This is a genomic window from Pectobacterium aquaticum (genome assembly GCF_003382565.3).
Taxonomy (GTDB): domain Bacteria; phylum Pseudomonadota; class Gammaproteobacteria; order Enterobacterales; family Enterobacteriaceae; genus Pectobacterium; species Pectobacterium aquaticum.
On the sequence record NZ_CP086253.1, the window covers coordinates 3,168,470 to 3,283,812 of the forward strand.

The 115,343-nt window shown below is 51.2% G+C and carries 98 protein-coding genes and 1 other RNA gene (2 of these 99 running past the window's edge); 43 read left to right on the forward strand and 56 right to left on the reverse strand.

Features of this window, described 5'->3' with window-relative positions; translation table 11 throughout:
• From menC to menF, 5 genes are all read right to left on the reverse strand, one after another.
• On the reverse strand, positions 1-118 hold the 5' portion of the coding sequence (gene menC, locus DMB82_RS14760) for an o-succinylbenzoate synthase (protein WP_116163784.1). It extends 854 nt beyond the left edge of the window; 118 of the gene's 972 nt are visible here — the first part of the coding sequence; it begins with the start codon at positions 116-118; the stop codon falls past the left edge of the window.
• Positions 118-975 (reverse strand): 1,4-dihydroxy-2-naphthoyl-CoA synthase, encoded by an 858-nt coding sequence (gene menB / locus DMB82_RS14765; RefSeq protein ID WP_010301311.1) that lies wholly within the window; start codon positions 973-975, stop codon positions 118-120. Before menB ends, menC begins: the two co-directional genes overlap by 1 nt.
• Positions 976-980: 5 nt before the next feature.
• Positions 981-1,811: a 2-succinyl-6-hydroxy-2,4-cyclohexadiene-1-carboxylate synthase gene (gene menH / locus DMB82_RS14770; RefSeq protein ID WP_116163786.1), complete on the reverse strand. Its 831-nt coding sequence runs from the start codon at positions 1,809-1,811 to the stop codon at positions 981-983.
• On the reverse strand, positions 1,799-3,481 hold the full coding sequence (gene menD / locus DMB82_RS14775) for a 2-succinyl-5-enolpyruvyl-6-hydroxy-3-cyclohexene-1-carboxylic-acid synthase (protein WP_116163788.1): 1,683 nt from the start codon (positions 3,479-3,481) through the stop codon (positions 1,799-1,801). The genes menH and menD overlap by 13 nt, the downstream gene beginning before the upstream one ends.
• A gap of 166 nt (positions 3,482-3,647) precedes the next feature.
• On the reverse strand, positions 3,648-4,970 hold the full coding sequence (menF, locus tag DMB82_RS14780) for an isochorismate synthase MenF (RefSeq protein ID WP_116163790.1): 1,323 nt from the start codon (positions 4,968-4,970) through the stop codon (positions 3,648-3,650).
• A gap of 343 nt (positions 4,971-5,313) precedes the next feature.
• Between menF and DMB82_RS14785 the strand changes: the two genes are divergently transcribed.
• The 3 genes from DMB82_RS14785 to rcsB are packed head-to-tail and all read left to right on the forward strand — an operon-like array spanning position 5,314 to position 9,843.
• On the forward strand, positions 5,314-6,483 hold the full coding sequence (locus tag DMB82_RS14785; RefSeq protein WP_102116728.1) for an MFS transporter: 1,170 nt from the start codon (positions 5,314-5,316) through the stop codon (positions 6,481-6,483).
• A 16-nt stretch (positions 6,484-6,499) separates the two neighbouring features.
• Positions 6,500-9,184, forward strand: a complete 2,685-nt coding sequence (gene rcsD, locus DMB82_RS14790; RefSeq protein WP_116155849.1) for a phosphotransferase RcsD — start codon at positions 6,500-6,502, stop codon at positions 9,182-9,184.
• 8 nt (positions 9,185-9,192) lie between these two features.
• The gene (rcsB, locus tag DMB82_RS14795; protein ID WP_102116730.1) at positions 9,193-9,843 is read left to right on the forward strand and encodes a response regulator transcription factor RcsB; all 651 of its coding nucleotides are present in this window, start codon (positions 9,193-9,195) and stop codon (positions 9,841-9,843) included.
• 37 nt (positions 9,844-9,880) lie between these two features.
• Here the strand turns inward: rcsB and rcsC are convergent, their stop codons facing one another.
• A complete protein-coding gene (rcsC, locus tag DMB82_RS14800; RefSeq protein WP_116163791.1) occupies positions 9,881-12,736 on the reverse strand; it encodes a two-component system sensor histidine kinase RcsC in 2,856 nt (951 codons plus the stop codon).
• A 115-nt stretch (positions 12,737-12,851) separates the two neighbouring features.
• Positions 12,852-15,491 carry a DNA topoisomerase (ATP-hydrolyzing) subunit A gene (gene gyrA / locus DMB82_RS14805; RefSeq protein WP_102116732.1) on the reverse strand — a complete coding sequence of 880 codons (2,640 nt, stop codon included), beginning with the start codon at positions 15,489-15,491 and terminating at the stop codon, positions 12,852-12,854.
• 261 nt (positions 15,492-15,752) lie between these two features.
• Here gyrA and ubiG point away from each other — a divergent pair, with 261 nt between their 5' ends.
• The 6 genes from ubiG (at position 15,753) to DMB82_RS14835 (ending at position 22,123) form a co-directional block, all read left to right on the forward strand.
• On the forward strand, positions 15,753-16,472 hold the full coding sequence (gene ubiG / locus DMB82_RS14810) for a bifunctional 2-polyprenyl-6-hydroxyphenol methylase/3-demethylubiquinol 3-O-methyltransferase UbiG (protein ID WP_102116733.1): 720 nt from the start codon (positions 15,753-15,755) through the stop codon (positions 16,470-16,472).
• Positions 16,473-16,821: 349 nt separating this feature from the next.
• The gene (gene nrdA / locus DMB82_RS14815; RefSeq protein ID WP_116163793.1) at positions 16,822-19,107 is read left to right on the forward strand and encodes a class 1a ribonucleoside-diphosphate reductase subunit alpha; all 2,286 of its coding nucleotides are present in this window, start codon (positions 16,822-16,824) and stop codon (positions 19,105-19,107) included.
• Between the two features lie 123 nt (positions 19,108-19,230).
• A complete protein-coding gene (nrdB, locus tag DMB82_RS14820) occupies positions 19,231-20,361 on the forward strand; it encodes a class Ia ribonucleoside-diphosphate reductase subunit beta (RefSeq protein WP_102116735.1) in 1,131 nt (376 codons plus the stop codon).
• A 3-nt stretch (positions 20,362-20,364) separates the two neighbouring features.
• Positions 20,365-20,625 (forward strand): class I ribonucleotide reductase maintenance protein YfaE, encoded by a 261-nt coding sequence (gene yfaE / locus DMB82_RS14825; RefSeq protein WP_102116736.1) that lies wholly within the window; start codon positions 20,365-20,367, stop codon positions 20,623-20,625.
• 128 nt (positions 20,626-20,753) lie between these two features.
• Positions 20,754-21,668, forward strand: coding sequence for an SPFH domain-containing protein (locus tag DMB82_RS14830; protein ID WP_039274670.1), 915 nt, complete (start codon positions 20,754-20,756; stop codon positions 21,666-21,668).
• On the forward strand, positions 21,668-22,123 hold the full coding sequence (locus DMB82_RS14835) for an NfeD family protein (protein ID WP_102116737.1): 456 nt from the start codon (positions 21,668-21,670) through the stop codon (positions 22,121-22,123). The genes DMB82_RS14830 and DMB82_RS14835 overlap by 1 nt, the downstream gene beginning before the upstream one ends.
• A 72-nt stretch (positions 22,124-22,195) precedes the next feature.
• On the opposite strand, the gene cueR is transcribed toward DMB82_RS14835, so the two are convergent.
• Entirely contained in the window at positions 22,196-22,597 is a 402-nt protein-coding gene (gene cueR, locus DMB82_RS14840; protein WP_010301271.1) for a Cu(I)-responsive transcriptional regulator, read from the reverse strand.
• 116 nt (positions 22,598-22,713) lie between these two features.
• On the opposite strand from cueR, the gene copA reads away from it, so the two are divergent.
• From copA to ybaK, 3 genes are all read left to right on the forward strand, one after another.
• On the forward strand, positions 22,714-25,437 hold the full coding sequence (copA, locus tag DMB82_RS14845; protein ID WP_116163794.1) for a copper-exporting P-type ATPase CopA: 2,724 nt from the start codon (positions 22,714-22,716) through the stop codon (positions 25,435-25,437).
• 175 nt (positions 25,438-25,612) lie between these two features.
• The gene (locus DMB82_RS14850) at positions 25,613-26,431 is read left to right on the forward strand and encodes a TraB/GumN family protein (protein ID WP_116163796.1); all 819 of its coding nucleotides are present in this window, start codon (positions 25,613-25,615) and stop codon (positions 26,429-26,431) included.
• A 69-nt stretch (positions 26,432-26,500) separates the two neighbouring features.
• Positions 26,501-26,980, forward strand: a complete 480-nt coding sequence (gene ybaK / locus DMB82_RS14855) for a Cys-tRNA(Pro)/Cys-tRNA(Cys) deacylase YbaK (protein WP_005976136.1) — start codon at positions 26,501-26,503, stop codon at positions 26,978-26,980.
• Positions 26,981-27,213: 233 nt separating this feature from the next.
• Here ybaK and DMB82_RS14860 read toward each other — a convergent pair whose 3' ends face one another.
• The 7 genes from DMB82_RS14860 to ushA all read right to left on the reverse strand — a co-directional run bounded on the left by DMB82_RS14860 (position 27,214) and on the right by ushA (position 38,772).
• The gene (locus DMB82_RS14860; RefSeq protein ID WP_103970627.1) at positions 27,214-28,596 is read right to left on the reverse strand and encodes a glycoside hydrolase family 28 protein; all 1,383 of its coding nucleotides are present in this window, start codon (positions 28,594-28,596) and stop codon (positions 27,214-27,216) included.
• 268 nt (positions 28,597-28,864) lie between these two features.
• Positions 28,865-29,851: a GTPase gene (gene yjiA, locus DMB82_RS14865; protein WP_116163804.1), complete on the reverse strand. Its 987-nt coding sequence runs from the start codon at positions 29,849-29,851 to the stop codon at positions 28,865-28,867.
• Positions 29,852-29,867: 16 nt separating this feature from the next.
• Positions 29,868-30,071 carry a YbdD/YjiX family protein gene (locus DMB82_RS14870; RefSeq protein WP_005976130.1) on the reverse strand — a complete coding sequence of 68 codons (204 nt, stop codon included), beginning with the start codon at positions 30,069-30,071 and terminating at the stop codon, positions 29,868-29,870.
• A gap of 145 nt (positions 30,072-30,216) precedes the next feature.
• Positions 30,217-32,370, reverse strand: coding sequence for a carbon starvation CstA family protein (locus DMB82_RS14875; protein WP_103970625.1), 2,154 nt, complete (start codon positions 32,368-32,370; stop codon positions 30,217-30,219).
• 306 nt (positions 32,371-32,676) lie between these two features.
• On the reverse strand, positions 32,677-34,722 hold the full coding sequence (locus tag DMB82_RS14880) for a discoidin domain-containing protein (protein ID WP_228399999.1): 2,046 nt from the start codon (positions 34,720-34,722) through the stop codon (positions 32,677-32,679).
• Between the two features lie 163 nt (positions 34,723-34,885).
• A complete protein-coding gene (locus DMB82_RS14885; protein WP_228400000.1) occupies positions 34,886-36,892 on the reverse strand; it encodes a discoidin domain-containing protein in 2,007 nt (668 codons plus the stop codon).
• Between the two features lie 230 nt (positions 36,893-37,122).
• Complete coding sequence (gene ushA, locus DMB82_RS14890; protein ID WP_116163810.1) at positions 37,123-38,772, reverse strand: bifunctional UDP-sugar hydrolase/5'-nucleotidase UshA; 1,650 nt, start codon at positions 38,770-38,772, stop codon at positions 37,123-37,125.
• A 668-nt stretch (positions 38,773-39,440) separates the two neighbouring features.
• Between ushA and ybaL the strand changes: the two genes are divergently transcribed.
• Positions 39,441-41,126: a YbaL family putative K(+) efflux transporter gene (gene ybaL / locus DMB82_RS14895; protein WP_116163812.1), complete on the forward strand. Its 1,686-nt coding sequence runs from the start codon at positions 39,441-39,443 to the stop codon at positions 41,124-41,126.
• A gap of 110 nt (positions 41,127-41,236) precedes the next feature.
• On the opposite strand, the gene hemH is transcribed toward ybaL, so the two are convergent.
• The 8 genes from hemH to DMB82_RS14935 all read right to left on the reverse strand — a co-directional run bounded on the left by hemH (position 41,237) and on the right by DMB82_RS14935 (position 49,698).
• On the reverse strand, positions 41,237-42,199 hold the full coding sequence (gene hemH / locus DMB82_RS14900) for a ferrochelatase (protein WP_116155838.1): 963 nt from the start codon (positions 42,197-42,199) through the stop codon (positions 41,237-41,239).
• Between the two features lie 226 nt (positions 42,200-42,425).
• The gene (gene adk, locus DMB82_RS14905) at positions 42,426-43,070 is read right to left on the reverse strand and encodes an adenylate kinase (RefSeq protein WP_039487885.1); all 645 of its coding nucleotides are present in this window, start codon (positions 43,068-43,070) and stop codon (positions 42,426-42,428) included.
• Between the two features lie 262 nt (positions 43,071-43,332).
• Positions 43,333-45,216, reverse strand: a complete 1,884-nt coding sequence (gene htpG / locus DMB82_RS14910; RefSeq protein WP_180774649.1) for a molecular chaperone HtpG — start codon at positions 45,214-45,216, stop codon at positions 43,333-43,335.
• A gap of 180 nt (positions 45,217-45,396) precedes the next feature.
• A complete protein-coding gene (recR, locus tag DMB82_RS14915) occupies positions 45,397-46,002 on the reverse strand; it encodes a recombination mediator RecR (RefSeq protein ID WP_102116749.1) in 606 nt (201 codons plus the stop codon).
• Positions 46,002-46,331: a YbaB/EbfC family nucleoid-associated protein gene (locus tag DMB82_RS14920; protein ID WP_005976112.1), complete on the reverse strand. Its 330-nt coding sequence runs from the start codon at positions 46,329-46,331 to the stop codon at positions 46,002-46,004. Before DMB82_RS14920 ends, recR begins: the two co-directional genes overlap by 1 nt.
• 40 nt (positions 46,332-46,371) lie before the next feature.
• Positions 46,372-48,459: a DNA polymerase III subunit gamma/tau gene (gene dnaX / locus DMB82_RS14925; RefSeq protein ID WP_102116750.1), complete on the reverse strand. Its 2,088-nt coding sequence runs from the start codon at positions 48,457-48,459 to the stop codon at positions 46,372-46,374.
• A gap of 74 nt (positions 48,460-48,533) precedes the next feature.
• Positions 48,534-49,085, reverse strand: coding sequence for an adenine phosphoribosyltransferase (gene apt / locus DMB82_RS14930; protein ID WP_116155878.1), 552 nt, complete (start codon positions 49,083-49,085; stop codon positions 48,534-48,536).
• A 217-nt stretch (positions 49,086-49,302) separates the two neighbouring features.
• Entirely contained in the window at positions 49,303-49,698 is a 396-nt protein-coding gene (locus DMB82_RS14935) for a DUF454 family protein (protein ID WP_102116751.1), read from the reverse strand.
• Between the two features lie 208 nt (positions 49,699-49,906).
• Here DMB82_RS14935 and priC point away from each other — a divergent pair, with 208 nt between their 5' ends.
• Complete coding sequence (gene priC, locus DMB82_RS14940; protein ID WP_102116752.1) at positions 49,907-50,443, forward strand: primosomal replication protein PriC; 537 nt, start codon at positions 49,907-49,909, stop codon at positions 50,441-50,443.
• Positions 50,444-50,480: 37 nt separating this feature from the next.
• Positions 50,481-50,651 (forward strand): pleiotropic regulatory protein RsmS, encoded by a 171-nt coding sequence (rsmS, locus tag DMB82_RS14945; protein ID WP_102116753.1) that lies wholly within the window; start codon positions 50,481-50,483, stop codon positions 50,649-50,651.
• A gap of 56 nt (positions 50,652-50,707) precedes the next feature.
• On the opposite strand, the gene acrR is transcribed toward rsmS, so the two are convergent.
• Positions 50,708-51,349, reverse strand: coding sequence for a multidrug efflux transporter transcriptional repressor AcrR (acrR, locus tag DMB82_RS14950; RefSeq protein ID WP_102116754.1), 642 nt, complete (start codon positions 51,347-51,349; stop codon positions 50,708-50,710).
• 165 nt (positions 51,350-51,514) lie between these two features.
• On the opposite strand from acrR, the gene DMB82_RS14955 reads away from it, so the two are divergent.
• From DMB82_RS14955 to DMB82_RS14980, 6 genes are all read left to right on the forward strand, one after another.
• Positions 51,515-52,708: an efflux RND transporter periplasmic adaptor subunit gene (locus DMB82_RS14955; protein ID WP_102116755.1), complete on the forward strand. Its 1,194-nt coding sequence runs from the start codon at positions 51,515-51,517 to the stop codon at positions 52,706-52,708.
• Between the two features lie 28 nt (positions 52,709-52,736).
• Positions 52,737-55,865 carry an efflux RND transporter permease subunit gene (locus DMB82_RS14960; protein WP_102116756.1) on the forward strand — a complete coding sequence of 1,043 codons (3,129 nt, stop codon included), beginning with the start codon at positions 52,737-52,739 and terminating at the stop codon, positions 55,863-55,865.
• Positions 55,866-56,099: 234 nt separating this feature from the next.
• Positions 56,100-56,348 (forward strand): type B 50S ribosomal protein L31, encoded by a 249-nt coding sequence (locus DMB82_RS14965; RefSeq protein ID WP_102116757.1) that lies wholly within the window; start codon positions 56,100-56,102, stop codon positions 56,346-56,348.
• Positions 56,349-56,365: 17 nt separating this feature from the next.
• The gene (gene ykgO / locus DMB82_RS14970; protein ID WP_005976091.1) at positions 56,366-56,509 is read left to right on the forward strand and encodes a type B 50S ribosomal protein L36; all 144 of its coding nucleotides are present in this window, start codon (positions 56,366-56,368) and stop codon (positions 56,507-56,509) included.
• A gap of 597 nt (positions 56,510-57,106) precedes the next feature.
• Positions 57,107-57,475, forward strand: a complete 369-nt coding sequence (tomB, locus tag DMB82_RS14975; RefSeq protein ID WP_102116758.1) for an Hha toxicity modulator TomB — start codon at positions 57,107-57,109, stop codon at positions 57,473-57,475.
• 53 nt (positions 57,476-57,528) lie between these two features.
• Positions 57,529-57,732 carry an HHA domain-containing protein gene (locus DMB82_RS14980; protein WP_005976087.1) on the forward strand — a complete coding sequence of 68 codons (204 nt, stop codon included), beginning with the start codon at positions 57,529-57,531 and terminating at the stop codon, positions 57,730-57,732.
• 461 nt (positions 57,733-58,193) lie between these two features.
• On the opposite strand, the gene ffs is transcribed toward DMB82_RS14980, so the two are convergent.
• Positions 58,194-58,290: signal recognition particle sRNA small type (gene ffs, locus DMB82_RS14985), an RNA gene on the reverse strand.
• Positions 58,291-58,475: 185 nt separating this feature from the next.
• Here ffs and DMB82_RS14990 point away from each other — a divergent pair.
• Positions 58,476-58,796, forward strand: a complete 321-nt coding sequence (locus DMB82_RS14990; protein WP_010282239.1) for an MGMT family protein — start codon at positions 58,476-58,478, stop codon at positions 58,794-58,796.
• A 19-nt stretch (positions 58,797-58,815) separates the two neighbouring features.
• Here the strand turns inward: DMB82_RS14990 and DMB82_RS14995 are convergent, their stop codons facing one another.
• The gene (locus DMB82_RS14995) at positions 58,816-59,397 is read right to left on the reverse strand and encodes a YbaY family lipoprotein (RefSeq protein WP_116155836.1); all 582 of its coding nucleotides are present in this window, start codon (positions 59,395-59,397) and stop codon (positions 58,816-58,818) included.
• A 210-nt stretch (positions 59,398-59,607) separates the two neighbouring features.
• Here DMB82_RS14995 and tesB point away from each other — a divergent pair, with 210 nt between their 5' ends.
• Positions 59,608-60,471 carry an acyl-CoA thioesterase II gene (gene tesB, locus DMB82_RS15000; RefSeq protein ID WP_102116760.1) on the forward strand — a complete coding sequence of 288 codons (864 nt, stop codon included), beginning with the start codon at positions 59,608-59,610 and terminating at the stop codon, positions 60,469-60,471.
• Positions 60,472-60,656: 185 nt separating this feature from the next.
• Here the strand turns inward: tesB and amtB are convergent, their stop codons facing one another.
• The 5 genes from amtB to DMB82_RS15025 form a co-directional block, all read right to left on the reverse strand.
• Positions 60,657-61,943 carry an ammonium transporter AmtB gene (amtB, locus tag DMB82_RS15005; protein WP_167469165.1) on the reverse strand — a complete coding sequence of 429 codons (1,287 nt, stop codon included), beginning with the start codon at positions 61,941-61,943 and terminating at the stop codon, positions 60,657-60,659.
• Between the two features lie 39 nt (positions 61,944-61,982).
• Positions 61,983-62,321, reverse strand: a complete 339-nt coding sequence (glnK, locus tag DMB82_RS15010; RefSeq protein WP_002208627.1) for a P-II family nitrogen regulator — start codon at positions 62,319-62,321, stop codon at positions 61,983-61,985.
• A gap of 360 nt (positions 62,322-62,681) precedes the next feature.
• A complete protein-coding gene (locus tag DMB82_RS15015; protein WP_116163814.1) occupies positions 62,682-64,460 on the reverse strand; it encodes a SmdB family multidrug efflux ABC transporter permease/ATP-binding protein in 1,779 nt (592 codons plus the stop codon).
• Complete coding sequence (locus DMB82_RS15020) at positions 64,453-66,222, reverse strand: SmdA family multidrug ABC transporter permease/ATP-binding protein (protein ID WP_116163816.1); 1,770 nt, start codon at positions 66,220-66,222, stop codon at positions 64,453-64,455. The genes DMB82_RS15015 and DMB82_RS15020 overlap by 8 nt, the downstream gene beginning before the upstream one ends.
• A gap of 78 nt (positions 66,223-66,300) precedes the next feature.
• Entirely contained in the window at positions 66,301-66,762 is a 462-nt protein-coding gene (locus DMB82_RS15025) for an Lrp/AsnC family transcriptional regulator (RefSeq protein ID WP_010282169.1), read from the reverse strand.
• A 337-nt stretch (positions 66,763-67,099) separates the two neighbouring features.
• On the opposite strand from DMB82_RS15025, the gene DMB82_RS15030 reads away from it, so the two are divergent.
• Positions 67,100-68,176 (forward strand): PLP-dependent cysteine synthase family protein, encoded by a 1,077-nt coding sequence (locus DMB82_RS15030; RefSeq protein WP_116163818.1) that lies wholly within the window; start codon positions 67,100-67,102, stop codon positions 68,174-68,176.
• A 162-nt stretch (positions 68,177-68,338) separates the two neighbouring features.
• Positions 68,339-69,034 carry a 7-cyano-7-deazaguanine synthase QueC gene (gene queC / locus DMB82_RS15035; RefSeq protein WP_102116765.1) on the forward strand — a complete coding sequence of 232 codons (696 nt, stop codon included), beginning with the start codon at positions 68,339-68,341 and terminating at the stop codon, positions 69,032-69,034.
• Positions 69,035-69,130: 96 nt separating this feature from the next.
• On the opposite strand, the gene DMB82_RS15040 is transcribed toward queC, so the two are convergent.
• The 9 genes from DMB82_RS15040 to bolA form a co-directional block, all read right to left on the reverse strand.
• A complete protein-coding gene (locus tag DMB82_RS15040) occupies positions 69,131-69,529 on the reverse strand; it encodes an acyl-CoA thioesterase (RefSeq protein WP_039485489.1) in 399 nt (132 codons plus the stop codon).
• Between the two features lie 105 nt (positions 69,530-69,634).
• Positions 69,635-70,000, reverse strand: a complete 366-nt coding sequence (locus DMB82_RS15045; RefSeq protein ID WP_116163820.1) for a helix-hairpin-helix domain-containing protein — start codon at positions 69,998-70,000, stop codon at positions 69,635-69,637.
• A 138-nt stretch (positions 70,001-70,138) separates the two neighbouring features.
• Positions 70,139-72,019, reverse strand: coding sequence for a peptidylprolyl isomerase (gene ppiD / locus DMB82_RS15050; protein WP_116163822.1), 1,881 nt, complete (start codon positions 72,017-72,019; stop codon positions 70,139-70,141).
• A gap of 270 nt (positions 72,020-72,289) precedes the next feature.
• The gene (gene hupB / locus DMB82_RS15055) at positions 72,290-72,562 is read right to left on the reverse strand and encodes a nucleoid-associated protein HU-beta (RefSeq protein WP_005976031.1); all 273 of its coding nucleotides are present in this window, start codon (positions 72,560-72,562) and stop codon (positions 72,290-72,292) included.
• A 194-nt stretch (positions 72,563-72,756) separates the two neighbouring features.
• Positions 72,757-75,141 carry an endopeptidase La gene (gene lon / locus DMB82_RS15060; protein WP_102116768.1) on the reverse strand — a complete coding sequence of 795 codons (2,385 nt, stop codon included), beginning with the start codon at positions 75,139-75,141 and terminating at the stop codon, positions 72,757-72,759.
• A gap of 191 nt (positions 75,142-75,332) precedes the next feature.
• Positions 75,333-76,607 carry an ATP-dependent protease ATP-binding subunit ClpX gene (gene clpX / locus DMB82_RS15065; RefSeq protein WP_102116769.1) on the reverse strand — a complete coding sequence of 425 codons (1,275 nt, stop codon included), beginning with the start codon at positions 76,605-76,607 and terminating at the stop codon, positions 75,333-75,335.
• 163 nt (positions 76,608-76,770) lie between these two features.
• Entirely contained in the window at positions 76,771-77,394 is a 624-nt protein-coding gene (gene clpP, locus DMB82_RS15070) for an ATP-dependent Clp endopeptidase proteolytic subunit ClpP (RefSeq protein ID WP_102116770.1), read from the reverse strand.
• A gap of 532 nt (positions 77,395-77,926) precedes the next feature.
• A complete protein-coding gene (gene tig, locus DMB82_RS15075; protein WP_102116771.1) occupies positions 77,927-79,231 on the reverse strand; it encodes a trigger factor in 1,305 nt (434 codons plus the stop codon).
• Positions 79,232-79,546: 315 nt separating this feature from the next.
• On the reverse strand, positions 79,547-79,861 hold the full coding sequence (gene bolA, locus DMB82_RS15080) for a transcriptional regulator BolA (RefSeq protein ID WP_102116772.1): 315 nt from the start codon (positions 79,859-79,861) through the stop codon (positions 79,547-79,549).
• 379 nt (positions 79,862-80,240) lie between these two features.
• Here bolA and DMB82_RS15085 point away from each other — a divergent pair, with 379 nt between their 5' ends.
• The 8 genes from DMB82_RS15085 to DMB82_RS15120 all read left to right on the forward strand — a co-directional run bounded on the left by DMB82_RS15085 (position 80,241) and on the right by DMB82_RS15120 (position 89,188).
• Positions 80,241-80,819 carry a lipoprotein gene (locus tag DMB82_RS15085; RefSeq protein WP_102116773.1) on the forward strand — a complete coding sequence of 193 codons (579 nt, stop codon included), beginning with the start codon at positions 80,241-80,243 and terminating at the stop codon, positions 80,817-80,819.
• 59 nt (positions 80,820-80,878) lie between these two features.
• Positions 80,879-82,366, forward strand: a complete 1,488-nt coding sequence (gene ampG, locus DMB82_RS15090; protein WP_116163824.1) for a muropeptide MFS transporter AmpG — start codon at positions 80,879-80,881, stop codon at positions 82,364-82,366.
• A gap of 421 nt (positions 82,367-82,787) precedes the next feature.
• Complete coding sequence (gene cyoA, locus DMB82_RS15095) at positions 82,788-83,750, forward strand: cytochrome o ubiquinol oxidase subunit II (RefSeq protein WP_102116775.1); 963 nt, start codon at positions 82,788-82,790, stop codon at positions 83,748-83,750.
• Between the two features lie 4 nt (positions 83,751-83,754).
• The gene (gene cyoB, locus DMB82_RS15100) at positions 83,755-85,746 is read left to right on the forward strand and encodes a cytochrome o ubiquinol oxidase subunit I (RefSeq protein ID WP_116163826.1); all 1,992 of its coding nucleotides are present in this window, start codon (positions 83,755-83,757) and stop codon (positions 85,744-85,746) included.
• On the forward strand, positions 85,736-86,350 hold the full coding sequence (locus tag DMB82_RS15105) for a cytochrome o ubiquinol oxidase subunit III (protein ID WP_039490483.1): 615 nt from the start codon (positions 85,736-85,738) through the stop codon (positions 86,348-86,350). Before cyoB ends, DMB82_RS15105 begins: the two co-directional genes overlap by 11 nt.
• Positions 86,350-86,682, forward strand: a complete 333-nt coding sequence (locus tag DMB82_RS15110; protein ID WP_039490482.1) for a cytochrome o ubiquinol oxidase subunit IV — start codon at positions 86,350-86,352, stop codon at positions 86,680-86,682. Before DMB82_RS15105 ends, DMB82_RS15110 begins: the two co-directional genes overlap by 1 nt.
• A 14-nt stretch (positions 86,683-86,696) precedes the next feature.
• Entirely contained in the window at positions 86,697-87,587 is an 891-nt protein-coding gene (gene cyoE / locus DMB82_RS15115; protein ID WP_010282097.1) for a heme o synthase, read from the forward strand.
• A gap of 236 nt (positions 87,588-87,823) precedes the next feature.
• Positions 87,824-89,188, forward strand: coding sequence for an MFS transporter (locus DMB82_RS15120; RefSeq protein WP_116163828.1), 1,365 nt, complete (start codon positions 87,824-87,826; stop codon positions 89,186-89,188).
• 62 nt (positions 89,189-89,250) lie between these two features.
• Here the strand turns inward: DMB82_RS15120 and DMB82_RS15125 are convergent, their stop codons facing one another.
• Positions 89,251-89,742: a YajQ family cyclic di-GMP-binding protein gene (locus tag DMB82_RS15125; protein ID WP_010282093.1), complete on the reverse strand. Its 492-nt coding sequence runs from the start codon at positions 89,740-89,742 to the stop codon at positions 89,251-89,253.
• A 188-nt stretch (positions 89,743-89,930) separates the two neighbouring features.
• Between DMB82_RS15125 and panE the strand changes: the two genes are divergently transcribed.
• Together panE and yajL are read left to right on the forward strand one after the other, a co-directional pair.
• Positions 89,931-90,839, forward strand: coding sequence for a 2-dehydropantoate 2-reductase (gene panE, locus DMB82_RS15130; protein ID WP_102116779.1), 909 nt, complete (start codon positions 89,931-89,933; stop codon positions 90,837-90,839).
• The gene (yajL, locus tag DMB82_RS15135; protein ID WP_010282087.1) at positions 90,802-91,392 is read left to right on the forward strand and encodes a protein deglycase YajL; all 591 of its coding nucleotides are present in this window, start codon (positions 90,802-90,804) and stop codon (positions 91,390-91,392) included. The genes panE and yajL overlap by 38 nt, the downstream gene beginning before the upstream one ends.
• A 36-nt stretch (positions 91,393-91,428) precedes the next feature.
• On the opposite strand, the gene thiI is transcribed toward yajL, so the two are convergent.
• Positions 91,429-92,877 carry a tRNA uracil 4-sulfurtransferase ThiI gene (gene thiI, locus DMB82_RS15140; RefSeq protein WP_116163830.1) on the reverse strand — a complete coding sequence of 483 codons (1,449 nt, stop codon included), beginning with the start codon at positions 92,875-92,877 and terminating at the stop codon, positions 91,429-91,431.
• Positions 92,878-93,129: 252 nt separating this feature from the next.
• On the opposite strand from thiI, the gene xseB reads away from it, so the two are divergent.
• Genes xseB through dxs form a run of 3 tightly spaced genes read left to right on the forward strand, consistent with a single transcriptional unit; the run spans position 93,130 to position 96,169 of the window.
• On the forward strand, positions 93,130-93,378 hold the full coding sequence (xseB, locus tag DMB82_RS15145; RefSeq protein WP_102116781.1) for an exodeoxyribonuclease VII small subunit: 249 nt from the start codon (positions 93,130-93,132) through the stop codon (positions 93,376-93,378).
• Positions 93,375-94,286: a (2E,6E)-farnesyl diphosphate synthase gene (gene ispA / locus DMB82_RS15150; RefSeq protein WP_010299087.1), complete on the forward strand. Its 912-nt coding sequence runs from the start codon at positions 93,375-93,377 to the stop codon at positions 94,284-94,286. The genes xseB and ispA overlap by 4 nt, the downstream gene beginning before the upstream one ends.
• A gap of 17 nt (positions 94,287-94,303) precedes the next feature.
• The gene (dxs, locus tag DMB82_RS15155; protein ID WP_102116782.1) at positions 94,304-96,169 is read left to right on the forward strand and encodes a 1-deoxy-D-xylulose-5-phosphate synthase; all 1,866 of its coding nucleotides are present in this window, start codon (positions 94,304-94,306) and stop codon (positions 96,167-96,169) included.
• A 68-nt stretch (positions 96,170-96,237) separates the two neighbouring features.
• Here the strand turns inward: dxs and pgpA are convergent, their stop codons facing one another.
• The 6 genes from pgpA to nrdR form a co-directional block, all read right to left on the reverse strand.
• The gene (pgpA, locus tag DMB82_RS15160) at positions 96,238-96,774 is read right to left on the reverse strand and encodes a phosphatidylglycerophosphatase A (protein ID WP_116163832.1); all 537 of its coding nucleotides are present in this window, start codon (positions 96,772-96,774) and stop codon (positions 96,238-96,240) included.
• Complete coding sequence (gene thiL / locus DMB82_RS15165; protein WP_102116784.1) at positions 96,749-97,729, reverse strand: thiamine-phosphate kinase; 981 nt, start codon at positions 97,727-97,729, stop codon at positions 96,749-96,751. The genes pgpA and thiL overlap by 26 nt, the downstream gene beginning before the upstream one ends.
• Positions 97,730-97,797: 68 nt before the next feature.
• Positions 97,798-98,217: a transcription antitermination factor NusB gene (gene nusB / locus DMB82_RS15170; protein WP_010282066.1), complete on the reverse strand. Its 420-nt coding sequence runs from the start codon at positions 98,215-98,217 to the stop codon at positions 97,798-97,800.
• An 18-nt stretch (positions 98,218-98,235) separates the two neighbouring features.
• On the reverse strand, positions 98,236-98,718 hold the full coding sequence (gene ribH / locus DMB82_RS15175; RefSeq protein WP_102116785.1) for a 6,7-dimethyl-8-ribityllumazine synthase: 483 nt from the start codon (positions 98,716-98,718) through the stop codon (positions 98,236-98,238).
• Positions 98,719-98,829: 111 nt separating this feature from the next.
• Positions 98,830-99,966: a bifunctional diaminohydroxyphosphoribosylaminopyrimidine deaminase/5-amino-6-(5-phosphoribosylamino)uracil reductase RibD gene (gene ribD / locus DMB82_RS15180; protein ID WP_116155830.1), complete on the reverse strand. Its 1,137-nt coding sequence runs from the start codon at positions 99,964-99,966 to the stop codon at positions 98,830-98,832.
• 35 nt (positions 99,967-100,001) lie between these two features.
• Complete coding sequence (gene nrdR, locus DMB82_RS15185) at positions 100,002-100,451, reverse strand: transcriptional regulator NrdR (RefSeq protein ID WP_005975999.1); 450 nt, start codon at positions 100,449-100,451, stop codon at positions 100,002-100,004.
• A gap of 218 nt (positions 100,452-100,669) precedes the next feature.
• Between nrdR and DMB82_RS15190 the strand changes: the two genes are divergently transcribed.
• Positions 100,670-101,239, forward strand: coding sequence for a SadB/YajI family lipoprotein (locus DMB82_RS15190; RefSeq protein WP_102116787.1), 570 nt, complete (start codon positions 100,670-100,672; stop codon positions 101,237-101,239).
• A gap of 75 nt (positions 101,240-101,314) precedes the next feature.
• On the opposite strand, the gene secF is transcribed toward DMB82_RS15190, so the two are convergent.
• The 5 genes from secF to queA all read right to left on the reverse strand — a co-directional run bounded on the left by secF (position 101,315) and on the right by queA (position 106,925).
• On the reverse strand, positions 101,315-102,226 hold the full coding sequence (gene secF, locus DMB82_RS15195; RefSeq protein ID WP_226887577.1) for a protein translocase subunit SecF: 912 nt from the start codon (positions 102,224-102,226) through the stop codon (positions 101,315-101,317).
• Positions 102,227-102,298: 72 nt separating this feature from the next.
• Entirely contained in the window at positions 102,299-104,146 is a 1,848-nt protein-coding gene (gene secD, locus DMB82_RS15200) for a protein translocase subunit SecD (RefSeq protein ID WP_102116789.1), read from the reverse strand.
• A gap of 27 nt (positions 104,147-104,173) precedes the next feature.
• Positions 104,174-104,506, reverse strand: a complete 333-nt coding sequence (yajC, locus tag DMB82_RS15205; protein ID WP_010282033.1) for a preprotein translocase subunit YajC — start codon at positions 104,504-104,506, stop codon at positions 104,174-104,176.
• A gap of 109 nt (positions 104,507-104,615) precedes the next feature.
• The gene (tgt, locus tag DMB82_RS15210) at positions 104,616-105,761 is read right to left on the reverse strand and encodes a tRNA guanosine(34) transglycosylase Tgt (RefSeq protein ID WP_039485440.1); all 1,146 of its coding nucleotides are present in this window, start codon (positions 105,759-105,761) and stop codon (positions 104,616-104,618) included.
• A gap of 96 nt (positions 105,762-105,857) precedes the next feature.
• Positions 105,858-106,925, reverse strand: coding sequence for a tRNA preQ1(34) S-adenosylmethionine ribosyltransferase-isomerase QueA (queA, locus tag DMB82_RS15215; RefSeq protein WP_116163834.1), 1,068 nt, complete (start codon positions 106,923-106,925; stop codon positions 105,858-105,860).
• Between the two features lie 179 nt (positions 106,926-107,104).
• Between queA and DMB82_RS15220 the strand changes: the two genes are divergently transcribed.
• From DMB82_RS15220 to DMB82_RS15235, 4 genes are all read left to right on the forward strand, one after another.
• Positions 107,105-107,686 (forward strand): acyl carrier protein phosphodiesterase, encoded by a 582-nt coding sequence (locus DMB82_RS15220; protein ID WP_116163836.1) that lies wholly within the window; start codon positions 107,105-107,107, stop codon positions 107,684-107,686.
• A 213-nt stretch (positions 107,687-107,899) separates the two neighbouring features.
• A complete protein-coding gene (locus tag DMB82_RS15225) occupies positions 107,900-108,868 on the forward strand; it encodes an IS110 family RNA-guided transposase (protein ID WP_102119603.1) in 969 nt (322 codons plus the stop codon).
• Between the two features lie 386 nt (positions 108,869-109,254).
• On the forward strand, positions 109,255-109,857 hold the full coding sequence (locus DMB82_RS15230) for a peroxiredoxin C (RefSeq protein ID WP_010299049.1): 603 nt from the start codon (positions 109,255-109,257) through the stop codon (positions 109,855-109,857).
• 223 nt (positions 109,858-110,080) lie between these two features.
• Positions 110,081-111,355, forward strand: coding sequence for a mechanosensitive ion channel family protein (locus DMB82_RS15235; protein WP_116164577.1), 1,275 nt, complete (start codon positions 110,081-110,083; stop codon positions 111,353-111,355).
• 209 nt (positions 111,356-111,564) lie between these two features.
• Here the strand turns inward: DMB82_RS15235 and proY are convergent, their stop codons facing one another.
• The 3 genes from proY to DMB82_RS15250 form a co-directional block, all read right to left on the reverse strand.
• Positions 111,565-112,941: a proline-specific permease ProY gene (proY, locus tag DMB82_RS15240; RefSeq protein ID WP_102116793.1), complete on the reverse strand. Its 1,377-nt coding sequence runs from the start codon at positions 112,939-112,941 to the stop codon at positions 111,565-111,567.
• A gap of 141 nt (positions 112,942-113,082) precedes the next feature.
• Positions 113,083-114,402, reverse strand: a complete 1,320-nt coding sequence (gene brnQ / locus DMB82_RS15245) for a branched-chain amino acid transport system II carrier protein (RefSeq protein ID WP_116164575.1) — start codon at positions 114,400-114,402, stop codon at positions 113,083-113,085.
• Positions 114,403-114,878: 476 nt separating this feature from the next.
• Positions 114,879-115,343 carry the 3' end of a cobalamin-independent methionine synthase II family protein gene (locus tag DMB82_RS15250; protein WP_103942507.1) on the reverse strand. Its footprint extends 642 nt past the window's final position, so 465 of the gene's 1,107 nt are visible here — the last part of the coding sequence; the start codon falls outside the window, past its right edge — the gene reads right to left on this strand; the stop codon is at positions 114,879-114,881.

Sequence of the window (115,343 nt, forward strand, 5' to 3'; positions counted from 1 at the left end):
ACCGCTCGCCGTCTTGCAGGCGAACGATAAGCCCATCGCGGGTTTTCAGACGCTGATTGCGCAGCACCACTCCAGCTTCCATCGGCACGCTGTAACGATAGAGAGTGACCTGACGCATTACGGATTCCGTTTGAATTTGCTGAAGTCAGGCTGGCGTTTTTCATTGAACGCGTTGCGGCCTTCCTGCCCTTCGTCTGTCATGTAGAACAGCATGGTGGCGTTACCCGCCAGCTCCTGCAAGCCCGCCTGACCGTCGCAGTCTGCGTTCAGCGCCGCTTTCAGACAGCGCAGCGCCATTGGGCTGTTTTGCAGCATTTCACGGCACCAGCGCACGGTTTCTTTTTCCAGATCCGCCAACGGTACTACCGTGTTAACCAATCCCATATCCAGCGCTTGCGCAGCGTCGTACTGGCGGCACAGGAACCAGATTTCACGCGCTTTCTTCTGACCCACGATGCGCGCCATGTAAGACGCGCCCCAGCCGCCGTCAAAGGAACCGACACGCGGACCCGTTTGACCGAAGATGGCGTTCTCTGCCGCAATCGTCAGATCGCACATCATGTGCAGAACGTGTCCGCCACCGATGGAATAGCCTGCGACCATCGCGACAACCGGCTTCGGACAGGTACGAATCTGACGCTGGAAATCCAGCACGTTCAGGTGATGCACGCCGCTGTCGTCCTGATAACCGCCGTAGTCGCCACGAACTTTCTGATCGCCGCCGGAGCAGAATGCTTTATCGCCCGCGCCGGTCAGGATAATCGTCCCGATGCCGTCGTCGTGACGCGCATTATCAAGCGCCTGAATCATCTCTTTTACCGTTTGCGGACGGAACGCATTGCGAACCTGAGGACGGTTAATGGTGATTTTGGCAATGCCATCGATGGATTTATGGTAGAGGATATCGGCGAAGTCGCCGCTGCAATCGTGCCATTCAATCGGTGCGTAAAGCAGATCTTCACTCGGATAAAGCATAGTTATCAATCCTTAACGTGATGCAAAAGAAAAGAGCGAACCCGCTCGGCATAGGCCGTTGGATTCGCCTGATGAGCATTGTGACCCGCCTGAGCCACGCTCAGTAACGGCAGGCCGTATTGCGCCGCCAGCGTTTGAAACTTCACGTCGCTGGCACCGCATAAGTAAACAAAAGGTATCGACAGGTGCTGGAGGCGTTCCGCTAAAAAGGGCTGTCGTCCCAGCGAGGTAGCTTCCAGCATTGCCGCAACAGACGCACCGTGATTCGTGCTGCGGCGCGCGATCAGCTGTTCACGCTGCGCTGAATCCAGATCGGTAAACACCGCCTGCTGATACCAGTCCTGCAAGACCGCTGGCAGCGGCTCCTGACGAAAGCGCTGCGCCCAGCGTGCATCATGCTGGATACGCTCCGTACGCAGTTCCAGCGCTGCCAAGCCGGGATGACCACCTTCAACCATCAGCCCCAGCATGCCGTCATGCTGCCCGTTGCAGGCGTGATACATCGCGATACGCCCACCGAGCGAATAGCCTAGCAGCCAGTAATTCTCAATGCCTTGATCCAACAGCGTCTCGCTTAACTGGCGGCTGACATCGGCAAAATCTATTGTGGAAATCGTTCGCGACACGCCGTGTCCGGGTAAATCCACCAGCAACACGGGCCAGTCACGACAGAACGGCAGGATGGGCTGCCAATCCTCACCACTGCCTAATAAACCATGCAGACACACCAGCCACGGCTGCCTCGGAGCCACCGCGCCATGCGTCACTTTCTGGCAGCTTAGCTCTTGAAAACTTGGTCTCTGAAAAACCAGCCTCTGGGAATCTAGTGCGCCCATGTCGCCACCTGCGCGACCAGTTCATTGAGCGTTTTCGCGCCGTCTTTCGGTTCAACCACCACTTCCAGCAGCGTGACGCCGCCCTGAGTCCAGCAATTCGCTGCCGTATTCGCCAGCTGTTCCCAGCTCTCGGCACGTACGTAATTCAGGCCAAACATCGCAGCAGCGTGCCCGAACTCCACATTTTGCGGCATGCAGTAAAACGCTTCACGCTGTGCAACTGGCGTCGGCAGCAGGGAAAATATCTGGCCGCCGTTATTGTTCACCACGATTAATACCAGCGGTGCGGGAGACTGACGCAGCAGCGCCAGCGCATTCAAATCGTATAACGCGGAAAGATCGCCGACGATGCCCAGCGTGGCTTTTGACGTGGCACGCTGTACACCGGCCAGCGTGGAAATCAGGCCATCAATGCCGCTGGCACCACGATTACCGTACACCGGATACCCTTGCGGGAGCTGCGCCAGCGCGTCGATCAGGCGCACAACGAGACTGTTGCCGACAAACAGCTGCCCGTCCGGCGGCAACAGCGCCGGTATGCGCTGCGCCAGCTGTGCCTCACCAAAGCGGGAAGCCAGATGTGCGTCGACCTGCCGCTGCGTTCTGTCGGCAATATCCGCCAGCAAATCCGCCCACGGCGCTTGCTTATGTGCAGGATGCGCAGACAGCCATTCACCCACGTCCGCCACCAGACGACGCCCACGATGGTGAGCCGGATCCAACCGTCCCGGTAGGTCATCGATTAACCAGAATTCTTGCGGCTGGCACTGTTCCTGCCATTGCAGCAGGCGCTTACCCGTCAGGCTACCGCCGAACTGCAAGACAATGTCCGCCTGCCGTAAGCGCTCCGCTGCGTCAGGATGCGCCAGCCAAATATCCGCACAGGGTAACGGCTGCCCGCTTTGCGACAGGACATCACCAATCAACGGCCAGCCCAGTTCGTTCGCCCACGCGGCAAGTCGTGCACCTTGTTCAGGCGTCACGCGGCCGGCGAGGACAACGCCCCGTTTCTCTCGCCACTGCGGCCAGTCCGGCTGCACCGCCAGCGTGCTCTGGCGCATTTCACGCAGCCAGGGTTCACGGCTGTTCCACCAGTCGCCCAGTGTCATCAACCAGTCCTGATACGCCGTGCCGTCATCGGCACCGTACAGCGGTTCGGCAAAGGGGCAGTTAATGTGCAACGCGCCGTGCGTCAGTCGCGCCATGGCGCTATCCACAGAGGAAACCAGCCAGCTAGCCGGAATGTCGGGCGTAGGGCGCGGTAAATCGAGCGCCAGCGTGGGGTGTGAAGCATACAGTGCATGTTGGCGAATCGCCTGATTCGCACCGCAATCAATCAGCTCCGGCGGGCGGTCGGCTGTCAGCACCACCAACCGTTCGCCGGTCAACCCCGCTTCGATGATGGCGGGATAAAGGTTCGCCGCGGCGGTGCCTGACGTCACGATAATCGCAACCGGCTCACGTGAGGCTTTTGCCAGCCCCAGCGCCAGATGCCCAAGCCCCCGCTCATCGAAATGCGTGTGGCAAATCAGTGCGTGATTATCCGCCGCAGACAGCGTCAACGGGGTGGAGCGAGAACCAGGCGCGATGCAGACATGCCGGACACCGTGGCGGGTCAGCGATTCCAGCAGTAATGTAGCCCAGCGGCGATTAAATACACTTGTTGACATGTTGTACTCAACAACTCAGGTTGCAGGTTATAAACAAATAATAATGATCAAACTGTTGGCGGCCTGGTGCACGTCAGCAAACATCGAGATCAGCCTTATTATATTTTTTTTTATCACGCTGACTTTGATATAAACCAGTACCTCGCACAACAACCCTAAAACAAAACTATGACATATCACCGTCTAACAGGGATCTTAGCCCTGCTGCTTTGTTTTCTAACTCCAGCCATTCTTGTTCTGGATCAGAACCCGCCACAATTCCGGCACCGGCATAGAGCGTTAAAACATGATCTCGCACTTCGGCCGAACGTAGCGCCACGCTGAATTCAGACTGCTGACGCGAAAGGTAACCTGCGGAACCCGCGTACCAACCACGTTCAAACGGTTCATGTTCGGCAATAAAACGGCGAGCCTCTTGTCTCGGCAGGCCCGCGACGGCTGCCGTGGGTTGTAACGCATTCAGGCACGCGCTATCGGATGCGGTGCGCAGCGTGGCGTGAATAGTACGGCGCAGATGCTGTACTTTACGCAGGCGCACAATTTCCGGCGGCATCACATCCAGCGACAGCGCGGACTGCTGTAGCCGCTGACAAATATCATCCACCACCAGCATGTTCTCGCACTGATTTTTGGTGTCATTCATCAGCCAGTCGGCCAGCTCAGCGGCTTTGTGCGCATCGCGGTCGCTTGCCACCGTCCCCGCCAGCGCTTCCGTTTCCAGTTCGCTACCCCGACGGCGATAAAGCCGCTCTGGGCTGGAGCCAAGAAACGCATGGCGCGCATCGTGCGCCAGCATGAAATGGAAACAGTGGTGATTTGCCGCCCGGCTGGCGGCCATAAAGGTGGTGGCCTGTAGCGGTTGCGTCAACGTTAGCGTGGTCGCTCGCGCCAGAACCACCTTTTCCATCAGCTCGGTATTGATGTCATGCAGCGCCCGCTGGAGCAAATCGATCCACCCCTGACGCTCCGGCTGATGCCCGACGGATTGCACTTTCGCATGCAAAAGAGGCTGCGACGCGGGTGGCAGAAGCAGGTTAATAAACGCCGAGGCTTCAACGGCATCCTGCTGCAATGAGGTGTCACTGAACAGGTTAATACTCAGGCTGAGCGTATCATCCTGACGCCGCAGTTCTGCACGCGGCAAAAACAGGTAACCAGTTGAAGAAACAGCATCCTCTTTCGTTTGATTAAACGCGTTCAGTCCCCAGATGCGCACATCGGGATCGCACTGCTGCTGAACGAGGAATGCCTCAGCATCCTGAATGTGGCGAAATCCGCACACGTTGCCGCACACGGCAGCTTCCTCACGATCCTGACGGTGTTGCCAATAGAACTGGGGGTACACTGGCTGGGTCGCCAACCACGGCAATAGCTCAGACGTTTCGCTAAGACGTAATGAACGCGTTATTTGTCTGAAACCTGCGCATTCAGGCTGTGGCTCGCGCAAAGCCTGCTGCAGATGCCGCAGCAAGTCGGAAAGTTGTTTCACCGTTACCCCGGAGACCTAACACAAAGTGGGGGATTATACGGGAAAAAAACACGCCGTGGGTGAGAGGTTACGCAAGACCATAACGGTGAGCACGGACTGAAATCGCACCAAACGGCAAAACGGGTCGCGCGCATCGCTTTAAAATCCCACTCCATCATCATTATTGCTTCAATTGACCGATTCTTTTGCCGATTATCTAATCGGCATTTTTTTTGTCCGCCTCACTGCCCACGCTTCTCTTCTTCCCTTGCGCCAACACCGCACACCAGGATTCTTTTCATTCAGACCACTAATTATGGTAAACATAGGCCCTTGTTATATCGACCGGATAGCCGCGTTCAGGATGAGTACAACACTGAATACCACCCCGTTATGCATTAATCAGAATCTGTCAGGCAAGAAAGCACAGGCAGCCACGCGCCTCGTTTTCTTTGTTGCGGGCTTTGCTATGGCTTCCTGGGCGCCGCTGGTGCCCTTTGTCAAAACGCGGCTGGCTATCAGCGATGCCTCTCTGGGGATGTTGCTGCTTTCTCTTGGCATTGGCTCGCTCTTAGCCATGCCGCTGACCGGTTTCCTCACCAGCAAGCTGGGCTGCCGCAGCGTTATTTTGCTGGCAAGCGTGCTGCTTTGTCTGGTATTGCCCGCGCTGACGCAGGCGGAAACGCTACCTCTCATGGCGATAACGCTGCTCTTTTTCGGCGCATCCATGGGTATGATAGATGTCGCGATGAATATTCAGGCTGTCATCGTGGAACGGGCAAGCGGCCGAGCGATGATGTCCGGTTTTCATGGTTTCTTTAGCGTCGGGGGAATTGTCGGCGCAGGGGGAGTTAGCGCTCTGCTGTGGCTTGGCCTGTCTCCGCTTATGGCAATTCTGGCGATTGTCGCACTCATGCTGATAGTGATGGCAACCGCGCACAAACACCTGCTGCGCACCACAAATCAAGATGACGACGGCCCGCTGTTTGTCATCCCGCGCGGTTGGGTGATGTTCATTGGCTCACTGTGCTTCATCATGTTTTTAGCCGAAGGGTCCATACTGGACTGGAGCGCCCTCTTTTTAACGGTTGAACGCCACCTGAGCGGCGCGCAGGCGGGCATGGGCTATGCGGCATTCTCCGTCGCGATGACGCTAGGAAGGCTGAACGGCGATCGTATTGTTAATGCACTCGGCCGCTACGCGATTCTGACCGGTGGCAGCCTCTGCGCCGCACTCGGTCTGGTGTTAACGATCAGCATTGATAATGCAATCACCGCCATTCTTGGCTTTGTGATGGTGGGCATCGGCGCATCGAATGTGGTGCCGATCCTGTTCAGCGCAGCGGGGAATCAAAAGATCATGCCGCCGAATCTGGCCATCGCCGCCATTACCACGGTGGGCTATGCAGGTATTCTGATCGGCCCGACTATTCTTGGCTTTATTGCACAGTTCAGCAATTTGGCTACCGCATTCGGGTTTGTCGCACTGCTATTGCTGGGCGTTAGCGCCAGCGCGCGTGCCGTTATCCGCTAATCAGGAGCGTTAATTGATGCCAGCCATGATTCTGCGTTATTTTTCACTCCTTGCGGTGCTCTCGCTCCTGATTACCGGAACGTTCGGCTATAGCCACATCACCGATTTGCTGGCGGACAAAAAACATTCGCTCACGACCATCGCCCTGGGCATACAAAAACGCGTCGATACCTATCGTTTTTTCACCTATCAAATATATGGCAGCCTGAACAGCGAACCGGCCGTGAGCGACACCAACATTACCGCGATTAATTTAATGCCGAATATTTTCTACGTAGAAAAAAACGGTCAGAAAACGGATGCATTGATTTTTGGGCAACACGATACAGGGACGCTCACCTCGGTTCGCCGGATATCACGTTATCTTGATATTCTTTGGGGTGCGGAGAATAGCGTCTATTCCATGTATTACCTGAATGGCATCGACAACAGCCTGACGATGATTTCCACACAGACGCTGAAAGATATCTCCTCGCAGTTCCGCGGGAATTATATTACGGTCATCGCCGAAGCCCGTCGGACAGAAATGCTGCAACAGGCGAATGTATTAGACGAACGCGAAAGTTTTTCCCCGCTGCGTAAATTACGTTTCTATAACGACTACTATTTTACGCTGCGCACCACATTCAATCAGCCGGGCCATCTGGCGACGATTCTGGCGTTCGATTTACCGATTAACGATTTAATCCCAGACACCATTCCACGTGAGCATCTTATGCTGAAGCCGGATACGCCAGCGGCCAGCAATACGGATAACAATAATGGCGAAGGCACGGCTGACGTGCAGCTTCATGGCTCGAATCTTGAAATTTCCGCCACGCTCGTGAATGCACCGATCAAAATCGTTTTTCAGGTGCCAATAAAAGTCCTGATTATTGATTCATTACGTAATAACGTCTGGTTTCTGCTGCTGAATCTGCTTCTGCTGTGTTTGTCCATCGTCGGCTTTTATCTTTTCCGTCGACAGTATGCGCATCCCAGCGAAGATGTCTCGCATCAGTTGGAAAAGACGCTGGATATTTACCGCGAAACAACGGGCAGAATCCCGATGGGCGTGCTGGTTTATGATTTCAATAACAATAAAGTCGTCATACAGAATGAGCGCGCAGAGCAGTTGCTTCCGCACCTGAGCCTGCAAAAAATCACCAATATGGCGGACGAGCATCAGGGCGTCATTCAGGTCACAATTAATAATGAGATGTATGAAATACGCCAAATCCGCAGCCAATATTCACCTGACTATTGCCTCTTCCTGCTGCGTGAACAGGATAAAGAGATTCTGGTACAGCGCAAACTGCTGCTCGCCCAGCGTGAATACGAAAAGAATATTCATGCCAGAAAACGGTTATTTCAAAATCTGCTCAGCGAATTCAAACAGCCGCTGATTTCACTGCGACAACATATTCAGGCGCTACGCCACAGCGAGACAGCAACCGTACCAACACCTACGCTGGATCAGCTAACGGCGGATACCCGCTGTGCGATTGAACTGCTGGAAAATATCGCCTTGCACGAAAAGCTGGAAGCGCAGGAATGGAACGTGGTCAACGAGAGTTTTTCACTGCTGACGGTTATCGACCAAGTTCTCCTTGAGCTGCTGCCACGATTGAATCAAAAAGGTCTGACCCTATTCCATCATTACAATCTGGATATGAATCAAACCTACGTGGGCGATGCCGAGCTGTTGAAAAAGACGCTGGCGCTGTTGCTGAATTATTCGGTGACCAATACGGATTACGGCAAGATTACGGTGTCGATTGATAGAAAAAATAATGAGTCGGATACGCTGATTATTCAGATCAGCGATACGGGAACGAATGTTTCAGGCAAAGAGCAGGAAAATATTCGGCACCCTTTCCTCCATCCTGCGACGTCCGATCGTTTCGGACAAAATTCAGGATTGACCTTATTTTTGTGCAATCAACTCTGTAATAAACTGGGCGGCGCGTTAACTATCAACAGTAAGGCCGGATTAGGTACACACTATATTCTGACGCTAAAACTGGAGCCAGAAGCGATTCCCGTTGAGGAAGAAAAACTGCTGGATGGTATTACCGTTCTGCTGGATGTGACGTCTGATGAAGTACAGCATATTGTCGGTAATATGCTGACGGGCTGGGGTGCCAATTATCTGGTTAGCGATGAACGCCAGATTAATCAGAAAGCAGATATCTGCATGACTGACGATCCAGAGAAAAAAGCAGATTATACGCTGCTGTTGAGTCATGACGATGACACAGTAACGCCTTTGGGCCCGCGCCGTTTGCGGGTGAATTATAATATCAGCCACCTCATGCAGGAGGCATTACTTAAGCTGATTGAGCTACAACTGGAAACATCACCCGATGCGCTACAGGAAGGGGAACCGGATAATGTCGAATTTTACGCCGCACAATTAGCAGCAAGCGACTATTATTCGCTGTTCGTGGAGACAGTACCGGATGATTTAAAGAGGCTGTATACTGAAGTGGAAGCAGGCGATTTTCCGTCGCTTTCGCAGACGGCACACCGGCTGAAAGGCGTGTTTGCCATGCTTAATCTGCATCCTGGCAAGCAGTTGTGTGAACAGCTTGAACAGCATATTACCGTGCATGATAGTGAACAGATCGAGGCTAACCTTCATGAAATTGAGAGGTTTGTCAGTGCATTACTATCCCCAGTAGAACCTAAAGGGCAGCAAGGTAGCCAACAAGATGAGTAACCAAAACGATGAGTAACTTAAACGTAATTATTGCCGACGACCATCCTATTGTCCTTTTTGGCATCAAAAAATCGCTTGAGCAGATTGAATGGGTCAATGTGGTTGGCGAATTTGAAGACTCAACAGCGCTGATCAATAACCTACCTAAGCTGGATGCTAATGTTTTAATCACCGATTTATCCATGCCAGGCGATAAATACGGCGATGGTATTACCCTCATTAAATACATTAAGCGCCATTTTCCCCATCTCTCTATTATTGTTCTTACCATGAACAATAATCCGGCGATTCTGAGCGCGGTACTGGATTTGGATATCGAAGGCATCGTATTGAAACAGGGTGCGCCAACCGATTTACCCAAAGCGCTGTCTGCCCTGCAAAAAGGGAAGAAATTCACGCCGGATAGCGTATCCAAAGTGCTGGAAAAAATCAGCGCCAGCGGCTACGGCGACAAACGCCTGTCCCCGAAAGAAAGTGAAGTGCTGCGTTTGTTTGCAGAAGGCTTTTTGGTTACCGAAATCGCCAAAAAACTGAATCGCAGTATCAAAACGATCAGTAGCCAGAAGAAGTCAGCCATGACCAAGCTGGGCGTCGAGAACGATATCGCCCTGCTGAATTACCTGTCCTCCGTTAACGGCGGTGCGACGCAGGTAGACTAAGGATTTCCTCTCCTGCACTGGCAGCCGCTGGTGCAGGTTATTTCACAGAGGTTCTCGCCTGACGCGCCACGTTACTGTAATGCGCCAACGCCTGCTGTAACGTATCCAGCGTAACCGGTTTTGACAAACAGTGATCCATACCAGCCCCGAGGCAACGCTCTCTTTCTTCTGCCAACGCATTTGCCGTCACGCCGATAACCGGGAAACGTAACCCCAGCTTGCGCATACGTCGAGTGAACAAATAACCATCCATATTCGGCATGTTGACATCCGTTAGCACGATATCAATATGATTTTTACTCAACACGCTCAGCCCATCTACGCCATCATTCGCCGTCATCGCCTGATAGCCCAGAGAACCGAGCTGATCCGCCAGCAGTCGACGGTTGATAGGGTGATCGTCAACCACCAGAATCATAATGTCACCATTCTCAACCCGTACGTAGTTGGTCAGCGGCGGGGAAATCTCGGAGCGAGCCCTATCCTCGCTTTCTGAGCGATAGATTCTCTCTAGCAAATCAGGCAGATGTTGAGGTGTGGACGTCCCTTGCACCCAGTGCCCGTCGCTCACTTCCTGTGCTAACCCGGTATGTGCGCCACTCATCACGATATGCGCCCGAACGTTAACGGCCTCTTCTGACACGTAATCGCTAATCATCACATCCTCAGGCGACACGGCTTGATTCTGATAACGCACCACCTGCAACCCCTGTTCCTGCAACAGTGTCAGCAGATAAGCCTCCAGCCGAGCATTGCGTATCCTCAACCAGCACATTTTTCCTTGCAGGCTGGCGTTGAGCGCCACGGGAGCATAGTGCGCTTTATACAGCGGAATTCTGACGCCAAACAGGCTGCCGAGCCCAGGTTCCGACTCAATGGTAATATCGCCATCCATCAGATTGACCAGTTTTTCACAAATCGCCAGCCCTAAGCCCGTTCCTTGAAAATGACGCTGAACACCGCTCCCAGCCTGGAAGAACGGGTCAAACAGCTTCACCGCCTCGCGCGGCTGAATGCCCACGCCGGTATCACGCACCACAAATTCCAGATAACCATCGCGGCAGCCGACTTCGAAAATGATGCAACCCGTGTCCGTAAACTTGATGGCATTACTCAATAGGTTAGATAACACCTGCTGTAAACGTACGGGATCGCCAAACAGGCTGACTGGTACGTTGGGATCGATAAAGCAGTACAGCGTCAGGCGTTTTTTGACCACCAGCGGAAGATAGTTGCTGGTGATGTGGCTGATGACTTCATGCGGCGCAAACTCACACGGTTCGATCTTCAACTGCTCCGACTCAATTTTGGAAAAATCGAGGATATCGCTGATGATTTTCAGCAGCAGTGAGGAAGAGTTGTTCATCGCGGCAACCAGACGATTGGCATCCTGCGGCAGCGATTTGGTTTGCAGTAAATCCAGGTTACCGATAATCCCGTACAGCGGCGTACGTAATTCATGACTGACGGTAGCCAGAAACATCGATTTAGACTGGTTTGCCTGCTCGGCGGCATTCGCCATCTCCTGTAGCGACTCTTCCATTTTGACGCGCGCACTGACGTCCAGCAGCACACAAATCGCCACATTTTCATTACGATAGCGTGAATGGACAAAGCTGATTTGCAGGTGATGATTACGGCTGGTCATGACATCCACAAACTTGGACTGCTGCTCACAAATGATGCGGGTAATTCTCAGCCTATCCTCATGGGTAAGCAGATTAAGATAATTGTGCGCCAGTTCGTTACTGAGGATATTCGTGCCGTCATTAATACGCAGGATACAAATCCCTACCGGTGCTGACGCCACGATTTTGCGGTTGAATTGCTCATTCTCTTCCAGTTGGAATGCATTCACCTCCGCAGGCAACAGCATTTTCCGCTCGAACACTAGCGCCAGTACAAACAGCAAAATAGCCGAAAGTGTATTCAGCACGATCATGTTGATCATCAGTGCGCTGATATGGGAAAGCAGCACCTTAAACGGCAGCGAATACACGATGCTGAAGGACGTCGGCGGCAGCGGCTTCTTCAGAATAAGTTCATCATAGCCATTCACATAGCCAAAATAGTTATGATCGGAGGGATAGCTGTCTACCGAAGAAACGTAGCGCTCTTTGTCATCGGAAAACTGTAAAACTACCTGATTATATTGATCCAGCAGCCTGGCATTGATCGGAAATTTACCCATGGTGACGAAGTTATCTAGGCGGATCGTCTGTTCAATCCCCATGATGACTTCCAGCTTATTATCTACATAAATCGGCGTCAGGGCATATAAATAGCCAACATCGGGGATAGACGCGGGCGTGATCCAATAAAGCGTTTCATCACGTCCAGTTTGGGTTCGATTCTTTTTCTGTTCCTGAAACCGATCCTGCACGTTTTTAAGCAAATTATCGCGATCGATCGACGGTTTACGAATGCCAAAATCAATCATACAGCGCCGATCGCCGCCGACAAAAAAAACCCGGTTAAGATCGTAGACAGCAGAGAAATTATCCTGCCAGCCGTTGAAAAAATGACTCAACGAGAGCAGTGCCGCATTCCCGCCATATTGCCTGGAACAGGTTGCGCCAGGAGCAAACGCGTAGGCAGAAACACTGGGACCGTCTTCCGTTGTCGGTTCTGCTTTTTCTCTTGCCAGCACTAGGCGATTTGCCGCCAGATACTGGAGTTCACGCACAATATCCGATGCGTGTCGGATGTAACCCTGCGACTGATCAAAGCTTAGATTATACGCCTGCCGCAGCTCTGACTCTTTTTCATTCAATATTTTAGTGACATAAAAAATGGATATCAACGCGCCCAATACCCACAGCATGACCGCCAGAACCCGAAATAAATAGCGGGAAATTTTTAATGTGGTGTGGAATGAGGCGAGATATTTCAAGTGGATACCGTTGAATTATGGGAAAACCCGTTGGCTGATACACTACCGAGAGTCGATAAAAAAAGCCAGCGCATCGCGCTGGCTTACTCTACTCGTTCCGGCTTAAGAAAAAGACTTATTCGTCATCTTCAGCAATATCATCATCGCCATCAATGTCGTCGATAGCATCATCGTCTTCGGCGATTTCGCCTTCAACGGTTACTACACCATCTAACTCTTCATCTTCTACCGGTTCGGCAACGCGTTGTAGGCCGACAACATGCTCGTCTTCCGCCGTACGAATCAGCGTGACACCCTGTGTGTTACGGCCAACAATGCTGACTTCAGACACGCGAGTCCGCACCAGCGTTCCGGCATCGGTGATCATCATGATCTGGTCTGCGGTATCAACCTGGACCGCGCCAACCACTTTACCGTTACGTTCGCTGACCTTGATAGAGATAACCCCTTTCGTCGCACGCGACTTGGTGGGGTACTCATTGACGGCAGTTCGCTTACCAAAGCCATTCTGCGTGACGGTCAGGATATCGCCCTCGCCGCGAGGAATGATCAGAGAAACGACGCGATCTTCGCCTTGCAGATTGATACCACGGACGCCCGTTGCCGTACGGCCCATCGAACGCACCGCCTGCTCGGAGAAGCGAACCACTTTGCCTTCCGCAGAGAACAGCATCGCTTCATCGCTACCGTCGGTCAGGTCGACGCCAATCAGCTCGTCACCCTCGTTCAGGTTAACCGCGATGATCCCCGCGCTACGCGGACGGCTGAATTCCGTCAGCGCCGTTTTCTTCACAGTACCGCTCGCGGTTGCCATGAAGATATGGCGGCCTTCTTCGTATTCACGTACCGGCAGAATCGCCGTAATACGCTCATTCGGTTCAAGCGGCAGCAGGTTGACGATCGGACGACCGCGCGCACCACGGCTGGCTTCCGGCAGTTGGTACACCTTCATCCAGTACAAACGACCACGGCTGGAGAAGCACAGAATCGTGTCGTGGGTGTTGGCCACCAGCAGACGATCGATAAAGTCTTCTTCTTTAATACGAGCAGCAGACTTGCCACGACCACCGCGACGCTGGGCTTCATAGTCGCTCAGTGGCTGATACTTCACGTAACCCTGATGAGACAGCGTGACGACAACATCTTCTTGGTTGATCAGATCTTCGATGTTGATGTCAGCGGTGTTCGCCGTGATTTCCGTACGACGCTCGTCGCTGTATTGCGTTTTGATCGCTTCCAGCTCTTCGCGGATGACTTCCATCAGGCGCTCAGGGCTATTGAGGATATAAAGCAGCTCGGCGATCTCCGCCAGCAGCGCTTTATATTCATCCAGCAGCTTCTCGTGCTCCATGCCGGTCAGTTTCTGCAAACGTAGATCCAGAATCGCCTGCGCCTGCGGTTCCGTCAGGTAGTAGTAACCGTCACGGATACCGAACTCTGGCTCCAGCCACTCTGGACGCGCAGCATCATCGCCGGCACGTTCCAGCATGGTAGCCACGCTGCCCAATTCCCAGGCTTGTGCGATCAGCGAGACTTTCGCTTCAGCAGGTGACGCCGCGCGGCGAATCAATTCGATAATCGGATCGATGTTCGCCAGTGCAATCGCCAGACCTTCCAGAATGTGGGCACGGTCACGGGCTTTACGCAGTTCAAAAATGGTACGACGCGTCACCACTTCACGACGGTGGCGCACAAACGCGGCCAGAATGTCTTTGAGCGGCATTATCTTCGGCTGGCCCTGATGCAGAGCGACCATGTTGATGCCGAATGACGTCTGAAGCTGCGTCTGAGAGTACAGATTATTCAGTACCACTTCGCCCACAGCGTCACGCTTAATCTCGATGACGATACGCATACCGTCTTTATCGGATTCGTCACGCAGCGCGCTAATGCCCTCGATACGCTTATCTTTGACCAGTTCGGCAATTTTCTCGATCAGGCGCGCTTTGTTCACCTGATACGGAATTTCATGCACGATGATGGTTTCACGTCCAGTTTTCGCGTCCGCTTCTACTTCAGCACGCGCACGGATGTAAATTTTACCGCGCCCGGTACGATAGGCTTCTTCAATGCCGCGTCGGCCGTTGATGATCGCCGCCGTCGGGAAATCCGGGCCTTTGATGTGTTCCATCAACCCTTCAAGGGTGATGTTTTCATCGTCGATATACGCCAGACAGCCGTTCACAACTTCAGTCAGGTTGTGCGGTGGAATGTTCGTTGCCATCCCGACAGCGATACCGGAAGAACCGTTAACCAGCAGGTTGGGAATACGCGTTGGCATGACGTCAGGAATCTGCTCGGTGCCGTCATAGTTGGGCACAAAATCGACCGTCTCTTTTTCGAGGTCGGCCAGCAGTTCATGAGCAATTTTCGACATGCGAATTTCGGTATAACGCATCGCCGCAGCGGAGTCGCCATCAATCGAACCGAAGTTGCCCTGACCATCGACCAGCATGTAACGCAGTGAGAAAGGCTGCGCCATACGTACGATGGTTTCATAAACGGCAGAGTCGCCGTGCGGGTGGTATTTACCGATGACATCCCCGACGACACGGGCGGATTTTTTATACGGTTTGTTCCAGTCGTTACCCAGTACGCTCATCGCATACAGTACGCGGCGGTGTACCGGTTTCAGTCCATCTCGAACATCTGGTAATGCACGCCCGACAATAACGGACATCGCATAATCCAGATACGAGCTTTTCAGCTCTTCTTCAATGTTGACCGGTGTGATTTCTCTGGCAAGGTCGCTCATGGAGCCGCTATCCCTCTATTTAGGCATCTACCCGTGTTCAGAAACGTGAACCGTTCAGATAAGGTGAACTGTTCAAAAGGTGAAAAATTATATCACAAACCGCCGTTTCGGGGGAAACTCCCTTCCGCGCTGAACAGACTGTTTTCCCAATGGACTTTATTCCTCAGATATCCTTTAGAGAAAACGGACACGGCTGCATGTTGCCGCGCGAAGGGAGTATACTCGCGGCAGGATAAAGATGACGAAAGGCAGTGATGACACATGAATGCAGAAAATCAAACTCCGAACGTTGACCATCAGGAGATTGCCAAATTTGAGGCTATCGCTTCACGCTGGTGGGATTTAGAAGGTGAATTCAAACCCTTGCACCGCATTAACCCGCTGCGTTTGGGCTATATTTCTCAGCACGCGGAAGGCCTGTTCGGCAAGAAAGTGCTGGATGTCGGCTGCGGCGGCGGCATTTTAGCCGAAAGCATGGCGCGTGAAGGCGCGGACGTCACCGGGCTGGATATGGGCACAGAGCCGTTGCAGGTCGCGCGTTTGCATGCGCTGGAAAGCGGTGTCGCCGTCGATTACGTGCAGGAAACGGTAGAAGCGCATGCACACGCTCATCCGGGCCTCTACGATGTCGTCACCTGTATGGAAATGCTGGAGCACGTTCCCGACCCACAATCCGTGGTGCAGGCTTGTGCCAAGTTGGTCAAACCCAGCGGACACGTCTTTTTCTCGACCATCAACCGCAATGCGAAAGCGTGGATGATGGCCGTTATCGGTGCCGAGTACGTGCTCAAAATGGTACCGCGCGGCACGCACGACATTAAGAAGTTCATTCGACCAGCAGAACTGATGCACTGGGTCGACAGTACACCGCTGCGTGAAAAGCATATCACCGGGCTGCACTACAACCCGTTGACGGACCATTTTAAACTGGGTCCAAACGTGGACGTGAACTACATGCTGCACACTCGGCACGATAAATAGAACCGATTAAGAACACTCTTAAAAATTGCGTGGTTTTTCACCGCGCAATTTTCTAGGTTTTACCTGAAAAACCAACAAAACGACCACGACTTATTTTTTTTACAGAATATTGACATCCTCTTAGCCCTTACAAAATCAGGATTTCGAGAAACCAACGGTTCGGCAACCTGAAATTAACACCAAAATCAAGCCTTGTACTCAAACGAATCCAGACTAAAATACTCACCATGTAGTAGCCATTTATTAAAAAATATCTATATCTAGTATTTATCCACAGAGTTAGTCACAGAGGCACGTCTGTGAATAAACAGGGGATATTTTTTATTTTCACCAATAGGTAAATCCCAACATGAACCAGAGCTTGCTCGTTACCAAGCGCGATGGCAGTAAAGAAAAAATCAATTTGGATAAAATCCACCGCGTCATTACCTGGGCCGCAGAAGGTTTACACAATGTCTCCGTTTCTCAGGTCGAACTGCGTTCACACATTCAGTTTTATGACAGCATCAAAACCTCTGATATCCATGAAACCATCATTAAGGCCGCAGCCGATCTGATCTCCCGCGAAAGCCCAGATTATCAATATCTGGCTGCGCGTCTGGCTATCTTCCATCTGCGTAAGAAAGCCTACGGCCAGTTTGAGCCGCCTGCTCTGCTGACCCACGTCACCAAAATGGTCGATCTGGGCAAATACGACAAGCACCTGCTGGAAGATTATAGCCAAGAAGAATTCGCCCAGATGGACGCTTTCATCGATCACTGGCGTGACATGAATTTCTCCTATGCGGCGGTAAAACAGCTGGAAGGGAAATACCTGGTACAAAACCGCGTCACCGGTGATATCTACGAAAGCGCCCAGTTCCTGTACATTCTGGTCGCCGCCTGCCTGTTCTCCGGCTACCCACGCGAGACGCGTCTGGATTACGTTAAACGTTTTTATGACGCGATCTCTACGTTCAAAATTTCTCTGCCGACGCCAATCATGGCGGGCGTGCGTACGCCAACACGTCAGTTCAGTTCTTGCGTGCTGATTGAATGCGGCGACAGTCTGGATTCCATCAACGCGACCTCCAGCGCGATCGTAAAATACGTTTCCCAGCGTGCCGGTATCGGCATCAACGCGGGCCGCATCCGTGCGCTCGGCAGCCCGATTCGCGGCGGTGAAGCATTCCACACTGGCTGTATTCCTTTCTATAAACACTTCCAGACAGCAGTGAAATCCTGCTCTCAGGGCGGCGTACGCGGCGGGGCTGCCACGCTGTTCTATCCGCTGTGGCATCTGGAAGTGGAAAGCCTGCTGGTACTGAAAAACAACCGTGGCGTAGAAGGCAACCGCGTTCGTCACCTCGACTACGGCGTGCAGTTGAACAAACTGATGTATCAGCGTCTGGTAAAAGGTGAAGAGATCACGCTGTTCAGCCCGTCTGACGTGCCGGGACTGTACGATGCTTTCTTCGCCGATCAGGATGAATTCGAGCGCCTGTATGTGCAATATGAGCAGGATAGCAGCATCCGCAAACAACGTATCAAAGCAGTCGAACTGTTCTCCCTGATGATGCAGGAACGCGCGTCTACAGGCCGTATCTATATCCAGAACGTTGACCACTGCAACACGCACAGCCCGTTCGATCCGCAGATTGCCCCCGTTCGCCAGTCCAACTTGTGTCTGGAGATCGCATTACCGACCAAACCGTTGAATGACGTGAATGATGAAAACGGTGAAATCGCGCTGTGTACGCTGTCTGCTTTCAACCTCGGCGCCATCAATAGCTTAGACGATTTGGAAGATCTGGCGACGCTGGCCGTGCGTGCGCTGGATGCGCTGCTGGATTATCAGGATTACCCGATCAAGGCCGCAGAACGTGGTGCGATGGGTCGCCGTACGTTGGGTATTGGCGTCATCAACTTCGCCTACTATCTGGCGAAAAACGGTGTGCGCTACTCCGACGGCAGCGCCAACGGTCTGACACACAAGACATTTGAAGCTATTCAGTACTATCTGCTGAAGGCGTCGAATGTGCTGGCACGCGAACAAGGTGCTTGCCCGTGGTTCAATGAAACCACCTATTCGCAGGGTATTTTGCCTATCGATACCTATAAACGCGATCTGGATGCGATTTGCAACGAACCGCTGCATCTCGACTGGGAAGCGCTGCGTAACGACATCAAAGAGTACGGTCTGCGTAACTCCACGCTGTCCGCACTGATGCCGTCTGAGACCTCATCTCAGATCTCCAACGCCACCAACGGTATTGAACCACCGCGCGGCCACATCAGCGTCAAAGCGTCCAAAGACGGCATTCTGCGCCAAGTGGTGCCGGAATACGAAACGCTGAAGGATTCTTACGAACTGCTGTGGGATATGCCAAATAACGACGGCTATCTGCAACTGGTTGGTTTGATGCAGAAGTTTGTCGATCAGGCGATCTCTTCCAACACCAACTACGATCCATCACGTTTCGCATCAGGTCGAGTCCCGATGAAACAGCTGCTGAAGGATCTGGTCACGGCCTATAAACTCGGCGTTAAAACGCTGTATTACCAAAACACCCGTGACGGCGCGGAAGATGTACAAGACGACCTGCTGGCAGAACCGCAGGACGACGGCTGCGAAGGCGGCGCGTGTAAGATTTAAGCCAATAATGAAAGGCTGCCGATGCAGCCTTTCTCTTTTATCGCAAACGTCGCTGCCCGCCCTTTATGGGTGCTTCACTCGCGGCGTTAAAAAATGCTCTCGGCATTTTTTTTGGAGAGACTCATGGCCTATACCACTTTTTCACAGAATAAAAATGACCAGTTGTTAGAACCCATGTTCTTCGGTCAGTCGGTTAACGTTGCGCGTTTCGATCAGCAAAAATATGAAATTTTCGAAAAACTGATCGAAAAACAGCTGTCCTTCTTCTGGCGTCCAGAAGAAGTCGACGTGTCCCGCGATCGCATCGACTATCAGGCACTGCCCGATCATGAAAAGCATATCTTCATCAGCAACCTGAAATACCAAACGCTGCTGGATTCGATTCAGGGGCGTAGCCCAAACGTGGCGCTGCTGCCGCTGATTTCTATCCCTGAGCTGGAAACTTGGGTGGAAACCTGGGCTTTCTCGGAAACCATTCACTCACGTTCCTACACGCACATCATTCGTAATATCGTGAACGATCCATCGCTGGTGTTTGACGATATCGTAACCAACGAAGAAATTCTGAAGCGTGCCAAGGATATCTCCAGTTACTACGATTCGTTGATTGAGATGACCAGCTACTATCATCTGCTGGGTGAAGGGACACATCAGGTTAACGGCAAGACCGTGACCGTGAACCTGCATACGCTGAAAAAGCAGCTGTATATCTGTCTGATGAGCGTAAACGCGCTGGAAGCGATTCGCTTCTACGTTAGCTTCGCCTGCTCGTTTGCTTTTGCGGAACGCGAACTGATGGAAGGCAATGCCAAAATCATCAAGTTGATCGCCCGTGATGAAGCGCTGCACCTGACCGGCACGCAGCACATGCTGAACCTGATGCGTTCCGGCCATGACGACCCAGAAATGGCGCAAATTGCCGAAGAGTGTCAGCAAGAGTGTTATGACCTGTTCGTGCTCGCTGCTCAGCAAGAAAAAGAGTGGGCAGAATACCTATTCCGTGATGGTTCGATGATTGGCCTGAACAAAGATATTCTGTGCCAGTACGTGGAATACATCACCAACATCCGCATGCAGGCGGTTGGGCTGCCGCTGCCGTTCCAGACGCGCACGAACCCCATCCCGTGGATCAACGCCTGGCTGGTGTCCGATAACGTGCAGGTCGCACCACAGGAAGTCGAAGTCAGCTCCTATCTGGTCGGTCAGATCGATTCAGAAATCAGCGACGACGACCTAAGCGATTTCCAACTGTAATTTATGAGCAATCCAACGATCACGCTGCGCACATCCGGTGCGCAGTTTTCCTGTTCAGACGACGGCCCTTCCCTGCTGGATGTGCTGGAATCCAACCGAGTCAGCATTGAATATCAGTGCCGCTCCGGCTATTGCGGTTCCTGCCGTCTACGTCTGATAAAAGGCAGAGTGGCATATCGTCAAACCCCACTGGCCTGTATCCAACAGGATGAAATCCTCCCCTGCTGCTGTATGCCGCAGGGCGACATTGAACTCGATATCTAATTCCCGCCACTCCCCCTATGGCTCTCGCTGGCGGGCGCATTTCCTGCCCGCATTCATACTCAAGTGCGTTACACTATCTGCAGACATTGTCTTTCGACTGATATAAAACAGCTTGGAGGTTTTAAAACATGCTTACCGTCATTCCTATTTTGATCTTTGTTGCACTCATCATCGTCTGGTCAGGCATCAAAATCGTACCTCAGGGATACCAATGGACTGTGGAACGGTTTGGTCGCTATACCAAAACGCTGATGCCAGGGCTGAATCTGGTCGTGCCGTTTATGGATCGCGTTGGTCGTAAAATCAACATGATGGAACAAGTATTAGACATCCCCTCTCAGGAAATTATCTCACGCGATAACGCCAATGTGGCCATTGATGCCGTGTGTTTTATTCAGGTGATCGATCCCGCACGAGCCGCCTATGAAGTTAGCAATCTGGAACAGGCTATCGTGAACCTCACCATGACCAACTTCCGTACGGTGCTGGGTTCCATGGAGCTGGACGAAATGCTGTCTCAGCGCGATAGCATCAACACCCGCCTGCTGCACATTGTTGATGAAGCCACAAACCCGTGGGGCGTGAAAATCACCCGTATTGAAATCCGCGACGTACGTCCGCCCGCGGAACTGATCGCCGCCATGAATGCGCAGATGAAAGCAGAGCGTAACAAGCGTGCCGATATTCTGGAAGCCGAAGGGGTGCGTCAAGCCGCGATCCTGAAAGCTGAAGGGGAAAAACAGTCGCAGATTCTGAAGGCCGAAGGCCAGCGCCAATCCGCCTTCCTGGAAGCCGAAGCACGTGAGCGTGCAGCTGAAGCGGAAGCACAGGCGACTAAAATGGTGTCCGAGGCCATCGCAGCAGGCAACATTCAGGCGATTAACTACTTTGTTGCCCAGAAATATACCGACGCCTTGCAGCAGATCGGCTCCTCCAATAACAGCAAAGTGATCATGATGCCGCTGGAAGCCAGCAATCTGATGGGCGCCATTGGCGGGATTACGGAGCTGATTAAAGACAGCAAAGATAGCCGAGGTCACTAATGGGCATTGAACTGGTGATGGAAAATGCGCACTGGTTCTGGCTGTCGCTCGGCGGCCTGCTGTTGGCCGCCGAAATGCTGGGTGCCAGTGGCTATTTGCTGTGGAGTGGCTTATCTGCGGTATTGGTTGGACTGTTAACGTGGATCATGCCGTTGGGCTGGCCATTACAGGGAACGATTTTCGCCATCCTGACGATCGCTACGGCACTGCTTTGGTGGTATTGGCTGCGTAAACGAACGCTGTCACGCCCACAGTCGATGCTCAACCAGCGCGGGCAACAACTGGTTGGACTGCGCGCTACGCTAACCGACCCAGTGATCAACGGTTTCGGGCGAGTAAACATCGGCGACAGCAGTTGGCGCGTGAAATCAGAGCAAGATCTGCCCGTCGGCACGCAGGTTGAAGTGGTTGCCGTTGACGGTATCACGCTGCATGTACGCCCGACTGCGCACTAACATAACGCATTATTGGGGGGAGCCTGTCTCCCCTTTGTGACACTAGCCTTTTTGACACTATTCTTTTTGACGCTACCCTTTCTGACAACAGCCCGCCAGATTATTGATTATCGGACACTCCGAGCCACCATCTCCCGGGCACTGTTCGGCCAGCGCCAGCAAATGTTCACGCATCGTTTTCAGCTCTTCGATATGCATCTCGATTTCCTGCACTTTCTGCAAGGTTCGTGCTTTTACATCCGAACTTCGTCGCAGCGGATCGTTAAATAACGTCACCAGCTCTCGGCATTCATCCAGATTAAAACCAACCTGGCGCGCCTGACGCAGTAGCGTTAGTTCTTCGACGTGATGATCATCGTAGCTGCGGTAACCGTTTTCAGAACGCAGCGGCGTCGTCAGAAGTTCTTTCTCTTCATAGAAGCGAATAGTTTTACTGCTAAGACCGGTTTTTTTCGCAACATCACTGATATTCATGATTTCCCCCTTGACCCTCCCCTTGCTAGAAGGTTTACCTTACCCAATAACTAGTAGAAATCAGATGGCCGGTCAACGTCTTTCACCGCCGGCTGTGATCACGGGAGAAAATTATTATGTCTCAAACTATCGTATTGTCGTTGCAGGGACTGACCTGCGGACACTGTGTCCAACGCGTGAAAAAAGCGCTGGACGCGCTGCCTGCGATCGAGCAAACCAACGTCACCCAACAGTACGCCAGCGTCAGCGGCAACGTTGATTCACAGACGTTGATCGACACTATTGAGCAGGCTGGCTACGAAGCACAGCTCGCTACCACGCCGGATGTCTCTCTTCAGCTTTCCGGCCTGAGCTGCAATCACTGCGTCGCCGCTACGCGTAAAGTGCTGGAAGCCATTCCCGGTGTCGTAGCGACGGATGTCACCAAAGAGCAGGCAACCGTGTATGGCAACGTTGAGGCCACAACACTGATTAGCGCCATTGAAGAAGCCGGCTATCACGCCAGCGTGCAGGAGAACGTTCACCCAAAAACTGAGCCGCTGGCACAGGTAGCGACGACGCCGGAAGCGCTGCCAGCGGCCGAGAGTACTCTTCCGGCAACGACAACACATGCCACCCACGATGACGACAGCGTACAGCTCCTGCTTCAGGGGATGAGCTGCGCCAGTTGCGTGAATCGTGTGCAGACGGCGTTGCAAAACGTCAGCGGCGTCACGCAGGCACGCGTTAATCTGGCCGAACGCAGCGCATTGGTCAGCGGTCACGCAGAGCCAGAAGCGCTGATCGCCGCGGTTGAGCAAGCGGGCTATGGCGCGGAAATTATTCAGGACGAAGAAGCTCGCCGCGCACGCCAGCAGCAAACCTCTCAGCAGGCTATTCGCCGTTTCCAATGGCAGGCCGCGCTGGGATTACTGCTTGGCGTGCCATTGATGCTGTGGGGCGTACTGGGCGGCAGCATGAGCTTGACGCCGGAAAGCCAGACGCCGTGGCTGGTCATCGGTATTTTGACGCTGGCAGTGATGGTGTTCGCTGGCAGTCATTTTTACCGTAACGCCTGGCGCAGTCTGAAAAACGGCACCGCGACCATGGACACGCTGGTCGCGCTGGGAACAGGTGCAGCCTGGCTTTATTCTATTACCGTCAATCTATGGCCGGATCTTTTCCCAATGGCGGCGCGTCACCTTTATTATGAAGCCAGTGCGATGATCATCGGTTTAATCAACCTCGGTCATGCGCTGGAACAGCGTGCGCGTCAACGCTCTTCGCGGGCGCTGGAACGGTTACTGGATTTGACGCCCCCCACCGCTCGCGTCGTGACGCCGGAAGGTGAGAAATCCATGCCACTATCCGACGTTCAGTCCGGCATGACGCTGCGCCTGACAACTGGCGATCGTATTCCTGTCGACGGTGAAATTTTGCAAGGTGAAGTGTGGGTAGATGAAGCCATGCTGACCGGGGAACCGATCCCGCAAGCCAAAACGTCCGGCGATACGGTTCACGCAGGTACGCTGGTTTCCGACGGCAGCGTCCTCTTTCGTGCGGACGCGATCGGCAACCAAACCACCCTATCGCGAATCATCCGACTGGTCAGGCAGGCGCAAAGTAGCAAACCTGCTATCGGCCAGTTGGCGGATCGTATTTCTGCCGTGTTTGTTCCCGTCGTCGTGGCCATCGCACTTCTCAGCGGCGCAATCTGGTTCTTCGTGGGGCCACAACCGCAGATGGTCTACACGCTCATTATCGTCACGACCGTTCTGATCATTGCTTGCCCCTGTGCGCTTGGGCTGGCAACGCCGATGTCGATTATTTCCGGCGTCGGACGTGCCGCTGAGTTTGGCGTGCTGGTGCGTGATGCCGATGCCTTACAGCAGGCCAGTAAGCTGGATGTACTGGTGTTTGACAAAACCGGTACGCTAACCGAAGGACAGCCGCGCGTCGTGGCGATTCATACCTTCGCCGACGTGACGGAAACTCAGGCGCTGGCCTGGGCTGCGTCACTAGAACAAGGCTCTAATCACCCGCTGGCAAAAGCGATTCTTGAACGCGCAGAGAATCTGACATTCACGCAAGTCGAACAGTTCCGTACGCTGCGCGGCCTCGGCGTCAGCGGCAAGATCGGTGATGCAGACCTGCTGCTGGGGAATCCGGCGCTGCTCAAACAGCATCAGGTCGATATCACCGCAGGCGAAACGCTGATCGACGAACAGGCTCAGCGCGGTATCACACCGGTATTGCTGGCGGCGAATGGTCACATCATTGCGGTGTTCTCCATCCACGATCCGCTGCGAGCGGATAGCGTCAGCGCCTTGCAGCGTCTCCACCAGCAGGGCTATCAGCTCGTTATGCTCACCGGGGACAACCCGCTCACGGCGAAGAGCATCGCGAAAGAAGCGGGTATCGATCAGGTGATCGCTGGCGTACTGCCAGACGGCAAAGCGGAAGCCATCAAAAAGCTACAGGCTCAGGGCAAGCGCGTGGCCATGATTGGTGATGGCATCAACGATGCGCCGGCACTGGCACAGGCCGATGTCGGCATTGCGATGGGCGGCGGCAGCGATATCGCGATTGAAACCGCCGCCATCACGCTGATGCGCCACAGCCTGCACGGCGTCGCCGATGCGCTGGCGCTCTCCAATGCCACACTGCGCAACATGAAACAGAACCTGCTGGGCGCGTTTATCTATAACTCGCTGGGGATCCCCATTGCCGCAGGCGTACTCTACCCGCTGACTGGAACGCTACTCAGCCCAGTGGTAGCCGGTGCCGCGATGGCACTCTCCTCCATCACGGTGGTCAGCAACGCCAACCGCCTGCTGCGTTTTAAACCTAAAAACCAGTAATGCAAACGCGGCGCGTTGTTGAGACGCGCCGCGTTTTTTCCTTTGCCGAAAAACATCGTGATTTTATCGCTGGCAACCAGACCTATTCGCCCACGCTTACTCCAACTTCGGTATACCTTGTATTGTTCCGCATCTAGCGTTTAGCATAGTTATTCCACATCAGGAGACGGAACCAATGGGGCAACTGCTGCGTAGAATCGCGACTTTTCTTGGCTTTATCTCACCGCTGGCTTACGCCTACCCAGCGATAGACGTTCAGCTTGCCAATGAGCGGCAGCTACATCTGGTCGGCAGTATTCATATGGGTAGCAAAGATATGGCGCCGCTGCCCGATACGCTGCTGAAACAGCTCCGGCAGGCGACGGCACTCATCGTCGAAGCCGATATATCCGATTCACATTCCCCCTTCGGACACAGTGACGCCGAGCCACCGCTCGTACAGCGCCTCAGCCCGGAAAACTACCGCCAGTTGCAAAAGATCTGCGAATCGCTCTCTTTCGATGAGAGCAATATCAGTACGCTTCCTGCCTGGCAGGCCGCACTGATGCTGCAAGCGAGACAGGCACAGTTGCTGGGCTTACGCCCCGACTACGGCATCGATTATCAGTTGATTAACGCTGCGAAATCTCACGGTATTCAGGTTATCGAGCTGGAAGGGCAGCAGACGCAGGTTGATTTATTACAACAACTGCCGCAGGGCGGCCTGCTGTTGCTGGAGGATACGATTAAACACTGGCGCACAAACGCCCATTTGCTACAAACGATGGTGGGCTGGTGGCTAGACAGCAGACCCGGCAAATATAAGCCGGATATCCCCGCGACGTTCAGCAATGAAATGACCGACCTGCTGATGGGCCAGCGTAACCGCCGCTGGCAGCAGCAGCTTCAGGAATTGCCACCCGGCAATTACGTTGTGGCCGTAGGCGCACTGCATCTGTATGGCGATGAGAATTTACCCACGCTGCTCAAAAACGGCCATACCGCAACTCCATGAAAAACACATTATGGCGCGTAACCGCGTCCGCAAGATAAAGCCCGCTACAGGGTTAAGGATAGTGAAATCATGACACCCGCAGTCAATCTGCTCGAAAAGAACAAGGTCGCCTTTACGCTACACAGCTACCACCACGACAGCGATGAAACCAACTTTGGAGAAGAAGCGGCCAGAAAGCTGGGACTGAATAAAGAACAGGTGTATAAAACGCTGCTCGTTTCTCTGAATGGTGACGCGAAAAATCTCGCCGTAGCCGTTACGCCAGTCGCCGGCATGCTGGATCTCAAGAAAGTCGCCCGTGCGCTGTCGGCTAAAAAAGCAGATATGGCCGATCCAGTCATCGCTCAGCGTGTCACAGGTTATCTGGTAGGAGGAATCAGCCCACTGGGGCAGAAGAAACTGCTGCCGACCGTGATTGATGAACCGGCACGCCAGTTCGGTACCATTTTCATTTCCGGCGGTAAACGTGGGTTGGATATTGAACTATCGGCAGACGATCTGGCACGCCTGCTGCGCGCCACTTTTGCCGATATCGCCAAGCATGATTAATACTCGTGATTAAATGAGCATAACCTGCCTGACGATGTAGTATCAAAACGAAGCAGATAGCAGAGGACTCCACGGCCAGTGTGTCCCCTGCTACCGCTTCATATACTCGTCATACTTCAAGTTTCATGTGCGTTGGCTGCACTCAGTCACCCGAATCACTTACTTGAGTAAGCTCATCGGGATTCCTTCCCTTGCCGCCTTCCCGAAACTCGAATTATTTAGGGTATAATCGATTACTGATCGACTTTCGCCCCTTTATCCAACTGCATCACCGGGCCTTCTTTCACATTCAGCGCCAGGCCTTTGGTCTGCAATTCCGCATTTCTTACGCGAATACCTTTATCCGCATCAATGCGCACATTATCAAAGTGGAAACCACTGAGTGGGGCTTCCGGTACGCCGATAATATACGCGGCGGCCTTGGTCTTACCGGTCGACTCCAGATTCTCGATCGTCACATTGCTGAAATGCGGCGTCTTGTACTGATCAAACGGCTGCTCTGGATCGGTATCCGGCGGATAAATTTGCTCACCCATCGTGAAGCCGCCTTCGGCCAGCATCTTGTCTACTTCAGCCTGCACAATCGGCGCAGCTTTGTAGTAAGCGGCAAAGACCAGCGGGATTTCAACATCCACCATTTTGGTATTACGGTAAGTGATGTTTTTCACTTCGCCGCCTTTACCACGCAGGGTTTTAATGCGGATACCGTACATGGAACCTTCGAACTGGTTATTTTCAACCAGCACGTTATTCACGCCACCGGAGGTTTCGCTGCCGATAGAGATGCCGCGCCCCTGCTTCAGGATATTGTTGGCGATATAGATGTTATCCACGACGCCATTCGGGAAGCGGCTATCCGGCTTCTCGGCTTTTATCGCGATGTGGTCGTCATTACAGTCGATATAGTTGTTGGTAATACGAATATTCTGGCTGTCGATCGGGTCGATAGCATCGGTATTTGGCGCATGCCACGGCGACAGAATCCGAGTACCATTCACATCCACATCATGCGAGTAACGCATCACAACGTGGAAACTCGGGGAATGCGTGAGCGTGACGCCATCCACCAGCACATTACTAGAGCTTTTGATATAAATCAGACGGGGGCGATCGGTTCCGCCTTTCTTTCCGGTTGCACGGATATTCTCACGCCAGCGCTCCCACCAGACGGCACCCTGCCCATCAATCGTGCCCTGACCTGTAATAGCCACGTTCTGCGCATCGGCAATACTGATAAAGGGAAGCCAACCATTTTCCGCTTCAGCGTACTTGGTTTGTTCCGTCGCGCGATACGCCGCGACTTCAGTCGATGCGACAATCGTCGCATCTTTTGCCAGATCCAGTCTGATGTTACTTTTCAGGAACAGCGGATCGACCAGATAGTTACCGCGCGGTACGTGCACCGTTCCGCCGCCGGCCGCAGCGCAATCATCAATCGCTTTCTGGAAGGCTTGGGTATTCAGTGCGATCTGTAGGCGGTGGCCCTCGGCCCCGTATTGCGTGACGTCACAGATTTTATCTGGGAATTTTACGGCACTGGCCGCTTGTGCCGAACCAGCCTGAATACCCAACGTGATGCAGGAAGCCATTAATGACAGAGCAAGACCACTACGCATACTTAACCCCACTAAATAATGAAATATCGTTTTAATAAAATACCACCAACATTCCATTAAAAAGTAAGAGACGATCACGTTTTAGATGTATTCGTAATAATTACAATAAGGTAGGATTTTTTTCGTGCAATTGCACGATTCCCATCTTGTGAATGTACCTATGGCAGAGGCCACCCTTGTCAGGCCGCACGTCGCGTAAGCAGATCAAGAGATAGGATCAGGGGAATGGTGCTGGCCTGAACGACCAGCACAGAGAAGATAAATAGTGTCATGCCGTCAGGCGAGCGAAAGCATCACGGATTTCCTGTTCAGGTAAATCCACACCGATAAACACCAGCACGCTCTTTCTTTCTTCATCAGCGTGCCATTCTCTGTCCCAGTCAGCGCTATACAAGCGCTGAACGCCCTGAAACAGCAGGCGGCGGTCATCACCGTTGATGGCCAGAATGCCTTTATAGCGCAGCAGATTATCGGAGAATTGCAGCAGCAGGTTTTCCATCACATCGGAAACAGACTGAAGCTCAACCGCCTTATCGAGATACACAACGATCGATTGCACGTTATTCTGCGCGGGGGCAACAAAGCGGAATACGGGCGTTTTCACGTCCAGCTTATCGCTAAGGACAAAGCCGTCGATGTTAAACAGCACGCTCAGATCGATATCGCCATGGACGACAGGGTAGATCGGTGCACGCGCATTAATGCGCTGAAGACGCGGTAGCAGCGTTTCGTCTTCGCTTGCCACATCGGTTTTGGTCAGCAGTATCCGGTCGGCATAGCCAATCTGCGACTGCGCGATGGTGAACTGATCGAGCTGCTGCTGCGCATGTACTGCATCCACCAGCGTGATAATCCCGTCCAGAACAAAGCGTTCACAGATAACGTCATGCGAGAAGAAGGTCTGCGCCACCGGCCCCGGATCGGCCATACCGGTGCATTCAATGATGACATGATCAAAATCCAACGTGCCGTTATCCACGCCATCAATCAGATCGAGCAGCGCATCGGCCAGTTCATTGGACTGCGTACAGCAGATGCAGCCGTTGCTCAGCGTCGTAATCTGGCTGGCCCGTTCACCGATTAACGTATTATCAATCGGGACTTCACCGAATTCGTTTTCAATTACGGCAATCTTGTAGCCGTGCTCAGCATTCAGAATATGCCGTAATAAGGTCGTTTTTCCTGCACCGAGAAACCCGGTCAGAATGGTGACATACACGGGTTTAGTCACATCAGAGGATAAAGGTTGAGTCATAACAGGTCCCAAGTCGTTAACAGCAGCGCATCCCGCCTTTGCCGTCTCCGCCGTAACGCGCCTGCTGGCGTTCACGGAAGAATTCTTCGTACGTCATCGCAGGTTTATCCGGGTGATTAGTCTGCATATGCTGCACATAGGTATCATAATCTGGCATACCGACCAGCATACGCGCCGCCTGGCCCAAATATTTTCCTGCTTTTCCCAGATTGCCAAACATCATTACCTCCAGACCATCGCCTGCAATAGCGGCTAGATAAAAAATACCCTGTATAACGTTATACATTATACAGGGTATCTGTACCCGTCATCTTTCACGTTCAGCCTTGCTAGCTGTCTCGCAAAATCTGACGGGCGCGAGTCACTTAGTGGCCGGAAGAAACTTTAACGCCACCTTCAGGAACCGGAACATACGGCGTTTCCTGATCGGTACGTTCAGCCACTTTACGTGCAGCCAGTGCCGCTTTAATACCGTACGCAATAATGCTGTACACCACGATCAGGAACAGAATGCTCAGACCGGCGTTGGTATAGTTGTTAGTCACGATATGGTTCATGTTCGCAATCTGCTGCGCGCTCAGCTCGGCACCGCCTTGCGCAATTTTGCCCTTGAACATGTTCGCCATGTAGAAGAAGCCTTCCAACTGCGGATTGTCGCTGAACAGTTTCAGCCCCAGCGCCCAGGTAGTACAGATCAGCAGCCAAATCGCCGGAAGCAGCGTGACCCAGATGTACTGCGTACGTTTCATCTTAATCAGGATAACCGTACCCAGAATCAGCGCCACGGCAGCCAGCATCTGGTTAGAGATACCAAACAATGGCCACAGGCTCTTCACGCCGCCCAGTGGATCAACCACGCCTTGATACAGCAGGTAGCCCCACAGACCAACGCAGCCCGCCGTACCGATCATACCGGCAACCAGGGAGTCGGTTTTCTTCAGGAACGGAACGAAGTTACCCAACAGGTCTTGCAGCATGAAACGGCCCGCACGCGTACCCGCATCCAGTGCCGTCAGAATGAACAGCGCTTCAAACAGAATACCGAAATGATACCAGAAGCCCATGTTGGCACCAGGAATGATCTGGTGGAACACGTGTGCGATCCCCACAGCCAGCGTTGGTGCACCGCCTGCACGGTTCAGAACGGAAGGTTCACCGATGTCTTTCGCCGTTTGCAGAATCTGCTCAGGAGAAATCACGAAACCCCAAGAGCTCACGGTCGCCGCCGCGTGTGCGGATACGTCCTGCAGTTGTGCCAGAATCATCGGCGCATCTGCTGTGCCCAGACGATGCAGATCCGGCATCGTAATACCCAACGCCGCCGGCGGAGTATTCATCGCGAAGTACAGACCCGGTTCGATGATAGACGCCGCAACCAGCGCCATTACTGCCACGAAAGACTCCATCAGCATGGCACCGTAACCGATGAAACGCGCATCGTTTTCGTTAGCCATCAATTTCGGCGTAGTACCGGAAGCAATCAACGCGTGGAAACCAGACACCGCGCCACAGGCAATCGTAATAAACAGGAATGGGAACAGCGTACCTTTCCAGACCGGACCGGTACCATCCACAAACTGCGTTACCGCTGGCATTTTCAGATCGGGATTCAGAATCACGATACCAATCGCCAGACCGACGATGACACCAATTTTCAGGAAGGTCGCCAGATAGTCACGCGGCGCCAGAATCAACCATACTGGCAGCAGTGCGGACACGAAGGCATAACCAATCAGGGTATAGGTGATGGTAGTATCTTTGAAGGTCAGCGCCGGGCCCCAGTACGGGTCGTGCGCCACTACGCCACCAAACCAGATTGCCAGCACCAGCAATACGATCCCGATCACCGAGATTTCACCGACTTTACCTGGACGGATAAAGCGCATGTAGACGCCCATAAACAGCGCGATCGGCACCGTAGAACACACGGTAAAGACGCCCCACGGACTTTCTGCCAACGCTTTCACCACGATCAGTGCCAGTACGGCAAGAATGATGATCATGATAAGGAAGCAGCCGAACAGCGCAATCGTACCCGGTACCGGGCCTAATTCCTTCTTAACGATTTCGCCTAACGACGCGCCATTACGACGGGTCGAAATAAACAGCACCATGAAGTCCTGCACGGCACCGGCCAACACCACGCCGCCCAGCAGCCATAAGGTGCCCGGCAAGTAGCCGACCTGCGCAGCCAGTACCGGCCCAACCAGCGGACCTGCCCCTGCGATAGCGGCAAAGTGGTGCCCGAACAGAACATTACGGTTCGTCGGTACATAGTTAAGGCCGTCGTTATTCACAACGGCAGGGGTTGCTCTGGTCGGATCTAACTGCATGACTTTTTGTGCGATATACAGGCTGTAGTATCGATAAGCCACGAGGTAAACAGCGACAGAAGCAACAATAATCCATAATGCACTAATATGCTCACCGCGACGTAGTGCGACTACGCCGAGGCAAGCAGCCCCGATGATTCCAAGAATCATCCAAGGGATGTGTTTAAGCATGGCGTTGCTCTTCATAAGACATCCTTCAATTAAAAATCATAATCGTTTGATTTTGTTAGCTGTAGAAAAATAAACCCTGGTAATGCGTCGTGCGATAACGCGGGTTATCGCACATTTCGATAAAGGAAAATTTCGATAAATGAAAATAGTGGCGGCACAATACGTCATCGCGTACGCGCGTGGGGCGGGTATTTGGGTAGGCGGCAGAATAGCGAGCTAAGCGGTTAGAATGACGCAGTGAGTGGCTGGGGATAAATTGGGCGGTATAAAACGAAAAGGCCGCGACGTTCGCGGCCAGTAGCGTGTTAATATGATGAATAATTACGGAACCTGATACGCCAGTTTATAATTACCCGCCGTCGCAGTGCGGAATGTCACACTGTCGGTGCGCCAGCGGATTTCCACTTCCGCAGGTGACTGCACTTTCCAGCTTGAGGCATCGTTGACGCTCAGCACCAGTCGGTCAATCGTCGCGACATCTGTCTCTGGATCGGTGATATCCAGTGCGTATGCAAACGCGAGTGAATCCGGCACACCATTATTGGATGAAAACAGCTGCGCCCACTGCGCCGCCGTAATACCGCCAAGCTCGGCTGGCGTCATACCGTCCGCAATCAGTTTCGTTGCACCTGCGATATCGGCTGACAGCGCCCCTACATCAACCCACGCCCCGCTCCGCAACACATGCCAGTTCACCAAGTCCCGCGTCACAGCGACACGCACCTTGCCATTACCCGTCTGCGTTGCTGTTAGCGTGGCAGCATTGATTTTTGCCCATACAGCTGCTGAGATTAGTGATTTTGAAATAGCAATCTGGCCGCTCGGTGTATAACGTGTTTTTACTTTAATAGGTAGGTCAGAAATAAGTTTTACTGGTTTTGAAAACACAGCGGTCGCAGTACTCAGTGTTCCAGTATCTGATGCTCCATATTGGTTAATTTTTTCAACAGTCAACTCTCCGCTAATTTCTGTAAGAGTGCCATTCGTTATGCCATAGTTTTTTCCATCTACATGGAGAATAAACTTACCGCGTGGTGCGAATAATTTAAACTCAGCGATAGTCAAAAACGGCTGTGTTCCATTTTTTGCGGTGATGAGTAATCGATATTTTTTATAATTAGCAACACTTCCAATATCAAAATCTCTAACTGCACCAGCAATATTATTTGTATCATTTACAATCTGGTGTAGATCAGTCCATGTAGTGCCATCATCACTCCCCTGTAATTTCCATGAGTTAGGACTCCCTAACTGGTTTTGAGAACGATTTGTAATCTGATATCGGTTGATCGTCGTTTTATTAGGCAATTCTATTTGTAGCCAATGGGGGTTAGAAGGGAGTGCTTGCCATGATTCATCGGTGCTCCAACAATCAGGTAATGAGCCTTTATTATTTGAACCATCAAATGCAACCCACGGCGCATATGTTGCATTCGATACAGCAAAATTTGATGCGCTAGCGATATAACCTAAAGAAGTTGCATTAGATGTCATTTTGGGGACAACGGAATCAGAATCCTCAGTCTGAGATATATTTATCGCCAGACCATCTGCTTTTATTTCGGCCGAATAAAACTCCCCATCAGGAATTAATTGATAACTTGAACCAGTATAAATACTGGCCATACCATCAAAAACAACCGCACTTGTCGCGTTATAATGTGACTCACTCGATGCATTAAAGTCATCAACAACGTAAGTCTGATTTGCCGCCCCTACTTCTTCTTTCAGCGCATACGCCGCGAGATTAAATTTATTTTGTGGGCTAATGCTAAACGCGTGATTTTGCCCCGCCGTTGCCCCCTGACGATCGGCGACGATATAGCCAGAGCCGCCGCTGCCGGAACCACCAACAGCACTGATAGTGGTTTTTTCACTCACCGGGTTATAGCTCAGCGTTACACCCGCCCCAGCTTCAAGAGAACTATTGATAAGCTGTTTCGTTTTTTGCGTGTAGTCGGTGATGTCCGCTGTGGTGTGAGTATGCCCCACCGCAGCGACACCCATTTGCGCTGGCGTCGGTGAAACATCACCGCTGCCCAGCAGCGATTGGCCAAAGAGCGTGCGGATAGTGGTGCCAGAAATTAATGCATCCTGCTTTGCATTCCAGATTGCTTTTTCATCTGGCGAGGCAAATTTTCTGGTGGCGGTTTCGGTAATCTGATCGGCGGTATAGTCGCCAACTTGTGCAGTTACGACACCGGTACGTCCAAAGACGGAGACAACGCCGGAAACACCGGGTTGCGGTTCGCATTCGTTATTTGAATGACAGCAGGAATGAGGATCAACCTGAATAGGAGGGTGAACGGTACACGTTGATTTTCCTGTACTGTCACAGACGTTGATTTCAATATTGACGCTTTGCATTATGTTGATAACTCCGTTGATAAAGGGCATGGGGAGTATCACTTAATATCCAGAGAGATTATTTTAAAGCACGTTACTAATCTGTTGCCTCTTTTTATATAAAATACAGAAGAAAAAATGGCCGCAAATACGCGGCCATTAGAATATGTCATTGGGTGAATAATTACGGAACCTGATACGCCAGTTTATAATTACCCGCCGTCGCAGTGCGGAATGTCACACTGTCGGTGCGCCAGCGGATTTCCACTTCCGCAGGTGACTGCACTTTCCAGCTTGAGGCATCGTTGACGCTCAGCACCAGACGATCAATCGTCGCAACGTCTGTCACCGGATCGGTAATATCAAGCGCAAACGCAAACGCGAGTGAATCCGGTACGCCGTTATTGGATGAAAACAGCTCCGTCCACTGTGCCGCCGTAATACCGCCAAGCTCGGCTGGCGTCATACCGTCCGCAATCAGTGCTTCTGCGCCTGCGGTATCGGCTGACAGCGCCCCCACATCAACCCACGCCCCGCTCCGCAAGACATGCCAGTTCACCAAGTCCCGCGTCACAGCGACACGCACTTTGCCCTTGCCCGTCTGCGTGGCGGTTAGCGTGGCGGCATTGATTTTTGCCCACGAACCCGCAGAGGCAGATAATAGGGATTTACTGATAACGATTTGTGAATTCGGGAGATACGTCAATTTAATATTGCGCTGATTCTCTGCGTGTACTGAGAACGGAGAAATAGCGGAAAAATCAGAGCCATTAATAGTTCCAGATGATGAAAATCCACGACTAAAGTCAGCCGTTGCAATATTCTCCAGCAATCCATTATTAACCGTATACCATGCATTATCATTGCCATTAATCAGCATGCGGCCATGAGGGAATAATTTAATGTTTTGTATAACAACATAGTTAGTATTTGGGTTTGATTCAGTGATAATAATTCGGTATGACGCATACGCTACTGATGAGGATATTCTGTACTCTCTGATAATCCCAGCGTTACTATTCGTATCATTATTAACAGAATGAAGGGATTCCCATGTAATCCCATCATGACTGCCCTCAAATCGCCATGATCGTGGACTACTGATAACAGATGATAATCGATTCTGGATTGAATAACCGCCGATAGCTTCTGGGTTCGGTAGATCTACCCGCAGCCACTGAGGTTCTTCAGCTGTTGGTCCAACTTCAGAATTCCAAAAACCAGGATTGGTCGACGAAAACGCCATCCACCCAGAATATGCTGGAGTGTATATCGATGATGAAGAAATCGTATATCCGCTCGGAGATACATTTGATTCCATTTCAGGGATAATGGACGTTGTTTCCGTATCATCGATTAATAACGCTTTAGCTCCAGGTTTTATATCTGCAAAATATTCTCCACCTGATTCAACCAATTCGATAACCCCACCCATGTATGGCTGTGCTTGCCCATCAAAAATAACCGCACTCGTCACGTGATAATTTGGCTCACTCGATGCATTAAAATCATCAACAACGTAAGTCTGATTCGCCGCCCCCGCTTCTTCTTTCAGCGCATAAGCCGCGAGATTAAACGTATTTTGTGGACTAATGCTGAACGCATGATTTTGCCCCGCCGTTGCGCCCTGACGATCGGCAACAATATAGCCCGAACCGCCGACGGAACCACCGCCTGCTGCACTGATAATGGTTTTCTCATTCACCGGATTATAACTCAGCGTAACACCCGCGCCGGCTTCCAGCGAGGAATGAATGAGCTGCTTTGTTTTTTGCGTGTAGTCGGTGATGTCCGCTGTGGTGTGAGTATGCCCCACCGCAGCGACACCCATTTGCGCTGGCGTCGGTGAAACATCACCGCTGCCCAGCAGCGATTGGCCAAAGAGCGTGCGGATAGTGGTGCCAGAAACTAGTGCATCCTGCTTTGCATTCCAGATTGCTTTTTCATCCGGCGAGGCAAATTTTCTGGTGGTAGTTTCGGTGATCTGATCGGCGGTATAATCACCCGCTTGTGCCGTTACAACACCGGTACGCCCGAATACGGAGGCAACGCCGGAAACACTGGGTTGCGGTTCGCATTCGTTATTTGAATGACAGCAGGAATGAGGATCAACCTGAATAGGAGGGTGAACGGTACACGTTGATTTTCCTGTACTGTCACAGACGTTGATTTCAATATTGACGCTTTGCATTATGTTGATAACTCCGTTGATAAAAGGCATCAGGAGTATCGATCGTTTGGCAGGGATATTATTTTAATGCACTTTAGTAAAGAAAATTTTTTCAACAAATAAAATCAGCTAATTATATTATTTTACCTCTAATAATTACGTGCTTAATGCAGCAGTATTCCTCAGAAAGGCCTCAGAAAAATGGCGGTTTATGTCACCAGCAAAGAAACAAAAACCGCTTTTATTATTAACTACTTATAAACGATTTCGCCTTTCGTCGCGTAGGCTTCCGCATCCAGCGGAGAATGCTTCTCGATATACTGCTTCAGCACTTCAGCATCGACAAAGCCAGTGTTCACATAGCTCGGCAGATTATCAAGGCGCGGATAACCATCGCCACCCATCGCATTAAAGTTCAGCGTTGCCATACGGTAAACTTTATCTGCCTGCAACGGCTCGCCTTTGATTTTCACGTTCTGTACGCCCTGCCCGTCGGCTGTCAGGCTGACGTTAAGAAATTGCGCATAGGCACCAGAATCCACCTTTTTATTGGCGGCTACGGCCAGATACTTTTCGACGTCGCTGCCTTTCATATCCACATAGACCAACGTGTTGGCAAACGGCTGAACCTTCAGCACATCTTTATAAGTGATATCACCTGATTCAATCGAATCGCGTACGCCACCGCCGCTCATGATGGCAAAATCAGCCCCAGCACGTTCAAGCTGTGCAGACAGCAGCACGTGCGCCAGATTGGTCTGACGGAAACGTACCTGATTGCGATCGCCTTCCAGCTTGCCTTTCACGCTACCGATCTTGATGCCCAACTGCGCCTGCCCTTTTTCCTGGAACGGCGTCAGCATTTTCATAACATCAGAATTCTGCGTGATTTCATGCGTATAGAAAACACGTTCGGTTTTGCCGTCTTTCTCTACCTTTTTCTTCAAGTTGATCGGAATCAACTGATAATGCTCAAGCTTCAACTCACCATTGCGGAATGTGAAATCAGCACGACCGACATATTTACCCCACTCGTGTGCCTGAACAATCCAAGTGCCGTTCTGACGATCGGGTGCACAAGGCGTACCCGGCACATAATCCACCTGCTTTTTATTTTCCTGCGCCATACAGACCGGATCCTGCGAGTGGCCGCCGACAATCATGTCCAGATATCCAGCATGCAAGCTACGTGCCATTTCCACATCACCCAGCGCATTAGAACCATGATTACCGTCGTCATAGTGCCCCATGTGCGTCGCAGCAATAATCACATCCGGCTTTTCGCTCTTACGCAATTGCTCAACAACCTGCTTCGCTTCTGTCGAAGGATTACGGAATTCGATATCGGTAAAATACTCAGGATTGCCTAATTTGGCCGTATCGTCCGTTGTCAGGCCGATAACCGCGATTTTCACACCTTGCTTGTCGAACAGGGCATAGGGCTTAAATAAGCGCTGACTGGTGCTTTTTTGGTAGATATTGGCCGATAACAGCGGGAATTTCGCCCATTTTTCCTGCTGACGCAGGACAGACAGCGGATTATCGAATTCATGGTTGCCGAGTGCCATTGCATCATAGCCGACCATGTTCATACCGCGGAAATCTGGTTCGGCATCCTGCAAATCGGACTCAGGCACACCGGTATTAATATCACCACCGGAAAGCAACAGTACGCTGCCACCTTTACTCGCCACTTCCTGACGAATCTGATCGACCAGCGTTTTTTGCGCGGCCAATCCATATTCACCGTGGTCGTTATGCCAGAAGTGGCCGTGATGGTCATTGGTATGCAAGATAGTGATAGTGTATGTTTTGTCTTTTTCCCAAGCCATTGACATTACAGGTGTTAGCGCGAGCGATACCGCCATCGCACATCCCAGAGCTTTTACTGAAAAGCGCATGATAAATCTCCGTTTATTTTAAAGACCCAGTGGAACCACTAAGAAATTCACCACACAAATTAGCACAGCAAGATGAACAATGCGCGAAGCGCATTCACGCCACCCGTCATCAATGCGCGATAGCCGACAAAATCAGATTAGGTATCGCAGTCAGAGTAATATCACGCTGGCTTGGTGCCGTTGTCATGCTGTCACGAATTCTTGCTAATATGGATACTTCATCGGAATAATCCAACAAAATACTGTTTATCCCCTATTTTCCGAGGTTTTACGCAGGTGGATAAAACCATTCCACTGAATACATGAGAAAGTCGCGGGAAATTACAGCCTATAACATCAGGAAAAAATAATAATTATGCATGTTTATCAATACCCATCGTGAGAAATCATCATTAAATCTATGCTAGACTAAATTTTACTGGATAAAACTGATTTTTTTATAAAATACCACTTTTATCCAAGCAACATTTCGCTATATGCAATAGATTTTATCTATACTCGGAATCATTGGCGTTGCAGTCAAACAGCAAACGAACGAATCCCCATACACTTTTCGGTACATAATAAAAGTCATAAGGGTACGTAAGTGCTGCTAACCACGCAGTAACGTCAAAGCAAGAAGGGTAAATCCGCTCAATGACGTTTCACCTATGGCACAAGGAGTTGGGATGCATGCTGCAACACCGCTAATTTCTACTATCGCTGGGGGGCTGGTTCTTGCCTTCATCCTTGGTATTCTGGCACACCGCCTGCGTATCTCCCCCCTTGTTGGGTACCTTGCAGCAGGCGTTCTTGTCGGTCCTTTTACACCCGGCTTCGTTGCCGATGCTTCATTGGCATCAGAACTCGCTGAACTTGGCGTAATCCTGCTGATGTTTGGCGTTGGCCTGCACTTCTCGCTGAAAGATCTCATGGCGGTAAAGTCCATCGCCATTCCCGGTGCGATAGCCCAGATTGCCGTGGCAACGCTACTTGGAATGGGGTTATCCACCATGCTGGGTTGGAGCTTGGCGAGCGGCCTAGTTTTTGGCCTCAGCCTGTCCACCGCCAGTACCGTGGTTCTGCTACGCGCGTTGGAAGAAAGACAGTTGATTGATAGTCAGCGTGGTCAAATTGCCATCGGTTGGCTGATTGTGGAAGATCTGGCAATGGTCCTTACGCTGGTTCTGCTACCGGCCTTCGGCGACATGATCGGCGCTGAGCATGCCGACACCAGAAAACTGCTGACCGATTTGGCCTGGACCATCGGTAAAGTGATTGCGTTTATTACCCTGATGATTGTCGTCGGTCGCCGTCTGGTGCCGTGGGTATTGGCAAAAAGTGCCAGCACTGGCTCACGTGAGCTTTTCACGCTGGCAGTGTTAGCCATGGCACTGGGTATCGCCTTTGGCGCGGTGAAGCTGTTTGATGTCTCCTTTGCACTGGGCGCCTTCTTCGCTGGTGTGGTATTGAACGAATCTGAACTCAGCCAGCGTGCGGCGCACGACACGCTGCCGCTGCGTGATGCCTTCGCCGTACTGTTCTTCGTTTCCGTCGGTATGCTGTTTGATCCGATGATCCTGCTGAACGACCCCATTTCCGTGCTGATCACGCTGGCCATTATCGTGTTCGGTAAGTCAGCCGCCGCTTTCGTGCTGGTTCGACTCTTTGGTCACTCCAAGCGGACAGCACTAACGATTTCCGCCAGTCTGGCGCAGATCGGTGAATTTGCCTTTATTTTGGCCGGACTCGGTATTGTGCTGGGGCTGCTGTCCGAAGAAGGACGGAATCTGGTACTGGCCGGTGCCATTCTCTCCATCATGATAAACCCGCTGCTGTTTACGCTGCTTGAGCGCTATCTGGCGAAGCATGAAACCATCGAAGAGCAGATCGTGGAAGAAGCGATTGAGGAAGAGAAACAGATTCCTGTCGATATGTGCAACCACGCATTGCTGGTCGGCTATGGTCGCGTTGGTAGCCTGATTGGCGCCAAGCTGCATCAGGCCGGAATACCTATCGTCGTCATTGAGAATTCGCGTACACGGGTTGATGCACTGCGCGAGCAGGGAATTAAAGCCGTATTGGGCAACGCCACCAAGCCTGAAATCATGGATATTGCGCGTCTGGACTGCGCCCGTTGGTTATTACTGACGATTCCGAACGGCTATGAAGCGGGAGAAGTCGTCGCGGCAGCTCGTGAGAAGCGTGCAGACCTAGAAATTATTGCCCGCGCGCACTATGACGATGAAGTCAGCTACATTATCGAGCACGGTGCCAACGAGGTGGTGATGGGGGAACGGGAAATCGCCAATAGCATGATCACTATGTTGAAGCTGGATGACATTCCACCCGCACCTCAGGCGTGCCCTATCTAAATGGCTACACGTTAGAGACAAAAATGGCGAGCCTATTTGGCCCGCCATTTTTTTACGCTGTGCGATATCGATATGCCTGCAAACGTCGCCAGACAAAAAACCGTCTTTCCCTACTCTGCTTTACTCACTAGCTGTTCCAGCAGATCGATGTGCAGCGGATCGTCATTGAGCGCAGGAATATAGTGAAATGCCTCTCCGCCTGCGTGCAGGAAAATTTCACGGTTCTGTTCCTGAATCTCCTCCAACGTTTCCAGACAGTCAGCGGAAAAACCGGGGCACATAATCTGAATGTGCTTGATTCCCTGCGCGGGTAGCCCCTGCATGGTTTCATCCGTATATGGCGTCAGCCAAGGTTCACGGCCAAAACGTGACTGGAAGGTCATCATTATTTTGCCTTCCGGCAGCCCCAGCGCAGCAATCAGCGCCTCTGTGGTCGCCCGACAACGTTGTGGATAGTCATCCCCTTCGTTGGCATAACGTACTGGGATGCCATGATAGGAGATCACTAATCTGTCCGGTTCACCGTGTTCAGCAAAAGACTGCTCGACACGGTGCTTCAACGCCGCAATATAAGCAGGATGTTCGGCGTAATCACGGATAAAACGAATCGCAGGCAGTTGACGATTATCACGCAACTGCGCCGCTAACCCATCCCACACGGCTGCGGTTGTTGAACAGGAATATTGCGGATACATCGGCAAGACCACCAGTTGCGTGACACCCTGCACCAGTAACTTATCCAGCGCCGAACGTAGGCTGGGTGAACCATAGCTCATCCCCAGTTCCACAGGCGTTTCCGGCATGCGCGCGGCCAGTGCCTGCTGCTGTCGGCGGCTAATCACCAACAGCGGCGATCCCTCTTCCATCCAGACCGACTGATAGAGCTTCGCCACTCGCGGTGAGCGGATTGGCAGGATGATACCGCGCAGCAGTGGCCACCATAGCAGGCGCGGCGTATCGACTACGCGTCGGTCGCTTAGAAACTCCGCCAGATAGCGCCTCACCGCCTGCGGCGTCGGGGCATCGGGTGTCCCTAAGTTCACCATCAGCACGCCGTATTTCTCTTGTTTCATCGCCGTCTTCCTTTTATGGAGAAGCAGGCTTTCTCTCAGCCCGCCCGTGCGTAACATCAAATGCCTATTGTAGCGAAAAAAAGCTAAACAAATACGGATAGATAGCAGGGGTAACGCCGATGCTATCAATAGAGGAAACAAAGTAAATGAGGATCTCAGATCGAAAAAATGCCAGATGGTCGTCTGGCATTCAGATAGCGGAGTATGATTCGCTTAGTTAGAAAAATTAGCCCAGAATGGTTTCCAGTTCTGCGCGAACTTCTTCCACTTTACGCGTGCCTTCCACTTTGAAATAGCGCGTGTTACCCGCGTCAGCTTCTTTCTGATAGTAAGAAACCAGTGGTGCCGTTTGCTGATGGTACTCAACCAGACGCTTACGCACGGTATCTTCCTGATCGTCCTTACGAATGCTCAGCTCTTCGCCCGTCACGTCGTCTTTGCCTTCAACTTTAGGCGGATTGAATTTTACATGATAGACACGACCGGACGCCGCATGAACGCGACGGCCAATGATACGATCGATGATCAGTTCGTCAGGAACGGCAAATTCGATAACGTAATCCACATTGATGCCTGCATCTTTCATCGCATCAGCTTGTGGAATGGTGCGTGGGAAGCCATCCAGCAGAAAACCGTTACGGCAATCCTCCTGGGCGATGCGCTCTTTAACCAGAGCAATGACCAGTTCATCAGTGACCAGTTTACCTGCGTCCATGATTTCTTTAGCCTGCTTGCCCAATTCAGTACCCGCTTTTACCGCTGCACGCAGCATGTCACCCGTGGAAATCTGCGGAATACCGTATTTCTCCATGATGAATTGAGCCTGAGTACCTTTGCCTGCGCCCGGAGCGCCCAGCAGAATAATACGCATCGCGTAAATCCCCTTGCTATGTAATATTTATAAAATAAATTTGAAAAACGCTAAACCATACCATTCCAGACGCTTATGCTCAAGGAACGGGCTCGCTTCAGCAACGCGCAGGCAGATGAAAAAAGCAAGATACCTAAAAATACGGTTTGCCGTCTGCCCAATGTTGCCATTCAGTGTAGACGAAGAAACGCCCAATAACGGAAGGAAACGTAAAATCGGGGGGAAGACCCCAGTTAACACCGGGGTCTGGAGGATATCACTATCAGGCACTTAACAGCTGATTCATACGGCGGATGAACAGGTTCGGATCGTCCAGCGTACCGCGTTCGGCCAGCAGAGCCTGATCCAGCAGCAGCTCGACCCACTCGCCAAACTCCGCTTCATCAGAAACGTCAGCCGCACGTTTAATAAGCGCATGCTCCGGATTCAGTTCAAAAATGTACTTCACTTCCGGTGCTTGCTGGCCCGCTGCGGCGAACAGTTTCGCCATCTGCGTGCTCATCTCGTCCGCATCCGTTACGACAATCGCAGGCGTATCGGTCAAACGGTAGGTGAAACGCACATCTTTAACGCGCTCGCCCAGCAGGGTTTTCACACGCTCAACAAACGGCTCCAGCGCTTTTTGTGCTTCTTTCTGCGCATCGTTTTCTTCATCAGCCAGTTTATCCAGCGTATCATCCGCTTTGCTGACTGACTGGAAGGATTTACCGTCGAACTCGGTCAGGTAGCTCATCATCCACTCGTCAATACGCTCGGACAACAGCAATACCTCAATACCTTTCTTACGGAACAGCTCCAGGTGCGGGCTGCTCTTCGCCGCCGCATAGCTGTCTGCGGTGATGTAATAGATCTTGTCCTGACCTTCCACCATCCGGCTAACGTAATCTTCCAGCGATACCGTCTGTGCGGAGCTGTCGGATTGCGTGGTAGCAAAGCGCAGCAGTTTCGCGATCGCTTCGCGGTTGCTACCGTCTTCCGCTGGGCCTTCTTTCAGCACCAGACCAAACTGTTGCCAGAACGTCTGGTATTTTTCCGCGTCGTCTTTCGCCAGTTTATCCAGCATTTGCAGCACACGTTTAGTCAGAGCATTACGCAAATTCTGCGTCACGCGGCTGTCCTGCAAAATCTCACGGGAAACGTTCAACGGCAGATCGTTGGAATCAATCAGGCCACGAACAAAACGCAGGTAGTTCGGCATGAACTGCTCAGCGTCATCCATAATAAAGACGCGCTGAACGTACAGTTTCAAGCCGTGTTTATGATCGCGGTTCCACATATCCCACGGTGCACGCGCAGGGATGTAAAGCAGGCTGGTATATTCCTGCTTACCTTCCACACGGTTGTGGCTCCAGCTCAGCGGATCGGTAAAGTCGTGGGAGATATGTTTATAAAACTCATTGTACTCTTCATCGCTGACTTCTGATTTGCTGCGCGTCCACAGGGCCTGTGCCTTGTTAATTTTTTCCCAGCTAACGGTGGACTCACCGCCTTCTTCTTCGCTTTCCGTCTGGGCTTCAATTTCTACTGGCAACGCGATATGGTCGGAATATTTGCTGATGACGGAACGCACACGCCAGTCATCCAGGAACTCGTCTTCACCTTCGCGCAGATGCAGAGTAATTTCCGTACCGCGATCGTCTTTGGTGATGTCAGCGATGGTGTAGTCACCTTCGCCGGCAGATTCCCAGTACACGCCCTGATCGGCATTCGCACCCGCGGCACGGGTACGCACAGTCACTTTATCCGCCACGATGAAGGCGGAGTAGAAACCCACGCCGAACTGGCCAATCAGTTGGCTATCTTTAACCTGATCGGAACCCATAGATTCCAGAAAAGCCTTGGTGCCGGATTTCGCAATCGTACCCAGATTATCAATGACTTCGTCACGGCTCATGCCGATACCGTTGTCAGAAATCGTCAGCGTACGTTTTTCTTTATCCGTAGACACCCGCACGCGCAGGTCGCCATCGCCCGCATACAGTTCTGGTGCGGACAGCGCACGAAAACGTAATTTGTCTGCCGCATCGGAGGCGTTGGAGATCAATTCACGCAGAAAAATTTCTTTGTTGGAATAGAGCGAATGGATCATCAAATGCAGGAGTTGCTTAACTTCGGACTGGAACCCGCGAGTTTCTTGGCCTTTCATACTCATTGTTGCTTACCTCAATCCTAATATTATTCAGGCTGATTAAACTGACGATAAGTAGCAAATGGGGATAAACCAAGCTGATTTCAAGGGGTAAATTTCAGCGAAAAAAGAAAACGGTGAGAGGAAAGAGGAAAACAAGACTGCGGCTGCCAGATAATCCTACTGGCAGCCGACAGATTAAAACCGGAAGGGCTGACGACCTGCAAGCGAATGGGAAAGAGTGGTGCCATCGACCATTTCCAGCTCACCGCCAACGGGAACACCGTGTGCAATGCGGCTGGCCATCACGCCGTGCTGTGCGCACAGTTCAGCGATATAGTTTGCCGTCGCATCGCCTTCTACCGTCGGGTTAGTCGCCAGAATCACTTCGCTTATCGATTCCACCTGCAGGCGCTCTTCCAACCGCCCCAAACCGATATCGTCCGGGCCAATGCCATCCAGCGGCGACAAATGCCCCATCAGTACAAAGTACCGACCAGCAAACTGCCCCGTCTGTTCAATGGCATGAATATCAGCCGGGCTTTCTACCACGCAAATCTGCCCATTTTGCTGACGGCGCGGGTTCGAGCAAATCGCACAAACGTCCTGCTCGGTGAATGTCCGACAATCGCTACAGTGACCGATTTCGGACATCGCCCGCGTCAACGCCTGCGCCAGACGCATACCGCCACTGCGGTTACGTTGCAGCAGTTGAAACGCCATGCGCTGCGCCGACTTGGGCCCAACGCCTGGCAGACAACGCAGCGCTTCCACCAGTGATTCAAGAAGCGGACTGGTCTGCATCAGAACGGCATCTTGAAGCCCGGCGGCAGTTGCATACCGCTGGAAACCGACGCCATTTTCTCTTTTTGCGTTTCAGCAATACGACGAGCGGCATCGTTGAACGCCGCAGCGATCAGGTCTTCCAGCATCTCTTTGTCGTCTTCCATTAGGCTTGGATCGATCTCAACACGGCGGCAGTTATGCGCACCGTTGATCGTGATTTTCACCAGACCTGCACCCGATTCGCCCGTGACTTCCAGATTCGCCACTTCTTCCTGCATCTGCTGCATTTTTTCCTGCATCTGCTGGGCTTGCTTCATCAGGTTGCCAATTCCACCTTTACCAAACATAGTTTTCTCTCTATCACGTCGGGCTGCACACTCGCAGCGGTTAAACAGGGCGGATACTTTCTTCGTCCAGTTCCGCATCAAAGAAACGCCGCAGCGTTTGAATCGTTGTATCGGCCAAAATTGACTGACGCGCCTGCGCCAGCTTTTCTTCATAGATAGCCTGACGCCACTCTAGCGGCGTCCGCACCGCCGGATTGTCGTCTTCAGTAATCAGTAATTCTACAGGATGCCCGTAGTGAGCCGTCAATGCGTCCAACAGCGTCTTTTGCGCCGCAGGCGAATTAAGATGCCGCTGGGATGAACGCAGATGCAGATGGATCTTACCTGCTTCTTCGCTCTCTTTAAACGCATTAAGTGCCAGCTGTTGTACCAGCTTTGGCAACGTCAGACGATGGATTTCCGCCGCCCATGCATCCCGCTCCAGTGACTCTTCCGCTAGCCGTGCCGCAAGTTCAGGTGTTTTTTCGTGCTCTAATGCTGAACGCAACGCTTTTGGCGTCGCTACATCGGCCTTCTCTTCTTCGACTTTATTCTGCGCCCGCCAACGATACGCTTCCGGCTTTTTGGGCTCGGAGGGAGACGTTTTCGCATTTTGCCGTTGAATGCTACGCTCAGTCACCGAAGCCAATCGCTCTAGCGCTGAGGTTGCCGGCCGCGTGTTGTCAGACGCTGCCGGATCAGCCTTTTTTGGTGGCGTACTCCCCTGTTTTCGCAGGAGCTGGCTGCGAGCCTGTAATAGCTGAGACGTTGCATCAGGCAGTTCGCTATCACCATATTGATCCGCAGAACCCGTTGAAGCGGGCATTTCCCCTAACGGCGGCGCATACGCAGAGGCATCCATCGGCGGTTCGGAAGAATAAGATGGCGGCTGCACGTTTTCATGCGGCTCACTGCTTGGCTGAATTGGCGCACGAACCGTCGCCGATGTCGTGGCAACAGGCTGCTGTGCAGGAGTCTGGAGAGAAGGCTGAATAATAGAAGGCGCACGCGCAGCCTGAGCAGGTGCGACGCTTACGGGTGCCACAGGTTCAGCAATAATCTGACTGGGGTGAAACGCCAATGCTCTCAGTAGCGTCATTTCAACGCCCATCCGACGATCGGGCGCAAAAGGCAACTCTTTGCGACCAATGAGCATCGTCTGGTAATAAAGCTGCACGTCCGTAGGCGGCAGCGCACGCGCTAACTCTCGCATACGCGCTTCAACTGCGGCGTAATCATCGCCCAGCGCCGCAGGCAGCAGTTGGACCATCGCAATGCGGTGCAACAGCGTCTGGGTTTCTACTAGCAGCGATTCCCAATCCACACCTCGTGCCGCGACCTGATCTAACAGCGACATGACCTGTGCCCCATCGCCTTTCGCCAGCGCCTCAATGAGTGCCAACGGCTGCTCATCGTCCAGCGTTCCCAGCATTTGGCTGACGGAAGCGGTCGTGACCTGCCCCTGTCCCATGGCAATGGCCTGATCGGTCAGACTCAGCGCATCACGCAAGCTCCCATCGGCAGCACGTGCTAGAAGCTGTAGCGCACGCGGCTCACTGACGAGATTTTCTGCCTGTAATACCTGCTCCAGATGCGCACGAATCTGTTCGACATCCAGCGCTTTGAGATGAAATTGCAGACAGCGCGACAGAATAGTCACCGGCAGTTTTTGCGGATCGGTAGTCGCCAGCAGAAATTTAACGTGCGGAGGCGGCTCTTCCAGCGTTTTCAGCAGCGCATTAAAGCTGTGGCGCGATAGCATGTGAACTTCGTCAATCAGGTACACCTTGAATCGCCCCCGCGCAGGAGCGTACTGCACATTATCCAGCAGATCGCGCGTGTCCTCGACTTTAGTGCGAGACGCGGCATCGATTTCGATCAAATCGACAAAACGGCCCTGCTCGATTTCACGGCAGTTGTCACACTGACCACAGGGCGTTGCCGTCACGCCCTGTTCGCAATTCAGCCCTTTTGCCAACAAACGGGCAATCGACGTCTTCCCGACACCGCGGGTGCCGGAAAACAAATAAGCGTGATGGATTCTGCCTAGGGAAAGGCCGTTAGCCAACGCGGTCAGGACATGCTCCTGACCGACAACATGGGAAAAGGTTTGGGGACGCCACTTACGGGCAAGAACCTGATAGCTCATCAATACCGCAACAGTCGAGTTATTGAGGCGATCATGCTAACACAGCCACGCCGCTATCGGCGAGACTGTTATGATTAATGTCCGGGGAAGTCGACCAGGCTATAGCAGGTGATACCCATCTCGGTCAGGCGCTGCTCGCCACCCAGATCGAACAAATTGATGATAAACGCAGCATCATTGACCGAACCACCCAGACGACGGATCAATTTCACCGTGGCCTCAAGCGTACCGCCAGTTGCCAACAGATCGTCGATCACCAGCACATTGTCGCCAGCGGAGATCGCATCTGCATGAATTTCCAGCGTATCTGAACCGTATTCCAGTTCATAGCTTTCACCGATAGTCGGACGTGGTAGCTTGCCAGGTTTACGCACGGGAACAAAACCTACGCCCAGCGCCAACGCAACAGGTGCGCCAAACAGGAAACCACGCGCTTCAGTACCGACAACCTTCGTCACACCGGTGTTACGGTAATGGTTTGCCAGCATCTCAATACTGGCTGCATAGGCCACAGGATCTTCCAGCAGGCTAGTGACATCACGGAACAGTATGCCCGGCTTCGGATAATCGGGGATGCTTTTGATACTGTTTTTAATTAACTCTGCCTGCTTCGCTGTTACGGTCATCATAGTTGTGCCTGATAAAACGTTCTGAACATACCAATGCCGGTCACCACAAGGCTTTCATCATCGCATGAGGTGATGAAGAGGCATTATGACAAAGAGGAAAATGGCGACCCGCGCACGAAAACGGTCAAATTTAGTCAAAGTGACGGGTAAATGCAACTATCCGCACTCTGGGTGCGTATTTTTTGTATTCCCGTCACAGAGGCCGCCGCTTACGCTATCTTTTCGGATCTGCGCCCTGCGTTTGTTGTTCTGGATCAACCACGGGTAAACGAAGCATGAAGGTCAGCAAAATAACCAAAATGACCAACAACAAAATCCTGACCCATACCAACTTAACCAGCCAGAGCGACAATGCGAACGTTAATAGAATCATGGTTACAGCCTTCCATTTTGCCCCAGGCGGCAGCGCCCGATGTTGCTGCCAATGACGCAGATAGCTGCCAAACCAGGAACGGTACAGTAGCCAGTCATGGAAACGCGGGGACGAGCGGGCAAAGCACCAGGCGGCCAGTAGCAAGAAAGGCGTTGTTGGTAATAAAGGTAACACGACGCCCAACGTTGCCAGCACAACGGAAACCCACCCCAATATCATCAGCAACACGCGATACATATTCACCTTTATACTTTGTTCACTACTACTATGTGTTATCTACTCAATATGCTTTGTCTACGACAATATCCATCACACTTTATCACCACCTTGCCCGATGAATTAGTTAAGATATCCTCATGCAGTGTATTCAGGCGACACAGACTCACTGTGCCGATCTACCACGCGCCGACTCGCTGAATCATCAGCCTGACCGTAAGGGAAAAAAGTGAACACGCACCGATTGCTGCAAGCACTTGAACAACAAATTAACACGCTAGCGAAAGCACTTGAGCCGCTGGCGGATAAAGCTGTGCCGCAATCACGCTTTGATCGTCAGCTTTTTAGCAGCTATGGCACTCGGCTACGTGATTATCGCGCCGAAGTTGAACAAAACCTGCACGTAATAAAGCAATTAGTCGCAGAGCAACGCACCGAACGTGTAGCGTTTCTGGCTGAAAAATTGGTCAGCCAGATAGCCGCATTGCAGCGTGAGCTGGCAACGCAACCATTGCGCAGGCAAGAGCAACGTGCAGCACCAGAGCAGGAAGATATGTATCACAAGCTGGCGGAACATCAGGATTATGAACGCCGTCTGCTTTCTATGATTCAGGATAGAGAAAGCCTGCTCATCACTCAGACGCTCTTCAGCGAGCAACAGCGGCTGCAAAAAGAGCTGGCAGCGCTGGAAGGACGGCTGTCACGCTGCCGTCAGGCGCTATCGCGACTGGAGCGGAAGATAGAACGCCGAGAGCAAGAACCATAGCACGGCGGATTCACCAAGAAAAAAGAGGAACGGGTTCATGTCACTTGAAAATGCCCCACCCGAGGTCAAGCTGGCGGTCGATTTGATTATGTTGCTAGAAGAAAACCAGATCGAACCGCGTATCGCGCTTGCCGCCTTGGAGATTGTACGGACCGATTTTGAAAAGAAGCGTTCACAAGAAGACGGTGACGCTAAATACTCTGCCTAAGGCAAAAATAACTCAGCACGTAAAGGCAACTTGTGTTAGCACCGTCGATCAACAGCTTATTCAGCGGGTTTACGTAGCGCCGGACTAAAATGCAACATATCGATAAAGGCATCCACCAGCGCAGGGGCTTCCTGATCGAGATCGAAACTTTCCGGCATAAATAGCCAGTTTTCCATCACGCCAGAAAAATAAGCACGCAACGCAATCGCCGCACGACGGGGATAAATGTCCGTCGGCAACATCCCCACTCGAATGCACTTAATCAGGTTTTCTTCAATATCAACATAACAGGAGAGATAGAGCTCTTTGCGCGCATTGTACGATTGCAACATTTCACCGACAAACTCACATTTGTGAAAAACGATTTCCATAATGGAGCGCCAATGTGTATCACTAACGGTTAAACGCAGCATATAAATCAATAATTCACGCATCACGCGGAGTGGATTATCAGGGAATTTTGTCTGATACTCTATTTCAAACTCGCTGATTTTTGACTCTGACAACGCCCAAATCTCATCAAAGATTTCGGCTTTGTTCTTAAAATGCCAATAAATAGCACCCCGAGTCACACCAGCAGCAGTCGCAATGTCAGACAATGAAGTTGCGGACACTCCATGTTCAGAGAAGACTCTTAACGCAGTATCCAGTATATGTTGTCGAGTTTCCTGGGCCTGTTTTTTGGTTTTTCGTGCCATGATAATTTGGATTTTCGTGCCATATCGCTGTATTTGAAGGAAAGCGTGATTTACATACATTCGAGAATGTATGTAACATAGCATGAACATAAGACTATAGCAGCAATGGGTTTTTAAGCTTGTGATCCATTGGTCAATTTCAAATCGGACACTTGAGGTTTATCTATGAACAAAAACAGAGGGCTAACGCCTCTGGCGGCAGTTCTGATGCTTTCTGGCGGCTTAATACTCGCAGGATGTAATGACAGCAACAATCAGCAGGGCGGCGCACAGCGGCAGATGCCTGAAGTGGGTATTGTGACGTTGAAAACGGAAGCGCTGAATGTCATGACCGAGCTGCCGGGCCGCACAAGTGCTTACCGCATTGCTGAGGTTCGCCCACAGGTTGGCGGGATTATCCTCAAACGCAATTTTGTTGAAGGGTCTGACGTCAAAGCTGGCGCATCGCTGTATCAGATCGATCCTGCGACATATCAGGCAAACTACAACAGCGCCAAGGGTTCACTCGCTCAGACTCAGGCTCAGGCAGAAATTGCCCGTCTGACCGTTAATCGCTATAAACCGCTGCTAGGCACCAACTACGTCAGCAAGCAGGATTACGATCAGGCTGTTGCCACCTCTCGTCAAGCTGATGCTGCGGTTCAGGCAGCTAAAGCGGCGGTTGACACCGCGCAAATCAATCTGGCTTACACCAAAGTCAATTCGCCAATCGAAGGCCGTGTAGGTAAATCAACGGTAACGGAAGGCGCATTAGTGGCAACCGGGCAAGCAACGGCATTAACGACCGTCCAACAGCTTGATCCGATCTATGTTGACGTCACGCAGTCCAGCAATGATTTTCTACAACTGAAGAAAGAGCTGGAAAACGGCACGCTGAAACAAAGTGAAGGCAAAGCAAATGTCCGCCTGCTTTTGGAAAACGGTACTGAATATACTGAGGCAGGTACATTAGAATTCTCTGATGTTACGGTAGACGAAACCACCGGTTCCATCACACTGCGCGCTATTTTCCCGAACCCACAGCACAACCTCCTTCCCGGAATGTTTGTACGAGCGCGTCTCGATTCCGGCGTGAACCCAACAGCCTTGTTAGTTCCTCAGCAAGGTGTTACCCGCGATCCACGTGGTCAAGCCACGGCGATGGTGGTTGGTGAAGGCGATAAAGTCGAGCCTCGCACGCTTAAAACCAGTAAGGCAGTTGGTGACAAATGGTTGGTTACCGAAGGCTTGAAAGCGGGCGATCGCGTTATCGTCACCGGACTGCAAAGAATTAGGCCCGGTGCGCAGGTGAAAACGAAAGAAGTCGCTCCAGAAAATCAGCAGGCGCCGCAAGCGTCAGCAGAACCCGCGAAGTCTTAAGACGTTCTAACAGGAGCCGGTATAATTCATGGCTAAGTTTTTTATAGATCGACCCATTTTTGCATGGGTGCTCGCCATCATGGTGATGCTGACGGGATTGCTGGCAATAGTTAAATTACCTATTGCTCAGTATCCAACGATCGCTCCACCTGCGATTGAAATAACAGCAAATTATCCAGGGGCCGATGCATCAACGCTGCAAGATTCCGTGACGCAGGTTATCGAACAGAATATGAACGGTATCGATAACCTGATGTACATGTCATCAAGCAGTGACTCTTCTGGTACGGTACAGATTACGCTGACCTTTGACGCAGGTACCAATCCGGATATCGCACAGGTCCAGGTGCAGAACAAACTGCAACTGGCTATGCCACTGCTGCCGCAGGAAGTACAGCAGCAAGGGGTTAACGTTCAGAAATCAAGCAGCAGCTTCCTCATGGTCGCCGCCTTCATCAGTGAAGACGGTAAAATGTCACAGGAAGATATCGCTGACTACGTGGCTGCTAACGTTAAAGATCCCATCAGCCGTACGTCTGGCGTCGGTGACGCACAGCTGTTTGGTGCACAGTACGCCATGCGTATCTGGCTCGATCCGAACAAACTGAACAACTATCAGTTAACCTCAGGTGATGTCACTGCAGCGATCAGAGTCCAAAACAACCAGATCGCGGCAGGACAACTGGGGGGATCGCCACCTGTTCCCGGCCAGCAGTTGAACGCGTCGATCATTGCTCAAACCCGACTGAATTCAGCAGAAGAATTCTCTAAAATCCTGCTGAAGGTTAACGCTGACGGCTCTCAGGTTCGTCTTAAAGATGTTGCCCGCGTTGAGTTGGGCGCAGAAAGCTATGACACGATTGCACGTTACAATGGTCAGCCCGCTGCTGGTATCGGTATTAAGCTGGCGACAGGCGCGAATGCGCTGGATACCGCAACTGCCGTAAAAAATTCACTAACAAAACTGGAAGAGTACTTCCCTTCTGGCATGAAAGTGGTTTACCCGTATGATACAACGCCCTTCGTTAAGATCTCGATCAACGAAGTCGTGAAAACGCTGGTGGAAGCCATCGTACTGGTATTCCTGGTTATGTATCTGTTCTTGCAGAACTTCCGTGCCACGCTGATCCCAACCATCGCGGTACCCGTCGTCTTGCTGGGGACGTTTGCTATCCTCTCCGCGTTTGGTTATTCCATTAACACTTTGACGATGTTCGCTATGGTCCTCGCCATCGGGCTTCTGGTGGATGACGCCATCGTCGTCGTGGAAAACGTTGAACGTGTCATGGCGGAAGAAGGTCTGCCGCCTAAAGAAGCGACAAAACGTTCCATGGAGCAGATCCAAGGTGCGTTAGTCGGTATTGCGCTGGTACTGTCCGCAGTATTCGTCCCGATGGCGTTTACTGGTGGCTCCACAGGGGCAATCTATCGCCAGTTCTCCATCACTATCGTTTCTGCGATGGTGCTGTCGGTTCTGGTCGCATTAATTTTGACACCTGCTCTCTGCGCAACGCTGCTAAAACCGATTGCCAAAGGCGATCACGGTGAGAAGAAAGGCTTCTTCGGCTGGTTCAACAGACTGTTCGAGAAAAGCACCAATCACTACACCGATAGCGTGGCAAATATCCTGCGCAGCACGGGTCGCTACCTGGTCATCTATCTGCTGATTGTTGTAGGTCTGGCACTGTTGTTCTTACGTTTGCCGACGTCTTTCCTGCCAGACGAAGATCAGGGGGTTCTCCTGAACATCGTTCAACTGCCTTCAGGTGCGACGCAAGAAAACACACAGCAAATTATGGACAGAATGACGAACTACTATCTCGATAATGAGAAAAGTAACGTCAAGTCTGTGTTTACCGTGACGGGCTTCGGATTCTCTGGCCGTGGGCAGAACGTCGGTCTGGCTTTCGCTAGTCTAAATGACTGGAGTGAACGAAGCGGTACAGAAAATAAAGTTCTGGCGATTGCAGCAAGGGCAAACGCGGCCTTTAGCCAGTATAAAGAAGCGATGGTTTTCGCAGTCAACCTTCCTGCGATTATCGAACTGGGTACCGCAACAGGTTTCGACTTCCAGTTGATTGACCAAGCTAACCTTGGGCATGCAAAACTGACAGAAGCACGTAACCAACTGCTAGGCATGGCAGCACAACACCCTGACACACTGGTACAAGTTCGTCCTAACGGGATGGAAGATACGCCACAGTTCCGTCTTGATATCGATCAGGAAAAAGCTCAGGCACTTGGCGTGTCACTATCAGATATCAGCTCAACGTTGGCAACCACGTTAGGTGGTTCTTATGTGAATGACTTTATCGATCGTGGTCGTGTGAAAAAAGTGTATGTCCAGGCCGATGCACCTTTCCGTATGCTGCCAGATGACATTAAAAGCTGGTACATCCGGGGTAACAACGGACAAATGGTGCCATTCTCCGCATTCACCCAGAGCCACTGGGAACACGGATCACCGCGTCTGGAACGTTATAACGGTCAACCATCCATGCAGATACAGGGCGAAGCGGCTCCAGGTAAGAGTACCGGTGAAGCCATGGCGTTAATGGAAGATTTCGTTACTAAATTACCGCAGGGTATCGGATACGAATGGACGGGTATGTCCTATCAAGAGCGGTTATCAGGCAACCAGGCACCGGCAATCTATGCCATTTCATTGATTGTCGTGTTCTTATGTCTGGCGGCACTTTATGAAAGCTGGTCAATTCCGTTCTCCGTTATGCTGGTGGTTCCATTGGGGATTATCGGTGCGTTGATTGCAGCAAATATGACAGGTCTTGAAAACGACGTTTACTTTAAGGTAGGCCTGCTAACAACCATTGGGCTATCCGCGAAGAACGCCATATTGATTGTCGAATTTGCTAAAGATCTGATGGAAAAAGAAGGGAAAGGACTGATTGAAGCAACACTCGATGCCGTTCGTATGCGTTTGCGTCCAATCCTGATGACATCACTAGCCTTTATCCTCGGTGTCATGCCGTTGGTTATCAGTAGTGGTGCAGGTTCAGGTGCACAGAACGCCGTTGGTACTGGCGTAATGGGCGGGATGGTTACCGCAACCGTGCTGGCTATCTTCTTCGTTCCTGTATTCTTTGTTGTTGTCCGCCGTCGCTTCGGCAAGAAAGTGGACGACACAATAGCGCACTAAGATTGGATCTCTTCCGATATACTCGAAAAGGCCGCCTCCTAGCGGCCTTTTTTACATCCCTGCACCTTCCACGACTAATCCGAGCTAAGCAGCACTATGCGCTGTTTAGCTCGGATTAGTCGTATCTATAGCGGCTTAGAGAATGTTGACGTCTGCCGCAACATAATGGTTGATCCTGATGTCAAAAAAGCGCAACATAACAGATATGTTATAACATAACAAATTGGAGTAACTATGAAAGCAGGTATTCATCCTGACTATCGCATGGTGGTGTTTCATGACACCAGCGCGGATGTCTATTACAGGACGGGGTCAACCATTAAAACCGAGCGAACCATTGAGCTTGAGGGTACTCATTACCCTTACGTCCCCATTGACGTTTCTTCGGCATCGCATCCCTATTACACTGGGAAGCAAAAAGAATATGCCAAAGAAGGCAGCACAGCGCGCTTCCAGCAGCGCTTTGGCAACTTCTTCAAGTAATCAGAGAGGGCTATTAGATGCAGGTGCTTAGTTCGCTACGTTCAGCAAAAAATCGTCATAAAGATTGTATTGTGGTCCGCCGTCGCGGGCGAGTTTACGTTATATGCAAATCCAACCCGCGCTTTAAAGCCGTGCAAGGCGGGAAAAAGAAAAAAGGTTAATCTTCCTCACTCCCATCCCGATACAGTCAGTGTTATGCCGCTAACAAGACTGTACGGGATGATTCGCATGAAAAAACCACAGAAACAATAAGATAACGGAGTATCAATCCCCCTATCCGTTGAGTAATCTCTTCGTATTCCGTCTGCCATTTCTCATATTTTCAGATAGAAATAATTAAATAATCAGCAGCCGAGTTTATTCTATGCTCATTGTTACAACAAAAATAATGAGGATTAATCAAAATAAAGGGCAGTGAAAACCTTACCTATCATCCGCGAAGTTTACGAACACCTTTGCTATAATCATATATAGAATGACGTAACCGGAACCAGCATGGTATAGCTATACTTAAGGTTAATTCATGAGATGTTGGTATTTACGCCAGTGCGATTTCGCGACATAGTAGATACTATGAGGTGAGATAAGCACTGTTTTCTCATTCATTACAGAACCAATCACAATGGTTCAACGCCCTGTCTGTAACAACATGAATACGAAGCAACGTTAACGTTTTATCTTGTAAGCTTCATCAGTCTACCTGTTTACCAGGTGTTAACCGCAGTAACACTGAATAACGGCTTAACGGAGGGATTGATATGGATGAGTACACACCAAAATATTATGATATTGCCCAACTCAGATTCTTATGTGAAAATCTGTGTGACGAAAGCATAGCAACGTTAGGCGATAGCAGTCACGGCTGGGTCAATGATCCAACATCTGCGATCAATATCCAATTAAATGAACTTATTGAGCATATCGCTACGTTTATTCTCACATTTAAAATAAAATACCCTAACGAAAGTGAGCTTTCAGAGCAGGTTGAAAAGTATTTGGATGATACTTACGTCTTGTTTAGCAACTATGGAATTAATGATGCTGAACTGCGACGTTGGCAGAAGTCCAAAGCAAAATTATTCGGAATGTTCTCAGGGGAGAACATCTGTATGCCTGCTAAAACTTAAGCAATAATTTATTTAAATTTTTTAACCACCAGGTACTGCTTGCATAGGCCATTATGAAAAAAATCGACTATTTGATGCGTTTGCGCAAATGCACAACTATTGACACTCTCGAACGTGTTATTGAAAAAAACAAGTATGAACTCTCCAATGATGAACTGGAGATGTTCTTTTCCGCAGCCGATCATCGTCTGGCAGAACTGACGATGAACAAACTCTACGACAAAGTCCCTACAGCAGTATGGCGATACGTTCGTTAATTACTAACGAAACGCATACAAAAACTGACATTAAACACACTGCGCCGATAATATTATCGGCCTTTGTTTTTATTATCTTTTTAACGTATTAATTGCGTAAAACTTGTAACAAATTGTATTCTTTATATTAAGTAAAAATGAATTATTCCTCACATCCCATACTTATTTCCTCAGCACTCATCGCTTATAACAATCGCATCAATCGTATCCACGCATAGTATATCCCGTGATGAAAATAGAGGATGTAATAATTACCGCAATGATTACTCGCTAAGTAAAGATGCACAGTAATGCTCTCTAAGAAGCAGCGATCGGAAAATGACACCGATCGAGCAAAGAATGGCGGTTCAGCATTTATGTATGCCAGCAACCGGGCTTATGGCAGAGAATGTCGTTTATGTGCAGGAGATGAAGACCAGTCTGGCGATGAAGCGGCTAACGAGGGCACAAATTGGTGGAGGCCCTGCCAGCTACATCCCGGCACACACGTCTCCTGCTGCGGCTGCTTCCTTCCGGACCTGACCGAATCCACAGGTTAGTGTTGCGGGAGAACCGACAGGGCCTCCATTGACGACTTTATAACAGCTTGCATATGATAACCGCAACGTGTCACAAAGCGGTTGGCATTATCGGCGATGAGATAGGCAATTGCAAGCTAACCCACGCTAACCGTTGTTTTCTTACCCACCTCACTATGCCACTATGATGCTCAATCGGTTTAGGAACAGCAGGAACATCCGCTGATGTCAGAAGAAAACGATAATTTCCGCCAGCGCGTTTTTCAAATCGTCGCGGCAATCCCTTACGGAAAAATAGCGACCTATGGCGACATCGCGCAGCTTGCTGACTCGCCCAGAGCATCGAGGCAAGTTGGCGGGGTATTAAAACGCCTGCCGAAAGACAGCAAACTCCCCTGGCATCGGGTAATCAATCGTAAAGGGGAAATATCGCTGGTCGGTGGAGACTATGTACGCCAGAAGTCAGCGCTACAGGCGGAAGGCATTATTTTCAATCGTCAGGGAAAAGTTGATCTTGCGAAATATCGCTGGCAATACGCGCCATAACGGCGCGTATCCAGATGAATTACCAGACTGGCTGCGGAGCCACAGATGACGAAGCAGGTTGCCCCTGAAGCATATGAGGAGTCTGATTCGCCGGATTAGACATCATTGATCCCTGATTTTTCGCCGGTAAGGGAACAGAGGCGACAGGGACCAGCACCAAATCGGCGTTATTCACCCCGTTGCTAATAACCGGCAAGACGTTTTCCGTCACCATCACGATGCGATTATCGATCGCAACCGCTGCGCTGAGTAAAATACGTGCATTGGGCTGGATATCAGTTGGGTTATACGGTAGCTCGAATTGGAAAGGTGCCTGCTTTCCTTCTGTACGCGTCACACGCTGGGTAATCACTTTTGAAGGCGCATCCGCCAGCGATGCATCAGACACGGTAACGGTCAAAACGGCGTTGTGAGGTAGCGCAATGCGCTGACGAATATTCACCGTACCCGTTACCACAGGCATTGCGACAGCCGGACGCTGTGAGGAAACACTGGTGACAGGTGCGCCTGTCTGAGGAGAAACGCCATAATCACTCCTCTGTGCACATGCAGCCAGAGTCATCGATAACGTGATACCACCTAAGATATGCCATAATTTCATTCGGTCAGTCTCCTTTATTATTGTCAGACTACCGGTATCGAAAACCGGCATTCATAAATAGTATGATTCAACCAACACAATAATGATGGTGCAATATTCTGATATTTCCCTGAAATCCACATATTTATTGCAGTAAAATCTACAAAATTAGATTTTATATATTAAAAACAAACAAGTAACTAGCCATTCGCATCCATTGGGGCCGATACCATGAGTCAATCACTACAACATCTTCTCGACCTCCTGCATTTAGAGAAGCTCGAGGAAGGGCTATTTCGCGGACAAAGCGATGATTTGGGGCTGCGTCAGGTCTTTGGCGGGCAGGTTGTCGGCCAGGCCATGTCGGCCGCCAAACAGACTGTCCCTGTCGAGCGCAACATTCATTCATTCCACAGCTACTTTTTGCTACCCGGCGATAGCCAGAAACCGATTATTTATGACGTTGAAAACCTACGCGACGGCAACAGCTTCAGCGCCAGACGCGTTAGAGCTATCCAGAATGGTCGCCCTATTTTTTATATGACCGCCTCATTCCAAAGTCATGAAGAAGGGTTTGAGCACCAAAATGTGATGCCAAACGTCGCACCGCCTGAGGATCTGAAATCTGAGCAGGAAATCGCACAAGGCATGCAGCACCTTCTGCCGCCCCGCTTTCGCGATAAATTTATTCAGGCCAGCCCGATTGAGATGCGCCCAGTTAAATTCCATAACCCACTAAAAGGCGAAGTGGACGAGCCAGTGCGACACGTCTGGTGCCGTGCCAGCAGCCCGCTACCGGACGATAAACGTATTCACCAATATCTGCTCGGCTATACGTCTGACTGCAATTTCCTACTCACCGCCTTGCAGCCTCACGGCGTTGGCTTTTTGGAACCGGGTATGCAAGTCGCCACAATCGATCACTCTATGTGGTTCCATCGTGATTTCCGGCTGGATGACTGGCTGTTATATACCGTAGAAAGCACGTCTGCATCCGGTGCCCGTGGTTTCGTTCGTGGGCAATTCTATACCCGGGAAGGCGTGCTGGTTGCATCCAGCGTGCAGGAAGGCGTCATACGTCGCCGCCAGCCGTAAAACCTGCGGCAGCCTCGTAACGTAAAAGACTACCGCCGAAAGAGGTGGTTTAAAGCTGACAATAGTTTAAAGCTGACAATAGTTTAAAGCTGACAATAGTTTAAAGCTGATAATAAAACAGGCGTGGAGTTTCCCCACGCCTGCTTACTGTACTCACACGATTTTACTGATTAATTTACGCGATCTTATTGGTTGTAAGCACTCTCGCCGTGGCTGTTGACGTCCAGACCTTCGCGCTCTTGATCTTCAGGTACACGCAGACCAACAACCATATCCGCGATCTTGAAGGCGACAAATGCCACCACGCCAGACCACACCAGACAAATAATCACGCTGAAAAGTTGTACCCAAACTTGGTGTGCCATCGTCACGCCTTCCGCATAGCCAGTACCACCCAGTGATGCTGAGGTAAATACGCCAGTCAGGATACAGCCAACGATACCGCACACGCCGTGAACACCGAACACATCGCACGGGTCATCCACACGCAGCCATCTTTTCAGTACCGTCACGCCCCACAGACCTGCAACGCCACCGGCCAGACCGATGATCAGTGCACCGCCGACGCCAACCGTACCCGCTGCAGGCGTGATTGCCACCAGACCAGCGATACAACCAGAGCATGCGCCCAGAAGAGAAGGTTTACCACGTACCATCCACTCACCGCCAACCCATGCTAGAATTGCAGCAGCAGTCGCGACAACGGTGTTCAGGAAAGCCAGAGCGGCGATACCGTTCGCAGCACCGGCAGAACCGGCATTGAAACCAAACCAGCCGATGTACAGAATCGCCGTACCGATAAATACCATTGGCAGGTTATGCGGTTTGAAGGCTTCTTTGCCAAAACCAGCACGTTTACCCAGCAGGTAAGCCCCCACCAACCCAGCAACCGCGGCGTTGATGTGAACCACCGTACCACCAGCGAAGTCCAGCGCACCATCCGCAGCCAGATAGCCACCGCCCCATACCATGTGCGTCATCGGCAAATAGGAGAACGTCAGCCACAGCGCAACGAAGATCAGCACCGCAGAGAAACGAATACGCTCAGCAATCGCCCCGACAATCAGCGCGACGGTGATGCAGGCAAAGGAAGCCTGATAGGCCACATGTACAAATTGATAATAGGTGCCGCTGATGGACTCAATCCCGATGCCTTTCAGCATAAAGGTGCTGAAACCACCGAAGAAAGCATTCCCTTCACTGAACGCCAGGCTATATCCGTAAACCACCCACAGGATACAAACCATCGCGAACGTTACGCTCACCTGTGTCATCATGGACAGAACGTTCTTAGAACGAATCAGGCCGCCGTAAAACAGTGCAATGCCGGGTATAGTCATAAAGAGTACCAGCGCGGTACAAATCATAATAAAAGCGTTATCCGCTTTATCAATCGTCGGTGTCGCAGCCATTGCCCAAGACGGGAGTAATGCCGCCACACCGAGACCTAATGAAGAGAGTCGTTTTTTCATTTTCATGCATCCCTATTTACGTATCTACGCTAGGTTTTGTTAAAGTGCAGCTTCGTCAGTTTCACCCGTACGAATACGGATAACTCTTTGCAACTCGGCGACAAAAATTTTGCCGTCACCAATTTTCCCGGTATACGCGGCTTTGCTGATGACATCGATCACTTCATCCAGTTGATCGTCTGCAATTGCGATATCAATTTTTACCTTGGGTAAAAAGTTAACGCTGTACTCCGCGCCGCGATATAGCTCCGCGTGCCCTTTCTGACGACCAAATCCTTTCACCTCAGTGACGGTGAGTCCCTGGATGCCAACAGAAGATAACGCTTCACGTACATCTTCCAGCTTGAATGGTTTTATCACCACAGTAACCAGTTTCATTTATCTTCCCCCTAGCCATTACGTTCAGGCTTTCGCCCGTCACTTGTTCGATTACATGCTCTATGAAGTCGGTCTACGTCATGACTAAAGCAAAGAGTGTGCCATAAATGATTTATCTGACATAAATCAGGAAAGAGAACGCGATTAACGATAAGAAAGGGCAAAAAGAAAACAGTATGGGAAAGAAATGCAGGAAGATTTGGGCAAAAATTGCACCAATACAGTGCGTAAAGAGTGTTTTTAGTGCAACTCGGGGGAAAACCAGAATCACGATGCTTATTGATGGTGCGAAGCCACGAATAGACTGTCGGTCTGCACCACACAAGGCGGTGCAGACCGAGATACTATCCCAGATCAGTCTCAGTGCGCAGAACAAGCCTCAGTGCTGGTGGCTGCAAGATCCTCTCCGGCGAGCTGCAATTGATACATTTGATAATAACGCCCCTGCTGTTGCAGCAGTTGCTCATGCGTTCCCCGCTCAACGGTTTGCCCATGATGGAGCACCATAATCGTGTCAGCCTCAACGATAGTGGAAAGCCGATGGGCGATAATAATCAAGGTTGTCTGTTCCCTGATAATGCGCAGCGCCTTTTGCACCGCCTGCTCCGTACCTGAGTCAATATTAGCCGTCGCTTCATCGAGAATCAGGATTTTAGGCGTTTGCACCAGTACCCGCGCAATCGCCAACAGCTGCTTTTGTCCGGTAGACAGGTTATTCCCCTGCTCGCCAATGCGCGTATGCAATCCTTCAGGAAAAGCCCGAACCAGTTCAGCAAGCTGAACTACTTCCAGCACGCGCCAGACGGCCTCTTCGCTGATATCACGCCCCAGCGTTACATTCACAAACATGGATTCCGCCAGCACAACTGGATCCTGTTGCACCATTGCCACATTTTGGCGCAACACCGCATGGGAGAGCGTCGACAGCGGGCGGCCATCCAGCCGAATCTCACCCTCATCCGGCGCGTAATACCCCATAAGCAAACTGGCTAGCGTACTTTTCCCACTACCGGTATGTCCGACCAGCGCGACGAATCCGCGCTCTGGTATCGTCAGAGAAATATTCTGTAGCACGCGTTTTTCTGTGCCATATGAGAAAGAAACCTCGTCAATATCGACGCGCCCAGTCGCCAGAGGACGCTCATCATCACCGTAGCTCTGCTTTTTGCCATCCATCAATTCAAAGATGCGTTCACCAGCGACGACTGCCTGCTGCAACATGGACTGCTGGGTCGTCAGTTCAATCAGCGGTTCATTCAGACGGCCCAAATAGTTGATAAACGCGTACAAGACTCCAACGCCCACCGACCCAATTGAGCTGAAACCAAATTGGATTAACAAACCACACAGCACCATCGCAGCAAACAGGCTCAGCAGCGGCCGCAACAGGAAACCTTCCAGACGCAAGGCCTTCATCCGCGCTTCATAATGTTCATAACTGGCTGCGCCCAGTTTCTTGCCAAAGCGAGCCTGCTGACGAAACTGCTGAATAACGCCCATGCCATTAATTACTTCATTGAAACCATCATTAATGTCGGCCAGATAGCTCCGCACCTTGCGCACAATCGGCGTACTAAAACGATGGTACAGCACCATGACCGTCGCAACCGCAGGGAAAATCATCAACGCAACCAGCGCCATCTGCCAGTTCAGACTGAACATCGCCACCAGCATGGCACCCACCAGCGCCGCACTGCGTAATACCGTTGACACCACCATGACGTACAGATCTTTAACCACCTCAGTATCATTGGTGACGCGTGAAATCAGTTGCCCAACAGGTTGTGTATCAAATGTACTCAGTGGCTGGCGCAACGCCGCGTCCATCACATCAATACGCAGTTGCTGAACAACACCGACCGCGACTCGGTTAAACAGCAGCGTCTGAAAATAGTGCAGCGAGGCCGCCAGAATTTGCAGCAGGATATAGGCCATTGCCAAGCCAGCCGCAATCGCCAGCGGAAACTGGCCTTTTGCCACCAGATCGTCAATAAAATAGCTTACCAACACGGGGCCTGAGACTTCAGCGATTGCGGCAATCCACAGCATCAGGACCCCCTGTAACAGCGGTTTCCGCCAGGGTGAACCATAGGCTAGCAGACGTTTCAGGGTTGGCCAAAACTGTTGAGGTCTATTCATTTTTCGATCCTTCCAACTGCGGCACATCATCCAGCGCCGCCTCCAACTGTTGATAACGGTACATATCCCGATACCAGCCAGGTTGTGCCGCCAGCGTTCGGTGTGTGCCACGCTGCACCGTTTGTCCTTGCTGCAACACCACGATTTCATTCGCTTCGGTTAGGGCTGACAGGCGATGTGCGCTGATGATCAGCGTCCGTTTTTCGCCCCACGTTTTGAGATTCTGCAAAATCTGGTGCTCCGTTCGCCCATCAACCGCAGACAGCGCATCGTCCAGCACCAGAATTTCAGCATCCAGCAGTAAAGCTCGGGCAATCGCGATCCGCTGTTTTTGACCGCCTGATAACATTACGCCGCGCTCTCCAACTTCAGTCTGGTAACGCTGAGGCAAACGCAGAATGTCGTCATGAACGCTGGCAAGCCGCGCCGCCTGTTCAATCTGTTGTTGGGTAGCATCAGGCCGACCCAGTGCGATGTTTCGTGCCACCGTATCGGAAAACAAAAAGGGCATTTGCCCCACAACGGCAAAACGGCTCCGAAGTTCATCCAACCGAATCGCGCTCAATGAACGATCGTGATAACGAATCTCTCCCGACTGAGCATCGAAATGACGCAATATCAACGCCAGCAGCGTACTTTTACCCGATCCTGTCGGCCCACATAGCCCCAGCATATTGCCCGGCGCCAGCGTAAACTGAATATGTTGTAAAGCATCACGAGTAGTATCTGGGTAGCGAAACGCGGAGATATTCACGTCCAGCACGCCCCGCTCGGCAGGCAAGGATTCCTCACCGTCTTTCACCACGAGATCTTCCGCGAGCAGCTGTCGAATACGGCTATATGCCGCGCTACCACGCTCAACAATATTAAACATCCAGGCCAGCGCCAACATCGGCCAGATCATTAACCCCAGATACATGACGAAGCTGGTCAACAAGCCTAACGTCAGCGAACCGTTAATCACCATCCAACTGCCGCCGCCAATCGCCAGCAAATTCGACAGCCCAACGGCAATATAAATGGTGGGATCGAAGCGGGCATCAACGCGAGCGACGTGCATGTTTTTAGCCCCCGCATCCGCCGCAACCTGTGCAAAACGCGCGGACTGATAGTTTTCCAATCCGAAGGCTTTAATCATCCGAATGCTGGTCAAACCTTCCTGCGCCTGATCGTTAAGTGAGGAAAACGCCGCCTGTGCGGATTTAAAGCGGTTATGCAGTTGGGTGCCGTAGCGTTTGATGAAAATCGCCATGATCGGCATCGGAAGCAGCGCTAGCAGGGTCAGTTCCCAACTAATTTGAGTACACATGACAACCAGCACGGCGCAACCCATCACCATTGAATCGACCAGCGTCAACACACCTTCTCCGGCGGCAAAGACCACGCGATCGACATCGTTAGTCGCTCGCGCCATCAGATCGCCGGTTCGGTGACGTTGGTAAAATGCCGGATGCTGGCGACTCAGTTGGCGGTAAAAATCCTCTCGTAGCTCAACCGCCAACTGGTATGACGCACCAAACAGGAACACGCGCCACACATAGCGCAGCAGATAGACCATGACGGCAGTCAGCAGCATCACGCCAATCCACTTCATCATTTCGGTCATCGACATGCCGTGCTGCGTCACACCATCGACAATTACGCCGACCAGTTTAGGGGGCAGCAATTGCAGAATAGCAATTGCAATCAATAGCGTAATAGCACCCAGATAACGCCGCCATTCGCGGCGAAAATACCAACTCAGTTGAGCAAACAGTCTCACGCGGTTTTCATTCCAATAGCCAGACGGGTCATGACAGACTCAGAAAGGTGATTATACAAAAGACGGATGGATGATGAATCACAGGGATAAGGGCAATGCCGTGGTATGTTTGATTCGTTCCATAGCAAAGCTAGATGTTACATCGACCAGTCCGGGAATACCATTCACCAGCCGCTTATAGAAATCATCATAGCTTTTCATATCAGCAACCTGAACCTGCATCAGGTAGTCGTACTCACCAGCCATGCGATAGAAAGCTAGCACCTCCGGCATGTCAGACACTACGCGGGTGAAAGTCTGATACCAGTCGCGGTTGTGCTGTTGCGTCTTCAATAAGACAAACGCCGTCAGCCCTAACCCTAGGCGTTCATTATCCAACAGCGCCACCCGAGCCCGGATGATCCCTTCCTCTTCCAGACGCTTTAGTCGTTTCCAGCATGGTGTAGATGTCAGATTAACCGCCTCGGCCAGCGTCTGTAGTGAAAGCGTGCAATCCTGTTGCAACATATTCAGCAATGTGCGATCAATTTTATCTAACATAGTTTTACCCAATATAGCGCTGCCGATAGAAAAATTTCCCCACTCTCTCCCATTCAGAGAGAAAAGTAATGTTCTTCCCGTTAAAAATTGCGGTGATCGCATTATTGGCACCATCGGCATAGCGATAACCTTACCAACCTTCGTTGCACAAGCCTCGCCGTTGCCATAATTTTCAAGATAGTGACTTGCCATTCACCTTGGTAGAAAAATAATCCACATATGAATAATAAAAGGGTAAATAATTCCCTTAAATTAGCCAAAAGGAGATAAAAAGATAACCTTTTTATCCTAAAAACTCGTTACTCTATTCACATCACTGTCTAACCGAGTTTTTATCATGACCAATACCTGGGTTAAAAATGCCATCAGCGCTATCGAAGCAGATTTTCAGCGTTCGGCTGATACGCATCTCATCCGACTGACCCTCCCAGATTATCCGGGTATCTATTTTTACCTCAAAGATGAAAGCACACATCCCAGCGGCAGTCTGAAGCATCGTCTGGCACGTTCTTTGTTTCTCTACGGACTGTGCAACGGTTGGATTAAAGAAGGCACGCCGATTATTGAAGCGTCATCCGGCAGCACGGCCGTGTCAGAAGCCTATTTTGCACGTTTGCTTGGCCTGCCGTTTATCGCCGTCATGCCTTCCTGCACCGCAAAAAGAAAAATCGAGCAAATCGCTTTCTATGGCGGGCGCTGCCATTTTGTCGAACAGGCGGGACAAATCTATGCTACATCCGAGCAGCTCGCACAAGAGATGAACGGCCATTATATGGATCAGTTCACCTACGCTGAACGCGCCACCGACTGGCGTGGCAACAACAATATTGCCGATAGTATTTACCGCCAAATGGCACGTGAACCGCATACCGTGCCGGATTACATCGTGATGAGTGCAGGAACTGGCGGTACGTCAGCCACACTCGGACGCTACATTCGCTATCAGGGGCTGGATACGCAACTGGTCGTCGTCGATCCAGAAAACTCCGTCTTCTACGACTGTTACCAACATCGGGATCGCTCTATCACTGGCCCATGCGGTAGTCGGATAGAAGGTATTGGTCGCCCGCGTGCCGAACCTTCTTTTATTCCTGACGTCATTGATAGCATGATCAAAGTACCGGATGCCGCCAGCATAGCAACGCTGTACTGGCTGGAAAGCGTGTTAGGCCGCAAAGCAGGCGCGTCTACCGGCACCAACGTCTGGGGAATGCTGCAACTGGCCAAAGAGATGGTGAACCGAGGCCAAAAAGGTGCGCTCGTGACTCTGCTCTGCGACAGCGGCGAACGCTATCTGGACACCTACTACAACAGCAGTTGGGTAGAAAAACATATCGGCGATATAATTCCTTATCTCAATGAGCTAAACAATCCAGAGATATATCAGCTTTCGCCAGAATCCAGCTTGACGTGACGACAGCCAAGCTATTTTTCAGGTAACTGGTTTTTTCAAATAACGTGTTTTTCAGATAGCGTGTTTTTTCAGATAACATAGCTTTTCAGGTAAAATAGTGACTTTACACCGCCGTGCGTTGCAGACGTATTGCGGTTAACGTCGCGTTAAGGTGAATGAAGAATGAAGCGTGCTGTTGTCGTTTTTAGCGGTGGACAAGATTCCACGACCTGCCTGATTCAGGCCCTGCAAGATTATGATGACGTCCACTGCATCACCTTCGATTATGGGCAACGCCACCGCGCGGAAATCGATGTCGCTCGGGAACTCAGCCAGAAACTGGGGGCAACGGCGCATAAGGTTCTGGACGCCGGTTTGCTCAACGAACTCGCCACCAGCAGTCTGACGCGCGACAGTATCCCTGTTCCCGATTACGACGCCAATGCACAAGGCATCCCCAACACCTTTGTTCCAGGAAGAAACATTCTTTTCCTGACGCTCGCCGCAATCTACGCCTATCAGGTTGGTGCAGAAGCCGTCATTACCGGCGTATGTGAGACCGATTTTTCCGGTTACCCAGATTGTCGCGATGAATTCGTCAAGGCACTGAATCAGGCTATTGTTTTAGGTATTGCCCGCGATATCCGTTTTGAAACTCCGCTGATGTGGCTTAATAAGGCAGAAACCTGGGCGCTGGCGGATTATTACCAGCAACTCGATACCGTTCGTTACCACACGCTAACCTGCTATAACGGCATCAAGGGTGATGGGTGTGGTCAGTGTGCCGCCTGCCATTTACGAGCAAACGGGCTTGCGCAGTATCAACATGATTCCGTGGCTGTCATGGCATCGCTGAAGCAGAAAGCAGGATTACGCTGATATTTCACGCCACCATTCAGAAACCGACACGCAGAAACATCACACAATCTAAAAATAGCAGGCCACGCCTTACAGGTAGTGGCCTGTTGCTTCATATTAACGGCGAATCTCGTTTAGGTGTTCCAGCAACTCTCCCTCCAGCGGCAGTGATTTTTGCGTCGATAAATCGATGCAGACAAACGTCAGCGTGGCATCCGCCACATCGCTTTCATCAGACACTCGGGTTATCTTCTGACTGATCACGCCACTTTTCGTATTCATCTGTAGTAGCTCGCTATCAATACGCAGCACGTCACCGAGAACGGCAGGCTTGCGATAGTTGATATTGATGTTCACCACGACAAAAGCGATATTGTTGCTATGCATCCAGCCAAAAGCAGGTAACGTTTCAAGCCACTGCCAACGCGCCTCTTCCAGAAACTCCAGATAGCGCGCGTTATTCACGTGCTGATAAACATCAATGTGATAGCCACGAACGGTAATGAAAGTCTGCATAGCAGTGATACTCCTGTGACAACACCAATAACTGGTATGACCTGATAATTAGCCTAGCAGAGGTTCGCAGCCCAGAGGAAGTGCACGACTGGGCTGCGACTGATATCACAGTTTCAAACGAGAGAGATTTCGTTCAACCAACGCAGCCCCAATTCCCGGGACCTCAGTTAATTGATCGATCTGGGTAAAAGGACCATTTTGCTCACGATAGTTAACGATCGCTTCCGCCTTTTTAAGGCCGACACCGTTCATTATTTCCGCCAAATCAGCAGCGGTTGCTGCATTAATGCTTACCTTGTCCTCGTCACCATCAGGAAGCGTTGCTTTTTCCGCTTTCTGATCTGCTGGCGCAGGCTTCACCACTGTCGCCGTACTGTCGGCGGCTTTAGGTGCCGCCTGACCCAACAATGGCAACCCAGACAAACTCATCCCAATGATTAAGCACAGTGCTTTTATTCCTGATTTTTTCATGCTGTTTCCTCCTTGTGTGTGACAGCACGGCTACCTTGCCGCAGACCCATCAACACCGCAAACAGCAGAATTTAAATGTGGAAAAGGCCGCGAAAGCGGCCTTTTGTTGTTGCAACGATTTGCAAATTTTTGCGGAGCTTATTGCTGTTCTTGCGCCGCATTGCCCATCTTGATTTTCGCTTCACTACGCAAGCTGAACAGCAGAGAATCAAACAGCGCGCCCAGAGAACCTTGCTGAACCTGGCTGGCAAACTGTGTTTTCTGCTCATCGTTTAGCTGATGTGGTGTCACACTATCCAGCGCAACCAGCACGACATTACCGGCCTGATCCTGAGTAATCGCATAAGATGGCTTATCCTTTTCTGGATGCGGCATAGCAAAAATTGCTTCGGCCGTTGCATCACCCTGAGAGATAGAAGACATCGTTTTTGCTTCACCAAAGCTCAGACCTGCCGCTTTAAGCGCATCATCTTTACCTTGCTTCAGCTCAGCCAGCATTTTTTCAGCGTCTACTCGAGTCTGCTGTTCAGCCTTCTGACGTTTCAGCGTCTCTACGATCTCAGTACGAACCTGATCCAGAGGGCGAGTACTTTCAGGCTTGTGCTCAGTGATACGCAGAACGAAAGCACGATCGCCGTCGACGTTAATCACATCGGAGTTGTTGCCCGCAGCACCGTTTTCGCCCAACAGCGCGCCGCTAAAGATAGCCTGCGTTACTGGCTGGAAGTTCAGCGCAGCAGGAACTTTCTCACGCGTAAACCAGTCGGTCTGCGTGGCTTTCACGCCAGCCGCTTCTTCTGCTGAAGCCAGAGATTCGTTGTCATTGCTGGCCGCTTCGCTGACTTTTTGTTGCAGCGCATAGTAACCATCCTGCGCTTTCTCGTGCTTCACTTTCTCAGCGATCGCGGCACGCACTTCGCTCAGCGGTTTGACCTGCTGCGGCTGAACATCATCCAGACGCACAATCAGATAGCCAACAGAAGATTTAATCGCTTCGGAAACCTGACCTTTCTCCGTCAGTTTTGCCTGCTTCAGCTCATCAATCATGCTGTTTTCGTCCATCCATCCCAGATCGCCACCGTTGCGGCGCGAGATAACGTCCGTTGATTTTTCTTTCGCCAGCGTAGCGAAATCACCACCTTGCTTCAGCGCATCCAGAACAGACGCTGCATCGGCCTCATTCTTCACCTGAATAACGCTGAATCTTTTGCGCTCAGGTTGGGAATAGTCGCTCTTGTTCTGTTCGTAGAAATCGTTGATGGCAGCATCGTCTACTTTCACGCCGTCCATGATGCTTGCCGCATCCAGCGTGATATAGCTGACTTTGAATTCTTCTGGTGCGATGAAATTCCCTTTGTTTTGATCGTAATAACTCTGGACTTCATCGTCAGCAACCGTCTGGGCTTTCGCCTTGGCAGCAATATCAATGGTTGCGACACGGACAACGCGATCTTGTGCAGCCAGTTTCACCAGGTTATCGATCTCCTGCGGCAGCAGGAATGCTGTATTGCCAAAGCCGCGAATCAACTGCTGTGAAGTCAGTTGTTTACGCAGCATCTGAGCATACATATCCGGTGTGACGCCAAGGCGACGAACCTGATCCAGATACTTTTCATTATCAAAACGGTTGTTGGTCTGAAACGCGGGAACGTCAAAGATCGCCTGTTTGATTTGCTCATCACTGATGTTCAGTCCCAGCTTGTTGGCATACTGGTCCAGCAAGGTTTCATCAATGAGTTGGGAGAGTGCCTGCCTACGTAATTGCTGCATGTAACCGTCATTACTCGCCAGAAGAGAGAAATTCTCCCCCAAGGCTTCCTGTTGACGACTGCGTTCGTTCTGTACCGCCTGCTCAAGCTGTGCGCGGGTAATATCCTGCCCGTTCACCTTTGCAGCGTAATCTCCTGAACCACCAATAAGATAATCACCAACGCCAGTTAGAACGAATGATGCGATGATCAAAGCAAGAATAATTTTGAGCACGACGTTATTCGCGGCCGTACGTAAATTGTCCATCATAATGTGACAACACTCCGCTGTAGAATGGATAAAACTCCCTGCGCTGGCCGGAGCCATGCATCCTTGCGATTGCTATAGCCCAATACAAGGCTAGGGCGCACTTAAGCTTATTGCCCGCCACGTTCTGCCATGTGTCGGGTATGTAAAATCCTATATAAATAAAAGGCACATCATAAAATGATGCGCCTCGTATCTTACCCTACCAATATCATTGCGTCAGGTATTGTTTGGCACCCAAAGTGGTTATCCGCCAAACCTGTGACGTAATAATCAGTTAACGGCGTCTTTCAGCGTTTTACCAGCACGGAATCCTGGTACTTTCGCCGCAGGGATACTGATTTCCTTACCCGTTTGCGGGTTACGGCCGGTACGAGCAGCACGTTCACGCACTGAGAAAGTACCAAAACCGACCAAAGCAACATCATCCCCTTCTTTCAGGGATTCGGTAACGGAACCAATAATTGCATCCAACACACGCCCTGCTGCCGCTTTGGAAATATCAGCATCTGCGGCAATTTTGTCGATCAATTGTGACTTGTTCACTCTGTCATCCCCTCTGGAATTCTCTTATCGCGCTTCAATATCCCAAGACGCGACACGTGACTTATTATCAATACTGTCATGCCTAGCCAGTTATGGCTAAAACTAACAGTGCACTAACTTAGCGGTACAAAAAAAAGCTGGCAAGCACGATTTCACTCACCAGCCCTGATTTTCTCAAGGGTTTTTGCGACAGGTCACTCTTTTACCTTGGCTTTGGGCTTGGCTTTAGGCGTCGAGACCACCTGCATGCCAGAAGGCGCATTCAGCAATGCGAGTGCCAAGACTTCCTCGATACGTTTCACTGGATGGATTTCCAGATCGGCAATCACGTTCTGTGGGATATCTTCCAGATCGCGCTTGTTGTCGTCAGGAATCAAGACCGTCTTGATGCCACCACGGTGTGCAGCCAGCAGTTTCTCTTTCAGACCGCCAATCGGCAGCACCAGACCACGCAGGGTAATCTCGCCCGTCATCGCTACATCTGCACGCACCGGGTTCCCAGTCAAACAAGAAACCAACGCGGTACACATCGCGATACCCGCACTCGGACCATCTTTCGGCGTCGCACCTTCTGGAACGTGAACGTGGATATCACGTTTCTCGTAAAAATCAGCATTGATGCCTAATTTTTCTGCACGAGCACGAACCACAGTAAGCGCAGCCTGGATCGACTCCTGCATAACTTCACCCAATGAACCGGTATAAGTCAGCTTACCTTTGCCCGGTACGCAAGCAGTCTCAATCGTCAGCAGATCCCCGCCAACTTCCGTCCAGGCCAGTCCGGTCACCTGACCTACGCGATTTTCATCATCCGCACGGCCATAGTCAAAACGCTGTACCCCAAGGAAATCCTTAAGGTTATCGCCCGAAATCTGGATATGCTTAGTGGATTTATCCATCAACAGCGTTTTTACTGCTTTACGGCACAGCTTGGAGATTTCACGCTCCAGGCTACGCACGCCAGCTTCACGCGTGTAATAACGGATAATGCCAACAATCGCGCTGTCTTCTACCGACAGCTCGCCATTTTTCAGCGCATTACGTTCGATCTGTTTTGGCAGCAGATGCTGTTTGGCGATATTCAGTTTTTCGTCTTCGGTATAACCAGAAAGACGAATGACTTCCATACGGTCAAGCAACGGTGCCGGGATGTTCATCGAGTTAGACGTCGCAACAAACATCACATCGGACAGATCGTAGTCAACTTCCAGATAGTGATCGTTAAACGCCACGTTCTGCTCAGGATCGAGCACTTCCAGTAGGGCAGAAGCGGGATCGCCACGCATGTCAGAAGACATCTTGTCGATCTCATCCAGCAGGAATAGCGGGTTTTTCACACCAACTTTTGCCATCTTCTGGATCAGCTTGCCGGGCATTGAACCGATATAAGTACGACGGTGCCCGCGGATTTCTGCTTCGTCACGCACACCTCCCAGCGCCATGCGCACATACTGACGTCCAGTCGCTTTGGCGATAGACTGGCCGAGCGAGGTTTTACCCACGCCAGGCGGCCCCACCAGACACAGGATCGGCCCCCTGATCTTGCTGACACGGCTCTGTACTGCAAGATATTCGAGGATGCGTTCTTTTACGCGATCCAGACCATAATGATCGGTATCCAGCATTTCCTGCGCTTTCAGCAAGTCTTTCTTCACTTTGCTGCGTGCATTCCACGGTACCTGCACCATCCAGTCGATATAGCTGCGCACCACTGTCGCTTCCGCTGACATCGGTGACATCATTTTCAGCTTTTGTAATTCTGCTTCGGCTTTCTCACGCGCGTCTTTCGGCATTTTCGCCGCTTCAATCTTGCGTTTTAACGCTTCAAGTTCATCCGGTGCGTCATCCATCTCACCCAGCTCTTTCTGAATAGCTTTCATTTGCTCATTCAGATAGTACTCACGCTGGCTTTTTTCCATTTGCTTCTTAACGCGGCCACGAATCCGTTTTTCTACCTGCAACAGGTCGATTTCGGATTCCATCATCGCCATCAGGTACTCCAAACGTTCAGTAATATCGAACATTTCAAGTACAGACTGCTTATCAGCCAATTTCAGCGGCATGTGCGCAGCAATGGTGTCGGCCAAACGCGCAGCATCATCAATGCTGTTCAGAGATGTCAGCACTTCCGGCGGGATCTTCTTGTTCAGCTTGATATATCCCTCAAACTGATTGACCGCCGTGCGCATAAGCACTTCTTGCTCACGCTCATCAATCGCTGGGGAATCAAGATATTCTGCGTGTGCAGCGAAATGTTCACCGCTGTCAGAAAGCGTCGTAATACGCGCACGCTGTAACCCTTCGACCAGCACTTTTACCGTGCCGTCCGGCAGTTTCAGCATTTGAAGAATTGAGGCTACCGTCCCTACCGAGAAAAGATCGTTAATACTTGGCTCATCCGTTGAGGCTTCTTTCTGTGCCACCAGCATGATCTTCTTATCATGATCCATTGCGGCTTCAAGGCACCGAATCGATTTCTCCCGACCAACAAACAACGGAATGACCATGTGCGGATAAACCACCACATCGCGCAATGGCAATACGGGGATTTCTATGCGTTCGGAACGCTCAGGGTTCATAGAGCTCTCTCTTAGTTTCGTTTCCGCCAGGTTATGGGAATCTCGTGAAACGCGGTTTTCACGGGTTTCATCAAATAGGTATTTGAGTATATGGGGATAAATGTCTCACATTCAACGACCAGCATGCGTGTAAAAAGAAATGGGGGATAAAATCCCCCATTTTTATTTTTTGATACGGCCAAATTGATTAATTATTCGCCGGACGCCTGCTGTGTCTCAGGTTTGCCATAGATCAGCAATGGTTCGGACTGGCCCGCAATAACAGATTCATCAATGACGACCTTATCTACACTTTCCAGTGATGGCAGGTCATACATGGTATCTAGCAGAGCAGCTTCAACGATAGAACGCAGACCACGTGCACCGGTTTTACGCGCCATCGCTTTCTTAGCAATCGCCGTCAGCGCTTCATCGCGGAATTCCAGCTCAACACCTTCCAGATTGAACAGCGCCTGATACTGTTTGGTCAACGCATTCTTCGGCTCACGCAAAATCTGAATCAGCGCATCTTCACTCAGTTCTCTTAGCGTAGCAACGACTGGCAGACGACCGATAAACTCAGGAATCAAACCGAATTTAATCAAATCACCTGGCTCAACCTTACCTAACAGTTCGCCTTCTGTCGCTTTATCTGCAGTACCTTTAACCGTTGCGTTAAAGCCAATGCCGCGTCCCGTGTCAGTACGCTGCTCGATCACCTTGTCCAGACCCGCGAACGCACCGCCACAGATAAAGAGGATCTTAGAGGTATCAACCTGCAAGAACTCCTGCTGCGGATGCTTACGGCCACCCTGCGGTGGAACCGCTGCGATAGTCCCTTCGATCAGTTTCAGCAGAGCCTGTTGAACGCCTTCACCAGATACATCGCGGGTGATCGATGGGTTGTCTGACTTACGAGAAATTTTGTCGATTTCATCAATGTAGACAATGCCACGCTGCGCTTTCTGCACATCGTAATCGCACTTCTGCAACAGCTTCTGAATGATATTCTCAACGTCTTCACCGACGTAGCCCGCTTCAGTCAGCGTAGTCGCATCCGCCATAGTGAACGGAACGTCCAAGAAGCGCGCCAGCGTTTCAGCCAGCAGCGTTTTACCACTCCCCGTAGGACCGATCAGCAGAATGTTACTTTTACCCAGTTCGATCCCATTGCTGCTGTCACCATTACGCAAGCGTTTATAGTGGTTATACACCGCAACAGCCAACACCTTCTTGGCCTGTTCTTGACCAATGACATAATCGTCAAGGTGGCGGCGAATTTCGTGTGGCGTCGGCAACGCACTGCGCTCACGGTGTGGCGCTACTTCCTTAATTTCTTCGCGAATAATGTCGTTACACAAGTCAACACATTCATCGCAGATATACACCGACGGCCCGGCAATCAGCTTACGCACTTCATGCTGGCTTTTGCCGCAAAAAGAGCAGTACAGTAACTTTCCTGAACCGTCTTTGCGCTTATCTGTCATGAGTTAAACCTCTTCTTCGTCTTTTGCCCGCAGGCCAACCACAGCGATATTGCTACAACGAACGCCGATACTTATAGCCAATACGCGTAAAATAACCCCGCACAACAGACTATCGGTCGAACACTGATTTTTAGCTACACCAGACCGCTAATATGGCGGAGTGTTATCCACGGTTAGTGAATACGGAGTCTACCAAACCGTATTCTACTGCCTCACTGGCAGAGAGGAAACGATCGCGCTCGGTGTCTCTCTCTATCGCTTCAAGAGGTTGCCCCGTGTGTTGCGCCATCAGCTCATTCATTTTGGCTTTCACTTTCAGTATTTCTTTGGCATGGATTTCAATATCCGTTGCCTGCCCCTGGAACCCCCCCAACGGCTGGTGAATCATAACGCGCGAATTAGGCAAACAAATACGTTTGCCTTTGGCACCCGCCGTCAACAGGAACGCGCCCATTGAACAAGCCTGTCCCATACAGATCGTGCTGACATCCGGCTTGATAAACTGCATGGTGTCGTAAATGGACATACCCGCAGTAATCACGCCACCTGGAGAGTTAATGTACAGATAAATGTCTTTCTCTGGATTTTCAGCTTCCAGAAACAGCATCTGTGCCACAACCAGATTCGCCATATGATCTTCCACCTGACCAGTCAGGAAGATTATCCGTTCTTTTAGCAGACGGGAATAGATATCGTAAGAACGTTCCCCACGCGAGGTCTGTTCAACCACCATCGGCACTAACGCCATATGAGGTGCTTGTCTTTCTTGTTCGCCACTGTATGACATTCACGTCTCCTAGATAAAATGCGTCCGGCACTCTTAGCGTTGTTCAATCATTGCGCGGTTCAATCATAGTATTACTCAATTCTACTAGAGATAGAGAGGGATGACTATGGAACCCTGCCCCGCCCCAGTTGAACAACTCATACGGCCGAGAATCCTTACCTGCTGTGCCCACTTTTCCTCTTCAGTGAGTGGGGGCACACGCATTGTATTTCAAGCTTACACTATCAATCGTTCTCTATTAAAGAGCCAATTATTTTATTCTTAACACCTTATCGGCACAGCAACGCTGCAGTTTAACTCGTTGCCTGACCTAACAAATTCCCTGCCTGAGTTAATTACCTAGCTTAATAGTAGTGCAATTTCAGGCGGTCATTCTCGTGTGTCCCCTGACAGGAACACCGGATACGACGTAGCCCCAAACGATCATCGGTATTGTACAAAGCACCAAGCAAAAAGCCCGCACCATAAGGCGCGGGCTTTTGATAGGGAAGCATCCCGGTTACATAATAAACAATGTTGATATCAACAAGGTTTATGCTGTAGTCGTTTGATTCATCAGTTCGTTGAAGCTGACAGACTTCTCAACGACTTTCGCTTTAGCAAGCACGGTTTCTACCGCTTGCTCTTCCAGAGCAACGTTACGCATGTTGTTCAGCAGCTCTTTGTTTTTGCTGTAGAACTCGATAACTTCCTGCGGATCTTCGTAAGCAGAAGCCATCTCTTCGATCAGCGCATTAACGCGTGCTTCATCAGCTTTCAGCTCATTGGTGCTGATAACTTCGCCCAGCAGCAGACCGATAACCACGCGACGTTTAGCTTGCTCTTCGAACAGCTCACGCGGTAATTCCTGCGCTTGCTTCTCGTTGCCGCCAAAACGCTGTGCAGCCTGACGACGCAGAACGTCGATTTCGCCATCGATCAGTGCAACTGGCACGTCGATTTCGTTGGCGTTGATCAGTCCGTCCAGCACCTGAGTTTTCACACGGTTACGCACCGCGCCTTTCAGCTCACGTTCCATATTTTTACGCACTTCTGCACGCAGACCTTCCTGGGAACCATCAGCCACGCCGAAACGTTTGATGAATTCTTCAGTCAGTTCAGGCAGTTCACGTTCTTCAACTTTCTTCAGGACGATAGCAAACTGAGCGGCTTTTCCTTTCAGGTTTTCAGCGTGGTAATCTTCTGGGAAATTCACGTCGATAGTGAATTCTTCACCCGCTTTGTGCCCAACGATGCCATCTTCAAAACCTGGGATCATGCGATTCTGACCCATTGCCAGAACGAAGTCAGACGCTTTTCCGCCTTCAAAGACTTCACCGTCGATAGAACCCGTGAAATCGATCGTTGCACGATCTTCCGCTACCGCAGCGCGGTCAGTTTCTTTCCAGGTTGCCTGTTGCTTGCGCAGCGTGTCCAGCATGGTATCAACGTCAGCATCAGTGACTTCAACAACTGGTTTTTCAACTTCGATTGCATCCAGACCTTTCAGTTCGATTTCTGGGTATACGTCAAACTCAACAGAGTAAGTGAAATCGCCACCTACGGCATATTCGCCAGGGATGTAGTTAGGCGCGCCAACCGGATTAATTTTTTCTTTGATGATCGCGTCAACAAAGTTGCGCTGCATCAGGTCACCCAATACGTCCTGACGCACAGAGGCACCATAACGCTGAGCAACAACATTCATCGGCACTTTGCCTTTACGAAAACCGTCAATACGTACTTTTTTGGCCGCGTTGACCAGCTCGCTCTTCACCGCACTCTCAATGATGTCAGCAGCAACGGTAATCGTTACGCGACGTCCCAGACCTTGAGTGGTTTCAACTGAAACTTGCATCTTGTTACCTCAAAAAATCACAGTGATCGGTCAACCCCAAAACTATTCTCGCGACGAAAACTCTCACGACAGCAAGGCTGATTCAGAACTGGCACCAAGGCACACAGGCTTAAATACACCTCGCAGAACCGAGAAATTGCCAACCCCGTCCCTGTAGTCAGAAGCGTCCCGAATACATTCAGGAAAAATAGACGCAGCATTATAGCGATATAGAGGGGATGAGTCGAGAACGGCGGGAAGACTATTACAGCAACGGATTCACACTTTTGTCAGTAACCCGCCCTGAATATGTCAGGAACGGGCCATATTAACGACTTAAGAAAGGATGCCACCGCCACCGCAAGGCGGTGAGGAGGGGACAGAATTTTGCAAACTGATCCACTCTTTTGTCGTATATGTATGTAACGCTAACGCATGCACCGACGCCGCCAGCTCTGCTGCCAGTACAGCATAGACTGCACGATGCCGGCCAATCACGCGTTCGCCCGCGAATTTATCGCTGACCAGTACAACTTTAAAATGACTTTCTGCGCCCGCAGGCACGTTGTGACGATAGCTCTCATCAGTCACGTCTAAATGAGCGGGTTCAAAACCTACACGCAGCTTTTCTTCTATCGTTTCACGCATCATACGGCTACCCTTTCAGCTTGGGGAAAATTTGATATCAACGCGACATTGCTGCCATTCACCGATGCCCGAATCACTTACTTGACGAGATTCCCTATCTTTCCACTTTCATACAACTCGAATGATTTAGGGTATAACCTTAACGTTTTTCAACCTGTTATGCGTAAAGGTGGCATAACAAAGAAGAAAAGGGGTCGCGAAGGGTGGATATATCATCGGCGGTCTTGATGTGATAAAAACGGTTTTTCCAGGTCAACAGCATGAAAAAGATGAATTTCAGGACAATTTACCTGCTATCGGCTCTTTTTCCTGCCTGTGGCGATGATATGATATCAACAATATTTGTCAGCTCACCACACTAATCATTACAGAGAAAATACGAATGTTAAAAAAATTATTTTTCCCTCTTCTGGCCATCATTCTGCTTGCAGGATGTGCAGCAAAAAGCAACACCTTGAACATCACCCCAAAAATTAGCGTGCCTTCTCAGGATCCGACGCTCATGGGCGTAACGATTAGCATCAATGGTGCAGACCAGCGCGCCGATCAAGCTCTGGCGAAAGTGAATCGCGATGGCCAACTGATTACGCTGACACCTTCTCGCGATCTGCGTTTCCTGTTGCAAGAAGCGTTGGAAAAACAAATGACTGCACGCGGTTACATGATCGGAACCGGTGGCCCAGTCGCCTTGCAGATCGTAGTGAACCACCTGTACGCTGATGTCTCCGAAGGCAACCTGCGCTACAACATCACCACTAAAGCGGATATTTCCATCATTTCTCAGGCGGCGAATGGCAACAAGCAGGTGAAGAACTACCGCTCAACCTATAACGTTCAGGGCGCGTTTACTGCCAATAATGAAAACATTACCAATGCCGTTAACACGGTGTTAGGCGATGTCATTAACGACATGGCACAAGACACCAGCGTAAGCAGCTTTATCAAAGAAAACGCACGTTAATTTCTGCACGCCGCTTCCCTTGCTCCTGAACACTCACGGAGCAAGGGAAAGGACTCTCCATGTTTAGTCGCATCATTACTTTGTTCAGCCAACGTAATTCGCTTTTTATGCTATTACTTGGCTTCGCTTCCGGTTTACCACTGGCATTGACATCCGGCACACTGCAAGCATGGATGACTGTCGAGAATGTCGATCTGAAAACCATTGGCTTTTTTTCTCTGGTCGGCCAAGCCTACGTATTCAAGTTTCTGTGGTCCCCCCTGATGGACCGCTATACCCCGCCATTCCTTGGCAGACGCCGTGGCTGGCTAATTTTCAGTCAACTTCTGCTCATTGCAGCCATTATTGGTATGGGATTTATGAACCCAGCACGCGATCTCTGGTGGTTGGCAATACTGGCGATTCTGGTCGCGTTCTGCTCCGCGTCTCAAGATATTGTTTTTGATGCCTATAAGACGGATTTACTTCCCCCTGAAGAACGCGGGACAGGGGCCGCCACTTCGGTATTAGGTTATCGTCTGGCCATGCTGGTTTCAGGCGGACTGGCGCTGTGGATGGCCGATCGCTATTTCGGCTGGCAGGCCACCTATTGGTTAATGGCAGGATTAATGCTGATTGGTGTATTCGCCGCCCTGTTAGCACCGGAACCACTGAATAGCCAGCCTGCACCGCGCACCATGGAGCAAGCCATTGTTGCCCCCTTGCGTGACTTCTTCGCACGCAACAACGCTTGGCTCATTCTTCTGCTTATCGTGTTATACAAACTCGGCGACGCCTTTGCGATCAGCTTGACGACAACCTTCCTGATACGTGGCGTTGGCTTCAATGCTGGTGATGTCGGGATTGTTAACAAAACGCTTGGACTCTTCGCCACCATCGTGGGAGCCATTTACGGCGGATTATTGATGCAGCGGCTCTCGTTGTTCAGAGCGCTGATGCTGTTTGGAATACTTCAGGCCGTGTCCAACGCGGGATACTGGCTGCTGGCTATCACGGATAAAAGCCTGTTCACCATGGCCAGCGCGGTTTTTCTGGAAAATCTCTGCGGTGGCATGGGAACGGCAGCGTTTGTCGCGCTATTGATGACGCTGTGTAATAAATCATTCTCGGCCACACAGTTTGCCCTGCTTTCTGCCCTTGCGGCCGTCGGACGGGTTTACGTTGGCCCTATCGCTGGCTGGTTTGTCGAATCCTATGGCTGGGCATGGTTCTATCTGTTCTCGATTTTTGCCGCATTACCGGGATTGGCAATCCTGATGATTTGCCGTGATACGCTGGAATTTACCCAGAAAACCAATACGTTTCAGTTACGCACAGATTTCCAGAATTATTACAACAAGGCCACACATGTGCTGGGATTAAGTGTGATCGTGCTGGTAATGTGGCTCATACTGCTGATCAGCAATGCGCTGGAATGGTCCTCATTGCCTCTGTTGGCAGAATGCCTGCTTGCCGCAGGCGGCACACTCGCTCTGCTGGGCATTTTCTTCGGTAGCTTGCTGGACTATCTGTCACTCCGGCGCGCGTCCAAACAGTCCACGCACTAACGATATTCGCTCAGGCAGCGTTTATCCGCTGCCTGAACCTATTACACGGTTACTTTATTTAAAAAATTCTCATAATTATCTTGCTAGAGGGCATTTTATTTCCTCGTAAAACCCGTCAAAACTAATTTCACTCGTTATCAAAAACATAGATTGAGCAAAATTTTCACCAAACTAAAAATAGAAAATAAGCGTTATGATACGTTGTAATTTCTTATTATCCATCCATACTCTCATATGGGTAGCCACTTAATTTGCTGTTTTTCAATACCATTTTTATTTTGGCTATCTTTGTGACATTAAGGGCAAAAAACAGCAACAATCGGCTGACATAACCTTAATCATGTTTACAGTACAGTAACCTTCCCGTAAAATGACCGCTCGCTTAAAATGACAATAGAGCCCTTGTTATTGAGGTCGCTAGATGAGACTCAAGAAATACAATACAATTTTTGGGATGCTGTCTTTATTTGCAGCCACTGCTCTGCTGAGCGGTTGCGATATGGCGCTGATGAACCCCAAAGGAGAGATCGGGTTAGAGCAAAGATCGTTAATACTGACTGCCATCGGGCTGATGTTGATCGTTGTGATTCCCGTTATCGTTATGACGATAGCTTTTGCCTGGAAGTTCCGCGCTTCCAATCAAAAGGCAAAATATACCCCGAACTGGTCACACTCCAATAAGATAGAAGCAGTAGTTTGGACTGTACCCATTATCATCATCGTCATTCTTGGCACGATTACCTGGAAGACGACGCACTCGCTTGATCCCTATAAGCCACTGGTGTCAGACGTCAAACCTATCAATGTCGACGTTGTTTCGCTTGACTGGAAATGGCTGTTTGTTTACCCAGACTTGGGTATCGCGACAGTTAACGAACTGGCTTTCCCTGCCAACGTACCTGTTGCGTTCAAGATTACATCCGACTCCGTGATGAACTCCTTCTTCATCCCTCGTCTTGGCGGACAGATTTACGCTATGGCTGGAATGCAGACGAAGCTACACTTAATCGCTAATGAACCGGGCAAATATGACGGTATCTCTGGCGGCTATAGTGGTAAAGGCTTCTCTGGTATGAAGTTCACCGCGATTGCTACACCAACTCAACAAGAGTTCGATCAGTGGGTTGCGAACGTTCGGTCGTCCCCTAAGACACTGAATACCATGGATGAATTCAACGCTTTGGCTAAACCAAGTGAATTCCATCCTGTCGAGTACTTCTCCAGTGTCCAGCCGGATTTGTTTAATAATCTTATTCGCAAATTCACAGGCAACGACATGAACATGCACCATCATGGTGAAGGCATGAAGCAGGACGAAAACATGCAACACGGTGAGGGTATGAACATGGGCGAGCATAGCTCGCACAAAGGAGCCGAGGGATAATACGATGTTCGGAAAACTTACACTCGATGCGGTTCCATATCACGAACCCATTATTATGGTCACCGTGGCGGCGATCATCGTTGGCGGCCTTGCGCTGCTGGCGGCAATAACCTATTTAGGTAAGTGGAAATGGCTGTGGGCCGAGTGGTTCACATCCGTAGACCACAAGAAAATCGGTATCATGTACATCATCGTCGGCCTGGTGATGATGATACGTGGTTTTGCCGATGCCATCATGATGCGTGGCCAGCAGGTGCTAGCCTCTGCCGGGCAAGAAGGCTTCCTAAACGCTCACCACTACGATCAGATCTTCACCGCACACGGTGTCATCATGATCTTCTTCGTGGCAACCCCGTTCGTTGTTGGCTTGATGAACCTTGCGGTTCCCTTGCAGATCGGTGCGCGTGACGTTGCTTTCCCCTTCCTGAACTCCCTCAGCTTCTGGCTGTTTGTGGCTGGCGTTATCTTGATCAACCTCTCTCTCGGGGTGGGTGAGTTTGCGCAAACCGGCTGGGTGGCGTATCCGCCGCTTTCAGGAAAGGAGTACAGTCCCGGCGTCGGGGTCGATTACTGGATATGGAGTCTACAGATATCCGGTATAGGTACCACGCTGACAGGTGTTAACTTCTTCGCCACCATTCTGAAGATGCGCGCACCGGGCATGACGCTGATGAAAATGCCAGTATTTACCTGGACGGCACTGTGTACCAACGTGCTGATCATTGCCGCATTCCCGATATTGACCGTGACCATTGCGCTGCTGACGCTTGACCGTTACCTCGGCACCCATTTCTTTACCAATGATATGGGTGGCAACATGATGATGTACATCAACCTGATTTGGGCATGGGGTCATCCTGAGGTTTACATTCTGGTACTGCCAGTCTTCGGTATTTACTCCGAAGTGGTTGCGACCTTCTGTAAAAAACGGCTGTTTGGCTACACCTCACTGGTGTGGGCAACGATTGCGATTACGGTTCTGTCGTTCATCGTTTGGTTGCACCACTTCTTTACCATGGGGTCCGGCGCGAACGTCAACGCCTTCTTTGGTATAGCCACCATGATTATTTCAATCCCGACTGGGGTTAAAATCTTCAACTGGCTGTTCACCATGTATCAAGGCCGTATCGAATCCAACTCCGCGATGCTTTGGACCACTGGCTTCATCATCACCTTCACCATCGGTGGGATGACCGGGGTACTGCTGGCTGTACCAGGCGCGAACTTTGTCCTGCACAACAGTCTGTTCCTGATTGCTCACTTCCATAACGTGATCATCGGCGGCGTGGTGTTCGGTTGCTTCGCAGGTATTACTTACTGGTTCCCGAAAGCGTTTGGCTTCACCCTGAACGAAACCTGGGGTAAGCGCGCATTCTGGTTCTGGATTATCGGCTTCTTCGTTGCCTTCATGCCGCTGTATGTCCTCGGCTTCATGGGAATGACGCGCCGTCTGAGCCAGCAAATCAACCCTGAGTTCCACGCTTTACTTGTTGTGGCTTCCATCGGTGCAGCATTAATCGGTATGGGTGTACTGTGTCAGGTTATGCAGTTCTACGTCAGTATCCGTGACCGTAACCAGAACCGCGATCTGACGGGCGACCCGTGGGGTGGACGTACGCTGGAGTGGGCAACCTCTTCTCCTGCACCGTTCTATAACTTCGCTATCGTGCCACACATCAACGATCGTGATGCGTTCTGGGAAGCGAAAGAGAAAGGTGAAGCTTACAAGCGCCCTGCCAGCTATGAAGAGATTCACATGCCGAAAAATACCGGCGCTGGTGTGATTATCTCCGCATTCAGCCTGGTATTCGGTTTTGCCATGATCTGGCATATCTGGTGGCTTGCTATCGCCGGCTTCGCTGGCATGATTGTGACCTGGATTGTGCATAGCTTTAATCAAGACGTGGATTACTACGTGCCGGTTAAAGAAATTGAGCAAATTGAGAATCAGAATTTTGATCAACTCAGTAAGGCAGGCGTGAAACATGTCAACTGAAACTCTGACTAACCACAATACTGCCCATGCCGAGCATGGGCACCACGACGCAGGAGCCAACAAAGTATTCGGCTTCTGGGTCTACCTGATGAGCGACCTGATCATTTTCGGGTCACTGTTCGCAACCTATGCGGTACTGGTTAACGGTACTGCGGGTGGCCCAAGCGGGAAGGACCTTTTCCAACTGCCTTTCGTGCTGGTGGAAACGTTCGCGCTGTTGTTCAGTAGTATTACCTACGGCATGGCGATGATCGCCATGAATAAGGGCAACAAATCTCAGGTTAATACCTGGTTAGGCGTGACCTTCCTGTTCGGTCTGGTGTTTATCGGGATGGAAATCTATGAATTCCATCACCTGATCGCTGAAGGTTATGGCCCAGATCGCAGCGCGTTCCTGTCTGCCTTCTTCGCACTGGTCGGCACCCACGGGCTGCACGTAACGGGCGGTCTGATCTGGTTGGTCATCATGATGATTCAGGTGTCCAAGCGTGGCCTGACTGCAACCAATAAAACGCGTCTGATGTGCCTGAGTCTGTTCTGGCACTTCCTCGACGTGGTATGGATCTGTGTCTTCACCGTTGTTTATCTGCTGGGGGCAATGTAATGAGTCATTCAACAACCGATCATGCAGGTGCCAGCCACGGCAGCGTGAAGTCATATGTGATAGGTTTTGTTCTGTCGGTGATTTTGACAGTGATTCCTTTCAGTATGGTCATGAGCGGCACAGCCTCACATAGCGCCATTCTTTTCACGGTGGTGGGATGTGCCGTTGTTCAGATTCTGGTACATCTGGTGTACTTCCTGCACCTGAATACGTCCTCAGAAGAGCGCTGGAACGTGGTGGCTCTTGTGTTTGCCGTCCTGATTATCGCTATTGTCGTCGTGGGCTCCATCTGGATTATGATGAGCGCACACCACAATATGATGATCCAGTAACAGAGCCGTAAAAGATGATTAAGCAATACCTGCAAGTTACTAAACCAGGAATTATTTTCGGAAATCTGATTTCCGTTATCGGTGGATTTCTCCTTGCGGCCCAAGGCCGCATTGATTATCCCCTGTTTTTCGCCACCCTCGTGGGTGTGTCGTTAGTCGTTGCATCTGGTTGCGTGTTTAACAACGTCATTGACCGCGACATCGACAAGAAAATGGAGAGAACCAAAAATCGGGTTCTGGTAAAGGGACTGATTTCGCTGAAGGTAACACTGGTTTACGCATCGCTGTTAGGTATTGCGGGCTTTGCTCTGCTCTACATCGCGGCTAACCCGCTGGCCATGTGGCTGGCGGTGATGGGCTTCGTCGTGTATGTCGGTGTATATAGCCTGTACATGAAGCGGCATTCTGTTTATGGCACGCTGATTGGCAGCCTGTCCGGCGCGGCACCACCGGTTATCGGTTATTGTGCCGTCAGCAACCAGTTCGACGCAGGCGCGTTGATTCTGCTGCTGATCTTTAGCCTGTGGCAGATGCCGCATTCCTACGCGATTGCGATTTTCCGCTTCAAGGATTATCAGGCCGCCAACATCCCAGTCCTGCCCGTTGTGAAAGGCATCTCCGTTGCGAAGCACCACATCACGCTGTACATCGTGGCGTTTGCGGTAGCGACTCTGATGCTGTCTCTCGGCGGCTATGCTGGCTATAAATATCTGATCGTTGCGGCAGCAGTGAGCGTCTGGTGGTTGGGTATGGCGCTGTCAGGCTATAAAAATGCAATTGATGACCGCGTGTGGGCAAGAAAACTGTTTGTTTTCTCCATTGTCGCGATTACGTCACTGAGCGTCATGATGTCCGTGGATTCAATGGCACCCGCGCATGAAATCATGCTGACCTACCTGCGTTAATCACAAGCAGCGTTACCTGCATTAATAAAAACAGGTGGCTAGTCCGCCTGTTTTTTATGACCGCCTTCCTGGACACCGCCCTTCGTATTGTCGCAAGGACGTTGAAAAACGCTCCCTGCGTTTTTTTCTTTTCCCCTCTCCTTACTTCCTCCTCTGCCAAATCACGTCACAAACCTATCGTTTACTGTTTGGTCAATAACACACTAAAATAGCGCCAATTGTTTTTCGAGGTACACATGAACGATAATAAAATGACCCCTGGCGAATTACGCGCCACATGGGGCTTGGGAGCCGTTTTTTCACTACGCATGCTTGGCATGTTCATGGTGTTACCTGTCCTGACGACTTACGGCATGGCCTTACAGGGGGCCAGTGAAGCGCTGATCGGTATTGCCATTGGCATTTATGGCCTGATGCAGGCTATTTTCCAGATTCCCTTTGGTTTGGTCTCCGATCGTATCGGCAGAAAACCGCTGATCGTCGGGGGGCTGCTGATATTTGCACTCGGCAGCGTCATCGCCGCACTAAGCGACTCCATCTGGGGCATCATCCTTGGTCGGGCATTGCAGGGCGCTGGCGCGATTTCTGCCGCCGTCATGGCGCTGCTTTCCGACCTGACGCGTGAGCAGAACCGAACCAAAGCCATGGCGTTTATCGGCGTCAGCTTCGGCGTCACCTTTGCTATCGCAATGGTCCTGGGGCCAATCATTACTCATACCTTCGGTTTACAGGCGCTCTTCTGGGGCATCGCCCTTCTGTCACTCGCAGGTATTGTCATTACTCTGACTCTGATTCCTTCCGCGCCTGAGCACGTTCTGAATCGAGAATCGGCGATGGTACGCGGCAGTTTCCGCAAAGTGCTCAGCAATAGCCGATTGCTGAAACTGAACATCGGCATTATGTGTCTACATATTTTATTGATGTCGAGCTTCGTGGCCCTGCCGCGCGTAATGGAATCTGCGGGCTTGATACCGCAGGACCATTGGAAAGTCTATCTGGTCACGATGCTGATCTCTTTTGTCGGCGTCGTGCCTTTTATCATTTATGCTGAAGTGAAAAGACGAATGAAGCAGGTCTTCATCGGCTGTATCGTGGTGCTGATCGCCGCAGAGGTTGTCTTACGGGCGGCGGGTAACCATCTTTGGCAAATTATCATCGGCGTACAGCTGTTCTTCCTGGCATTCAACGTCATGGAAGCCCTACTGCCATCACTGATTAGCAAGGAATCACCTGCGGGATATAAAGGCACGGCGATGGGCGTTTACTCCACCACGCAGTTTATCGGCGTGGCAATTGGCGGTAGCCTCGGCGGCGGGCTGTTTGAGCTTTATGGTGCTTCTGCCGTGTTTATGGCTGGTGCAGCCATTTCGGCTATCTGGCTACTCGTCAGCTTCACCATGCAAGAGCCGCCTTATCTCAGCAGCCTGAGAATTACACTGCCTGATTTAGCCTTGCAGGATAGTGAACTGGAACAGAAAATTCGTACCCAACCCGGCGTTGCAGAAGTTGTGGTCGTACCGGATGAGCAGAGTGCCTATGTGAAGATCGACAACAAGAAGACCAATCGGCAGGAGTTAGAACAATTAGTAGGTCGATCCTAACGCATCATGCAAAAGGCCAGCTTTCGCTGGCCTTGCTGCTCATCGACGGATGACTAAAGGTATCAATCGCGGAAGTTGGTAAACTGGAACGGCTGCCCCAGATTTCCGCCACGAATCAACGCCATCACGCCCTGCAAATCATCACGTGATTTACCGGTGACGCGAACCTGTTCACCCTGAATCTGCGCCTGCACTTTCAGCTTACTGTCTTTAATCAGCTTGATGATTTGCTTCGCCAGCGTCGTTTCAATACCTTGCTTCAGCTTCGCTTCCACGCTGTACGTTTTTCCGCTGTGTTCCATTTCTTCTGGGATTTCCAGAGAACCGCCTTCAATACCACGTTTAACCAGCTTTTCACGCAGAATATCAACCAGCTGTTGTACCTGAAAATCAGACTCGCTGGCCACTTTGATACTCTGTGATTTCTCATTCAGTTCAAAGCTGGCCGGAACATTACGAAAATCCCAACGGGTGCTCAGATCGCGCGTCGCATTTTCCACCGCGTTACGGACTTCCTGCATATCAATTTCCGAAACAATATCGAAAGATGGCATAATTCGCTCTCCTGACAAATTTGGCTGGCGAGCATAATAACCGCTCTTCTGCGATAAGCAAGATGTCAGACACAATCCCGATTTTTACTCGGCATCCGGCAAACAGGCCGAATAACACAAGCTCGTGACATGAATGATAGCCTATCATGGCAGAACGACAGCGCCCGCATCAAATAGGGGAGACGTACATGAAAATCACCGTTCTTGGCTGTGGCGCGCTGGGTCAACTTTGGCTCGCTGCGTTACATCAGCAAGGGCATGATGTCCAAGGATGGCTGCGCATTCCGCAACCGTATTGTCCAGTCAATGTCACTATGCTGGACGGCCAGCACTGTAATCACAACCTGACAGCGAACGACCCCGATCATCTTGCCCAAAGCGAACTTCTGCTGGTGACGCTAAAAGCCTGGCAGGTTTCCGATGCCGTTACCGTGCTGTTGCCGAAGCTCAACCCACAGTGCACGATTCTACTTTTACACAATGGGATGGGCACTCGGGAAGAATTACCGCCGCTACAACAGCCGCTAGTACTTGGTATCACCACCCACGCCGCCCGACGCGACATCAATAACGTCGTACACGTTGCGGCAGGCACAACGCATATTGGCACGTTTAATGGCGACAGTAGCCAAAGCCATTTAGCTGAAGTGCTGCATCAGGCCTTGCCGGATGTGGCTTGGCACACCAACATTAGCGCCACCTGCTGGCTGAAGTTGGCAGCTAACTGCGTCATCAACCCGCTCACGGTGAAATATCACTGCACCAATGGCGAGCTTTCTGCCTACCCAGAACTGATTGCATCGCTTTGTCAGGAAGTGACCAGCGTCATGGAACGGGAAGGCTTCCATACATCGCGAGACAGCCTGCTGCTCTACGTGAATCAAATTATTCAGAACACTGCGGCAAACACCTCATCGATGTTGCAGGACATCATTGCCCAGCGGCATACCGAAATTGATTATATTACCGGGTATTTACTGCACCGCGCGCGCCTCCACGGCCTGACGCTCCCCGAAAATGCCCGTCTGTTTGACTACATTAAGCAAAAGGAAAATGATTATGACCGCATCGGCACTGGTGTGTCTGGCACCTGGTAGTGAAGAAACTGAAGCCGTCACGACCATCGATTTGCTTGTCCGGGCAGGCATTCAGGTCACGCTTGCCAGTGTAGCCAGCGATGGCAATCTGGAAATCGTCTGCTCACGCGGGGTAAGGCTGCTGGCGGATGCGCCACTGGCTACCGTTGCCGATCGGCCTTTCGATGTGTTGGTGTTACCGGGCGGCCTACAAGGTGCGGAGTGCTTCCGCGATAGCCCAATACTGGTGGAATGCATTCGACAAGCACATCTGGAAGGGAAAATTGTCGCTGCGATGTGTGCAACGCCTGCGCTGGTACTGGAGTATCACCAATTGTTCCCCGTAGGAAATATGACGGGTTATCCGGCGTTTAAGGATAAGATTGCGCCAGAAAAATGGATGGAAAAGCGCGTCGTCTACGATCCGCGTGTGAATCTGTTAACCACGCAGGGACCGGGCACCAGCATGGATTTCGCTTTGAAGATCATTGATTTGCTGCTGGGAAAAGAAAAAGCCGCCGAAGTCGCCGCACAGCTCATCCTGCCACCGGGAATTCATAACTATCGCGATTAAGACTGACAAAAAAGGCGCTTGCGCGCCTTATTTCTATTACGGACGGTATACCTTCACATTGCTGAAACCTTGCTCACGCAGGTACAGCGCCTGCAAGCGGCTCATCACGCCACGCTCGCAGTAAAGCAGATAGGTTTTGCTCTGATCCAAATCGCCAAACTGCGTACCCAGCTTGTAGAACGGTAAAGATTTTATTTCGACCTGATCCAGCTCAAGCGGCTTATCGTCCTGTTCATCCGGCGCACGGATATCCAGCAGCACGTCGGTTGGCGCAAACGACGCGACCGTTTCGACTTCAACCACGTCTTGTTTGGTCTGCTCGGCGATCTCACGGATATCAATATTCCGGGCTTCACTCACCACGCGATCCAGGATAGCAAAATCAAAGTGGCCTTCTTCGGCCTCGATCTTCGCTTTTACCGCCTTCACCGTCGGGCTTTTGGAGATCACACCACAGTATTCCGGCATCGTTTTGGCGAAATCTTCCGTCCCCAGTTCACGAGCCTGTTTGATAATATGTTCTTTATCGTGAGAAATCAGCGGACGCAGAATCAGCGTGTCAGAGGCGTTATCGATCAAACGCAGGTTGGTCAGCGTCTGGCTGGACACCTGCCCTAACGCTTCACCAGTCACCAACGCCTGAACACCGTAACGCTCAGCAACTTTGGAGGCCGCGCGCACCATCATGCGCTTCAGCACGACGCCCATCTGGCCATCGTCGACCTTCTCGAGAATTTCACCCACAACAGGATCGAAGTCGATAGCAATAAAACGCACCCGATGTGAGCTACCAAAGCGGTTCCACAGATAGTGTGCGACCTGTTTCACCCCAATCTCATGGGCTGCACCACCGAGGTTGAAGAAGCAGTAGTGCACACGGCATCCGCGACGCATCAACATATAGCTGGAGACGCCGGAATCAAAACCACCGGAAATCAATGACAGCACATCTTCCTGAGTACCAATCGGGAAACCGCCGATACCTTCATAGCGCCCTTTAATCAGCAGTAGACGATCCTGCTCGATTTCCAGATGCACGGTGACCTGCGGTGTCGTGAGGTTAACTCGCGCCGTATCAATGTGCTGGTTCAAACCGCCGCCGACGTAGCGTTCTACGTCCTGTGAGCTGAATTCATGCTTACCACGGCGTTTCACTCGCACACAAAACGTCTTGCCTTCCAACCGCTCACGGTACAACGCCAGCGCTTGTTCAAAGATATTGTGCACGTCGGTATAGGCGTGATCTTCAACTTCTAGAATATGGTGAATACCCGGAATTCTTGTCAGCGCATCACGAATTGCCTCACGCTGGCTTTCGTCTTTGGCCCGAACTTCGATATGATCCCAGTGACGGACAACCGCCAGCGTTTCATCATAGTGTTTTAATACGTTGCGAATGTTTCCGGTGAGAATCTTGATAAAGCGCAACCGCACAGATTGGCTCTTGATGGTGATTTCCGGGAACAATTTAATGATAAACTTCATGGTGGCTGTCGTTACTTGGTCAGAAAGGCGTAAATAAATTTACCCTGAGCACTAAAATCACGTTATCGGTAAAATCAGCCAGAACAGAGATGATTTTACCGATAGCATCCAGGGCGCGGAGTATATCATTATATGAAGATATACTGTGCGCTTTAACCGTATAATTGTTGCGCATCCACGGATGACCACACGCAACACCACGCTCTGCCGCCACAAGCCAACGGCGTATAACACCAGGATTCTGAAACCACTATGCCTAAGAAGACCGAGCAGCCAGTCAGCTTTGAAAGCTCGCTGAACGAACTGGAAAAAATCGTTACCCGCCTTGAATCAGGCGAACTGCCGCTGGACGATGCACTAAATGAGTTTGAGCACGGCATCCAGCTCGCTCGCCAAGGTCAGCAAAAACTGCAACAAGCGGAACAGCGCGTACAAATCCTGCTAAGCGACGATCCAGATGCGTCGCTGTCACCGTTTACACCGGATAACGACTCGCTATGACCGATTTCAGCACGCAATTGAATGCGCATTACCAACGCACTAACCGTATGTTGGGGCATTTCATCGCCAGTCTCCCCTTTCAGAGTAGTCCACTGGTCAATGCGATGGAGTATGGCTCACTCTTAGGAGGCAAACGCCTGCGTCCGTTTCTGGTTTATACTACTGGTGAACTGTTTGGCATGTCGTTAGAGAGTCTGGATGCCCCTGCTGCGGCAGTCGAATGTATCCATGCTTATTCATTGATTCATGACGATCTGCCGGCAATGGACGACGACGATTTACGCCGTGGACAGCCAACCTGCCACATCAAGTTTGGTGAAGCTAATGCCATTCTGGCGGGGGATGCACTGCAAACGCTGGCATTCTCCATTCTGGCCGACGCGCCAATGCCGCAGGTCTCTGACCGCGATCGACTGGCGATGATCTCAGAATTGGCTCACGCCAGTGGCGTAGCAGGCATGTGCGGTGGTCAGGCTTTCGATCTGGAAGCCGAGGGCCATCAGGTTGATCTGGCCGCGTTAGAGCGGATTCATCGACACAAAACCGGTGCATTGATTCGTGCCGCTGTCCGACTAGGCGCACTGGCAGCCGGCGAAACAGGCCGCGCCGCGTTGCCCCATCTGGATCGCTACGCTAACGCAATTGGGCTCGCTTTTCAGGTTCAAGACGATATTCTCGATGTTGTTGGCGACAGCGCGACAACAGGCAAACGTCAGGGTGCAGACCAGCAGTTAGGTAAAAGTACCTATCCCAGCTTACTGGGGCTAGATAACGCACGAAAAAAAGCACAGGAGCTCTATCAGGAATCACTGGCATCACTGGACGATCTCGTCGCATCCAGCCCGATTCCCCTGAATATTGCCCCACTACAAGCGCTGGCGAATTTCATCGTTGAACGCGATAAGTAATTACCTAATGAGTCTCTATGAGTTTTGATACCGCGAAGTACCCTACATTGGCGTTAGTGGAAACACCGGATGAACTTCGGCTGTTGCCGAAAGAGAGCCTGCCAAAGCTGTGCGATGAGCTGCGCCAATATCTGCTGGATAGCGTCAGCCGTTCAAGCGGCCATTTTGCTTCAGGGTTAGGGACGGTTGAATTAACGGTTGCACTGCATTACGTCTATAACACCCCTTTCGATCATCTGGTGTGGGATGTCGGCCATCAGGCTTATCCGCACAAGATCATTACCGGCCGTCGCGAACGTATTTCAACGATCCGTCAAAAAGGCGGTTTGCACCCTTTCCCATGGCGTGATGAAAGCGAATATGACGTATTAAGCGTCGGGCATTCATCCACCTCAATCAGTGCCGGACTGGGCATGGCCGTTGCGGCCGAGCGTGAAGGCAAAGGCCGTCGTACCGTTTGTGTGATCGGCGACGGCGCGATTACCGCAGGCATGGCCTTTGAGGCGATGAACCACGCAGGCGACATCAAATCCGATCTGCTGGTGGTGCTGAACGACAATGAAATGTCGATTTCAGAAAACGTCGGCGCACTGAACAACCATCTAGCGCAGTTGCTATCCGGCAAGCTCTACGCCAGCCTGCGCGAAGGCGGTAAAAAAGTCTTATCCGGCCTGCCCCCCATCAAAGAGCTGGTGAAACGCACCGAAGAACACCTTAAAGGCATGGTCGTGCCGGGCACGCTATTTGAGGAACTGGGTTTTAACTATATCGGCCCAGTTGACGGTCATGACGTTCAGGCGCTGGCGCATACGCTGAAGAACATGCGTAATCTGAAAGGCCCGCAGCTTCTGCACATCATGACGAAAAAAGGCAAAGGTTACGCCCCTGCCGAGCAGGATCCGATCAGTTGGCATGCGGTGCCGAAATTCGATCCGGCCAGTGGCACGCTGCCGAAAAGCAAAGAAGGCGCGCAACCTACCTATTCAAAAATCTTCGGTCAATGGCTACAGGAAACGGCCGCCAAAGACAGCAAGCTCATGGCGATCACGCCTGCCATGCGCGAAGGATCTGGCATGGTGCAATTCTCCCGCGACTACCCACAGCAATATTTTGACGTAGCGATTGCCGAACAGCATGCCGTCACGTTTGCTGCCGGTCTGGCCGTCGGTGGCTATCATCCTGTCGTCGCCATTTACTCGACGTTCCTGCAACGTGCCTACGATCAGGTCATCCACGATGTGGCGATCCAGAATCTACCGGTTCTGTTTGCTATCGATCGGGGCGGTATTGTCGGGGCGGATGGACAAACGCATCAGGGCGCGTTCGATCTCTCTTTCTTACGCTGTATCCCGAACATGATCATCATGACACCCAGCGATGAAAATGAGTGTCGCCAGATGCTGCACACGGGCTATCACTATCAGAAAGGCCCTACGGCAGTACGCTATCCGCGTGGAAACGGTACGGGTACGGCACTGACGCCACTATCAGAGCTGCCAATCGGTAAAGGTGTGGTGCGTCGTCAAGGCGAAACGATCGCGATTCTGAACTTCGGTACACTATTGCCGGAAGCTCAGGCTGCGGCAGAGAAGTTAAACGCCACCCTCGTCGACATGCGTTTTGTTAAACCGCTGGATGAAGCGTTACTTGAAGAGCTGGCGCAGTCTCACAGTACGTTTGTGACGTTGGAAGAGAATGCGGTCATGGGCGGCGCAGGGAGCGGCGTGAATGAGTTCCTGATGGCGAAACGCCTTGCTGTCTCGGTGCTGAACATTGGGCTACCGGACGTCTTTATCCCACAAGGTTCTCAGGAAGAAATCCGTGCCGATCTGGGTCTGGATGCCGCTGGCATCGAGCGCAGAATCACGCAGTGGATGGAATAAGCCGCTAACGATAACCGGGGCACATGGCCCCGGTTCAATAATGTCAGTCGCTCAATAACACAATAGCGTCAGAATATTGGCCAGTGATAGCCGATGAAATAGATAATTCCCGCAGAGATCACCCCCGCGACGATATCGTCGATCATGATGCCCATACCGCCATGCACGTTGCGATCGAACCAGCGAATCGGCCAGGGTTTCCAGATATCCAGACAGCGGAAGACGACAAAACCAGCCGCCACCCATTGCCAGTTATCCACCGGGAGCGCCATTAGGGTAATCCATATACCGACAAATTCGTCCCAGACGATGCTGCCGTGATCGTGAACGCCCATATCTTTCGCGGTCTGATGACACAGGTAAACACCGATACAAATGCTCAGCATGACCAACAGCGAATACAATTCAAGCGGCAGGAACGACATGACGTACCACAGTGGAATCGCCGCCAATGACCCCACCGTACCCGGCATCCAAGGAGACAGACCGCTGCCAAACCCGGTTGCCAGCAAGTGCCACGGGTTACTCAGCCGTAAGCGGCGTTTTGCCACTTCAGCACCTTTCGCCTTGTTCGCAGAGTCAGTTTTGCTCGCTAAAATGGTCATACCCCTTCCAGTTCAGCTCGGTCGCTTTATTATCTCTGAAAAAGCGTAACCCTTCAGAGGAAGGCCCGATTTGCCCAATGCAGGTGTAGTCAGCGCCGAGATGCCCCAAGGCCAGTTCCAGCGCCCCACGGTTAATTTCCGGCACGGTGAAGCACAGCTCATAGTCTTCGCCGCCAGATAGCGCCCAACGCAACGCCTGTTCTTCATCGACGCAGCCCCGTAGCCAATCAGATTGTGGGATCGATTCCAGATTGATACGCGCACCGCACTCGCTGGCTTTAAGTATATGCTGCAGATCGGAGATGAGGCCGTCGGAAAGATCGATGGCCGAGCTGGCCAGATCGCGCAACGCCTGCCCTTGCAGGATTCTCGGCTGAGGACGGAGGTGACGTTGGAGCAGTCTCTGACGCGTCTCTTCATCATCAACGTACAGTGTATTCTGGAGGATAGCCAGACCCGCCGCGCTGTCGCCTAATGAACCAGTAACATAAATCCAGTCACCAATTCTGGCTCCGCGACGCGTCAGCGCCCGACCTGCTGGCACCAAACCGTGGATAGTCAGCGTCAAGCTCAGCGGGCCGCGCGTCGTATCACCCCCCACCAGTTGCATACCATAATAATCAAGCAGCTCAAACAAGCTGTCGCTGTACGCGGATAGCCACTGGCTATTGTTTTTAGGTAGGGTAATGGCCAGAGAAAGCCAGGCAGGATCGGCCCCCATTGCCGCCAGATCGCTTAAATTGACCGCCAGAGATTTGTAACCCAGATCGGCGGGATCGATATCAGGTAGGAAATGAACACCAGATACCAGCGTATCGGTACTCACCGCCAGCATCTGCTTATCTGCCACCGTCAGTAACGCGCAGTCATCACCGATGCCCAACTCGACATCGCGACGTGAACTTCGGACCCGATTAAAATAGCGGGCAATAAGGTCAAACTCGCCTTCAACCATAACCTTTCCAGCCAGCCTATCATTCAAAAGCGATCAGGGCCGGATATCCGGCCCTGATTCGATTCGTTTTACTTCTTGCCTTTCCGTACACTCGGAGCAGCTTTATCTAGCACGCCATTCACAAACTTATGGCTATCTTCGGCACCGAAGATTTTAGCCAGTTCGATGGCCTCGTTAATCGCCACCTTGTAAGGAACGTCTTCGCGCTTGCTCAGCTCAAACATCGCCAAACGCAGAATCGCTTTTTCAACCTGTCCCAATTCCTCAATTTGACGAGACAGGAAAGGTGCCATCAGTTGATCAAGCTTCTCAGCCTGAGTGGCAACACCCGCCAGCAATTCACGGAAATAGGTAATGTCGACATCTTTGACATCCTGCTCGCTCAGGAATTGGTGTTCAACATCGGCAATATCATTTTTAGATAACTGCCAGGAGTAAAGCGCTTGAACCGCACATTCACGAGCGCGGCGACGAGCAGCAGGTTTCACGGAATTCCCCTTACTTAATCAGGCTGACTTAATCGCCTTCAATACATTAATCATTTCTAGCGCGGTCAAAGCAGCTTCAGCACCTTTGTTCCCCGCTTTCGTACCGGCACGCTCAATCGCCTGCTCAATGCTTTCCGTCGTTAGAACGCCGAAAGCGACAGGGATTTCACTGTCCATCGCAACAGAGGACAGGCCTGAGCTACATTCACCAGCAACAAATTCAAAATGCGCTGTTCCACCACGGATGACCGTTCCCAGAGCAATAACGGCATCATATCCGCCATTTTTCCCACTTTTGGTCAGCGCACGAACCGTCAATGGCAGTTCGTAAGCCCCCGGCACCCAGACAACGGTGATGTTTTCGTCTTTAACCTGACCGATGCGTTTCAATGCATCAATCGCACCGTCCAGCAGGCTGTCGTTAATAAAATGGTTAAAACGCGCAATCGCAATCGCTACACGGGCATCAGGAGTAGCAACAACACCTTCAATAACGTTCATAGCTTTCCTTGTATCTGGTCTTTATGGCCCGCTAGGGGGGCGGATTCTATCATAATTTTTGCTGGCACGTATCCGGTTTTGTCGGACCTGCACCAGCTATTTACATACACATCAGAATTTAGGTTTCAGGCACAATCGCAAATCTGGGCCAATCTGGCGAACGTCTACGATATCAAACTCTGGTGCCTGAGACAGCTGATCCAGTCCAGGTAAGAGGCACAGCGAACGGGCATTTTCACCCAACAATTTGGGGGCAAGATAAACGATAAGTTCATCAACAACGCCAGCATTAAGTAGCGCACCAGCCAGACTGGCTCCGGCTTCGACCCAAACAGAGTTAATCTGCCGTCTCCCCAGCACCATCATCAGCGCAACCAGATCAACGCCACCATTGTGCTGCGGTAGCATCACTTGTTCAACGCCCTGCGGCCACACTTGTTCGTCCGCCTGCACGCGTGCCAGCCAGGTCTCACCCAGTTGGTTAACAATCCGATGCTGTGGCGTGACGCGCTGCTGGCTGTCCACAATCACCCGCACGGGCTGCCTGAGATCCGCTTCTGAATAGTGTTTCTGCACATCGCCCCCCAGCTCTGACCAGCGGACGGTAAGAGAAGGATCGTCAGCTAGCACTGTCGCACTGCTGCTCAGAATCGCTGCGCTCTGCGCACGAAAACGCTGCACATCCTGCCGCGCCAGCGGTGAGGTGATCCACTGGCTTTCTCCCGACGCCATTGCTGTTCGCCCATCCAAAGATGCCGCCATTTTGAGCTGCACGTAAGGAAAGCCTGTCCGCATACGTTTCAGGAAGCCTACATTCACTTTCTCTGCTTCAGCCATCATCAAGCCATGACTAACGGCAATTCCCGCTTGCTGTAAGCGATGCAAACCACGACCCGCCACCTGTGGATTCGGATCTTGCATCGCAGCAACCACGCGGGAAACACCAGCAGTAATCAATGCATCGGCGCAAGGCGGCGTTCGCCCATGATGGCTACAGGGTTCCAACGTGACATAAGCCGTCGCACCACGCGCACGTCCCCCCGCCATTCTCAGCGCATGCACCTCTGCGTGGGGTTCGCCAGCACGAAAATGATAGCCTTCACCTACAATTTCGCCATCACGAACAATCACACAGCCAACATTGGGGTTGGGTGCTGTCGTGAAACAACCACGGCGCGCCAACTCTAACGCGCGCGCCATATATAATTCATCCTGCGGCAAGTGGCCGTTTTCCTGAAAAACGCTCATTTCCGAACCTCTTATCCCCGTCGCGTTGACGCGACTTAATCCTGCAAACGCGCAATCTCTTCGCCAAATTCGCGGATATCTTCAAAGCTGCGATACACCGATGCAAAGCGGATATAAGCCACTTTATCCAGCTTTCTCAACGCTTCCATCACCAGATTCCCCACCATCTTGGTGGTAACCTCACGTTCTCCGGTAGCACGAAGATGAGATTTAATGTGATTAATCGCCATTTCGACGTCATCAGAACTGACTGGCCTTTTTTCCAGCGCTTTCAGCATGCCGCTGCGCAATTTATCCTCATTAAAAGGCTCGCGCACTTCATTGCTTTTGATGACTCGCGGCATCACCAGTTCAGCCACTTCAAACGTGGTGAAGCGTTCATGACAAACCAGACACTGCCGACGACGACGGACTTGCGAACCTTCGCCGACCAGACGGGAATCAATGACTTTGGTATCAACAGCGGAACAAAACGGGCAATGCATGATGTGTCCTGACCAGTAATCCTTAACGTAGCGACAGTTTACCCTGAATTAACGGACTAACCAAAACTCCTGATCCGCGTTGCGAAGGGTTTCGCATCTCTTCCCGTAATAGGATGAAAAAAGCTGTCTCACCTATGACTTAGGCTTAATCGCAGCTAAACTCAGCAACAGGGATCAACGGATCAATAAATAAAAACATCGAAAGGGGAACCACAGATATGAGAACCCGATATCGCGTACTGACCTTCCTGCCAGCGCTACTTTTGCTCGCGGGATGTTCTGAACAGCGCCAGATGCCCAAATTGCAGAACCAGATAGGCCAACTCAATCAGCAATTGCAAACGCTGACCGATCAGGCCACAGCATTAGAGCGACAAAATGCGTTGAATTCCCTGTCCACCTCCGGCATTTATTTACTGCCTGCGGCGCAAACTAGCACCGTGCTAGAAAGCCGTATTGGTAGACTCAATGTGTCGTTGCGCAATATCGAGACTGAAGCGAACGGAACAAGCGCGTTGTTGCACATTCGCACGCTTGATGCAAAGGGGCTACCAGCCTTTGGCGCACAGCTTGATTGGGGGAGGCTCGACCCCGTGAGCGGGAAACCTTTAACGGGCGACACGCAAACACAGTCGTTTGTCGTCTCTCCCACACTATTACCAAAAGCCGAGGCGATTATTGAATTGCGCCTGAGCGGCCTGTCGCCGGAAGAACTCGGCTTTGTTCGTTTGCATCAGGTTCAGGAAATACAGAGCCCACCGCCCGTTGCCGCAACCGAGTCCCCTTAATTAACGCATTTCCTAACGCACAAATGCAAAAAACCCCGCGGCGACGCGGGGTTTTTCATATTTACAGTCAGCAGATTAAGGCAGGATAGACGGTTGGTCCGCCCCTTCTTTTTCCACTTTCTGAACGATCAGGTTTTCACGCTTCATACCCAGTTTCAACGCCAGAGCGGAAGAAACATAGATAGAAGAAATCGTACCGATGATCACACCGATAAACATCGTCAACGAGAAGCCATGCAACAAGGCTCCACCGAAAACCATGAGGATCACAATCATCGCCAGCGTGGTCGCTGATGTGATGATGGTACGATGCAACGTCTGCGTCAGAGAGATGTTGGTAATTTCGTAAGGTGTGCCACGACGAACCTTGCGGAAATTCTCACGAATACGGTCAGACACCACGATCTTATCGTTAAGCGAATAACCAATTACCGACATCAGCGACGCAATGATCGTTAGGTCTATCTCAATAGAGAACAGAGACAACAGACCCATCGTGATGATCACATCGTGCCCCAAAGCCAGTACAGCCCCCAAAGCAAGACGCCATTCAAAACGGAAACCGATATAAATGAGGATAGCAATCAGCGCAGACATCAGCGCCAATGCGCCCGCCTGTGCCAAATCACTCCCCACACTCGGCCCGACGAATTCAATACGTTTCACCGTCGCATGCTGCTGGAAGGTGTCATTCACTACCTTCAGCACTTTGTTACCGAGCGCTTCGTTCTCGCTGCCAGAAACGGGTGGCATACGGACCATCACATCACGGCTGCTACCGAAATTCTGCACCTGCGGCTCTGAAAACCCAGAGGTCTCTAATGAACTACGCAGGACATCGAGATCGATCGGTTTCTCAAGGTTAATCTCAATGACCGTACCACCGGTAAAATCGAGTCCCCAGTTGAAACCACGTACACCCATAATCGCGATAGAAGCGATGATCAGCAAAGCGGAAATGGCAAATGCCAATGTGTCCCAGCGCATGAAATCATGGACTTTACGCCCATGATTGAGTTGTTCAATGTTGTATTCCTGTTCCTGTGCCACAACGCACTCCTAGATAGACAGCTTGTTGATACGTTTACCGCCGTAAAGCAGGTTAACGATGGCACGAGTACCGACGATCGCCGTAAACATTGAGGTCGCAATCCCAATCGCAGTCGTGATAGCAAACCCTTTGATAGAACCGGTACCAACCGCATACAGGATGATGACTTTAATCAACGTCGTGATGTTCGCATCAACAATCGAACTGAATGCACCTTTGTAGCCCTCATGAATGGCCTGTTGCACGGAGCGACCATTACTGAGTTCTTCTTTGATACGTTCGTTAATGAGTACGTTAGCATCGACTGCAACCGCCAGCGTAAGCACGATACCTGCGATACCCGGCATGGTCAGCGTCGCCCCTGGCAGCAGCGACATCACGCCGACAATCAACACCAGGTTAGCAACCAGAGCACTGGTTGCGATAACACCAAACTTCTTGTAGAAGAAGACCATAAAGAGGATCGATGCGATCAAGCCCCACAAACAGGCTTCCAGCCCCTGAGTGATGTTTTGCATCCCCAGCGTTGGCCCAATAGTACGTTCTTCAACGATCTGGATCGGTGCAATCAGCGCACCCGCACGCAACAACAGAGAAAGCTGACGCGCTTCGTTCGGGTTATCAATGCCGGTAATACGGAAGCTGTTACCTAGTCGCGACTGAATCGTCGCTACGTTGATCACTTCTTCGTGTTTTTCCAATATCGAACGGCCAGTCGCATCTTTCTTGCCGCTGTCTTTGTATTCCACAAAGAGCGTCGCCATCAGCTTACCGATACTGTCTTTGGTGAAGTTAGACATGGTGTTGCCACCCGCGCTGTCCAGAGAAATATTCACCTGAGGCTGGTTGTATTCATCCGTACTCGATGTCGAATCGGTAATATGGTCGCCCGTCAGAATCACACGCTTGAACAACACCACAGGTGAGCCGTCACGCATGTTCTTCACTTCAGAGTCGCCCGGCACGCGGCCGTTCGCCGCTGCGGTTGCATCAGCATTACTGTTTACCAGACGGAATTCCAGCGTAGCGGTTGCACCAAGAATTTCTTTCGCGCGCGCCGTGTCCTGAATACCCGGTAACTCAACGACGATACGGTCAGCACCCTGACGCTGTACCAGAGGCTCAGCAACACCCAGTTGGTTCACACGGTTACGCAGGATATTGATGTTCTGCTGTACGGCGTATTCACGTGCTTCACGCAGACGTTCGTCAGACATCACTGCGCGTAGCAGGTTGCTGTCGCTGCTGCTGAGAACCAAATTACGGTGACGAATCGTAAGATAATTGAGGCCGTCATCACGCGTTTGAGCATCACGGAAACGAATTTCGACACCGTAATTATCAATTTTACGCACGGAGGCATAAGGAATGTTCTTCTCACGCAGATCGCTGCGCAAAGAGTCCATGGTTTGTTCTTGTAGTTTACCCAGCGCCGTATCCATATCCACTTCCATCAGGAAGTGAACGCCGCCGCGCAGGTCAAGCCCCAATTTCATCGGTTCAGCGCCCAACAACCGCAGCCAGGTTGGCGTAGCAGGTGCAAGGTTAAGTGCAACGACGAACTTTTCCCCCAGCTCATTAACGAGCGCTTCACGCGCGCGGAGCTGAACATCAGGGTTAGAGAAGCGAGCCAGAATTGCACCATTTTCCAATGCAATCGACTTACTGGTAATGTTCTGTTCTTTTAAAACATTCTGGACTTGGATCAGCGTCGTTTCGCTGGCGGCGGTTCCCCGCGCGCCAGTAACTTGTACCGCCGGATCCTCACCATATAGGTTAGGAAGTGCGTAGAGCAGGCCGACGAACAACACCACGACCAGCATCAGGTACTTCCACAAAGGATAACGATTTAACACGGCAGTTCCCTTCGGAAAAATCGGAAATTACAGGGCCTTAATCGTGCCCTTCGGCAGCACGGCAGCCACGAAATCACGTTTGATAACCACTTCATTGGTCTCGTTCAACGCAATCGCAATATAGCCAGTTTCGGACACTTTGGTTACGCGACCAACCAGACCACCGGTCGTTAATACTTCATCGCCCTTGCCGATAGAATCCATTAACTTTTTGTGTTCCTTGGCGCGTTTTTGCTGAGGACGCAGGATCATAAAGTAGAAAATCAGACCAAAAACGGCCAGCATAATAACCAGAGAGTACGGGCTTCCCTGAGCCGGAGCGCCAGTTGCAGCTACAGCATCGGAGATGAAAAGACTCATTTAAATATCCTCTTTTTTGTCAAAAGATAAGCTATCAAAAAGATAAGTTATCAACCTTACAATCGTGAAAACGCTTCACAGCAAAATGCAATTCATAGCAAACGGGCTGTCAGTTGCTTGTGGCAACGTCTTTTTCAGCAAGCGGCGGAATGGGTTTGCCTATCCGTTGGTAAAAATCCACCACAAAGTGCTCTAATTTACCCTCTTCAATGGCCTGACGTAAACCCGCCATTAAACGCTGATAATAGCGCAAGTTATGAATGGTATTGAGTCGTGCGCCGAGTATTTCGTTGCAACGGTCAAGATGATGCAAGTAGGCGCGGCTATAATTGCGACACGTGTAGCAATCACAGTGTTCATCCAGCGAGCTAACGTCATCTTTATGCTTCGCATTACGGATTTTCACTACGCCATCAGTCACGAAGAGATGCCCGTTACGTGCGTTGCGCGTTGGCATCACGCAGTCAAACATATCGACACCACGGCGGACACCTTCAACCAAGTCTTCTGGTTTGCCAACGCCCATCAAATAGCGTGGTTTATCTTCTGGAATCTGCGGGCAAACGTGCTCCAGAATACGGTGCATATCTTCTTTCGGCTCACCTACCGCCAAACCGCCCACAGCGTACCCATCAAAGCCAATGTCTACCAGCCCTTTTACGGATACATCACGTAAATCTTCGTAAACACTTCCCTGAATAATACCGAACAGCGCATTTTTATTCTCCAGCTCATCAAAACGCTGACGGCTGCGTTTCGCCCAGCGCAGTGACATCTCCATCGAGCGCTTGGCGTAATCCCAATCAGCAGGGTACGGCGTACACTCATCAAAGATCATGACGATGTCGGAACCGAGATCGTGCTGAATCTCCATCGATTTTTCCGGGCTCAGGAAAATCGAATCCCCGTTGATCGGGTTACGGAAATGCACGCCCTGTTCGGTAATCTTGCGAATATCGCCGAGGCTGAACACCTGAAAACCGCCGGAGTCCGTCAGAATCGGGCCGTGCCAGTTCATGAAGTCGTGCAGATCGCCGTGCAGCTTCATGATTTCCTGACCGGGACGCAGCCACAGATGGAACGTATTGCCGAGCAAAATCTGTGCGCCAGTTTCTTTCACTTCTTCCGGCGTCATGCCTTTCACCGTGCCGTACGTCCCCACGGGCATAAAAGCCGGGGTTTCCACTACGCCACGTTCAAAAATTAATCTGCCGCGTCGCGCACGGCCGTCCGTTGTTTGTAATTCGTACTTCACTTAGCCTCCGGCATCAGAAAAACAGTCTGATGGTAATGATGTATTAACGCCTGACAGAGCGTGGTCTGTGACGTTCCTATTATGTGGAAAGCGGGTTTATCCCACTTTTTCCTGTTCGGCCATCGGGTTGTGCGTAATGAACATCGCATCACCGTAGCTGAAAAAACGATATTGCTCTGCCACCGCCTGACGGTAGGCAGACATCGTGTTCTGGTAACCGGCAAAGGCCGACACCAGCATGATTAACGTCGATTCGGGTAAATGGAAATTGGTCACTAGCGCATCAATAATGCGGTAGTGATAGCCCGGATAGATGAAAATTTTGGTATCGCCGAAGAACGGTTCGATCGCCGCATTCTGGCTGGCCTGCGCGGCACTTTCCAGTGAACGTACCGAAGTGGTGCCAACGGCGATCACGCGGTTTCCCCGCGCTTTGCACGCCAGAACAGCATCAACGACGTCCTGCGGCACTTCGGCATATTCGGCGTGCATGATGTGATCTTCAATCGTGTCGACGCGTACAGGCTGGAAAGTCCCCGCCCCGACGTGCAGCGTAACGAACGCCATATCGATGCCCTTATCGCGCAGCGCGGCCAACATCGGCTCATCAAAATGCAAGCCTGCCGTCGGTGCCGCTACGGCACCCGGACGCTGGCTATACACCGTCTGATAAAGCTCGCGGTCGGCGTCTTCATCAGGCCTGTCGATATAAGGCGGCAACGGCATGTGGCCGATATCATTCAGAATCGACAGGACATCGCGAGCATCATCGAAATGCAGCTCAAATAGCGCATCGTGGCGAGCGGCCATCATGGCCTTGACGCTTTCGTCATCGCCGAGCAGCAGTTCTGCGCCCGGCTTCGGCGCTTTTGACGCCCGAACGTGCGCCAGCACCCGATGATCATCCAACACGCGCTCAACCAGCACTTCCAGCTTGCCGCCGCTGGCTTTACGACCAAACAAACGAGCGGGAATCACACGCGTATTGTTGAACACCAGAAGATCGCCGGGATTCAGTTTATCCAGCAAATCGGTAAACACACCGTGCGTCAGATTTCCCGTCGGCCCGTCCAGCGATAGCAGGCGGCAACCACTGCGTTCCGCTTGTGGATAATGGGCAATCAATGATTCAGGAAGTTCAAACGAAAAATCGGTAACACGCATGGCAATTCACTTAGCTGTAATACATTAAAAATGGGCGGCCTAGTCTAGAGCCGCAAGCGCATGGCTGCAAGAAATAAGCACACGGCAGGCGTAATGCATCACAGTCAAAGTCGGCGGTTTCCCACTTTGCCATGTAAGAGGGCGTGCACAATAAAAGAAGAAACGGATATACTATTCCAATGAATTTTCTCGCTCATCTCCATCTGGCCACGCTGGCCGACAGCTCCCTATTAGGTAATCTGATGGCGGATTTCGTGCGCGGTAACCCGCAGGACAGCTACGCTGACGAGATCGTCGCGGGTATTCGTCTGCATCGTCGTGTTGATTCACTGACCGACAGCCTGCCGGAAGTCAAACAGGCACGTCAGTATTTCAGCGATGAATTCCGCCGCGTGTCGCCGATTACGCTAGATGTGCTGTGGGATCACTATCTTGCGCGTCACTGGCTACAACTGGTGCCGGACACGCCCTTACAAGCCTTTATCGACAGCGCGCAATCACAAATCGAGCCGCATCTGGCACTGACGCCTGAACGCTTTCAGAACCTGAATCGCTATCTGTGGCCGGAACGCTGGATGACGCGTTACGCAGAGCTGCCGTTTATCGCCGATGTGCTGCACAGAATGTCGGTACGCCGCCCGAAACTGGCCGCGCTGTCCGGCTCTTTTCAGGATATCGAGCAGCACTATCACCAATTTGAAACACTTTTCTGGCAGTTTTATCCACGGATGATGCAATTAGCGAAAGCGCAGCAGTTATAAGATCGCGATTTTTCCGTTTTTCTACGCGGTGTATACCCTTGTATCTTGAAGTTTAGGTATTATTGACAATGTAGGTTTGGCACGGTTCATGTAGCCTGGTTTACCCTGGGGTTTCTAAGCCCGTTATTTAGCTCATTGCGCATGAACCGCGTCACTCATCTGAAACCCGTACAGTTGTTTGACCTCATTTCGTATTTGCAAGGAGGGGTAAAAATGAGTCTGCCAAATTTACTTCACATCGGCATTGATGTTTCCAAAGCCTCCCTCGATGTCGCTATCGGTTCCGCATTGCCGCCCTTTTCCGCCAGGAATGACCTCGATGGCTTTGACGCTATTCTGGCTGAACTGGCAAAACATCCTGTTTCCCTTATCCTCATGGAGGCTACTGGTGGCCTCGAAGCCCCACTCGCTTGTTCGTTACAAGCCGCTGGGTTTGAGGTCGTGGTTATCAACCCACGTCAGGCCAGAGACTTCGCGCGGGCCATGGGATACCTCGCCAAAACCGACACGATTGATGCCAAAGCCTTGGCTATGATGGCCGAGGTCATCGACCGTCATCCTGAGCGCGAACGTTTTATTCAACCGCTGCCAGACCCTCAACGTCAGGCTCTGGCGGCTCTCGTCACTCGCCGACGCCAACTCGTGACCATGCTTGTCGCTGAACGTAACCGCCTTACTCAGGCTCATCCTCAGGCTCGTAAGAGCATAAAAACGATTATTGATGCGCTGAAACACGAGCTGGCTCGCATAGACCACGACATGAACAGGCATGTTCAGATTCACTTCAGCGCCTTGTCCGGTTTACTCAATAGCGTCAAAGGCGTCGGAACCACGACCACCGCTACGTTGCTGGCAGAGATACCCGAACTGGGAAAACTCTCGCGCCGCGAGATTAGTGCGCTGGCAGGCGTCGCGCCCCTCAATCGGGACTCTGGCAAAATGCGGGGCAAGCGGACAATATTTGGTGGTAGGGCCCACGTCCGTAGCGTGTTGTATATGGCAACGTTGGTCGCGACTCGGTTTAATCCGGTGATTCACGCGTTTTATACGCGTCTCGTGACGGCGGGCAAACCGAAAAAAGTCGCGCTGGTTGCCTGCATGCGCAAACTTCTGACTATTCTGAACGCTATGCTCAAAACGGGTAAGGAATGGGATGCGTCTTTTCACCTGATTACCTCATGAAAAATAGTGTTCAAGACAGTTGCTAAATAATTCGAGTTACGTGACAAAACGTGAGCGTTTTGAACAACGCTCTGCGTTGGTCCTTTAGGACAAGGCCGCATGGCCTTGTAACGCGGCAAGCGTACGAATCCCCAGGAGCTTACTCAAGTAAGTGACTGGGGTGAGTAAGAGTAGCCAACGCACAAGCAGCTTGAAGTATGACGGGTATTGTCCTTTCCATCAAAAGGGCTAATGTAGCCTCTTGAAAGGAAATAGCGATGAGTTCAATAGACAGAAGCTATCTCATTGATTGGTCTCTTTGCCTGTATTCACTCAGGCAGAATCCCTATACTAATCGCTGTTTTTTTATATCATCCGATCATTAACCGCTATCTACAGGAGTAATTATGGTCCTGGTAACTCGTCAAGCCCCAGACTTCACCGCAGCTGCCGTTTTAGGCAGTGGCGAAATCGTCGAAAATTTCAACCTGAAGAAGCACATCAACGGTAAAGCTGCCGTGATCTTCTTCTGGCCGATGGACTTCACCTTCGTTTGTCCGTCAGAGCTGATTGCTTTCGATCATCGCTATGCCGAGTTCAAGAAACGCGGTGTAGAAGTGGTTGGCGTGTCCTTCGACTCCGAGTTTGTTCACAACGCATGGCGTAAAACCCCTGTGGACAAAGGCGGCATCGGCGAAGTGCAATACGCGATGGTTGCTGATATCAAACGCGAAATCCAGAAGGCCTACGGCATTGAGCACCCAGAAGCCGGTGTTGCACTGCGTGGTTCTTTCCTGATCGACAAAAATGGCGTGGTTCGTCACCAGGTGGTGAACGATCTGCCGCTGGGTCGTAACATCGATGAAATGCTGCGTACCGTTGACGCCCTGCAATTCCACGAAGAGCACGGCGAAGTGTGCCCGGCACAGTGGGAAAAAGGTAAATCCGGTATGGGCGCGTCACCAGACGGCGTAGCGAAATACCTGTCTGAGAACGCAGACAAGCTGTAATTCCTCATCCTGCCGACATGGCAATATGATGACCAAGCCAGTTGCTATGCAGCTGGCTTTTTCTTTACCTGTAATTTATCCCTCTGTTCTTCTTCACATCTCACTACATCTTCCCAGCGATATCTTAAATAATACAAAAGGTTGACTAGGGGTGCTAAATCCTTAGCCTTAAAGCCACATCGTGTTAATGCACGACAGATTCATTGGAATAAAAGGAGAACGCATGCAACAAAATCTCGCGCTGTGGCTGAGAGAAGCTGGAATAGAACACGCTAGCATCATTGCGTTACTGATTGTTCTTGGGTTGATATTGCTCATTTCTGCCGTCATCCACCTGATTTTTCATCAGGTGGTGCTGAAAAGAATGGTACTGCGTTCACTCAATAAGCCCGGAAAAACCGAGGGGCACGGGTGGAAACAGGCGCTGACGCAACACAACTTGTTTAACCGGCTGGCCTTCTTGCTACAAGGGGTGATCCTGAATATTCAGGTCTTTGTGTGGCTTCCCTCGCAGAGTGAAACCCGTGAAGCACTCATCATCTGTTCCCAAGTGTGGATCATGGTTTTTGCGCTGCTGTCCCTATTCTCGCTCCTCGATGTTCTGCTCAACGTTTCCGCCCGAACCAAAGTCGCGGCCCAATTACCGCTGCGCGGTATCTTCCAGAGTCTGAAACTGATCGCCACCATTGTTATCAGCATTATGGTGGTGTCACTGCTCATCGGGAAATCGCCGCTGATTCTGATTAGTGGGTTAGGCGCAATGGCCGCCGTCCTGATGTTAGTGTTCAAAGATCCGATTATGGGATTGGTCGCGGGCATCCAACTCTCCGCCAACGACATGTTAACGCTGGGAGACTGGCTCGAAATGCCCAAGTACGGCGCTGACGGGGCCGTTATCGATATCGGGCTGACAACGGTAAAAGTGAGAAACTGGGATAATACCGTCACCACCATTCCCACCTACGCGTTAGTATCGGATTCTTTTAAGAACTGGCGTTCGATGTCGGAATCAGGGGGCAGACGCATCAAGCGCAGTATCAATATCGATACCACCAGCGTGCATTTTATGACGGAAGACGAGCAGGCGCGATTGCTGCGCAGCAAGCTGCTGTCGCCTTATATTCAGAACAAGAAGAGTGAACTGGAGCAACATAATGCACAGTCCGACTCCGACCTGACATCACCGCTGAACGGCCGTCGTCTGACGAATTTAGGCACGTTCCGCGCCTACCTTCAGGTATATCTGCGCACCCATCCGGGTATTCATAAAGGGATGACGCTGATGGTGCGGCAGCTTGCGCCAACGTCAGAAGGGGTACCGCTGGAAATTTATGCGTTCACCAACACGACCGCCTGGGTCGATTATGAAAGCATTCAGTCTGACATTTTCGACCATATCTTTGCGATCTTACCGGAGTTCGATCTCCGTATTCATCAAATCCCAACCGGCCACGATATGCGGGTCATGACCCAGCAAATGACGGCCCCGAAAGCGTAATATCTCATGCAAAAGAACGAAAGCGGCTGACAAACCTATTTACCGAATGAAAACGGGTGTGACGGTATAGAAGAGTAAAGCGTTTGCGCCAGGGATGGCGCAAGCCGAGCGTACATGGACGTATTCACAGCGTCTTTACGATCTATCCGTTACTCCCGCTCTGCGGACTTTGTCAGCAACCTCGCTTATTCTGATAGCAAGCGACTAGCTTAATTCTGTGCCGCTACCGCGTTCTGACGCTTCTTCTTCCAGACATAGCCCACTAAAAGCAGCAATATCCAGATGATGCCGACATACAGCGACACGCGCGTGTCTGGGAAGTAGCCAATCAAACCAATGATGAAGAACAGGAAGACAATGCCGAAAACGGAGGTCACGATGCCGCCGCGCAGTGGGAACGCCAGCGCCTTCACTTCATCCGGGCTCAGACGACGGCGGAATGCGATCTGAGAAAACAGAATCATGATCCACACCCACACCGTCGCAAACGTTGCCAGTGAAGCAATCACTAGGAAAACTTTGCCAGGCATAATGTAGTTCAGGTACACCGCCACCAGCAGCGCCATCATCATCACCACCACCGTGACCCACGGAATACCGTGTTTGGAAATACGGCTAAACACCTTCGGCGCATGCCCCTGCTCCGCCATCCCGTGCAGCATACGGCCTACGCCGAAGACATCACTGTTAATCGCCGACAGCGACGCAGTAATCACGACAAAGTTCAGGATGCCTGCCGCCGCCGTAATGCCCATATGTTGGAATGTCAGCACAAACGGACTGCCGTTAGTACCAACCTGATTCCACGGGTAAATCGACATAATCACGAACAGTGTACCGACATAGAACACCAGAATACGCCACGGCACAGAGTTAATCGCGCGAGGGATAGACTTCTGCGGATCTTTGGCCTCACCTGCGGTAATCCCGATGATCTCCACGCCACCGTACGCAAACATCACCAGTTGCAGCGAGAGAATCATCCCCATCACACCGTTACTGAAGAACCCGCCATTGCTCCAGAGGTTGTGGATACCGGTGGGTTCGCCCCCGTTGCCAATACCCCAGATGATGATGCCGATCCCAGCTGCGATCATGATGATAATGGTGGCGACTTTGAAGAAAGAGAGCCAAAACTCCAGTTCACCAAAGGCTTTCACATTCATCAGGTTAATGGCACCGATGATAAGCACTACGCTCAGAACCCACACCCAGTGCGGCACGGCAGGGAACCAGACGCCCATGTAGATGCCAAACGCGGTCACATCGGCAATGGCGACAATCAGCATCTCAAAGCAGTAGGTCCAGCCGGTGATATACCCCGCTAATGGCCCGAGATAATCCTGCGCATAGCGGGAAAACGAGCTGGACTGCGGGTTGTGCACCGACATTTCGCCCAGTGCGCGCATGATGATATACGCGACGACCCCACCGATCAGATAAGCCAGTAACACACTGGGGCCAGCCATTTGGATCGCACTCGCGGAACCATAAAACAGACCGGTTCCGATCGCCGAGCCAAGGGCGATAAAGCGGATATGCCGCGTGCTTAACCCACGCTTGAGCTTGGAGGATGGTTGTTCCATTGATAAGCAACCCTGTCTTATATAAAGAAAAACATTACAAAAAGAAAAACCACAGGCAAAGACCTGTGGTGCAGAAACCCAACGTTGTGCTGGAGCAGTACGCTATCCCTACCGCCCCAGTGCAATCAGGCATGAACGATATTATTGGTGTACCGTAACTTCCTGACGACCACAAAGTCTGTCGTAAATCACCGCAACCAATAAAATCAGCAGTGACGGTGGCAACCAGGCCAACCCTTGCTCGCTCAGCGGCAAGTTGAGGCTCCACTCTGGCAACAGCGTTTTGAAGGCCGACGATTTTATACCATCAATCATGCCAAATAACAGACTGACTAACATGACGGGGGCCACAATACGTGAAGCGCTATTCCACCAACGCAGCGTAAAGCTCAATAAAACTAGAATGATACACGGTGGATAAATCGCCGTCAGCACGGGAATGGAAAGTTGAATCAGATGGCTCAGGCCCAGATTAGACACCACCATCGAGAACGATCCCAGCACAAACACCAGCGTGCGGTAAGACAACGGCAGGTATTGTGCAAAGAATTCAGCACAGGCACAGGTCAGCCCCACCGCCGTCACCAAACACGCGATGAAGATTAACAACGCCAGAAAGCTGCTTCCCATATTGCCAAACGAATGTTGCACATAGGCATGGAGAATTTCAGCACCGTTCTGCGCCTGCGGTACCAGTTCACCGCTGACGGAACCGAGCTGGAACAGGCTCAAATAGACTAATGTCAGGCCAACACCAGCAATTAATCCCGCCCACATGGTGTAGCGCGTCAGCAGTACGGCGCTGGTCACCCCACGCGAGCGAGCCGCATTCACGATCACGATGCCAAAGACCATTGCGCCGAGCGTATCCATCGTCAGATAGCCGTTAACAAAACCATTAGAGAACGGCAGTTGCTCATACGTTTCTGTCGCGGGAATAGGCGAACCGGCAGGCCACAGCACCGCCGCAATACCCAGTACTGCCAGAGCAATGATCTTCAACGGTGCCAGCACATGGCCGACCGTATCCAGCAGTTTGCCGGGATACAGGGAAATCGCGATCACAATAGCAAAATAAATCAGGCTATAAATCAGCAGCGGAGAGGCTCCGTTGCCGACTAAAGGCGCCAGACCGACTTCAAACGAGACGGTTGCCGTGCGCGGCGTTGCGAACAGTGGCCCAACAGCCAGATAGCACACGGTCGCCAGAACCACACCGGCCTTTTTACCAATCGGCGAACTCAGCGCGTCAACGCCACCGCCAACCCGGGCAAGGGCGATCACGGTCAACACCGGTAGGCCAACTGCTGTCAGCAGAAAGCCGAGCGCTGCAGTCCAAACGTGCTCTCCGGCCTGCAATCCCACCATCGGCGGGAAAATAATATTTCCTGCCCCCACGAACAAAGCAAAGGTCATAAAACCTAATGCCACGATATCTTTGGAAGTTAAACGATGACTCATAGTTATGTTGTGTTGCCTGTATCAAATCGATAAAAGAAAACGGTGTCGTTTATCGCCGCCAGAAAACATTCGCAAACGGGTAACCCGAAGAATGAGCCAACGCTCTGACGACGCGAAAGATGGCGAGCATAGAGGAGTTATTTTTTGCACAGCCATATTGGGTGCTAAGTAAAACGTTTATAGCGTAAAAAGACAAGCAGAGATCCAAAAACCAGAGCATCAAGCCTAACTATGCCAAAAAATAAGAATATAAATTGGTTTATCCTGATTTGAATAACACATGATTTGCGCATTTATCGATATTTCATTGCAATAAAACTGACAAAAACCGGCATAAAATGCGCTGTTCGATCATAAAAAAACATATTTCACAAAATCGTCGCGAACGGAAAGCTGGATAACGGCCACAAAAAAGGCCGGATCGTATGATCCAGCCTCTGTATATCTGTTGCAGAGATAGCGCTATCTCATCGGTATCACCACACGCGATTGGCGATATCCACAACAAGTTTAAGCTTATTCCACTGCTGCTCTTCCGTCAGGCTGTTGCCCTCTTCCGTTGAAGCAAAGCCACACTGCGGGCTCAGGCAAATTTGGTTGAGATTGACATATTTTGCCGCTTCCGCGATACGCGCCTGCACGACTTCAGCCTCTTCCAGTTCACCGTTCTTCGTGGTGATCAGCCCCAGCACCACCTGCTGATGGCCTGGCTTCACAAAACGCAGCGGCTCAAACCCACCCGCTCTCTCGGTATCATACTCCAGGAAGAATGCATCAACATTCACTTCACCGAACAGAATTTCTGCCACGGGCTCGTACCCGCCTTCAGAAATCCAGGTCGAACGGAAATTACCGCGACAAACGTGTAAACCGATCACCAGATCCGCAGGCTTATCAGCCAGCGCTTTGTTAAGCACATCAGCATAGGTTCGTGCCAGCTG

Coding starts and splice junctions, on each gene's coding strand:
- panE (WP_102116779.1), top strand. CDS start 89,931: ATGAAAATCACCGTTCTTGGCTGTGGCGCGCTGGGTCAACTTTGGCTC.
- yjiA (WP_116163804.1), bottom strand. CDS start 29,851: ATGACTCAACCTTTATCCTCTGATGTGACTAAACCCGTGTATGTCACC.
- DMB82_RS14850 (WP_116163796.1), top strand. CDS start 25,613: ATGGGGCAACTGCTGCGTAGAATCGCGACTTTTCTTGGCTTTATCTCA.
- yajL (WP_010282087.1), top strand. CDS start 90,802: ATGACCGCATCGGCACTGGTGTGTCTGGCACCTGGTAGTGAAGAAACT.
- DMB82_RS14965 (WP_102116757.1), top strand. CDS start 56,100: ATGAAAGCAGGTATTCATCCTGACTATCGCATGGTGGTGTTTCATGAC.
- adk (WP_039487885.1), bottom strand. CDS start 43,070: ATGCGTATTATTCTGCTGGGCGCTCCGGGCGCAGGCAAAGGTACTCAG.
- DMB82_RS15190 (WP_102116787.1), top strand. CDS start 100,670: ATGAGAACCCGATATCGCGTACTGACCTTCCTGCCAGCGCTACTTTTG.
- recR (WP_102116749.1), bottom strand. CDS start 46,002: ATGCAGACCAGTCCGCTTCTTGAATCACTGGTGGAAGCGCTGCGTTGT.
- ybaK (WP_005976136.1), top strand. CDS start 26,501: ATGACACCCGCAGTCAATCTGCTCGAAAAGAACAAGGTCGCCTTTACG.
- DMB82_RS15235 (WP_116164577.1), top strand. CDS start 110,081: ATGCAACAAAATCTCGCGCTGTGGCTGAGAGAAGCTGGAATAGAACAC.
- queC (WP_102116765.1), top strand. CDS start 68,339: ATGAAGCGTGCTGTTGTCGTTTTTAGCGGTGGACAAGATTCCACGACC.
- brnQ (WP_116164575.1), bottom strand. CDS start 114,402: ATGAGTCATCGTTTAACTTCCAAAGATATCGTGGCATTAGGTTTTATG.
- DMB82_RS14920 (WP_005976112.1), bottom strand. CDS start 46,331: ATGTTTGGTAAAGGTGGAATTGGCAACCTGATGAAGCAAGCCCAGCAG.
- tig (WP_102116771.1), bottom strand. CDS start 79,231: ATGCAAGTTTCAGTTGAAACCACTCAAGGTCTGGGACGTCGCGTAACG.
- clpP (WP_102116770.1), bottom strand. CDS start 77,394: ATGTCATACAGTGGCGAACAAGAAAGACAAGCACCTCATATGGCGTTA.
- DMB82_RS14955 (WP_102116755.1), top strand. CDS start 51,515: ATGAACAAAAACAGAGGGCTAACGCCTCTGGCGGCAGTTCTGATGCTT.
- ppiD (WP_116163822.1), bottom strand. CDS start 72,019: ATGATGGACAATTTACGTACGGCCGCGAATAACGTCGTGCTCAAAATT.
- xseB (WP_102116781.1), top strand. CDS start 93,130: ATGCCTAAGAAGACCGAGCAGCCAGTCAGCTTTGAAAGCTCGCTGAAC.
- DMB82_RS14880 (WP_228399999.1), bottom strand. CDS start 34,722: ATGCAAAGCGTCAATATTGAAATCAACGTCTGTGACAGTACAGGAAAA.
- copA (WP_116163794.1), top strand. CDS start 22,714: ATGTCTCAAACTATCGTATTGTCGTTGCAGGGACTGACCTGCGGACAC.
- yfaE (WP_102116736.1), top strand. CDS start 20,365: ATGAGCAATCCAACGATCACGCTGCGCACATCCGGTGCGCAGTTTTCC.
- DMB82_RS14785 (WP_102116728.1), top strand. CDS start 5,314: ATGAGTACAACACTGAATACCACCCCGTTATGCATTAATCAGAATCTG.
- DMB82_RS15230 (WP_010299049.1), top strand. CDS start 109,255: ATGGTCCTGGTAACTCGTCAAGCCCCAGACTTCACCGCAGCTGCCGTT.
- DMB82_RS14860 (WP_103970627.1), bottom strand. CDS start 28,596: ATGCGTAGTGGTCTTGCTCTGTCATTAATGGCTTCCTGCATCACGTTG.
- DMB82_RS14980 (WP_005976087.1), top strand. CDS start 57,529: ATGAAAAAAATCGACTATTTGATGCGTTTGCGCAAATGCACAACTATT.
- htpG (WP_180774649.1), bottom strand. CDS start 45,216: ATGAAAGGCCAAGAAACTCGCGGGTTCCAGTCCGAAGTTAAGCAACTC.
- menD (WP_116163788.1), bottom strand. CDS start 3,481: ATGTCAACAAGTGTATTTAATCGCCGCTGGGCTACATTACTGCTGGAA.
- glnK (WP_002208627.1), bottom strand. CDS start 62,321: ATGAAACTGGTTACTGTGGTGATAAAACCATTCAAGCTGGAAGATGTA.
- yajC (WP_010282033.1), bottom strand. CDS start 104,506: ATGAGTCTTTTCATCTCCGATGCTGTAGCTGCAACTGGCGCTCCGGCT.
- lon (WP_102116768.1), bottom strand. CDS start 75,141: ATGAACCCTGAGCGTTCCGAACGCATAGAAATCCCCGTATTGCCATTG.
- cyoE (WP_010282097.1), top strand. CDS start 86,697: ATGATTAAGCAATACCTGCAAGTTACTAAACCAGGAATTATTTTCGGA.
- apt (WP_116155878.1), bottom strand. CDS start 49,085: ATGACCGTAACAGCGAAGCAGGCAGAGTTAATTAAAAACAGTATCAAA.
- DMB82_RS15025 (WP_010282169.1), bottom strand. CDS start 66,762: ATGTTAGATAAAATTGATCGCACATTGCTGAATATGTTGCAACAGGAT.
- DMB82_RS14870 (WP_005976130.1), bottom strand. CDS start 30,071: ATGTTTGGCAATCTGGGAAAAGCAGGAAAATATTTGGGCCAGGCGGCG.
- DMB82_RS14830 (WP_039274670.1), top strand. CDS start 20,754: ATGCTTACCGTCATTCCTATTTTGATCTTTGTTGCACTCATCATCGTC.
- proY (WP_102116793.1), bottom strand. CDS start 112,941: ATGGAACAACCATCCTCCAAGCTCAAGCGTGGGTTAAGCACGCGGCAT.
- DMB82_RS14885 (WP_228400000.1), bottom strand. CDS start 36,892: ATGCAAAGCGTCAATATTGAAATCAACGTCTGTGACAGTACAGGAAAA.
- ribH (WP_102116785.1), bottom strand. CDS start 98,718: ATGAACGTTATTGAAGGTGTTGTTGCTACTCCTGATGCCCGTGTAGCG.
- ampG (WP_116163824.1), top strand. CDS start 80,879: ATGTTTAGTCGCATCATTACTTTGTTCAGCCAACGTAATTCGCTTTTT.
- DMB82_RS14995 (WP_116155836.1), bottom strand. CDS start 59,397: ATGAAATTATGGCATATCTTAGGTGGTATCACGTTATCGATGACTCTG.
- queA (WP_116163834.1), bottom strand. CDS start 106,925: ATGCGTGTTACCGATTTTTCGTTTGAACTTCCTGAATCATTGATTGCC.
- amtB (WP_167469165.1), bottom strand. CDS start 61,943: ATGAAAAAACGACTCTCTTCATTAGGTCTCGGTGTGGCGGCATTACTC.
- ybaL (WP_116163812.1), top strand. CDS start 39,441: ATGCATGCTGCAACACCGCTAATTTCTACTATCGCTGGGGGGCTGGTT.
- DMB82_RS15040 (WP_039485489.1), bottom strand. CDS start 69,529: ATGCAGACTTTCATTACCGTTCGTGGCTATCACATTGATGTTTATCAG.
- DMB82_RS15105 (WP_039490483.1), top strand. CDS start 85,736: ATGTCAACTGAAACTCTGACTAACCACAATACTGCCCATGCCGAGCAT.
- thiI (WP_116163830.1), bottom strand. CDS start 92,877: ATGAAGTTTATCATTAAATTGTTCCCGGAAATCACCATCAAGAGCCAA.
- tomB (WP_102116758.1), top strand. CDS start 57,107: ATGGATGAGTACACACCAAAATATTATGATATTGCCCAACTCAGATTC.
- DMB82_RS15015 (WP_116163814.1), bottom strand. CDS start 64,460: ATGAATAGACCTCAACAGTTTTGGCCAACCCTGAAACGTCTGCTAGCC.
- DMB82_RS15030 (WP_116163818.1), top strand. CDS start 67,100: ATGACCAATACCTGGGTTAAAAATGCCATCAGCGCTATCGAAGCAGAT.
- nrdB (WP_102116735.1), top strand. CDS start 19,231: ATGGCCTATACCACTTTTTCACAGAATAAAAATGACCAGTTGTTAGAA.
- DMB82_RS15225 (WP_102119603.1), top strand. CDS start 107,900: ATGAGTCTGCCAAATTTACTTCACATCGGCATTGATGTTTCCAAAGCC.
- pgpA (WP_116163832.1), bottom strand. CDS start 96,774: ATGACCATTTTAGCGAGCAAAACTGACTCTGCGAACAAGGCGAAAGGT.
- menH (WP_116163786.1), bottom strand. CDS start 1,811: ATGGGCGCACTAGATTCCCAGAGGCTGGTTTTTCAGAGACCAAGTTTT.
- ushA (WP_116163810.1), bottom strand. CDS start 38,772: ATGCGCTTTTCAGTAAAAGCTCTGGGATGTGCGATGGCGGTATCGCTC.
- bolA (WP_102116772.1), bottom strand. CDS start 79,861: ATGATGCGTGAAACGATAGAAGAAAAGCTGCGTGTAGGTTTTGAACCC.
- DMB82_RS14835 (WP_102116737.1), top strand. CDS start 21,668: ATGGGCATTGAACTGGTGATGGAAAATGCGCACTGGTTCTGGCTGTCG.
- DMB82_RS15110 (WP_039490482.1), top strand. CDS start 86,350: ATGAGTCATTCAACAACCGATCATGCAGGTGCCAGCCACGGCAGCGTG.
- ispA (WP_010299087.1), top strand. CDS start 93,375: ATGACCGATTTCAGCACGCAATTGAATGCGCATTACCAACGCACTAAC.
- DMB82_RS14990 (WP_010282239.1), top strand. CDS start 58,476: ATGTCAGAAGAAAACGATAATTTCCGCCAGCGCGTTTTTCAAATCGTC.
- DMB82_RS15045 (WP_116163820.1), bottom strand. CDS start 70,000: ATGAAAAAATCAGGAATAAAAGCACTGTGCTTAATCATTGGGATGAGT.
- acrR (WP_102116754.1), bottom strand. CDS start 51,349: ATGGCACGAAAAACCAAAAAACAGGCCCAGGAAACTCGACAACATATA.
- DMB82_RS15085 (WP_102116773.1), top strand. CDS start 80,241: ATGTTAAAAAAATTATTTTTCCCTCTTCTGGCCATCATTCTGCTTGCA.
- secF (WP_226887577.1), bottom strand. CDS start 102,226: ATGCGCTGGGACACATTGGCATTTGCCATTTCCGCTTTGCTGATCATC.
- gyrA (WP_102116732.1), bottom strand. CDS start 15,491: ATGAGCGACCTTGCCAGAGAAATCACACCGGTCAACATTGAAGAAGAG.
- tesB (WP_102116760.1), top strand. CDS start 59,608: ATGAGTCAATCACTACAACATCTTCTCGACCTCCTGCATTTAGAGAAG.
- clpX (WP_102116769.1), bottom strand. CDS start 76,607: ATGACAGATAAGCGCAAAGACGGTTCAGGAAAGTTACTGTACTGCTCT.
- DMB82_RS14875 (WP_103970625.1), bottom strand. CDS start 32,370: ATGAAGAGCAACGCCATGCTTAAACACATCCCTTGGATGATTCTTGGA.
- DMB82_RS15120 (WP_116163828.1), top strand. CDS start 87,824: ATGAACGATAATAAAATGACCCCTGGCGAATTACGCGCCACATGGGGC.
- thiL (WP_102116784.1), bottom strand. CDS start 97,729: ATGGTTGAAGGCGAGTTTGACCTTATTGCCCGCTATTTTAATCGGGTC.
- nrdR (WP_005975999.1), bottom strand. CDS start 100,451: ATGCATTGCCCGTTTTGTTCCGCTGTTGATACCAAAGTCATTGATTCC.
- hemH (WP_116155838.1), bottom strand. CDS start 42,199: ATGAAACAAGAGAAATACGGCGTGCTGATGGTGAACTTAGGGACACCC.
- DMB82_RS15220 (WP_116163836.1), top strand. CDS start 107,105: ATGAATTTTCTCGCTCATCTCCATCTGGCCACGCTGGCCGACAGCTCC.
- ribD (WP_116155830.1), bottom strand. CDS start 99,966: ATGAGCGTTTTTCAGGAAAACGGCCACTTGCCGCAGGATGAATTATAT.
- ykgO (WP_005976091.1), top strand. CDS start 56,366: ATGCAGGTGCTTAGTTCGCTACGTTCAGCAAAAAATCGTCATAAAGAT.
- cueR (WP_010301271.1), bottom strand. CDS start 22,597: ATGAATATCAGTGATGTTGCGAAAAAAACCGGTCTTAGCAGTAAAACT.
- nrdA (WP_116163793.1), top strand. CDS start 16,822: ATGAACCAGAGCTTGCTCGTTACCAAGCGCGATGGCAGTAAAGAAAAA.
- rcsD (WP_116155849.1), top strand. CDS start 6,500: ATGCCAGCCATGATTCTGCGTTATTTTTCACTCCTTGCGGTGCTCTCG.
- DMB82_RS14935 (WP_102116751.1), bottom strand. CDS start 49,698: ATGTATCGCGTGTTGCTGATGATATTGGGGTGGGTTTCCGTTGTGCTG.
- menB (WP_010301311.1), bottom strand. CDS start 975: ATGCTTTATCCGAGTGAAGATCTGCTTTACGCACCGATTGAATGGCAC.
- ubiG (WP_102116733.1), top strand. CDS start 15,753: ATGAATGCAGAAAATCAAACTCCGAACGTTGACCATCAGGAGATTGCC.
- cyoA (WP_102116775.1), top strand. CDS start 82,788: ATGAGACTCAAGAAATACAATACAATTTTTGGGATGCTGTCTTTATTT.
- rsmS (WP_102116753.1), top strand. CDS start 50,481: ATGTCACTTGAAAATGCCCCACCCGAGGTCAAGCTGGCGGTCGATTTG.
- DMB82_RS15125 (WP_010282093.1), bottom strand. CDS start 89,742: ATGCCATCTTTCGATATTGTTTCGGAAATTGATATGCAGGAAGTCCGT.
- DMB82_RS14960 (WP_102116756.1), top strand. CDS start 52,737: ATGGCTAAGTTTTTTATAGATCGACCCATTTTTGCATGGGTGCTCGCC.
- dnaX (WP_102116750.1), bottom strand. CDS start 48,459: ATGAGCTATCAGGTTCTTGCCCGTAAGTGGCGTCCCCAAACCTTTTCC.
- dxs (WP_102116782.1), top strand. CDS start 94,304: ATGAGTTTTGATACCGCGAAGTACCCTACATTGGCGTTAGTGGAAACA.
- cyoB (WP_116163826.1), top strand. CDS start 83,755: ATGTTCGGAAAACTTACACTCGATGCGGTTCCATATCACGAACCCATT.
- rcsB (WP_102116730.1), top strand. CDS start 9,193: ATGAGTAACTTAAACGTAATTATTGCCGACGACCATCCTATTGTCCTT.